Annotated in this window: 105 protein-coding genes, 1 tRNA gene, 1 other RNA gene, 1 pseudogene and 1 riboswitch (2 of these 109 only partly in view); of the genes and pseudogenes, 61 read left to right on the top strand and 47 right to left on the bottom strand. The window is 61.7% G+C overall.

The annotated features are described in order from the left end of the window. The 3 genes from F506_RS03330 to F506_RS03320 form a co-directional block, all read right to left on the bottom strand. Nucleotides 1-396 carry the beginning of an ABC transporter permease gene (locus F506_RS03330; RefSeq protein WP_053195327.1) on the bottom strand. Its footprint begins 498 nt before the window's first position, so 396 of the gene's 894 nt are visible here — the first part of the coding sequence; its start codon is at nt 394-396; its stop codon lies off the left edge, out of view. Between the two features lie 137 nt (nt 397-533). Continuing rightward, on the bottom strand, nt 534-1,508 hold the full coding sequence (locus F506_RS03325; RefSeq protein WP_053195326.1) for an ABC transporter substrate-binding protein: 975 nt from the start codon (nt 1,506-1,508) through the stop codon (nt 534-536). Nucleotides 1,509-1,580: 72 nt separating this feature from the next. Then, nucleotides 1,581-2,570, bottom strand: a complete 990-nt coding sequence (locus tag F506_RS03320; RefSeq protein WP_083457558.1) for an ABC transporter substrate-binding protein — start codon at nt 2,568-2,570, stop codon at nt 1,581-1,583. A 279-nt stretch (nt 2,571-2,849) separates the two neighbouring features. Here F506_RS03320 and F506_RS03315 point away from each other — a divergent pair, with 279 nt between their 5' ends. Then, on the top strand, nt 2,850-3,200 hold the full coding sequence (locus F506_RS03315; RefSeq protein ID WP_053195325.1) for a DUF2946 family protein: 351 nt from the start codon (nt 2,850-2,852) through the stop codon (nt 3,198-3,200). Between the two features lie 50 nt (nt 3,201-3,250). Further along, nucleotides 3,251-3,757, top strand: coding sequence for a copper chaperone PCu(A)C (locus F506_RS03310; RefSeq protein ID WP_053195324.1), 507 nt, complete (start codon nt 3,251-3,253; stop codon nt 3,755-3,757). A 105-nt stretch (nt 3,758-3,862) separates the two neighbouring features. On the opposite strand, the gene rfaE2 is transcribed toward F506_RS03310, so the two are convergent. The 3 genes from rfaE2 to F506_RS03295 all read right to left on the bottom strand — a co-directional run bounded on the left by rfaE2 (nt 3,863) and on the right by F506_RS03295 (nt 6,153). Further along, the gene (gene rfaE2, locus F506_RS03305) at nt 3,863-4,336 is read right to left on the bottom strand and encodes a D-glycero-beta-D-manno-heptose 1-phosphate adenylyltransferase (RefSeq protein ID WP_053195323.1); all 474 of its coding nucleotides are present in this window, start codon (nt 4,334-4,336) and stop codon (nt 3,863-3,865) included. Nucleotides 4,337-4,417: 81 nt separating this feature from the next. Continuing rightward, on the bottom strand, nt 4,418-5,275 hold the full coding sequence (locus F506_RS03300) for a diiron oxygenase (RefSeq protein WP_053195322.1): 858 nt from the start codon (nt 5,273-5,275) through the stop codon (nt 4,418-4,420). Between the two features lie 140 nt (nt 5,276-5,415). Continuing rightward, nucleotides 5,416-6,153, bottom strand: a complete 738-nt coding sequence (locus F506_RS03295; RefSeq protein ID WP_053195321.1) for a PhaM family polyhydroxyalkanoate granule multifunctional regulatory protein — start codon at nt 6,151-6,153, stop codon at nt 5,416-5,418. A 116-nt stretch (nt 6,154-6,269) separates the two neighbouring features. Between F506_RS03295 and F506_RS03290 the strand changes: the two genes are divergently transcribed. From F506_RS03290 to queC, 3 genes are all read left to right on the top strand, one after another. Further along, on the top strand, nt 6,270-7,352 hold the full coding sequence (locus F506_RS03290; RefSeq protein ID WP_053195320.1) for a DUF3108 domain-containing protein: 1,083 nt from the start codon (nt 6,270-6,272) through the stop codon (nt 7,350-7,352). A gap of 146 nt (nt 7,353-7,498) precedes the next feature. Next, nucleotides 7,499-8,290: a DUF3108 domain-containing protein gene (locus F506_RS03285; RefSeq protein ID WP_053195319.1), complete on the top strand. Its 792-nt coding sequence runs from the start codon at nt 7,499-7,501 to the stop codon at nt 8,288-8,290. Nucleotides 8,291-8,344: 54 nt separating this feature from the next. Further along, entirely contained in the window at nt 8,345-9,073 is a 729-nt protein-coding gene (queC, locus tag F506_RS03280) for a 7-cyano-7-deazaguanine synthase QueC (protein ID WP_144423984.1), read from the top strand. 108 nt (nt 9,074-9,181) lie between these two features. On the opposite strand, the gene F506_RS03275 is transcribed toward queC, so the two are convergent. Further along, nucleotides 9,182-11,437, bottom strand: coding sequence for a penicillin-binding protein 1A (locus F506_RS03275; RefSeq protein ID WP_235471500.1), 2,256 nt, complete (start codon nt 11,435-11,437; stop codon nt 9,182-9,184). Nucleotides 11,438-12,031: 594 nt separating this feature from the next. Here F506_RS03275 and pilM point away from each other — a divergent pair. The 9 genes from pilM (at nt 12,032) to F506_RS03230 (ending at nt 22,184) form a co-directional block, all read left to right on the top strand. Further along, nucleotides 12,032-13,003 (top strand): type IV pilus assembly protein PilM, encoded by a 972-nt coding sequence (pilM, locus tag F506_RS03270; protein ID WP_053195318.1) that lies wholly within the window; start codon nt 12,032-12,034, stop codon nt 13,001-13,003. Beyond that, entirely contained in the window at nt 13,000-13,575 is a 576-nt protein-coding gene (locus F506_RS03265; protein WP_053195317.1) for a PilN domain-containing protein, read from the top strand. Before pilM ends, F506_RS03265 begins: the two co-directional genes overlap by 4 nt. Then, nucleotides 13,572-14,177 (top strand): type IV pilus inner membrane component PilO, encoded by a 606-nt coding sequence (locus tag F506_RS03260; RefSeq protein ID WP_053195316.1) that lies wholly within the window; start codon nt 13,572-13,574, stop codon nt 14,175-14,177. Before F506_RS03265 ends, F506_RS03260 begins: the two co-directional genes overlap by 4 nt. Beyond that, the gene (locus tag F506_RS03255) at nt 14,174-14,719 is read left to right on the top strand and encodes a pilus assembly protein PilP (RefSeq protein WP_053195315.1); all 546 of its coding nucleotides are present in this window, start codon (nt 14,174-14,176) and stop codon (nt 14,717-14,719) included. Before F506_RS03260 ends, F506_RS03255 begins: the two co-directional genes overlap by 4 nt. Continuing rightward, nucleotides 14,716-16,779 (top strand): type IV pilus secretin PilQ, encoded by a 2,064-nt coding sequence (gene pilQ / locus F506_RS03250; RefSeq protein WP_053195314.1) that lies wholly within the window; start codon nt 14,716-14,718, stop codon nt 16,777-16,779. The genes F506_RS03255 and pilQ overlap by 4 nt, the downstream gene beginning before the upstream one ends. Before the next feature lie 170 nt (nt 16,780-16,949). Beyond that, nucleotides 16,950-18,653, top strand: a complete 1,704-nt coding sequence (aroKB, locus tag F506_RS03245; protein ID WP_053195313.1) for a bifunctional shikimate kinase/3-dehydroquinate synthase AroKB — start codon at nt 16,950-16,952, stop codon at nt 18,651-18,653. Between the two features lie 68 nt (nt 18,654-18,721). Further along, nucleotides 18,722-19,873, top strand: coding sequence for a deoxyguanosinetriphosphate triphosphohydrolase (locus F506_RS03240; protein ID WP_053195312.1), 1,152 nt, complete (start codon nt 18,722-18,724; stop codon nt 19,871-19,873). 160 nt (nt 19,874-20,033) lie between these two features. After that, a complete protein-coding gene (locus F506_RS03235; RefSeq protein WP_053195311.1) occupies nt 20,034-21,191 on the top strand; it encodes an ABC transporter substrate-binding protein in 1,158 nt (385 codons plus the stop codon). A 264-nt stretch (nt 21,192-21,455) separates the two neighbouring features. Continuing rightward, nucleotides 21,456-22,184, top strand: a complete 729-nt coding sequence (locus F506_RS03230) for a DUF5610 domain-containing protein (protein ID WP_053195310.1) — start codon at nt 21,456-21,458, stop codon at nt 22,182-22,184. 141 nt (nt 22,185-22,325) lie between these two features. On the opposite strand, the gene F506_RS03225 is transcribed toward F506_RS03230, so the two are convergent. Then, nucleotides 22,326-24,677, bottom strand: coding sequence for a Tex family protein (locus F506_RS03225; RefSeq protein ID WP_053195309.1), 2,352 nt, complete (start codon nt 24,675-24,677; stop codon nt 22,326-22,328). 205 nt (nt 24,678-24,882) lie between these two features. On the opposite strand from F506_RS03225, the gene pth reads away from it, so the two are divergent. After that, nucleotides 24,883-25,464 carry an aminoacyl-tRNA hydrolase gene (gene pth / locus F506_RS03220; RefSeq protein WP_053195308.1) on the top strand — a complete coding sequence of 194 codons (582 nt, stop codon included), beginning with the start codon at nt 24,883-24,885 and terminating at the stop codon, nt 25,462-25,464. A gap of 66 nt (nt 25,465-25,530) precedes the next feature. Here pth and F506_RS03215 read toward each other — a convergent pair whose 3' ends face one another. Then, complete coding sequence (locus F506_RS03215) at nt 25,531-26,277, bottom strand: DsbC family protein (protein ID WP_053195307.1); 747 nt, start codon at nt 26,275-26,277, stop codon at nt 25,531-25,533. A 94-nt stretch (nt 26,278-26,371) separates the two neighbouring features. Beyond that, entirely contained in the window at nt 26,372-27,640 is a 1,269-nt protein-coding gene (locus F506_RS03210) for an FAD-dependent monooxygenase (RefSeq protein ID WP_053195306.1), read from the bottom strand. A gap of 195 nt (nt 27,641-27,835) precedes the next feature. Between F506_RS03210 and F506_RS03205 the strand changes: the two genes are divergently transcribed. After that, nucleotides 27,836-27,911, top strand: a tRNA-Phe gene (locus tag F506_RS03205). An 84-nt stretch (nt 27,912-27,995) separates the two neighbouring features. On the opposite strand, the gene arr is transcribed toward F506_RS03205, so the two are convergent. The 7 genes from arr to F506_RS03170 all read right to left on the bottom strand — a co-directional run bounded on the left by arr (nt 27,996) and on the right by F506_RS03170 (nt 35,032). Beyond that, a complete protein-coding gene (gene arr, locus F506_RS03200) occupies nt 27,996-28,442 on the bottom strand; it encodes an NAD(+)--rifampin ADP-ribosyltransferase (RefSeq protein ID WP_144424145.1) in 447 nt (148 codons plus the stop codon). Nucleotides 28,443-28,928: 486 nt separating this feature from the next. Beyond that, complete coding sequence (gene otnI / locus F506_RS03195; RefSeq protein ID WP_053201211.1) at nt 28,929-29,735, bottom strand: 2-oxo-tetronate isomerase; 807 nt, start codon at nt 29,733-29,735, stop codon at nt 28,929-28,931. Between the two features lie 69 nt (nt 29,736-29,804). After that, nucleotides 29,805-31,130 carry an MFS transporter gene (locus F506_RS03190; RefSeq protein WP_053195304.1) on the bottom strand — a complete coding sequence of 442 codons (1,326 nt, stop codon included), beginning with the start codon at nt 31,128-31,130 and terminating at the stop codon, nt 29,805-29,807. Between the two features lie 231 nt (nt 31,131-31,361). Next, a complete protein-coding gene (gene otnC, locus F506_RS03185; RefSeq protein ID WP_053195303.1) occupies nt 31,362-32,006 on the bottom strand; it encodes a 3-oxo-tetronate 4-phosphate decarboxylase in 645 nt (214 codons plus the stop codon). A gap of 7 nt (nt 32,007-32,013) precedes the next feature. Continuing rightward, nucleotides 32,014-33,300, bottom strand: a complete 1,287-nt coding sequence (otnK, locus tag F506_RS03180; protein ID WP_053195302.1) for a 3-oxo-tetronate kinase — start codon at nt 33,298-33,300, stop codon at nt 32,014-32,016. A gap of 28 nt (nt 33,301-33,328) precedes the next feature. Beyond that, nucleotides 33,329-34,327, bottom strand: a complete 999-nt coding sequence (gene ltnD, locus F506_RS03175; RefSeq protein ID WP_407638209.1) for an L-threonate dehydrogenase — start codon at nt 34,325-34,327, stop codon at nt 33,329-33,331. 9 nt (nt 34,328-34,336) lie between these two features. Continuing rightward, complete coding sequence (locus F506_RS03170; protein ID WP_053195300.1) at nt 34,337-35,032, bottom strand: FadR/GntR family transcriptional regulator; 696 nt, start codon at nt 35,030-35,032, stop codon at nt 34,337-34,339. 295 nt (nt 35,033-35,327) lie between these two features. Here F506_RS03170 and F506_RS03165 point away from each other — a divergent pair, with 295 nt between their 5' ends. The 6 genes from F506_RS03165 (at nt 35,328) to F506_RS03140 (ending at nt 40,364) form a co-directional block, all read left to right on the top strand. Beyond that, nucleotides 35,328-36,314, top strand: coding sequence for a 5'-nucleotidase (locus F506_RS03165; protein WP_053195299.1), 987 nt, complete (start codon nt 35,328-35,330; stop codon nt 36,312-36,314). Between the two features lie 293 nt (nt 36,315-36,607). Beyond that, nucleotides 36,608-37,414, top strand: a complete 807-nt coding sequence (locus F506_RS03160; protein ID WP_053201209.1) for a GntR family transcriptional regulator — start codon at nt 36,608-36,610, stop codon at nt 37,412-37,414. Beyond that, nucleotides 37,414-38,196: a transporter substrate-binding domain-containing protein gene (locus F506_RS03155; RefSeq protein ID WP_053195298.1), complete on the top strand. Its 783-nt coding sequence runs from the start codon at nt 37,414-37,416 to the stop codon at nt 38,194-38,196. Before F506_RS03160 ends, F506_RS03155 begins: the two co-directional genes overlap by 1 nt. A 134-nt stretch (nt 38,197-38,330) precedes the next feature. Then, nucleotides 38,331-39,002, top strand: coding sequence for an amino acid ABC transporter permease (locus tag F506_RS03150; RefSeq protein WP_053195297.1), 672 nt, complete (start codon nt 38,331-38,333; stop codon nt 39,000-39,002). Continuing rightward, on the top strand, nt 38,999-39,655 hold the full coding sequence (locus F506_RS03145) for an amino acid ABC transporter permease (protein WP_053195296.1): 657 nt from the start codon (nt 38,999-39,001) through the stop codon (nt 39,653-39,655). The genes F506_RS03150 and F506_RS03145 overlap by 4 nt, the downstream gene beginning before the upstream one ends. Then, nucleotides 39,636-40,364 carry an amino acid ABC transporter ATP-binding protein gene (locus tag F506_RS03140; protein WP_053195295.1) on the top strand — a complete coding sequence of 243 codons (729 nt, stop codon included), beginning with the start codon at nt 39,636-39,638 and terminating at the stop codon, nt 40,362-40,364. The genes F506_RS03145 and F506_RS03140 overlap by 20 nt, the downstream gene beginning before the upstream one ends. Before the next feature lie 166 nt (nt 40,365-40,530). Here the strand turns inward: F506_RS03140 and F506_RS03135 are convergent, their stop codons facing one another. Next, nucleotides 40,531-41,073 (bottom strand): hypothetical protein, encoded by a 543-nt coding sequence (locus F506_RS03135; protein ID WP_053195294.1) that lies wholly within the window; start codon nt 41,071-41,073, stop codon nt 40,531-40,533. Between the two features lie 300 nt (nt 41,074-41,373). Between F506_RS03135 and F506_RS03130 the strand changes: the two genes are divergently transcribed. Next, nucleotides 41,374-42,435: an adenosine deaminase gene (locus tag F506_RS03130; protein WP_053195293.1), complete on the top strand. Its 1,062-nt coding sequence runs from the start codon at nt 41,374-41,376 to the stop codon at nt 42,433-42,435. Nucleotides 42,436-42,504: 69 nt separating this feature from the next. Here F506_RS03130 and F506_RS03125 read toward each other — a convergent pair whose 3' ends face one another. Beyond that, nucleotides 42,505-43,761: a M20/M25/M40 family metallo-hydrolase gene (locus F506_RS03125; protein WP_053195292.1), complete on the bottom strand. Its 1,257-nt coding sequence runs from the start codon at nt 43,759-43,761 to the stop codon at nt 42,505-42,507. Nucleotides 43,762-43,937: 176 nt separating this feature from the next. Between F506_RS03125 and F506_RS03120 the strand changes: the two genes are divergently transcribed. Genes F506_RS03120 through puuE form a run of 3 tightly spaced genes read left to right on the top strand, consistent with a single transcriptional unit; the run spans nt 43,938 to nt 45,903 of the window. Next, nucleotides 43,938-44,186: a hypothetical protein gene (locus tag F506_RS03120; protein WP_144423982.1), complete on the top strand. Its 249-nt coding sequence runs from the start codon at nt 43,938-43,940 to the stop codon at nt 44,184-44,186. A 17-nt stretch (nt 44,187-44,203) separates the two neighbouring features. Continuing rightward, nucleotides 44,204-44,935: a GntR family transcriptional regulator gene (locus tag F506_RS03115; RefSeq protein WP_053201207.1), complete on the top strand. Its 732-nt coding sequence runs from the start codon at nt 44,204-44,206 to the stop codon at nt 44,933-44,935. A gap of 29 nt (nt 44,936-44,964) precedes the next feature. Further along, nucleotides 44,965-45,903, top strand: coding sequence for an allantoinase PuuE (gene puuE / locus F506_RS03110; protein ID WP_053195290.1), 939 nt, complete (start codon nt 44,965-44,967; stop codon nt 45,901-45,903). Between the two features lie 72 nt (nt 45,904-45,975). On the opposite strand, the gene F506_RS03105 is transcribed toward puuE, so the two are convergent. Both F506_RS03105 and F506_RS03100 read right to left on the bottom strand, forming a co-directional pair. Then, nucleotides 45,976-47,178 carry a urate hydroxylase PuuD gene (locus F506_RS03105; RefSeq protein WP_053195289.1) on the bottom strand — a complete coding sequence of 401 codons (1,203 nt, stop codon included), beginning with the start codon at nt 47,176-47,178 and terminating at the stop codon, nt 45,976-45,978. A 136-nt stretch (nt 47,179-47,314) separates the two neighbouring features. Continuing rightward, nucleotides 47,315-48,151 carry an outer envelope protein gene (locus F506_RS03100; protein ID WP_053195288.1) on the bottom strand — a complete coding sequence of 279 codons (837 nt, stop codon included), beginning with the start codon at nt 48,149-48,151 and terminating at the stop codon, nt 47,315-47,317. 719 nt (nt 48,152-48,870) lie between these two features. On the opposite strand from F506_RS03100, the gene F506_RS03095 reads away from it, so the two are divergent. The 17 genes from F506_RS03095 to prmC all read left to right on the top strand — a co-directional run bounded on the left by F506_RS03095 (nt 48,871) and on the right by prmC (nt 65,214). Continuing rightward, complete coding sequence (locus F506_RS03095; RefSeq protein ID WP_053195287.1) at nt 48,871-49,902, top strand: ABC transporter substrate-binding protein; 1,032 nt, start codon at nt 48,871-48,873, stop codon at nt 49,900-49,902. A gap of 29 nt (nt 49,903-49,931) precedes the next feature. Further along, complete coding sequence (locus tag F506_RS03090) at nt 49,932-50,741, top strand: ABC transporter ATP-binding protein (protein ID WP_053201205.1); 810 nt, start codon at nt 49,932-49,934, stop codon at nt 50,739-50,741. Between the two features lie 17 nt (nt 50,742-50,758). Beyond that, nucleotides 50,759-51,541 carry an ABC transporter permease gene (locus F506_RS03085; protein WP_053195286.1) on the top strand — a complete coding sequence of 261 codons (783 nt, stop codon included), beginning with the start codon at nt 50,759-50,761 and terminating at the stop codon, nt 51,539-51,541. A 120-nt stretch (nt 51,542-51,661) separates the two neighbouring features. Next, nucleotides 51,662-53,218 carry an ABC transporter ATP-binding protein gene (locus F506_RS03080; RefSeq protein ID WP_053195285.1) on the top strand — a complete coding sequence of 519 codons (1,557 nt, stop codon included), beginning with the start codon at nt 51,662-51,664 and terminating at the stop codon, nt 53,216-53,218. A 4-nt stretch (nt 53,219-53,222) separates the two neighbouring features. Next, nucleotides 53,223-54,311, top strand: coding sequence for an ABC transporter permease (locus F506_RS03075; protein ID WP_407638236.1), 1,089 nt, complete (start codon nt 53,223-53,225; stop codon nt 54,309-54,311). A 6-nt stretch (nt 54,312-54,317) separates the two neighbouring features. Beyond that, nucleotides 54,318-55,238, top strand: a complete 921-nt coding sequence (locus F506_RS03070) for an ABC transporter permease (protein WP_053195283.1) — start codon at nt 54,318-54,320, stop codon at nt 55,236-55,238. Between the two features lie 107 nt (nt 55,239-55,345). After that, nucleotides 55,346-56,485, top strand: coding sequence for a BMP family ABC transporter substrate-binding protein (locus F506_RS03065; RefSeq protein ID WP_053195282.1), 1,140 nt, complete (start codon nt 55,346-55,348; stop codon nt 56,483-56,485). A gap of 305 nt (nt 56,486-56,790) precedes the next feature. After that, nucleotides 56,791-57,579, top strand: coding sequence for a septum site-determining protein MinC (minC, locus tag F506_RS03060; protein ID WP_053195281.1), 789 nt, complete (start codon nt 56,791-56,793; stop codon nt 57,577-57,579). A 41-nt stretch (nt 57,580-57,620) separates the two neighbouring features. Further along, on the top strand, nt 57,621-58,436 hold the full coding sequence (minD, locus tag F506_RS03055) for a septum site-determining protein MinD (RefSeq protein WP_053195280.1): 816 nt from the start codon (nt 57,621-57,623) through the stop codon (nt 58,434-58,436). A gap of 1 nt (nt 58,437) precedes the next feature. Then, nucleotides 58,438-58,704 (top strand): cell division topological specificity factor MinE, encoded by a 267-nt coding sequence (gene minE, locus F506_RS03050; RefSeq protein ID WP_053195279.1) that lies wholly within the window; start codon nt 58,438-58,440, stop codon nt 58,702-58,704. A 115-nt stretch (nt 58,705-58,819) separates the two neighbouring features. After that, the gene (locus F506_RS03045) at nt 58,820-59,539 is read left to right on the top strand and encodes a response regulator transcription factor (RefSeq protein ID WP_053195278.1); all 720 of its coding nucleotides are present in this window, start codon (nt 58,820-58,822) and stop codon (nt 59,537-59,539) included. Nucleotides 59,540-59,542: 3 nt separating this feature from the next. Beyond that, nucleotides 59,543-60,484: an alpha/beta fold hydrolase gene (locus F506_RS03040; RefSeq protein ID WP_083457552.1), complete on the top strand. Its 942-nt coding sequence runs from the start codon at nt 59,543-59,545 to the stop codon at nt 60,482-60,484. Nucleotides 60,485-60,603: 119 nt separating this feature from the next. Continuing rightward, entirely contained in the window at nt 60,604-61,905 is a 1,302-nt protein-coding gene (hemA, locus tag F506_RS03035) for a glutamyl-tRNA reductase (RefSeq protein ID WP_053195277.1), read from the top strand. 105 nt (nt 61,906-62,010) lie between these two features. Then, nucleotides 62,011-63,093, top strand: coding sequence for a peptide chain release factor 1 (gene prfA, locus F506_RS03030; RefSeq protein ID WP_083457549.1), 1,083 nt, complete (start codon nt 62,011-62,013; stop codon nt 63,091-63,093). Between the two features lie 69 nt (nt 63,094-63,162). Beyond that, nucleotides 63,163-63,861: a hypothetical protein gene (locus F506_RS03025; RefSeq protein ID WP_144423981.1), complete on the top strand. Its 699-nt coding sequence runs from the start codon at nt 63,163-63,165 to the stop codon at nt 63,859-63,861. A 27-nt stretch (nt 63,862-63,888) separates the two neighbouring features. Continuing rightward, on the top strand, nt 63,889-64,359 hold the full coding sequence (locus tag F506_RS03020) for a disulfide bond formation protein B (RefSeq protein ID WP_053195274.1): 471 nt from the start codon (nt 63,889-63,891) through the stop codon (nt 64,357-64,359). 12 nt (nt 64,360-64,371) lie between these two features. Next, entirely contained in the window at nt 64,372-65,214 is an 843-nt protein-coding gene (gene prmC / locus F506_RS03015; RefSeq protein WP_053195273.1) for a peptide chain release factor N(5)-glutamine methyltransferase, read from the top strand. Between the two features lie 51 nt (nt 65,215-65,265). Here prmC and F506_RS03010 read toward each other — a convergent pair whose 3' ends face one another. The 7 genes from F506_RS03010 to F506_RS02980 all read right to left on the bottom strand — a co-directional run bounded on the left by F506_RS03010 (nt 65,266) and on the right by F506_RS02980 (nt 75,793). Further along, nucleotides 65,266-68,862, bottom strand: a complete 3,597-nt coding sequence (locus F506_RS03010; RefSeq protein WP_053195272.1) for an indolepyruvate ferredoxin oxidoreductase family protein — start codon at nt 68,860-68,862, stop codon at nt 65,266-65,268. Between the two features lie 263 nt (nt 68,863-69,125). Then, nucleotides 69,126-70,016, bottom strand: a complete 891-nt coding sequence (gene phhA / locus F506_RS03005; RefSeq protein WP_053195271.1) for a phenylalanine 4-monooxygenase — start codon at nt 70,014-70,016, stop codon at nt 69,126-69,128. 109 nt (nt 70,017-70,125) lie between these two features. Further along, on the bottom strand, nt 70,126-70,833 hold the full coding sequence (locus tag F506_RS03000) for a GNAT family N-acetyltransferase (RefSeq protein WP_053195270.1): 708 nt from the start codon (nt 70,831-70,833) through the stop codon (nt 70,126-70,128). Nucleotides 70,834-70,845: 12 nt separating this feature from the next. Continuing rightward, a complete protein-coding gene (locus F506_RS02995) occupies nt 70,846-72,069 on the bottom strand; it encodes a multifunctional CCA addition/repair protein (protein WP_053195269.1) in 1,224 nt (407 codons plus the stop codon). Nucleotides 72,070-72,076: 7 nt separating this feature from the next. After that, complete coding sequence (locus tag F506_RS02990) at nt 72,077-72,775, bottom strand: glutathione S-transferase family protein (RefSeq protein ID WP_053195268.1); 699 nt, start codon at nt 72,773-72,775, stop codon at nt 72,077-72,079. Nucleotides 72,776-72,799: 24 nt separating this feature from the next. Continuing rightward, nucleotides 72,800-73,777 (bottom strand): complex I NDUFA9 subunit family protein, encoded by a 978-nt coding sequence (locus F506_RS02985; RefSeq protein WP_144423980.1) that lies wholly within the window; start codon nt 73,775-73,777, stop codon nt 72,800-72,802. Between the two features lie 63 nt (nt 73,778-73,840). Beyond that, nucleotides 73,841-75,793, bottom strand: a complete 1,953-nt coding sequence (locus F506_RS02980) for a lytic transglycosylase domain-containing protein (protein WP_053195267.1) — start codon at nt 75,791-75,793, stop codon at nt 73,841-73,843. Between the two features lie 83 nt (nt 75,794-75,876). On the opposite strand from F506_RS02980, the gene F506_RS02975 reads away from it, so the two are divergent. Further along, nucleotides 75,877-76,437: a 5-formyltetrahydrofolate cyclo-ligase gene (locus F506_RS02975; protein WP_268762591.1), complete on the top strand. Its 561-nt coding sequence runs from the start codon at nt 75,877-75,879 to the stop codon at nt 76,435-76,437. A 58-nt stretch (nt 76,438-76,495) separates the two neighbouring features. On the opposite strand, the gene metF is transcribed toward F506_RS02975, so the two are convergent. The 4 genes from metF to metK all read right to left on the bottom strand — a co-directional run bounded on the left by metF (nt 76,496) and on the right by metK (nt 80,653). Beyond that, a complete protein-coding gene (gene metF, locus F506_RS02970) occupies nt 76,496-77,338 on the bottom strand; it encodes a methylenetetrahydrofolate reductase [NAD(P)H] (RefSeq protein WP_053195265.1) in 843 nt (280 codons plus the stop codon). 37 nt (nt 77,339-77,375) lie between these two features. After that, nucleotides 77,376-77,726, bottom strand: a complete 351-nt coding sequence (locus F506_RS02965; protein ID WP_053195264.1) for a phage holin family protein — start codon at nt 77,724-77,726, stop codon at nt 77,376-77,378. Between the two features lie 143 nt (nt 77,727-77,869). Continuing rightward, nucleotides 77,870-79,282, bottom strand: a complete 1,413-nt coding sequence (gene ahcY / locus F506_RS02960; protein WP_053201198.1) for an adenosylhomocysteinase — start codon at nt 79,280-79,282, stop codon at nt 77,870-77,872. Between the two features lie 47 nt (nt 79,283-79,329). Next, nucleotides 79,330-79,406: riboswitch (S-adenosyl-L-homocysteine riboswitch) on the bottom strand. Nucleotides 79,407-79,489: 83 nt separating this feature from the next. After that, a complete protein-coding gene (gene metK / locus F506_RS02955; RefSeq protein WP_053195263.1) occupies nt 79,490-80,653 on the bottom strand; it encodes a methionine adenosyltransferase in 1,164 nt (387 codons plus the stop codon). A 180-nt stretch (nt 80,654-80,833) separates the two neighbouring features. Between metK and F506_RS02950 the strand changes: the two genes are divergently transcribed. The 3 genes and pseudogenes from F506_RS02950 to dapF all read left to right on the top strand — a co-directional run bounded on the left by F506_RS02950 (nt 80,834) and on the right by dapF (nt 83,430). Then, nucleotides 80,834-81,679, top strand: a complete 846-nt coding sequence (locus tag F506_RS02950; RefSeq protein WP_053195262.1) for a lysophospholipid acyltransferase family protein — start codon at nt 80,834-80,836, stop codon at nt 81,677-81,679. After that, nucleotides 81,676-82,554 carry an LpxL/LpxP family acyltransferase gene (locus F506_RS02945; RefSeq protein ID WP_053195261.1) on the top strand — a complete coding sequence of 293 codons (879 nt, stop codon included), beginning with the start codon at nt 81,676-81,678 and terminating at the stop codon, nt 82,552-82,554. Before F506_RS02950 ends, F506_RS02945 begins: the two co-directional genes overlap by 4 nt. A 23-nt stretch (nt 82,555-82,577) precedes the next feature. Further along, a pseudogene (gene dapF / locus F506_RS02940) lies at nt 82,578-83,430 on the top strand (diaminopimelate epimerase). An 82-nt stretch (nt 83,431-83,512) separates the two neighbouring features. On the opposite strand, the gene F506_RS02935 reads toward dapF, so the two are convergent. Continuing rightward, nucleotides 83,513-85,108 carry a tetratricopeptide repeat protein gene (locus tag F506_RS02935; protein WP_053195260.1) on the bottom strand — a complete coding sequence of 532 codons (1,596 nt, stop codon included), beginning with the start codon at nt 85,106-85,108 and terminating at the stop codon, nt 83,513-83,515. Between the two features lie 382 nt (nt 85,109-85,490). On the opposite strand from F506_RS02935, the gene F506_RS02930 reads away from it, so the two are divergent. The 4 genes from F506_RS02930 to F506_RS02915 all read left to right on the top strand — a co-directional run bounded on the left by F506_RS02930 (nt 85,491) and on the right by F506_RS02915 (nt 89,285). After that, on the top strand, nt 85,491-86,690 hold the full coding sequence (locus F506_RS02930; RefSeq protein WP_053195259.1) for a porin: 1,200 nt from the start codon (nt 85,491-85,493) through the stop codon (nt 86,688-86,690). A gap of 234 nt (nt 86,691-86,924) precedes the next feature. Next, the gene (locus F506_RS02925) at nt 86,925-87,593 is read left to right on the top strand and encodes a DUF484 family protein (RefSeq protein WP_053201196.1); all 669 of its coding nucleotides are present in this window, start codon (nt 86,925-86,927) and stop codon (nt 87,591-87,593) included. Nucleotides 87,594-87,619: 26 nt separating this feature from the next. Next, nucleotides 87,620-88,588 carry a tyrosine recombinase XerC gene (gene xerC, locus F506_RS02920; protein WP_053195258.1) on the top strand — a complete coding sequence of 323 codons (969 nt, stop codon included), beginning with the start codon at nt 87,620-87,622 and terminating at the stop codon, nt 88,586-88,588. A 115-nt stretch (nt 88,589-88,703) separates the two neighbouring features. Continuing rightward, nucleotides 88,704-89,285 (top strand): Fur family transcriptional regulator, encoded by a 582-nt coding sequence (locus F506_RS02915; RefSeq protein ID WP_053195257.1) that lies wholly within the window; start codon nt 88,704-88,706, stop codon nt 89,283-89,285. 62 nt (nt 89,286-89,347) lie between these two features. On the opposite strand, the gene F506_RS02910 is transcribed toward F506_RS02915, so the two are convergent. After that, a complete protein-coding gene (locus F506_RS02910; protein WP_053195256.1) occupies nt 89,348-90,073 on the bottom strand; it encodes a pyrimidine 5'-nucleotidase in 726 nt (241 codons plus the stop codon). 308 nt (nt 90,074-90,381) lie between these two features. On the opposite strand from F506_RS02910, the gene F506_RS02905 reads away from it, so the two are divergent. Beyond that, nucleotides 90,382-91,299, top strand: a complete 918-nt coding sequence (locus F506_RS02905) for a TraB/GumN family protein (protein ID WP_053195255.1) — start codon at nt 90,382-90,384, stop codon at nt 91,297-91,299. Nucleotides 91,300-91,377: 78 nt separating this feature from the next. Here F506_RS02905 and argB read toward each other — a convergent pair whose 3' ends face one another. From argB to F506_RS02885, 4 genes are all read right to left on the bottom strand, one after another. Then, entirely contained in the window at nt 91,378-92,277 is a 900-nt protein-coding gene (gene argB, locus F506_RS02900; protein WP_016834869.1) for an acetylglutamate kinase, read from the bottom strand. 148 nt (nt 92,278-92,425) lie between these two features. After that, entirely contained in the window at nt 92,426-93,199 is a 774-nt protein-coding gene (locus tag F506_RS02895) for a hypothetical protein (protein WP_053195254.1), read from the bottom strand. Between the two features lie 37 nt (nt 93,200-93,236). Further along, nucleotides 93,237-93,998, bottom strand: a complete 762-nt coding sequence (locus tag F506_RS02890; protein WP_053195253.1) for a type III pantothenate kinase — start codon at nt 93,996-93,998, stop codon at nt 93,237-93,239. Nucleotides 93,999-94,002: 4 nt separating this feature from the next. After that, on the bottom strand, nt 94,003-94,854 hold the full coding sequence (locus tag F506_RS02885) for a biotin--[acetyl-CoA-carboxylase] ligase (RefSeq protein ID WP_053195252.1): 852 nt from the start codon (nt 94,852-94,854) through the stop codon (nt 94,003-94,005). A 185-nt stretch (nt 94,855-95,039) separates the two neighbouring features. On the opposite strand from F506_RS02885, the gene F506_RS02880 reads away from it, so the two are divergent. The 4 genes from F506_RS02880 (at nt 95,040) to F506_RS02865 (ending at nt 98,509) form a co-directional block, all read left to right on the top strand. Then, the gene (locus F506_RS02880; RefSeq protein ID WP_235471354.1) at nt 95,040-96,125 is read left to right on the top strand and encodes a VanZ family protein; all 1,086 of its coding nucleotides are present in this window, start codon (nt 95,040-95,042) and stop codon (nt 96,123-96,125) included. A gap of 45 nt (nt 96,126-96,170) precedes the next feature. Beyond that, nucleotides 96,171-96,509 (top strand): (2Fe-2S) ferredoxin domain-containing protein, encoded by a 339-nt coding sequence (locus F506_RS02875; protein ID WP_053195251.1) that lies wholly within the window; start codon nt 96,171-96,173, stop codon nt 96,507-96,509. Between the two features lie 40 nt (nt 96,510-96,549). Next, the gene (locus tag F506_RS02870; RefSeq protein ID WP_053195250.1) at nt 96,550-97,185 is read left to right on the top strand and encodes an alpha/beta hydrolase; all 636 of its coding nucleotides are present in this window, start codon (nt 96,550-96,552) and stop codon (nt 97,183-97,185) included. Nucleotides 97,186-97,363: 178 nt separating this feature from the next. Next, nucleotides 97,364-98,509 (top strand): D-alanyl-D-alanine carboxypeptidase family protein, encoded by a 1,146-nt coding sequence (locus tag F506_RS02865; RefSeq protein WP_053195249.1) that lies wholly within the window; start codon nt 97,364-97,366, stop codon nt 98,507-98,509. A 114-nt stretch (nt 98,510-98,623) separates the two neighbouring features. On the opposite strand, the gene ahpF is transcribed toward F506_RS02865, so the two are convergent. The 4 genes from ahpF to F506_RS02845 all read right to left on the bottom strand — a co-directional run bounded on the left by ahpF (nt 98,624) and on the right by F506_RS02845 (nt 104,771). Continuing rightward, complete coding sequence (gene ahpF / locus F506_RS02860) at nt 98,624-100,219, bottom strand: alkyl hydroperoxide reductase subunit F (RefSeq protein WP_053201192.1); 1,596 nt, start codon at nt 100,217-100,219, stop codon at nt 98,624-98,626. 258 nt (nt 100,220-100,477) lie between these two features. After that, a complete protein-coding gene (gene ahpC, locus F506_RS02855; RefSeq protein ID WP_053195248.1) occupies nt 100,478-101,041 on the bottom strand; it encodes an alkyl hydroperoxide reductase subunit C in 564 nt (187 codons plus the stop codon). A 460-nt stretch (nt 101,042-101,501) separates the two neighbouring features. Further along, on the bottom strand, nt 101,502-103,370 hold the full coding sequence (locus F506_RS02850) for a phosphoenolpyruvate carboxykinase (GTP) (RefSeq protein WP_053195247.1): 1,869 nt from the start codon (nt 103,368-103,370) through the stop codon (nt 101,502-101,504). A gap of 516 nt (nt 103,371-103,886) precedes the next feature. Then, the gene (locus tag F506_RS02845) at nt 103,887-104,771 is read right to left on the bottom strand and encodes a LysR family transcriptional regulator (RefSeq protein ID WP_053195246.1); all 885 of its coding nucleotides are present in this window, start codon (nt 104,769-104,771) and stop codon (nt 103,887-103,889) included. Nucleotides 104,772-104,963: 192 nt separating this feature from the next. Here F506_RS02845 and F506_RS02840 point away from each other — a divergent pair, with 192 nt between their 5' ends. Together F506_RS02840 and F506_RS02835 are read left to right on the top strand one after the other, a co-directional pair. After that, entirely contained in the window at nt 104,964-105,980 is a 1,017-nt protein-coding gene (locus F506_RS02840) for a zinc-dependent alcohol dehydrogenase family protein (protein ID WP_200907709.1), read from the top strand. 88 nt (nt 105,981-106,068) lie between these two features. Beyond that, nucleotides 106,069-107,055, top strand: coding sequence for a D-2-hydroxyacid dehydrogenase family protein (locus F506_RS02835; protein ID WP_053195244.1), 987 nt, complete (start codon nt 106,069-106,071; stop codon nt 107,053-107,055). On the opposite strand, the gene F506_RS02830 is transcribed toward F506_RS02835, so the two are convergent. Further along, nucleotides 107,033-107,788 (bottom strand): hypothetical protein, encoded by a 756-nt coding sequence (locus F506_RS02830; protein ID WP_053195243.1) that lies wholly within the window; start codon nt 107,786-107,788, stop codon nt 107,033-107,035. The genes F506_RS02835 and F506_RS02830 overlap by 23 nt on opposite strands. Nucleotides 107,789-107,830: 42 nt before the next feature. On the opposite strand from F506_RS02830, the gene F506_RS22980 reads away from it, so the two are divergent. From F506_RS22980 to F506_RS02820, 3 genes are all read left to right on the top strand, one after another. Beyond that, nucleotides 107,831-108,124, top strand: coding sequence for a hypothetical protein (locus F506_RS22980; protein WP_144423979.1), 294 nt, complete (start codon nt 107,831-107,833; stop codon nt 108,122-108,124). Continuing rightward, on the top strand, nt 108,121-110,751 hold the full coding sequence (locus F506_RS02825; RefSeq protein ID WP_053195242.1) for a chemotaxis protein CheW: 2,631 nt from the start codon (nt 108,121-108,123) through the stop codon (nt 110,749-110,751). The genes F506_RS22980 and F506_RS02825 overlap by 4 nt, the downstream gene beginning before the upstream one ends. Nucleotides 110,752-110,831: 80 nt before the next feature. Then, nucleotides 110,832-111,329, top strand: a complete 498-nt coding sequence (locus F506_RS02820; RefSeq protein ID WP_053195241.1) for an asparaginase domain-containing protein — start codon at nt 110,832-110,834, stop codon at nt 111,327-111,329. Nucleotides 111,330-111,399: 70 nt separating this feature from the next. Here F506_RS02820 and F506_RS02815 read toward each other — a convergent pair whose 3' ends face one another. The 4 genes from F506_RS02815 to F506_RS02805 all read right to left on the bottom strand — a co-directional run. Beyond that, nucleotides 111,400-112,461, bottom strand: a complete 1,062-nt coding sequence (locus F506_RS02815; protein WP_053195240.1) for a porin — start codon at nt 112,459-112,461, stop codon at nt 111,400-111,402. Between the two features lie 54 nt (nt 112,462-112,515). Beyond that, nucleotides 112,516-112,590: non-coding RNA, sX9 sRNA (locus tag F506_RS22510), on the bottom strand. Nucleotides 112,591-112,652: 62 nt separating this feature from the next. Beyond that, complete coding sequence (locus F506_RS02810) at nt 112,653-113,732, bottom strand: ABC transporter ATP-binding protein (protein WP_053195239.1); 1,080 nt, start codon at nt 113,730-113,732, stop codon at nt 112,653-112,655. Nucleotides 113,733-113,803: 71 nt separating this feature from the next. Beyond that, nucleotides 113,804-115,343 carry the 3' portion of an ABC transporter permease gene (locus tag F506_RS02805; RefSeq protein WP_053195238.1) on the bottom strand. 269 nt of this gene lie beyond the right edge of the window, so the window shows 1,540 of its 1,809 coding nt (coding positions 270-1,809); the start codon falls outside the window, past its right edge — the gene reads right to left on this strand; it ends in the stop codon at nt 113,804-113,806.

Raw genomic sequence — 115,343 nt, 5'->3', positions numbered from 1 at the left:
GACGTAGTCGGGCATCCAATCGGGCAGCAGGATGCTGAAAATGGTCGGCTCATTGATCAGAGGCACGTTCGGCTTTCCCATCACGCGCAGGTTGATGGAGTACAGCGCAATCATCATCAGGATACTGGCCAGCAGATCCATGATCTTGAGACGCACGTTCAGCCACGCGGTGGTGAAACCGGCCAGCGCGCCGGCCAGGATGGCCACGCCGGTGGCCAGGAACGGGTTGTAGCCGGCGGCGATCATGGTAGCCGCAACAGCGCCGCCGAGCGGGAAACTGCCGTCGACGGTCAAATCCGGGAAGGTGAGGATGCGGAAAGAAATCAGCACCCCAAGGGCGACCAGGCTGAAAATCAGGCCGATTTCCAGTGCGCCCAACAACGTATACAGCGACATAAAAAGGTCTTTCTAAAAAAACACATTCGGCATCGGCTGCTGGCCGATGCCGAATGTCCTCTGAAAATCACGGCATGCGCCGTCGGTAACGCCGCATGCCGTGCTTCAAGATTCCTGCGCCGAGCGGATTGTTCCGATCAGTTGATGACCTTGGTTGCCGATTTGAGGAACTCGGGCGACAGCGTCACGCCCTGTTTCTGTGCAGCGGTGGTGTTGATGTACAGCTCCAGGTTCTTGCTGGTCGACGATGGAATGTCGCCGGGCTTTTCTCCCTTGAGGATGCGCGCCACGATTTTACCGGTCTGGCGGCCCAGGTCATAGAAATTCACGCCCAGTGCGGCCACGGCGCCGCGCTTGACGCTGCCGGTGTCGGAAGCCAGCAGCGGGATCTTGGCGTCGTTGCAAACCTTGGCCAGCGACTCGAAGGTCGACACGACCACGTTGTCGGTGGTGGTGTACATCAGGTCGATCTTGCCGATCAGGCTCTTGGCGGCCGGCGCGACGTCAACCGAGCGCGGCGCGGCGGCTTCCACCAGCGTCATGCCCTGCTTTTCCAGCACGGCCTTGATGGCGTTGAGCGCCGACACCGAATTGGATTCGCCCGGATTGTAGACGATGCCGATACGCTTGGCGGTCGGCAGGACCTTCTTGATGATCTCGACTTGCTTGACCGGATCGAGCATGTGCGACAGGCCGGTCACGTTGGTGCCGGACGGGCCCCAGTCCTTGACCAGTTGCGCCGCGATCGGGTCGGCGATGCCGGAGTAGACGATAGGAATGGTCTTGGTCGACGCCACCAGCGGCTGCGCCGATGGGGTGCCGATGGCGACGATCACGTCAGGGTTGTCGCCGACGAATTTCTTGGCGATCTGGCCGGCGGTGCCGGCGTTGCCCTGAGCGCTCTGGAACTCGAATTTGAAACCCTTGCCGCCCTCGTAGCCTTCGGCCTTGAGCTCGTCGCGGGTGCCGTCGCGCACGGCGTCCAGCGCCGGATGTTCGACGATCGACGTGACCATGACGCTCTTGTCCGCGGCCAGCGCCGGCGCAGCGCAAACAGCCGCCAGCGCCAGTGCGCCGGTGACGGCGCGCAAAGTTTTACTCAGTGTGAACATATCCTCTCCTCTGTGATGCCGTGTATGAAAAAGCGCCTCTAGGCGGGCGCTTGCTTTTTCGCTGATGACTGATTATTTGATGACTGTCTTGGCCGACTTGATCAGGTCTGCCGACAATGTCACGCCTTGCTTTTGTGCAGCGGTCGTGTTGACGAACAGTTCCAGCTTGCTGCTGGTGGCCGAGGCGATGTCGCCCGGCTTTTCGCCCTTCAGGATGCGTGCGACAACCTTGCCGGTCTGACGGCCCAGGTCATAGTAGTTCACGCCCAGTGCAGCAATCGCGCCGCGCTTGACGCTGTCGGTATCGGAGGCGACCAGCGGGATCTTGGCGTCGTTGCCGACCTTGACCAGTGCTTCATAGGCGGACACGACGTTGTTGTCGGTGTTGGTGTAGATTACGTCGACCTTGCCGATCAGGCTCTTGGCAGCCGCACCGACGTCAACCGTGCGTGGCGCGGCAGCTTCGACCAGGGTCATGCCGGACTTGCCGAGCAATTCCTTCATCGCCTTGACGACCACCGCGGAATTGGCTTCGCCCGGGTTGTAGACCATGCCGACGCGCTTGGCGGCAGGCACGACGCGCTTGATCAGGTCGACTTGCTTTTCCAGTTCCAGCAGGTCGGACACGCCGGTGACATTGGTGCCGGAAGGCTTCCAGTCCTTGACCAGTTGGGCGGCGACCGGATCGGTCACGCCGGAATAAACGACCGGAATGGTCTTGGTGGCGCTGACCAGGGCCTGGGCCGAAGGCGTCGCGATGGCGACGATGGCGTCAGGCTTGTCGCCGACGAATTTGCGGGCGATCTGGGCGGCGGTGCCGGTGTTGCCCTGTGCGCTTTGGTATTCCCACTTGAGATTCTTGCCGGCTTCGAAGCCTTCCTCCTTCAGTTCGTCCTTGACGCCGTCGCGGACTGCATCCAGAGCAGGGTGCTCGACGATTGCGGTCACCAGAACTGCCTTGTCCGCAGCCAGGGCCGGTGCGGAACAGACTGCAGCCAATACGAGCGTACTGGCCAACGCATTTACCACGGCTGGCAACGACAGTTTTTTTGTGCTGGACATGAATGTCTCCTCAAAATTATTAGATGAAACCGGCAAAAAGACGGTAAGTCTAGCCTAGCGCCTGCCAACAATCAATTTGCGTCGGCGATTTCAGCGCTGCGGCAAAATCGCATGAAATCACACAAAAGCGGGCCGATTCCAGCAAAAGACTTCATCCGATGCGATCTTTCGCACATCCGTTCGTATTTCACTGAAATTCTGCCCGGCGAGGCATTATCCACGGTAAAACGACTTGCTGCAGCCGTGCAAGAAAAACCCTCTTGCTATAATCTGCGCCCTATGCCGCGCCTCCTCCGCCCCGTCACCGCCTGGATCGCCATCGCCTGCCTGGCGATCGGCAGCCTGTTGCCGCTGGCGTCGATGGCGGCCGCCAAATCGTCGCCCGAGAGGGCCATGGCGATCTGCGCCACCTCCGCCTCATGGCAAAGCCCGACCGGAGCGCCGGGCCAGATGGCGCATGCGCATTGCTTGTACTGCAGCGGCGGCCAACCATTCCACCTGGATTTTCCGGACAGCAATGTCGACGCCTTCCGCGCCGCATTGGTCTACGCCGCGACTCCGGCGCCGCAACGCGTGTCGCAACTGCAGCGGCTGCGTGAAGACAGCTGGGCGCGCGCGCCGCCCGCCTGAGGGACGTACCGCAAGACTGACCTCCCTCTTTCATTTTTCCAAGGATATCCATGTCCCACCGTCACTTATTTTCCCGCCTGGCGCTGGTCGCCGGCATCGCGCTGAGCGCAGCGGCTTCCGCCCATGACTACAAAGCCGGCGACCTTCAGGTCGGCCACCCGTGGGCGCGCCCGACCGTGCCCGGCCAGCCGTCCGGCGGCGCTTACCTGAGCATCGAAAACAAGGGCAAGACCGCAGACAAGCTGGTGTCGGTAAGCTCGCCCGCCGCAAAATCCTCCGAAATCCACACCATGTCCATGGACGGCAACGTCATGAAGATGCGCGAAGTCGGCAGCATCGACATCAAGCCGTCCGAGAAGATTGCCATGCAGCCCGGCAACGGCTATCACATCATGCTGATCGGCCTGAGCCAGCCGCTCAAACTGGGCGACAAGATCCCGCTGACGCTGACGTTTGAAAAAGCCGGCAAGCTGGAAGTGTCGATTTACGTGGAAGACAAGACCGCCGGCAAGGACGCGAAAGGCGCCAAAGACGGGATGGAACACATGCATCATTGATGCTTGCTGCACGAATGAAAAAAGCGGCCTGCAGGCCGCTTTTTTCATCTGCGCTATCTGTCGCTACCTGCGCTTCAAGCGCCGGACTCGCGCCGGACTGACTGCTTACTTGCGCACCTTGGCCAGCAGCTTGGTGGTCGAGCGGTCATGCTCGAACGCGATCGCCACGGATTTGCCGCCGTAAGCCGCCACGGCCTGCCCCTCCGGAATTGCCGTCATGTCGTAGTCGCCACCCTTGACGTAAATCTGCGGGCGCGCCTCCTGCACCACTTCCAGCGCCGTGTCTTCATCGAAAGGCACCACCAGCGACACCGACTCCAGCGCGGCCAGCACCGCCATGCGGTCTTCACAGGTGTTGATCGGACGATCGTCGCCCTTGCCGAGACGCTTGACCGAAACGTCGGTGTTGGCCGCGACCACCAGCGATGCGCCCTGGGCGCGTGCCTGCGCAAGGTAGGTCACGTGACCGCGATGCAGGATGTCGAACACGCCGTTGGTCAGCACCACCGGCTGCGGCAAGGCGGCGACGCGCGCTTGCAGGTCGGCGCGGCTGCAGATTTTTTTCTCGAAATCAGTCATGGACAATTCCAGGCTACGGTTGTTTTTACATGTAAAAAAGCCGCACCTGAGTGCGGCTTTGCCGGTTCGGAGGCGACCCGGTCAGGCGGCGGCAGGATGTGCCGGCGGCGCCATGCGCGTGACGATTTCCTTGCGGTAGCGATTGAGCTCCTGCACGGTCTCGAACGTGCGCTCGAACAGCAGCGACATGTTGTGCAGGATACGGTCAACGACCTTCTTTTCCCACTCGCTGTCGAACCTGATCTGCGTATCGAGCCAGTGCTCCAGCCATTCCGGATCCGGCAGGCGGCTTTGCACGGTGTCGTTCGGGAACAGCGCCTGATTGACGTGCAGGTTGGTCGGATGCAGCGGCTTTTCGGTGCGACGGGCGGATGCCATCAATACGCCGATCTTGGCGAAGGCGGCGCGCGCGGTGTCGCCGACTTCGGTCAGCGCTTTTTTCATATAGCGCAGGTAAGCACCGCCGTGGCGCGCCTCGTCCTGGCTGATGATCTTGTAGATTTGCTTGATGACCGGTTCGGTGTGCCAGTCGGAGGCGCAACGGTACCAGTGGTTCAGGCGGATTTCACCGCAGAAGTGCATCATCAGCGTTTCCAGCGGCGGCGCCGGATCGAATTCGAAGCGCACGTTGTGCAGCTCTGCTTCCGTCGGGGCGAACTCCGGCTTGAAGCGGCGCAGATATTCGATCAGCACCAGCGAGTGTTTTTGCTCTTCGAAGAACCATACCGACATGAAGGCGGAAAAGTCGCTGTCGCCGCGGTTGTCGCGCAGGAACATTTCCGTCGCAGGCAGCGCCGACCACTCAGTGATCGCATTCATGCGAATGGTCTGGGCTTGCTCGTCGGAGAGCAGGGATGCGTCGAATTTGTCCCAAGGAATATCTTTATCCATGTTCCAGCGGACTTGTTCGAGCGATTTAAACAGTTCTGGGTACAGCATTCTGACCTTGCCTATGATTTAACTTGTTGATTTTACCAAGAATTTTCCCCGTCCCCATACTAAAACGGCTTCATTTCAGAATGATGACAAGCGGCAAAGTCTCGCAAATTATGCGGACAAATGTTGTTGTTTTGCGCCGATCAAGGGGATTTTGGCTTGCGGGGGGCTGGCTTGGTTTTGCCAGATTGTACAACAGTCGATTTGGCGCGTGTTCGCGGTTTGGCCGCAGGCTTGGCTTTTGTTGTTTTTTTCGGCGCTGCGGGGGCAGGTTTTTTGACATCTTTTCCGGCCGGAGGCTGATCCGCCAGCACGTTGCCGACCGCCTGCTGGAATTGCTCCTGCAGCAAGTTCCACCAGGCCGTCGGATTGGCCATCGACGCCTGGAAATCGGGTGCAGCGGCGGGCTTACCACCCGAGGCGGATCCCGCGGCTTGAGGCTGCGCGGTCTCTTCCGGCTCGACTTCGGGTTCCGGCTCAGGTTCTGGTTCGGGCGCAGGCTCCGGCGCACGCGCAGTTGCCGGTGCAGCTTCCGCCGCCGGCTTGCCTTGCGGCGGCCATGCCGGAAAGCCGAATGGCGAGCCCGTCTTCGCAGCGGCGCCCTCGCCTTCCCGCGTCGTCAGGATCGCACCCATGGCTTGCAGCGTCGTCAGCGTGGCGCTTTGCACTTCCAGCGTCTGTATCGTGGCGCGCAGCATGTTCATGTTGAGCTCGAGCCAGGAAGCGACGGTTTTGAGGTCGGCTATCTTCTTGTTGATTTCTTCAACCGACAGCGACGGGATGCCCATCGCCGGCGTGCCCATGCTGCCCCACATCTTGCGCATGAATTCCATGGTGTCCGAAATCGATCCGGCGCCGGGCATGTTGTTGTGGTTCAGCATTGCAGTCTCCAATCAGCAAAATGATCACGTAAGGCTTGCGACGATTGTACGTGGTTTGCACAGGTGAGCAACGCATTCCTCGCCTTCCGATCGCGATGGCGCGATACACTTGCGCCATGACAGAAGTAACGGCTTTTCCACCCACCAGGCGCCGGCGCATCGCCGCGCTGATCCTGCTCACCATCGTGCTGCACGTACTGGCCATCCACTGGGGCAAGGACTATTTCAACGCGGCCAATACCGATGAACGCGCGACCTCCAGCGTGAGCGTCACGCTGCATCCGCTGGAATTGCCCAGGCAGCCGGTGTCGCTGCCGATGGCTGCCGCACCCAGGTCGCCGAAAAAACCTGCCAAACCCCGTCCGCCGGCTCCGCCCGTTTCGCCACCGTCCGATGCGGTTACCGCCGTCACAACCGTCGATGCCACGTCGGTGACGGCGAGCGCACCTGTGCCGGAACCGGCTCAAACCCCCGCCGCCACCGCCGAACCGGTTGCGCCCAAAGAAGACAGCCCGGCTCCCGTACAAGGCACGCAATATCAAGTCGATCCGCCCCCGTCGGCGGAACTCGAGTACGACGTGCTGGCGTTCTCCGACAATCTCACCTGGCACGGCACCAGCATGCTGGACTGGAAAACTGCCGGCAACCGCTACACCATCGATGGTGAAGTCTATACACGCCTGTTCGCTAAGATCGCTTTCCTCAATTTCACCAGCAGCGGCGAGATCGGCGCATTCGGCGTCGAGCCCGAGCTGTACACCGAGAAAAAGCGCAACCGCGCCGCCACCAATACGCATTTCAATCGTGAGCGCAATGTCGTCAGCTTTTCGGCCTCGACCACAACGTATCCTCGCGCAGGAGGCGAGCAGGACCGCGCCAGCCTGATCTGGCAGCTGGCCGCCATCGGCCGCGGCGACAGCACCAAATTCGTTCCGGGCGCGGTCATCGACATGTTCGTGGCCGGCGTGCGCGACGGCGAAGTGTGGCGCATGCAGGTCGTCGGGCAGGAACAAATCCGCCTCATCACCGGCGCCGCCCAGGTCTGGCACGTGGTGCGCCAGCCGCGCCCCGGCTCGTACGAGCAACGTCTCGACATCTGGCTGGAACCGGGCCGGCAATGGTATCCGGCACGGCTGCGCTTTACCGAAACCAACGGCGACTATCTGGAATTGTCGCTGTCCGGGCTTAAAACCCCATGACAAAAAAGCCTGCGTCAAAAACTCTATAAACTAGCGCCATCGAGCGTGGTCGAACAAATCCGCAACGCTCCGAAAAACCTTAGGCACGCTTTTCCCGTCATACGCACCATCCGCGGGATAGTTGCCGAATTTTCAAGTGATTCCACATGCATAGTCAAACCGTTAACATTTCCTCACGCTGCGTCCTGTCGCGCCTGCTCTGCGCCCTGCTGCTGTGCGTCACCGCCGCCACATCCTCCCTGGCCCTGGCCGCCGATCCTGCCCAACATCCGGTGCTCAAGCGCAAGGTCAATCTGCCGCCGTCGGCCGACCTTCACTACAACATCGAAGCCAAGCAAAGCGGCTTGCAAGTCACCGGCGAATCGACCGTGAAGTGGAGCAACGCCAACGGCAAATACAGCGTCGTCGCCGAAACGCGCGCGATGCTGGTCGGCAAGATCCTCGAAGCCACCAGCGAAGGCGACATCGATGAGTACGGCCTGGCGCCGGCGCGCTTCGTGGAAAAACGCTTCCGCCGCGAACCGTCCACCACCACCTTCAATCGCGAGCTGCGCACCATCAACTTCACGCAATCGGCCGAGACTTATCCGCTCAAGGGCGGCGAGCAGGATCGCACCAGCATCATCTGGCAACTGATCTCGGTGGCGCGCGGCGCGCCGGAGAAATTCACCAACGGTTCAGAATGGCAGTTCTTCGTGGCCGGTCCGCGCGATGCCGAACAATGGAGCTTCAAGGTAGTCGGCCGCGAAAAGATCAAGACCCGGCAAGGCGAAGTCAACGCCGTGCATATCTTCCGCGCGCCGCCACCGGACGACAAGAGCCAGAAGCTCGACATCTGGCTGACGCCGTCCTCGGACTGGTATCCGGTGCGCCTGCGCTTCACCGATCCCGATGGCGACTTCATCGAGCAAACGCTCGACAACGTCAGCAAAAAATAGACACTGGCAACAGAGATCTCCAGCCTCACGACCCATCAATAAAAAGACAGAAACATGAACATCGCAACAACGCCACGTCCCTCCTTGCCGCACCGCGCACTGGTCCTGTTCAGCGGCGGCCAGGATTCCACCACCTGCCTCGCGTGGGCGCTTTCGCGCTATGAAAAAGTCGAGACCATCGGCTTCGACTACGGCCAGCGCCACGCCATCGAACTGAAAGTCCGCCCGGCGCTGCTGGAGAAAATGCGCGGTTTTTCAAACGATTGGAACAACAGGCTCGGCGAAGACCACATGGTCGATCTGTCCCTGATCGGCCAGATTTCCGACACCGCGCTGACGCGCGACGTCGCCATCTCGATGCAGGAAAACGGCCTGCCCAACACCTTCGTGCCGGGTCGTAATCTGCTGTTCATGACGGTCGCAGCGACGGTGGCGTATCGGCGCGGACTCGACGTGCTGGTTGGGGGAATGTGCGAGACCGATTTCTCGGGTTATCCGGATTGCCGCGACGACACCATGAAGGCCTTGCAAGTGGCGCTCAACCTCGGCATGGCGACGCATCTCAAGGTCGAAACGCCACTCATGTGGATCGACAAGGCTGCCACCTGGCGCCTGTCCGAAGAGCTCGGCGGAAAGGCGCTGGTCGACCTGATCCGTTCGGATACGCACACCTGTTATCTGGGCGAGCGCGGTGCGCTGCACGACTGGGGTTACGGCTGCGGCAAGTGTCCGGCCTGCGAGCTGCGTGCGCGCGGTTATCAGCAATACGCACAGACCGCATGACGACCTGAACACGATATTCAGACGTAAAAAAACGGCAGGGTTGGATAACCCTGCCGTTTTCTTTTGCGCCTTCGGATTACCGATAACCGATAGGTGATGTTGCGGCCGTCAGAACAATTCGTTCTTCATCTGGTTCTTGGCTTTTTCTTCTTCCGGCGATGCTGCCGCGCCATGTTCGCCCAGGCCCAGGTCGCGCACGCTTGCGCTCGGCGGATATTCAGCATAGTAGTACTCGCCGCCGGACTCGATCAGGCCGGAAGGCACGGTGCGGTCAACCATCGGCACGTCCTTGAGCGCCTTCTGCATGTAGCTGATCCAGATCGGCAACGCCAGGCCGCCGCCGGTTTCGCGGTCACCCAGGCTTTTCGGCTGGTCGTAGCCCATCCAGGCGATGCCGACCAGGTTCGGCTGGTAACCGGCGAACCAGGCATCCATCGAATCGTTGGTGGTGCCGGTCTTGCCTGCCAGATCGGTGCGCTTGAGCGAGAGCGCCTTGACCGCGGTGCCGTGACGCACGACGTCGCGCAGCATGCTGTCCATCACGAAGGCGTTGCGCGCGTCGATGACGCGGTTGGCTTCGTCGCCGGAACGGGCCGGCTGCGCCTCGGACAAGGTGTTGCCGTTGTTGTCGGTGATCTTGGAGATCAGGTAAGGATTGATCTTGTAGCCGCCATTGGCGAAGACCGAGTACGCGCCCACCATCTGCAGCGGCGTCACCGCGCCTGCGCCCAGCGCCAGGGTCAGGTAAGGCGGGTTCTTGTCGGCGTCGAAGCCGAAGCGCGTGATGTACTCCTGCGCATACTTGACGCCGACACGTTCGAGGATGCGGATCGACACCAGGTTGATCGACTTTTGCAGCGCGCGGCGCATCGAGATCGGGCCTTCGAACTTGCCGCCGTAGTTCTTGGGCTGCCACACCTGGCCGCCGGTCTGGGTGAACGTCAGCGGCGCATCATTGATGATGGTGGCCGGCGACAAGCCTTTTTCCAGTGACGACGAATAGATGAACGGCTTGAACGACGAGCCCGGCTGGCGCCACGCCTGGATCACGTGGTTGAACTTGTTGCGGTTGAAGTCGAAGCCGCCCACCAGCGAACGGATCGAGCCGTCGTTCGGATCGAGCGAGATGAACGCCGATTCGACTTCCGGCATTTGCGTGACGATCCAGTTCTTGCCGTCCTGGAAGACGCGGATGATGGCGCCGCGCTTGATCTTCTTCTGCGGCGGCGCTTTCTCGCTGAGCAGGTTGCCGGCGAAGCCGAGGCCGCTGCCGGAAATCTTGATCTCGTCGCCGGTCGCCAGTACCGCAGTGATTTCCTTGGTGGTCGCTTCCAGCACGACGGCGGCGATCAGGTCGTCGCTGTCGGGATGGTCGGCCAGTTCGGATTCGATGGCGTCGTCGGCTTCCTCCTTCGAGGCGGTCGGAATCTCCATGTAGCCTTCCGGACCGCGATAACCGTGGCGGCGTTCGTAGTCGATGATGCCGCGACGCAGCGCCAGGTAGGCGGCGTCCTGATCGGCCTTGGTGATGGTGGTGAAGACGTTGAGGCCGCGCGTGTATGTGTCGTCCTTGAACTGCGCGTAGACCAGTTGGCGCGCCATTTCCGAAACGTATTCCGCATGCACGCCAAAGGCGGTGCTGTCGGTCTTGACCTTCAGTTCCTCATCCTTGGCCTGGGTGTATTGCTGGTCGGTGATGTAGCCGAGCTGGCGCATGCGCAGCAAGATGTATTGCTGGCGCGCATGGGCGCGTTTCGGATTGACCACCGGGTTGTAGGCTGACGGCGCCTTCGGCAAGCCGGCCAGCATGGCGGATTCGGCAATGGTCAGCTCCTTGAGCTGCTTGCCGAAGTAGATCTGCGCCGCCGAAGAAAAACCGTAGGCGCGCTGCCCCAGATAAATCTGGTTCATATAGACCTCGAGGATCTGGTCCTTGGTCAGGTTGCGCTCGATTTTCCAGGCCAGCGGAATTTCGTAGAGGAATTTGCGCGAAGCCTTTTGCAGGAAGGTCGGTTCATTGCTGGTGAGGAAGAAATTGCGCGCCACCTGCTGCGTGATGGTGCTGGCGCCGCCGCCGCCGCCCGACAGGTTGGCGAACGAAGCGCGCACGATGCCCTGATAATCGACGCCGCCGTGCTCATAGAAGCGATCGTCTTCAATCGCCAGCACGGCCTTCTTCATGATGTCCGGTATGTCCTTGATGTGCACCAGGTTGCGGCGCTCTTCACCGAACTCGCCGATCAGCACGCCGTCCGCGGAGAATACGCGCAGCGGAATCTTGGGACGATAGTCGGTTAGCGTGTCGAGATCGGGCAGCTTGGGATAAGCCAGCGTGACCACGAAGCCCAGTACCAGCACCGCCATCAGCACCAGCGCCACCAGCACGCCGATGCCGCCCAGCAGTACGCGCAGGACCGGATGCAGGCGCTTTCTGGCTTTCTTGACGGGAGCGGAGCCGGAGCCCGGAGCGGCTGCAGGCGCGGAGGCACTCGCAGGATTCGGTGTTGCGTCAGCGGGTTGCGAAGCTGGCGCTTTGCCGTTGTTTTCTGGGGTGGTCATGCGTGTGAGACTGGTGAGAAAGACAATCCTCCCATTATAACGACTTGCGGGAAGGTGAAATCCGGCAATTCTCCGGAAACGGGCCGGGCATGCTGACCTGCGGCGCCGGTGGTCGTGATCGGAACCGTCCGGCGCAATGGAATCGTTGCTCAGAAACCGTTTACGCCGGAAAGTTTCTCACCGCCTGTCGTGATATCACCGGGTAAATTGCTTTACAGACAACAAATGTTGTTGCTAGGATGCCGCATGTTGTTTTAATAACAACTATTCTCAGCTGGACGGTTGGACAGTTCGCGGCTGCGCCATGCAAACACGTGTTTCCGGAATGCAATCTTGTCCCCGCTAGCCCGCTTTTTCCCCCGCACCTTCGTTCGCACCTTATTCCGTGCCGTGCCGCCAATGGTTGGCCTGGATATCGGCCGGTCCGAAGTGCGGATGGCCGAATTCTCCGGACACAGCGCCCAGGCCGCACAACTCGAATACTGCGCACGTGAAGCGCTGCCCGACGGCGCCATCGGCGATGAAGGCATCAGCAACCTGCGCCAGGTCATGGAAGCCGCGTCCCGCCTGTGGGGGAAAAGCGGATCGCAGGCCAGGCAAGTCGCCATCGCAATCCCCTCGGCGAGCACGATCACGCAGATACTTGCACTCCCCGCGGGCAGCAGTCAGGCCCAGCACACCGCCCTGGCCGAGCGGCACATCGAAAGCCTGTTGCCTTATCCGCTGGTGCAAGCCTTGCTGGATTTTCGCATCATCGGACCGACACCCAATGCACCCGGTCAGCTCGACATGCTGATTGCCGCGACACGGCGGGATGACGTCGAAGACCGCATTGCCGTCGCAGAGTCACTGGGATTGCAGGCCGTGGTCGCCGACATCGAAAGTCATGCCGCGCTGGCGGCGCTGACCGGAACAACGGCTGCTGCACACACCTCTTCTGCCTTCGCGCTGGCGAACCTGGAAACGCACGGTGCGCTCCTGTCCCTGTGCCGCCACGGCCGGATCGCCGGCGAACGGCAACTCGCCATCGGCCACCGGCAATTGCAGCGCGATCTGCAGCAATACGACGGCGACCAGCCCGAGGTCCTGGCGACTTATCTGGCGCACGCCGCCGGACAGATTGCGCGGGCGATGCAGACGCTGCAGCAGCAAACATCGCTGGCGCCGGAAAATATCTTACTGACGGGACCAGGAGCAAGCATTCCCGGCATGGTGGAAGCGGTGCGCGAGCACACGGCGATCAGCACTGCCGTGGCGACGCCTTTCGCCGGCATGGCGCTGGCGCCCGCCATCGACCGCGCACAATTGGCGGCGGACGCACCGGCTTGCGTCACGGCATGCGGTCTGGCCTTGCGGCGCTTCGATCGATGAGCGGCGTCAATTTTCTCGCGCAGCGCAATCTGGCGGCGGGCGCCCATCGCCGCTTTTACCTGCGGTTGGCTGCAACGGTGGCCGCCGGGTTCGCCGTTATTCTGGCCTTCTCATGGCATATCGCCGATCAGGCCGCACAGCAGCAGCAACTGCTCAATTTGCTGCGCACCGAACACGCGCAGCTGGATGCTGCGATCAGCATCGGCAAGCAACAAGACGAACAGATCGCTGAACTTGGCCGCAAGCAGCGCCATCTGGAAGCGCTTCAACAGCAACGCAACGATGCGCCGCAATTGCTGGGAGAACTGGCGCGCCGGATGCCGCCGCAAGTCTTCCTCACCACGCTGGTACAGCAAGGACGCCGGTTTACGCTCAGCGGATCGGCGCCGTCGCACCGGCATGTGATGCAACTGCTCGAAGCATTGCGCGACGCTGACGGCGTGTTCACGCAGATCGAATTGCAGGAAGCGCGCAGCGCCACCAATGCCGTCCCGGCCATGGCAGCGACAGCGCCAGGCGGCGTCCATGATTTCGTGATCACTGGCGGCCATCGCGCCGTAGCGACGCCATGAGCCCGGCGGCGCTGATCCTGCAATGGCGCGAGCTCAACGACCGGCATCCGTCGACCTGGCCGCGCGCGTGGCGCAACGCCTTGCTGTCGATGCTATTTCTGGCCGTGCTGCTGGCGGGCCGGCAGCTTTATCTGATGCCGGACATCGAGGCGCTGGCACGCAACGAACAAGACTACGCCGCGCTAAAGTCCGCGTATCCGGAAAAGCATCGCCGGGCGACGACGTTCGCGCATTCCGCGCAGCGCGTTCAGGATATGAAACAGCGCGTGGCGATACTCGAACAGCAACTGCACCCAAACATCGACATCGATCTGGTGCTGAATGGCATCAGCGACGCCGCGCTGCAAAACCGGCTGCAATTTGAGTTTGCAAGGCCGGGACGCCCCGACACCGGACACGGCTATGTTGAAGCGCCCGTCGCCATCCGGGTGAGCGGCAACTATCACGACGTCGGCCGCTTTTGCGCAGACATCGCGGCGATGACGCATCTGGTGATTCTGAGCGACATGCGCGTGAGCAACGCCGACCGTCCCGGCCAGGTCAGGCTGGAGGCCGTCGCCCTTGCCTATCGCCGCGATTCCGGCAAAGAGGACAAATCATGAACGGCAAACCGGCACGCATGTCGTTGTCCGCGATCCTGGTGGTGCTGTTGTCTGCACTGTTGCTGGCAAGTTGCGCCGAACGCGAGACGCCGGATCAGCTGCGCGCGCAACTCGACACGATCCGGCGCAACACATCCGCAACCGCGCCGCCGGTCCAGCCCGCAAATGACTTTGTTCCTTACACGTATGCCGTCGCAGACGATGAAAATGCAATGACGCCATTCGGCCATCCCGCCCTTGTTCCTGTCGATGCAACTGCCGGCGAACGCCCCCGACAGCGCGGCGCAAAACAGCCCCTTGAAGACATCCCGCTGGAATCGATACGCATGGTCGGCACGCTGTCGCGCGAAGGCCGCACCGACGCCCTGCTGCAGGTCGACGGGATCGTCTATCCGTCACGCACCGGTGATTACCTGGGCCGGAATTTCGGCGTGATCCGCCGCATTGCGGACGGACGCGTCGAGCTGGAAGAACTGATCCTCAGCAACGGCGACTGGGAAAAGCGCATGTCGACACTTGAACTACAAGGACGCGGAAAATGACGCATTCGATCCGCCGGATGGCGCTGCTGACCATGTTCTGGTTGCTGACATGCGGCAGTGCGCAGGCGCAGCGCAATGCCATCCTCGCGGTCGACGTTGCCCAGCGCGACAGCAGCGTCGAAGTCAGGATCAGGTTGCGCATGGCACCTGCAACGCCGCCGGTGCATTTCTCCACCGTCTCGCCGGCCCGCATCGTCATCGATCTTGCCGACACCGAAAACACCGCTGACGCGCGTCCGCCAGGCGCCGACACCGGCGCATTGCGCGGCGTCACGGTCGCCTCCGCTGCGGGACGCAGCCGCGTCGTGCTCAACCTCAGGCACATGCCGCCCTACTCCGTGCGCACCGAAGCCGACACCGTCATCGCCACCCTCTCCGGCAGCGACGTGCTGCCGGTCGCCAACAGCAGGCCCGTGATCGGCGGTATCGACTTCCGTCGCGGCTCACAAGGCGAAGGCCGCATCATCGTCGATCTGCCCGGGCCGGAAACAGCGCTCGACATCCGCCAGCAAGGACGGCAAATCGTCGCCGACATCCTCAACACCGGCGTTCCCGAACACTCTCCGCGACGCCTGGACGTCAGCGATTTCGGTACGCCTGTGAAGACCATCGCCAGCAGCAGCCACGGCGCGGACGTGCGGCTGCTGATCGACACCGAGACGCTGGCGGAGTACCACGCCCATCAAAAGGATGCGCAGCTGGTAATCGAAGTACGCACGCCGACCGAGACCGGCAAGGGGCCTGCGCAACGTCACCAGCCCTACCGTGGCGACAAGCTGTCGCTGCAATTCCAGAACATCGAAGTGCGCGCCATCCTGCAGGTGCTGGCCGACTTCACGGGCATCAACATCATCGCCAGCGATGGCGTCGGCGGCGCATTGACGCTGCGACTGAAGGAGGTGCCGTGGGACCAGGCGCTGGACATCGTGTTGCAGGCGCGCGGGCTGGACATGCGCCGCAACGGCAACGTCATGTGGGTGGCGCCGCGCGAGGAACTGCTGGCGCGCGAACGGCTTGAGCTCGAACAGCGCGCCCAGATCGCCGAACTCGAACCGCTGCGCGCCGAAGTGTTCCAGCTCAACTACCAGAAGGCCGAAGCCTTCCGCAAAGTGTTCGGTGAGGACGTTGCCGCCGGCATCAGTCCGAACAGCGATCGCCGCCCTGCACTGTTGTCGCGTCGCGGCAGCGCGGTGGTCGATCAGCGTACCAATCAGCTATTCGTCACCGATACGCCCTCGGTGCTCGACAACATCCGCAAGCTGCTGGAAAAGATCGACGTCGCCTCGCGCCAGGTGCTGATCGAAGCGCGCATCGTCGAAGCCGACGACAGCTTCAGCCGCAACCTTGGCGCACGCCTGGGATTTTCCGCAAAGGCCAACGGCGTCGCCGCCGGCAGCACCTACAACCAGGTCGGCGAAGTCGCCGGGCTGACCAAGGCCGCCGCCAATTCGTACACTGCCAATCATGCCGTCAACCTGCCGGCGCAAGGGATCGGCGGTGCAGCTGCGGGCAATGTCGCGCTGAGCCTGTTCAACGCCGCCGCCAATCGCTTCCTCACGCTCGAACTGTCGGCGCTGGAAGCCGACGGCAAAGGCAAGATCGTCTCCAGCCCGCGCGTGGTCACGGCCGACCAGCAACCCGCGCTGATCGAACAGGGCGAAGAAATTCCCTACCAGCAAGCCACCAGCAGCGGCGCTACTTCGACTGCATTCAAGAAGGCCAACCTCAAACTGGAAGTGACGCCGCAGATCACGCCCGACGGCAACGTCATCCTCAACGTCGACATCAACAAGGACAGCCGCGGCACCGCCACGCCGGGCGGACTGGCGATCAACACCAAACACGTCAGGACGCTGGTGCAGGTGGAAAACGGCGGCACCGTGGTGATCGGCGGCATCTACACGCAGACCGAATCGAACACCGTTTCCAAGGTGCCGCTGCTGGGCGACATTCCGCTATTGGGCAATCTGTTCCGGCATAGCGCCCGCATCGACCACAAGACCGAACTGCTGATCTTCCTCACGCCGAAAATCGTCGCCGACCGCAATTTCCTGCGGTAGCAGGCCAAAAAGGGATCGAAAACCATGTTTTCCCTGATATTTCCCCGACAACGGCGCAACAGGCGGTAAAATCGCCTGTTGCAGCTGGTTGCAACAAGGCGGGCCGAAAAACCAATAACAGCGGCCTCCGGCGATCAGCTATCCGGACAATCCCGCAGTGAAAATCGCATATGAATGGAAGCATTTTTCTTGTCGGCCTGATGGGCGCCGGCAAGACAACGATAGGGCGCGCCCTGGCGAAAAAACTGAACAAGCGTTTCGTCGACTCCGATCACGAGATCGAGTCGCGCACCGGCACAACCATTCCCGTGATTTTTGAAATCGAAGGCGAGGAAAGTTTTCGCAAGCGCGAAGCCGACGTCATCCGCGAACTCAGCGCCCAGCAGGACATCGTCCTGGCCACCGGCGGCGGCGCCATCCTGCGTGCGGAAACACGCGCCTACCTGAAGCAGCGCGGCACCGTGATTTATCTGCGCGCCGGCATCAACCAGATCCTGCAACGCACCGGCCGCGACAAGAATCGCCCGCTGCTGCAGACCGCCGATCCCCGCCGCAAGCTCGAAGAGCTATCACGCCAGCGTGACCCTTTCTACCGTGAAGTGGCCGATTTCGTCATCGAGACCGGCCGTCCCAACGTGCAGTTCCTGGTGCAAGCCATCCTGAGCCAGCTCGAGCTGGCACCCAAACAGATTACCGATACCGCCGTTGCGCCGGCAACATCGCACGCCCAATCAGCCCAATCAGCCGACCCAGCCAAATCCGCCATGACCGCCTCCACTTTCGCCCCCATCGCCCTGCAAGTCGAACTGGGAGAACGCAGCTACCCGATCACCATCGGCCACGATCTGCTGTCGAACCCCGAATTGCTGACGCGCCACGTCGGCGGCAAGCGCGTCGCGGTCGTCACCAACGACAAGGTCGGTCCGCTGTACCTGCCGCGCGTGCGCAAGCTGCTCGAAGACGCCGGCAAGCAAGTCACCGAAATCGTTCTGCCCGACGGTGAAGAACAAAAGACCTGGACCAGCCTGATGAAAGTGTTCGATGTCCTGCTCGCCGAAAAATGCGATCGCAAGACCACGCTGGTCGCGCTCGGCGGCGGCGTCATCGGCGACCTGACCGGCTACGCCGCAGCCTCGTACATGCGCGGCGTGCCGTTCGTGCAGATTCCGACCACGCTGTTGTCGCAGGTCGATTCGTCAGTGGGCGGCAAGACCGGCATCAACCATCCGCTCGGCAAGAACATGATCGGTGCGTTCTATCAGCCGCAGGCCGTGATCGCCGACACCGCCACGCTGCACACGCTGCCGCCGCGCGAACTCGCGGCCGGCCTGGCCGAAGTGATCAAGCACGGCGCCATCATCGACGCACCCTTCTTCGACTGGATCGAAGCCAACATCGGCAAGCTGGTGGCCAAGGATAACGCCGCCCTGGCCTACTCGATCCAGCGCTCTTGCGAGATCAAGGCCGACGTGGTCCGCCAGGATGAACGCGAGGGCGGCCTGCGCGCCATCCTCAACTTCGGCCACACCTTCGGCCACGCGATCGAAAACGGCCTCGGCTACGGCCAATGGCTGCACGGCGAAGCGGTAGGCTGCGGCATGGTGATGGCGGCTGATCTGTCGCATCGCCTGGGCTACATCGACGCCGCCTCGAAGGACCGCCTGACCGCCCTGGTGAAGGCCGCCGGCCTGCCGGTGGTAGCGCCCGATCTCGGCGCAGAGCGTTGGCTGGAACTGATGGAAGTGGACAAGAAGAACGAAGGCGGCGCGATCAAGTTCATTCTGATCAAACCGCTGGGCCAGCCGCTGATCACCAACGTGCCGCAGGATCTCCTGCTGCAGACGCTGGCGGCCTGCGTGCGCAACGGCAGCTGACGACGAAGCCTGTTGCGTCGCCGTCGTATTGAAGAACCTGGATTGAAGCATCTGAACGAGTTCCTGACATGACCCAAGACGCGCCGCTCCACCTTGCACCTTATGCCGCACATGCAGCAACATCCACCGGGCGGCGCTTCTCCGAACCGGCGCCCGGTTCGCGCACCGAATACCAGCGCGACCGCGACCGCATCATCCACTCAACCGCGTTCCGTCGCCTCGAATACAAGACCCAGGTCTTCGTCAATCACGAAGGCGACCTGTTCCGCACGCGCCTGACGCACAGCATCGAAGTCGCCCAGATCGCGCGTTCGTGCGCCCGCAACCTGCGCCTCAACGAAGACCTGGTGGAAGCCATCTCGCTGGCGCACGATCTCGGCCATACGCCCTTCGGCCATGCCGGCCAGGACGAGCTCAATTCCTGCATGAAGGATTTCGGCGGCTTCGAGCACAACCTGCAAAGCCTGCGCGTGGTCGATGACCTCGAACAGCACTACGGCGCTTTCGACGGTCTCAACCTGATGTTCGAAACGCGCGAGGGCATCCTCAAGCATTGCTCGCTGACGAACGCGCGCCAGCTCGGCGCCATCGGCCAGCGCTTCATCGACAAGAAGCAGCCGAGCCTGGAAGCGCAGCTGGCCAACCTGGCCGACGAGATCGCCTACAACAACCACGACATCGACGACGGCCTGCGTTCCGGCCTGCTGACGATCGGGCAGCTGGGCGAAGTGGATTTCTTCGCGCGCCATCAGCGCGAAGCCGAACTGGCCTATCCCGGCATCACAGGCCGCCGCGCCATCAACGAAACCGTGCGCCGCATGATCAATACCCTGATCGTCGATCTCATCCGCACCTCGCAGGAAAACATCGCCGCCGCCGCGCCGCGCAGCATCGACGACGTACGCAACGCCGCACCGCTGATCGCGTTCTCCGAACCGATGCAGCAGGAAGCTGCCGTGTTGAAACGCTTCCTCCGCCAAAACCTGTATCGCCACTACCAGGTCAATCGCATGACCGCCAAAGCGCGCCGCATCATCGCCGAGTTGTTCCAGGCCTTCCTGTCGCAACCGACCCTGCTGCCGCCCGACTACGTGGTAGCCGAACAGAACGATGAAGGCGTGCGCCGCCAGGCGCGCCAGGTGTCCGACTACATTGCCGGCATGACCGACCGTTACGCCATGCGCGAACACCGACGCCTGTTCATGGTGGAAGAACTGTAGAAAAAGCTTCTGACGCTAGTCGTAGATCGTCAAGATTCATCCGGTTTTTGCCCCGGATTGCCTCGGATTTGCATAAACACATTGCCTCCGCGTTCATCGTTGCTACCCTGAGAACACGACTATTCATCTCCCCAGCCAACAACTGGGAGGTGTTGAGACCATGCAAATACCATTCTTCCAGGCGCGGCACGCCGTCGCGCTGGCAATATTCTTTATGTGCAGCGGCGCCCACGGCCAGCACAACCCGGTCGAACAGCCGGCCGAGTCCAGCAACGACATCGTCGTCGGCCAGTCCGCCGATCTGAGTGGGCCTTATGCCAAGATTACGCGCCAATTCATCACCGGCGCCAATGTCTATTTCGCGCAGCTCAACAGCCGTGGCGGCATCGGCGGACGCCGCATCCGGTTGCTAACGCTAGACGACCAGAACGATCCCGTCCAGGCCGTCAGAAACACGCATCAATTACTGGACGAACACAAGGCCATCGCCTTGTTCGGCTATATCGGCGCGCAAACCACTGCAGCCGTGCTGCCGCTGCTCAATGAACGCAAGGTGCCGTATTTTGCGCCGGTGACGGGTTCCCGGATCGTGTATACCGCCTTCAACCGGCATGTCTTCACGATTCGCGCGAGCTATGCCAACGAATACGATTATTTGTTTTCGCGCTTTTCCCAGATAGGACTGAAACGCATGGCAATCTTCAACGATGCCACGGGACAGCCTTACAACGCAATGATGAAAGGCAAGATCAGCGATGCCAGCGCACAGCTGGTCGCCTTGGAGAGCATCCTGGGACAGGATGTCGAGAAGATCGCCGACAAGCTTCTGGCAAGCCGGCCGGACGTCGTGCTCATCATGAGCATTTCACAGAACGTCAACAGCGCCTTGATACGAAGCCTGCGCACCAAGGGTTATCTCGGTTATTTCTATTGCGCTTCGCTGGTGTGCAGCCCGCTGTTGACCAGCGATCTGGAAGAGGCCGCCAGCGGCCTGATCATTTCACAGATCGTCCCGCATCCGTGGAAGGCGCGCACACCCATCGTGCACGAATACCAGAAGGCTATGCGCACCGCCAGGGTGACGCAATTCAGTTACCTTGGGCTCGAAGGATATATCGCAGCCAAAGTGCTGGCCGAAGGCCTGAGCCGCGCCAGCAGCAAGCTTACGCACGAGAAATTGATTGTCGCTCTGGAAACTGTCAATGATAAAACGTACGACAATGCCGGCTATCAGATCAATTTTTCGCCCTCCAGCCATCAGGGATCGACCTATGTAGATGTCGTCACGGTAGATCGGACCGGCACCGTGCAGCCTTAGATAATTTCATTCGACGCAACTCGAAAGACACTATTGTGAGCCTTACCGGCTGAGACGCACGATAGCTGCAAAATCGCCTTTCTAGATAACAACAATTCAGACAATTTCAGTGAAAACGATACGTATTGTCTCGAATCTGTTCATAAATTCTTACAAACTAAGTTGGCATTGTGACCTTCAGATTTCGGTCAGCATGCCGTAAGTTGAGGATGGACTGCCTTTTCCCCTCCTTCTCGCGTGCGGTCCTTGTACAGGAGACCTGCCATGGCTATCAGCACCAACACACTCAATACCACCACCACGCCGGCTGCCAGCCAGCCCGCAACGACTGACGACACCACCAAGGCGGACAGCGCCGGCGGCACGCAAGAGACCAAGCTAACCCCGGCCATCGCCAAGCAGCAATTGAATGCTGCCATCCTGCAATCGTCGCTGGAAGTCTCGCTGTCGTCGCAGAATGATCCGCTGTCACTGGTCTACAAGTCGGCGATCGAAAACCTCAACGACATTCTGAAACCCGAACTCGGCGACAACGCCATCCAGAACGCCGCTTCGCAGGACAACAGCCCGGAAGCCACCGCCGGCCGCATCCTGTCGTTCATCAAGAGCGCCTTCGGCCTGTTCAGCCAGAACACCCAGACCGGTAGTACCGACGGCACCGATGGCGCCGACGGTGCCAGTGACGCTGACAACACCAAGCGGGACGCCAACATCGACAAGTTCATGAGCCTGATCCAGAAGGGTGTCGACCAGGGTTTCGACGAAGCACGCGGCATCCTGTCCAGCCTCAAGGTCCTCAACGGCGACATTGCCAGCAACATCGACAAGACCTACGAAATCCTCAAGAAAGGCATCGCCGATTTCGTTGCTTCCCTGAAGAACCCGACGACCGATGACGGTTCCGCACCGGCCGACGGCAGCTCGAGCACCACCACCAGCGTTTCGGTGTCGGTCTCGATCACTGCAAGCCGCACCACGGTCACCAACTCCTGATTCCACCACCGGTATCGGAGTAGCGCCCTGCAGCAATGCAGGCAAAAAAAAGACGCGGCATGCCGCGTCTTTTTTTGTCCGTCCCTCTTTTCAAGCCGCTTCCCTGCCGGCGCACTGCGCCGCCAGGAAACGACTTTTGCGTCAGCCCTTGAGCTTGGCGAACGCCGCCGCCATAGCGTTGTTCGCCGGCGCCGCTTGACGCGACTGCTGGCCCTGATGCTGCGACAGGCGACGCGCATCGTTGCGATCGCCGCGTTGTTCCGGCTTGCTACCGGCGGCGGGAGCGCTGTCCGACAGGCGCATGGTCAGGGCAATGCGCTTGCGCTTCTCGTCAACTTCCAGCACCTTGACCTTGACCACCTGGCCGGCCTTGACGACGGTGTGCGGATCCTTGACGAAGGTGTTGGACAGGGCCGAGATATGCACCAGACCGTCCTGATGCACGCCGATGTCGACGAAGGCGCCGAAGGCGGCGACGTTGGTCACCACGCCTTCGAGGATCATGTCGGGACGCAAGTCCTTGATCTCTTCCACGCCGTCCTTGAAGGTCGCAGTAGTGAACTCGGGACGCGGATCGCGGCCCGGCTTTTCCAGTTCCTTGAGGATGTCGGTGACGGTCGGCACGCCGAATTTTTCATCGGCGTATTTGGCCGGGCTCAGCGATTTCAGCAAGGCGCTTTCACCCAGCACGCCCTTCAAATCCTTCTTGATGTCAGCCAGGATCTTTTGCACCAGCGGATACGACTCCGGGTGCACTGCCGATGCATCGAGGGGGTTTTCACCATTCATCACGCGCAGAAAACCGGCTGCCTGTTCGAAGGTCTTGTCGCCCAGGCGCGGCACGTCGCGCAAACCGGCGCGCGAGGTGAACATGCCCTTCATGTCGCGATACGACACGATGCTTTGCGCGACGCTGGCGTTGAGGCCGGACACGCGCGCCAGCAGCGGCGCGGAAGCGGTGTTGACGTCGACGCCGACGGCATTCACGCAATCCTCGACGACGGCGTCGAGCGAACGCGCCAGTTGCGACTGGCCGACGTCATGCTGGTACTGACCGACGCCGATCGACTTCGGATCGATCTTGACCAGCTCGGCCAACGGATCCTGCAGGCGGCGCGCAATCGACACTGCACCGCGGATCGATACGTCGAGATCGGGCAATTCCTTCGAGGCGAATTCGGACGCCGAATACACCGAGGCGCCGGCTTCCGACACGACGATCTTGGTCAGTTTCAGTTCCGGACGCATCTTGATCAACTCTTGCGCCAGCTTGTCGGTCTCGCGCGAGGCAGTGCCGTTGCCGATCGAGATCAGCGAGACGTTGTGCTTCTCGGCCAGCTTGGCCAGCGTGTGCAGCGAACCTTCCCAGTCGTTGCGCGGCTGGTGCGGGAAGATGGCGGTCGTGTCGACCACCTTGCCGGTAGCGTCGACCACCGCTACCTTGACGCCGGTGCGCAGTCCCGGATCCAGGCCCATGGTGGCGCGCGGACCGGCCGGTGCGGCCAGCAGCAAGTCCTTCAGGTTGCGGGCAAAGACGTTGATCGCCTCGGCTTCGCTGCGCTCGCGCAGGCCGGTCATCAATTCGGTTTCGAGGTGCATGAACACCTTCACGCGCCAGGCCCAGCGCACGGTGTCGGCCAGCCACTTGTCGGCTGGACGGCCCTTGTTGCTGACGCCGAAGCGCGCGGCGATACGGTTCTCGCATGGGTTGTGCGGCGCGTCCCACTTCGGTTTCTCTTCTTCGGTATCCAGGCGTAGCGCCACGGTCAGCATCTCTTCGCGGCGGCCGCGGAACAAGGCCAGCGCGCGATGCGACGGAATGGTGCCGATGGTTTCCGAGTAGTCGAAATAATCGGCGAATTTTTCACCGGCATCCTGCTTGCCTTCGATCACCTTGGATTCCACCACGCCGTGTTCGGTCATGTATTCGCGCAGCGCCTGCAGCAGTTGCGCATCTTCGGCGAAGCGTTCCATCAGGATCTGGCGGGCGCCGTCCAGCGCCGCCTTGGCATCGGCGACGCCGGGATTGTCGCCGCTGTCGGTGGTGAAGGCCGGCTTGAGATATTTCGCCGCTTCTTCTTCCGGATTAAGCATCGGATCGTTCAGCAGCGCGTCGGCCAGTTCGGTCAGGCCGGCTTCGGCGGCGATCTGGGCCTTGGTGCGGCGCTTGAGTTTGTACGGCAGGTACAAGTCTTCCAGGCGCGTCTTGTCTTCGGCGTGGACGATGGCGTCCAGCAGGACCGGCGTCATCTTGCCCTGCTCTTCGATGGACGAGATGATTGCGGCGCGGCGGTCTTCCAGCTCGCGCAGATAGCGCAGACGCTCTTCCAGCAAGCGCAGTTGCGTGTCGTCCAGGCCACCGGTGGCTTCCTTGCGGTAACGCGCAATGAAAGGCACGGTCGCGCCTTCGTCGAGTAAGGCGATCGCGGCGGCAACCTGCACCGGCTTGGCGACGAGTTCGAGAGCTAAACGTTGTTCGATGGAAGGCAGCATGACAATGAAATCCGGGAATTGAAAAACAAGCGTTGGATGATACGCAATTCAGCGGGACGCGCCAATCTTGACAGCCCCCAAATGCACGAAATAAATGGATTTGCAGCAATAAAACATGGCAAGCCGGCATGGAAACACGGCGGAATTGGACGGCGCGATTCGTTATCCGCGATAATCGGCGTTTTCTTGATAACTTTTCATCAGCATGTCCATACGCCTCATCGTCGGCCTCGGCAATCCCGGCCCGGAATACGAGCAGACCCGGCATAACGCCGGTTTCTGGCTGGTCGACAATCTCGCCGGCAGCACCCGTCTGGCACGCGAGACGCGCTTCAATGCCCTGGCCGCCAAGACCTTCGTCGCCGGCCAGGAAGTCTGGCTGCTGGAACCGCAGACCTTCATGAATCGCTCCGGCCAGTCGGTCGGCGCGCTCGCGCGCTTCTACAAGATCGCGCCCGATGAAGTGCTGGTGGTGCACGACGAACTGGACCTGCCGCCCGGCAGCGCCAAGATCAAGAAAGGCGGCTCCTCAGGCGGTCACAACGGCTTGAAGGACATCACCGCCGCGCTCGGCACGCAAGACTACTGGCGCCTGCGCATCGGCATCGGCCATCCCCGCACCATGGGCCTGCAGCAACCGGTGGCCGACTTCGTGCTGCATCGTCCGCGCCAGGAAGAACAGGCGCTCATCAACGACGCCATCGAGAAGAGCCTCGATGCGATTCCTTTGTTGTGCGAGGGGAAGTTTGAAGCAGGAATGATGCAGCTGCATACGGCCGCCAAGTAAATCCGAACCCGGCGACCGCAGCAACAAACTGACGGCCGGTACTGATGACCAACTATGGCCCGGCTGTTACTTCAGCGTGGCCAGTTTCTGTTCCAGGCCCTTGGCGTCGATGGCGCCGGGAATACGCGAGCCGTCCGCAAAAATGATGGTCGGCGTTCCGGTGATCTTCATCTTCTGCCCCAGCGCCAGCACCTGATCATGCGGCGCGCTGCAGGATGCCGGCGCGGCCGAGGCTTCCTTGCCGTTCAGCATCCAGTCGCTCCAGGCCTTGCCCGGGTTGGACGAACACCAGATGTTGCGCGACTTCTCGATCGAATCCTGCGCCAGGATGTTGTACTGGAAGGTGTACACGGTCAAATTGTCGACGTCCAGCAAGGTCTTCTGGAAACGCTTGCAGTAACCGCAGTTCGGGTCTTCGAACACGGCGATGGCGCGCTTGCCGTTGCCCTTGACGGTCTTGATAGCCAGGTCCAGCGGCAGGTCGGAGAACTTGACCTTGTTGATGGCCTGGATCTTTTCCTTGGTGAAATCGCGGTAGGTCTGCGAATCGACCACGCGACCGATGAACAGGTACTGCGCCTTCGCATCGGTGTAGATCACGTCGCCGTCGACCTGCACTTCATACAATCCCGCATACGGCGTCTTGCTCACCGATTCAACCTTGGCGCCTTCGCCCAGACGCGGCTCGATCGCCTTCTTGATGGCGGCTTCAGTAGCGTCGGCCGCGCAGGCGGAGCCCGCGCACGCCAGCAGCAGGCCGGCAGCGGCAACCAGAGCCGAGAGTGCGGCCGGGAGTGCAAAAATCTTTTTCATGTTCTGTTCCAATGAGAGGTCGATGTCTGGAGCGTCCTGTGACGCCGTTCATCAGATCCGCGGCGCGAAGTCGTCACACTATAAATTAAATCGGCTAAATCCGTTTACCGAGGGCGTGCGCCATCAAGCGCCGCTTTAAGACCGGCAAGTGGTTCACCAAGTTCAACCCGATATTGCGCACCATGCGCAACGGCTCAAGGCCGGTGCCGAACAGGCGCGCCAGGCCGTCGGTGGCCAGCTGCATCAGCAGGACTTCTTCCTTGCGCGCACGCGCATAGCGGCTGAGCACGCGGGCGTCGCCGCAATCGCGTTGCTGCTCGCGCTCATTGATCACCTTCAGCAAGGCCACTACATCGGCGAAACCGAGATTCATGCCGTGACCGGCCAGCGGATGGATCACGTGGGCGGCATCGCCGATCAGCGCCACGCGCGGCGCCGTCATGGCATGCGGCTTGACCAGCGTCAACGGAAAATCGCGCACCACTTCCGGCTCCAGCGGCGTCAACGCGCCCAGCACCGGAGCGGCATATTTGCCCAGATGCTGCGCCAGTTGCGCAGCCGGCTGGCGCATCAGCGTCTCCGCCAGCGCATCCGGCGCCGACCACACCAGCGACACGCGCTGCCCCGGCAACGGCAACAGTGCAACGATGCCTTCGGTGGCAGTGAACCATTGATAGGCCACGCCCTGATGCGCTTTTTCGCAGGCGAAATTGGTGACGATGGCGCGCTGCCCATAGGCGCGGTAGTCGAGGCCGATGTCGCATTGGCCGCGCACCCACGATTGACCGCCGTCGGCGCCGACCAGCAAGGAAGCGTCGAGCGTGTCGCCGCTTTCCAGCTGCAGACTGACGCCATGCAGATCGCTGCGCAAGGAAACGGCGCGACCGTTGACGATGCGCACGTTGGGAGAAAATTTCAGCGCCGCATCGAGCGCGGCATTGAGGTTGCGGTCTTCAACGATCCACGCCAGCGCATCGACATGCGCCGAGTAGGCGTCGAACACCAGATGGCCCGGATGGTTTTCATCGTCGCCGGTGACGTCCATGCCATCGACCACGGCCACGCGTTCAGCGTCGAGTGCATCCCACACCTTGATCGACGACAGCAGATCGCGCGCGATCTGGTTGACGGCATAGACGCGCACGTCCCAGCTGGCCTGTTCCACGCCGGATGCAGCAGAAGGCCCGGCAGCTGCGGCAGCCGGCGCCAGCAAAGTCACGCGCAAGCCGGCCTGGGCCAGCGCCAGTGCGGCGGTCTTGCCGATGGCGCCGTTGCCGACGATGCAGATATCGGAAGGAGAAGACGCACCCGCAATTTTGCGTGCGGCGGCGTTGGAAGAAGGATGAGATGAGGTGCCGTTCATGGGGAAGCATTATAAACGCCTTCCCCGCAGGCCCTTCTTTGATCTCCATCACAAGAAAGCAGCATCGGAAGCAAACGCATCAGGCCGGAAATAATTACCGCAAAGCGCGCGTGACAGAGGGCCGGCGAACTTTTTGATAAAAAAGTGGAAGCACCCTTTGCATTCTAAAATTATCTTGCTATAATTCGGCCTCTTGGCCTGGTAGCTCAGTCGGTAGAGCAGAGGATTGAAAATCCTTGTGTCGGTGGTTCGATTCCGCCCCGGGCCACCAAGAACATCAAAGGCTTAGCTTCGGCTAGGCCTTTTTTTCGTTCTGCGGTCCTGAATTTTTTGAATAGTTCAGCCCCATCTCCGACTAATCCTCGTCATTCAACGAATTGACGCCCTGCTCCCTGAGCTTCGCCAATCCATCCTTCATCGCCTGCACTTGCTCCGCAGGATGTCCCCGCCACAGCGTGACCTCGCCGACTACCTTGAACGGCTGCGTGGAACGAAACGATTGCGTCGGATTGCCTGGGAATTTTCTGTCGGTCAGATCCGGGTCGTCTTCAATCTTTCCCGTCGGCTCCACCAGGTAAATTCTTTCACGTCCTTCCCCGATCGCCAGCTCGGCACCCCAGATGGCGGCGTCCAGTGTCGCCGTCAGGAAAATGTATTTCGCGTTTTTTCTTTGCCCGAAGTTGGAGTTGAAACCCGCTTCGATAAAATCTCCCAATTCAAGGTTTGCCTTCGTGCCGTGAAAATAGGTCTGAGCGAACGGCGTTTGAAGGATCGGTTTGTTTTCAAGTCTGTCTTTTTGCATGATCATTTAGCTGTGCATTGGCGCGGATGAGCGAAACAAAATCTTATCCCACAATTTTGCGCCTGCATCGGCCATCAAGCGGTACCAAAACGTCCCGTGCCAGCGTACTTTCCCGTTACCGGGTAAAATCGACAGCAGTCAGCAGATTGCCGTCAAAAATTGATTTTTATCAACTAAAAGCCGGGCGGCTCCGCGACTTCGAGCAACCATCATTACGCAGCAGCCATCATGAATATCCCCGAGCAAGGCCAACTGGTATGTCTGTCATGTGGCCAGAAACACGGCTACAAGATTCCGCTCCCTGCGATCTGGCATTACGCGACTTGCATCAAATGCCACGATAAAAGCAGTGTCACCAAGCAAATTCATCCGAACGACTGAGCTACAAGAATTCGGCAAAGAAAAAGCGGGACGTTCCGTCAGGAACGCCCCGCTTTTTTGTTCTTCGCGTCTATCCGCGAACAACCAGCTTCGCTGCCGGATTGATCAGCGCGGCTTCAGTTCCGTCAATCCCTGCGCCGCCAGCGCCTTGAGCCAGCCGAGGCCGTCCGAGGTTGCCGCCGCCGGCACGTACTCGCAACCGATCCAGCCCTGATAGCCCAGCGAGTCGATCAGCTTGAGCAGGTAGGGATAGTTCAGCTCGCCGATGTCCGGCTCATGCCGCTCCGGCACGCCCGCGATCTGGATGTGGCCGACGCCGGCCATGTCGCGCTTCAGCTTCACGGCGACGTCGCCTTCGACGATCTGGCAGTGGTAGCAGTCGAACTGCACCTTGAGGTTCTCTGCGCCGATCTCGGCACAAATGGCCTGTGCATCGTCCTGGCGATTAAGGAAGAAGCCGGGGATATTGCGCGTGTTGATCGGCTCGATGACCACCGTCACGCCGGCCAGGTCGGCGTGGTGCGCAGCGTACGACAGGTTGTCCAGATAGACCGCGCGATGCCTGGCGCGATCCTGGTCCGGACGGATCAAACCAGCCATCACGTGAAGCGTCTTGTTGCCGATAACTTCGGTGTATTTCAGCGCAGTCTCGATGCTGCGCTTGAATTCGTCTTCGCGGCCCGGCAGCGAAGCGATGCCGCGTTCACCGGCGGCCCAGTCGCCCGGCGGCGCGTTGAACAGCGCCTGAGTCAGGCTGTTGGCGTCGAGACGCGAACGGATTTCTTCCGGCTGGAAATCATAGGGAAATAAAAATTCGACGCCGCTGAAGCCATCTTTGGCGGCAGCGGCAAAGCGATCGAGGAAAGCATGTTCGTTGTACATCATGCTCAGGTTGGCGGCAAAACGCAGCATCGTGATCTCCTTGGAATGATGGCGTGCGCCGCATGGACGGCGCATGCCGGATAAGCCTGTCTCAGGTCGTTATTTGTTCACCAGTGTAGGCGAAGTCTTCAGTACTGCGGCGGAACCGATCACCAGCATGATCGCCAGCATGTACATGCCGGTCGCTCCGCTATGGGTCAGATCCTTCAGGTAACCGATCAGGTACGGGCTGACGAAACCGGCCAGGTTGCCGACCGAGTTGATGGCGGCAATACCGACCGCCGCCGCAGCGCCCGACAGGAACGACGTCGGCAGCGACCAGAACAGCGGTGCGCAGGTCAGCACGCCGGCGGCGGCCAGCGACAAGGCAGCGATCGAGATCGCGGTGTTGTCGGCGAACAGTGCGGCGCCGACGAAACCGACCGCGCCCATCAATGCCGGCACGATCAGATGCCAGCGGCGTTCGCGGCGCGCATCGGCGCTGCGGCCGATCAGGTTCATCGCGATGATTGCGCAGCCGAACGGAATCGCGCTGAGCAGACCGATGTGCAGGTTGCCGGTGACGCCGGTGGCTTTCACCAGGGTCGGCATCCACAGTGTCAGGCCGTACTGGCCCATGACGAAGCAGAAGTAGATCAGGCACATCAGCCAGACACGCTTGTCGCTGACGATGTCGGCAAAGGAATGCACGCTTTCCTTGCCCTTCTGGTCGGCGGCGATTTCGTCTTCCAGCAGTTTCTTTTCACTGTCGCTGAGCCATTTGGCCTTGGCGATGCCGTTGTCCAGGTACGCCAGCGTGGCAAGCCCAATCAGCACGGCCGGCACCGCTTCGATCACGAACATCCACTGCCAGCCGTGCATGCCGGTGGTGCCGTGGAAGGCGTCCATGATCCAGCCCGACAGCGGGTTGCCGAGGATGCCGGCGACCGGGATGCCGGACATGAAGACGGCGATCACCTTGGCGCGGCGATGCGACGGATACCAGTAGGTCAGGTACAGGATGATGCCGGGATAGAAGCCGGCTTCGGCCAGCCCCAGCAGGAAACGCAGCACGTAGAACTGCAGCGGCGTTTCAACGTACATGAAGGCGGCCGACAGGATGCCCCAGGTGATCATGATGCGGGCGATCCAGACACGCGCGCCGACCTTGTGCATGAGGATGTTGCTCGGCACTTCGAACAGGAAGTAGCCGAGGAAGAACACGCCGGCGCCGAGGCCGAACACGGTTTCGCTGAAGCCCAGGTCGACCGACATCTGGAGCTTGGCGAAGCCGACGTTGACGCGATCGAGATAGGCGATCACGTAACACAGCATGAGGAAAGGCATGATGCGCCAGAATACCTTGGCATAGACGCGGTTCTGCTCTTGTTCGTTGGCGCTGGTGTTGACACCCCGTACGGCGCCGATGTTGGTTGATGCGGTCATGCTACGACAATCTCCTGTTGATTTAGGCCGCTCCCACGGCCTTGGTTTATAGCGCCTGCTTTGAAGAAATCAGGCAATTTAAAAATCTGACGTGCTGATACAAAATCCGCTGGCGGGTGGCTGGCAAAAAAAGTGAATGCTGCCGCGGGGATACCGGCGTGAGCCGGTGTCCCTGTTTGATTGCTTTTTGTTCTTGTTGAAGCCGAATCGGATCGCTTGGTAACTCAGTGGCTACCAGCGCGCGTTGAATACCTCGCGCAGTTCGGTCAGCGCCGCATCGTCCAGCGGGGCGACATTGCCGCCCGCCAGATGCCACAGCATGGCCGTTTCCTCGAGCTCTTCGAGTGCGTAGGCCGCCTTGGAAACCGAGCTCTCCCACACCACCGGACCGAGGCGTTCGAGCAACACGCCACGCACCTTGCAGGCGAGCTGCTTCACCTGCTCCGCCACCTGCGGATCGCCCGGACGGCGATAGGCGATGAAGGGAATGTGCCCCACCTTCATCACGTAATACGGCGTAATCGGCGGCAGCACATCGTCCGGCGACCACACGCCCGAGATCGTCAGCTTGACCAGATAGGTCGAGTGCGTGTGCACCACCGCGTGCATCTCTGGATTGTTATCGTAGACCATGCGATGCAGCGCCAGCGTCTTCGATGGCTTGTCGCCCGAGACCCAGTTGCCGGCGGTATCGACCTTGGCAATGCCGGCGGGATCGAGGTAGCCGAGGCAGGCATCGGTCGGCGTGATCAGCCAGCCGTCGTCCAGACGCGCACTGATGTTGCCTGCCGATCCTACCGTGTAGCCGCGCTGGTATAGACTGGCGCCGGTGCGGCAGATCTCTTCGCGTAGTTGGTTTTCCTTGTTTATGCTCATGTTCGACTCACTCCTTTGCGCCGCCGAGGAAGCGCAGGGCCTTCTCAAAGAAATCGACGCTGCCGAAGTTGCCCGACTTGAGCGCCAGCGCGAGCGGCTGGTCGTCGAGGGTCGCAGTCGCCGGCACGCCGGGATCGATCTGCGGTCCGATGCGCAATGCGCGCACCCCGAGCGCCTGCACCACGGCGCCGGAGGTCTCGCCGCCGGCCACCACGAACCGGCGCACACCGCGTTCGCGCAGTCCCTTGGCGATATCGGCTAATGCCTGCTCAACCAGATGGCCGGCCTTGGCGACGCCGAGTTCCTTTTGCACCGCCTTGACTTCGTCAGGTGTGGCAGTGGCGTAGATCAGCACCGCCTCTTTGCCGATGTGTGCATCGGCAAACGCCAACGCCTGCGCCACCACGGCTTCGCCGCGCGCCAGGGCCAGCGGATCGATGCGATACGCCGGATGCCGGGCCGCCCATTCCGCGACTTGCGCGTTGGTGGCTTTCGATGCGCTGCCGGCCAGCACGGCCGACAAACCGTCGACCTGCGGCAGTTGCGCGGCTTCGGCGCTGGCATGCAGCAAGCCGGCGCGGCGGAAATTCTCCGGCAAGCCAAGGGCGATGCCGGAGCCGCCGGTGACCAGTTTCAGCTCGGCGCAGGCTTCGCCCAGCACGTACAGATCGCGATCCGATACCGCGTCGGCAATCGCCATCTTCACGCCATCTGTGCGCAGCGCAGTGAAACGCTCTGTGACGGCGGCGGCGTCTCTGGACACGGTGTCGTAGCGCACCAGACCGACTTTGGATGTGGTCTGGCGCTGCAGCACGCGCACCAGGTTGGCGTCGGTCATCGGCGTAAGCGGATGGTTTTCCATGCCCGATTCATTGAGCAGGCCGTCGGCGACGAACAGGTAGCCGCGGTAGATCGTGCGGCCGTTTTCCGGGAACGCCGGGCAGGCAATGGTGAAGTCGGCGCCCAGTTCCGCCAACAGCGCGTCGGTCACCTGGCCGATGTTGCCCGCGTCGGTCGAATCGAAGGTCGAGCAATACTTGAAGAAGAATTGCGTGCAGCCTTGCTGCTGCAACCAGCGCAGCGCGGCCAGCGATTGTTCGACCGCTTCGGCGGCCGGAATCGTGCGCGATTTCAACGCGATCACCAGCGCATCGGCAGCCACCGCCGGCAGCTGCTCGGGAATGCCGATAGTTTGCACCGTACGCATGCCGCCGCGCACCAGCATGTTGGCCAGGTCGGTGGCGCCGGTGAAATCGTCGGCGATGCAGCCGAGCAGAGGTTTGGCTTGGGACATGATGAACTCCGGATTACGTGGTTACTGTTTACTGTTTCGACGGCGGCAAGTCGATGCCGGGGAAAATCTTGATGACGGCGGAATCGTCTTCGCCGCCGTGACCGGCAGTGGACGCCATCATGAACATCTGGTGCGCCGCAGCCGACAGCGGCAGCGGGAATTTGCTGCGGCGTGCGGTGTCGAGCACCAGGCCCAGGTCCTTGACGAAAATATCGACCGCCGACAGCGGCGTGTAGTCACCCTTGAGGATGTGCGGCACGCGGTTTTCGAACATCCACGAATTGCCCGCGCTATGCGTGATGACCTCGTACAGCGCATCGGGATCGACGCCTTCGCGCAAGCCCAGCGCCATCGCTTCCGCCGATGCGGCGATGTGCACGCCGGCCAGCAACTGGTTGATGATCTTGACCTTGGAACCGATGCCGTGCGTGTCGCCGAGGCGGTACACCTTGCCGGCCATGCCCTTCAGCACATCTTCGATCCTGGCGTAGACGTCGGCAGGGCCGGAGGTCATCATCGTCATCTCGCCCGACGCCGCGCGCGCTGCGCCGCCGGACACCGGCGCGTCCAGCAGCAGCAGATTTTTTTCGGCGAGGCGCTGGCCCAGCGCGACGGCGAAATCCGGCGCCACGGTAGCGCTGGAAATCACCACGCTGCCCGGCTTCAGCGTCGAGGCGGCGCCGTTCTCGCCGAACAGCACGGTTTCAGTTTGCGCGGCGTTGACCACCAGCGTGATGATCACGTCGACGGCCTTGCCCATCTCGGCAGGCGAAGCGCAGGCGACACCACCCTCGGCGGCAAACTTGTCCAGCACTTCCCGGCGCACGTCGCAGGCATGCACGTTGAAACCCGCACGCAGCAAAGAACGGGCGACGCCCAGGCCCATGGCGCCCAAACCGATCACACCTACATTTTTTGACATTGTCGACTCCGAGAAATTTGGCGGCGCCGGCCGGGAACTTGATGCTCTCTCTTCCGGCTGCGCCTGGTTGGAAATAATGAAAATGTTTTCAGGCCTGAATTTCAAGCCTGAATTTCAAGCCTGACTCAAGCGCCTTGCCGCGTTGAACATATGGGTCTGCGCCGCCGCCCGCGCGGCCATTTCGTCACCGGCGCGAATGGCCGCGACGATGGCTTCGTGCTCTTCGCGCACCTGGCGCGAAAAATCATCGCGCCGCGCTTCGTTGCCGCGCGTGACGCTAGTCGCCGCTTCGAGATACTGGCTCAGGAATTCCAGTGTCTTGATGAAATAGGGATTGCGCGTGGCGCTCGCCAACGCCCGGTGGAAGGCCACATCGGCGGCGACGCCGTCGCTGCCTTCGCGCACGTCTTCACCGATGCGCGCCAGCGCGGCGTCGATCGCCACCATGTCCGCGTCGGTGCGGCGCTTGGCGGCTTGCGCGGCGACTTCGGCTTCGATGGCGCGGCGCAGTTCAACGATCTGCAGGACCGCCTCGGGAGAACTGACCTCGGTGTAGTCGATGCGTAGCGGCTTGATGCCGGCCTGCTCGGTAACAAACACGCCGCTGCCCTGGCGCGGCTCGACCAGGCCTTCATGCTTGAGCCGGGAAATCGCCTCGCGCACCACCGTGCGGCTGACGCCGAATTCTTGCGCCAGCACCGCTTCGGTCGGCAACTTGCCGCCGCGCGGAAAGGCGCCGAGATCGATTTTTTCCAGCAATTGCCGCGCTACCGTGTCGCTGAGCGCCTGTACCGGGATTTTTTGAAACATGCTTGTCTCTGAGTCTTTTAAGTAAGTTATACGGTCATCATACAAATTTATGTAGCCGGATGCAATCTGCCACTACAAAATACTTGCCGACAACATTTAACAAAGAAGAAAGCAATCTGCGCGATGTTGAATGACAAAGCAGACAAATAACGACACATAGCTATCGCCGCAGATCCCATGCCGATGTTGCATGCTGCCAAATCGCGACAAAACTAGGGGTCAAATGCCATCTGTGGCACACTGCGCAGATCAGTTTTGCGGCACAACCGCACATCAATCGCTTATATATAAAGACATGGCTTACGATCTTTCCGGCATGCTGGTCATCGGCATTTCCTCGCGCGCGCTGTTCGACCTCGAACACGAAAACGCCATCTACGACACCGAGGGCGTGACCGCCTACAGCGATTACCAGCGCCAGCATGAGAACGATCCGCTCGAACCGGGCACGGCGTTCCCGCTGGTGAAGGCTTTGCTGCGGCTCAATACGCTGATTCCCGACCGGCGCCTGGTGGAAGTGGTGGTGATCTCGCGCAATTCGCCTGACACCGGCCTGCGCGCCTTCAACGCCATCGAGGCGCACAAGCTCGACATCAGCCGCGCAGCCTTCACCGGCGGCGAACCGATCGTGCATTACCTCGAGGCGTTCAAGATCGACCTGTTCCTGTCGCGCGACAAGAGCGACGTGCAGGCCGCCATCGACGGCGGCGTCGCCGCGGCGCAGTTGTATACCGCACCGACCAATTACGTCGCCCCGGAAAACCAGATCCGCATCGCCTTCGACGGCGACGCCGTCCTGTTCTCGCGAGAGTCGGAGCAGATCTACGCCGAAAAAGGCCTGGAAGCCTTCGTCCGTCACGAACAGCGCCACCGCAACAAGGCCATGAAGGAAGGTCCGCTGGCCAAGCTACTATTCGCGCTGGCGGAAATCCAGAAGCAGTTCACGCCTGAAACCTGCCCGGTGCGCATCGCCATCGTCACCGCGCGCAACAGCCCGGCGCACAAGCGCGTGATCCACACGCTGCGCACCTGGAACGTCACCGTGGACGAGGCCTTTTTCCTCGGCGGCCTGCCCAAGGCGGACGTGCTGCACGCATTCGGCGCACACATGTTCTTCGACGACCAGGAAGGCCATGTCGAACTGGCCTCCGCCGTCGTGCCGTCGGGCCGCGTGCCCTACGAAGGTGGTGCGCTCGGCGTACGCAATGTGCGCAAGAGTCCCAAGGCGTCGCCGGCCGCCGTGGCCGACAGCGACGCCTCGCTGGAGACCTCGAAACACTGAGCCGTTCCTTCAGCTCCGTTAAACAGAACACCCAGGCCGCCGGATTGCACCGGCGGCTTTTTTTTGTGCCACAGCGCCGAACTGGTATACAAGATGGCTCAAAAATGCACCAAGACGGTGATCTGCAGCGCGCCAAATCGAATCATTGCACCGCCATGCGGGTTGTCGTTCCCACCACGCAACACCGCCATGGCAAGGGCTTACAGCCCATTTCTACCGCTTCGCCACAGGCATTCTTTCTGTACGTCAATCTGATATACAAGATTGGCATGCATATTGCTCAGATGGAGGATATGAGCACCGACGCCATCAAATCCTCGATCCAGATCGCCAATCGCATCATGGAAGCGATCCTCGCCAAGCAGCTTGCCCCCGGCACGCGCCTGGGCGAGCAGCAATTGTCCGAATTGTTCGGCGTCAGCCGCACGCTGGTGCGCGAAGCGCTGACGCGCCTGGTCACGCGCGGCATCGTCACGGTCAGCGCACGGCGCGGCTGGTTCGTCATCGAACCGTCGCCCAGCGACGCGCGTGAAGCCTTCGAGGCGCGCCGCGTGATCGAACTCGGCCTGCTGCGCCACGCGCGGCCGATTACCAAAACCGCCATCGAGCAACTGCGCGACCACATCAACCGCGAACAAGCCGCCATCGAGGGCGACGACGTCGGCGCGCGCGCCTACCTGCTCGGCGATTTCCATGTGGCGCTGTGCGAATGCCTGGGCAACACGCTGCTGTCGGACACGCTGCGCGACCTCACCGCACGCACCACGCTGACCGCGATGCTCCACCAGTCTTCCGAACAAGCCGAAGACTCCTGCGCCGAACATGTCCACATCGTCGCGGCGCTCGAACGCGGCGACCTGGCCGCAGCCGAGCAATTGATGCACGACCATTTGCAACACGTCGAAGCCGGACTCAACAAGGCCGAAGACAGCGACCCGCTGGCGCCGCTGCGCCAGGCGCTGGCGCCGGTCTCGGCTGCATCTGCCTCCGGCAACGCTTTTGTAGCACCCGCGAAGCGCAAAAAGACCGCTTCGCGCTCCGTCAATAAGCAGGCTACTTCAGCCATTTCCCTCACTTCATCTCAACTTGGAGAATCATGATGAAACTCTCGAAACTGTTGCTTGGCCTGATGGCTGGCGCGCTGCTGATTTCCACTTCCGTTGCCCGAGCCGACGCGCTCGACGACATCCATAAGGCCGGCGTGCTGCGCGTCGCCGTGCCGCAGGATTTCCCGCCGTTCGGCTCGGTCACCTCGGACCTGAAACCGCAAGGCCTGGACATCGACGTCGCCTCGCTGATCGCCAAGAAGCTCGGCGTCAAGGTTGAACTGATCCCGGTCACCAGCGCCAACCGCGTGCCTTACCTGCAAACCAAGAAGGTCGACCTGGTCATCTCCAGCATGGGCAAGAACGCCGAGCGTGAAAAAGTGATCGACTTCACCGCCGCCTACGCACCGTTCTTCAATGGCGTGTTCGGCCCGGCTGACCAGAAGGTCAGCGGCCCTGCCGATCTGGCAGGCAAGACCATCGGCGTCACGCGCGGCTCGGTGGAAGACCTGGAACTGTCCAAGATCGTGCCGGCCAGCGCCACCGTGAAGCGCTACGAAGACAATAACGGCACCATCAGCTCCTTCCTGTCGAACCAGGTGCAACTGGTCGCGACCGGCAACGTGATCGCCGCCGCCATCATCGCCAAGAACCCGCCGAAGAAGCCTGAAACCAAGTTCCTGATCAAGGATTCGCCCTGCTTCATCGGCCTGAACAAGGACGAGAAGAAGCTGCAGGACAAGGTCAACGCCATCCTCGCCGAGATCAAGAAGGACGGCGAACTGAGCGCACTGACTGTCAAGTGGCTGGGCCTGCCGCTGCCGGCAAATCTGTAAAACCTGTTCCCGGGCTTGCGGCGAGACCATGACCCGGCCACCGCCGGCTGAAGGCTCGCTGCAGATCGGAAGCAGTTTGAAAGCAACATCGAATAGGCGAGACATTTCCTTCCATTCTCAGAAAATGCATCCACATGGCCTATCACTTTGATTTCCTCGCGGCGTTCGACTACACCGACGTGCTGGTCAAGGGCGTGCTGACCACGGTCGAACTTATCGCGGTCGGCGGCGTCGTCGGCATCGCCGTCGGCATCTTCGGCGCCTGGGCGCGCACGCAGGGGCCGCGCTGGCTCAAGCCCATCGTCAGCGGCTACGTCGAGCTGATCCGCAATACGCCCTTCCTGGTGCAGCTGTTCTTCATCTTCTTCGGCCTGCCCAGCCTCGGCGTACAGATCAGCGAAATGCAGGCCGCCATCCTGACCATGATCATCAACCTCGGCGCCTACAGCACGGAAATCATCCGCGCCGGCGTCAATGCGATTGCACGCGGCCAGATGGAAGCGGCGCTAAGCCTGTCGATGTCGCGCGTGCAGGCGTTCCGTCACATCATCCTGCGCCCGGCGCTGCAAAAGATCTGGCCGGCGCTGTCGAGCCAGATCGTGATCGTCATGCTGGGTTCGGCGGTGTGTTCGCAGATCGCCGTGGAAGAATTGTCGTTCGCGGCCAACTTCATCCAGGGCCGCAACTTCCGCGCCTTCGAAGCCTACCTGCTGGCCACCGCCATCTACCTGGCGATGGCCATCCTGCTGCGGCAGCTGCTGCGCCTGATCGGCGACAAATTCATCTTTGCGCGGAGGGCTTCATGATTTCCTTTTCCTTGTGGGACATCGTGCGCAACCTTCTGCTGGCAGGCCGCTGGACCGTGCTGCTGTCGCTGGCGACCTTCGTGCTGGGCAGCGTGGTCGGCATGATCATCCTGTTCGCGCGCATCTCCAAACGGCGCTTCCTGCAACGCGCCGCCAAGCTGTACATCGAAATTTTCCAGGGCACGCCGCTGCTGATGCAATTGTTCCTGATTTTCTTCGGGCTCGCGCTGTTCGGCCTGGAAGTGCCGGCCTGGCTGGCAGCGGGGCTGGCGTTGACGCTGTGGAGCGCATCCTTCCTCGCCGAAATCTGGCGCGGCTGCGTCGAGGCGATTCCGCGCGGCCAGTGGGAAGCGTCCTCGGTGCTGGCCATGGGCCACCTGCAGCAGATGCGCCACATCATCCTGCCGCAGGCGCTGCGCATCGCGATTCCGCCCACCGTCGGCTTCGGCGTGCAGGTGATCAAGGGTACTGCGGTGACCTCGATCATCGGCTTCGTCGAGTTGTCGAAGGCCGGCACCGTGATCACCAACGCCACCTTCATGCCGTTCACCGTGTTTGCCGTCGTCGGACTTTTTTACTTCGCCCTGTGCTGGCCGCTGTCGAAGTACAGCCAATTCTTGGAAAGGAAATTCAATGCCGCTCATCGCCATTGAGGATGTCAAAAAACGCTACGGCGACAACGAAGTGCTCAAGGGCATTCGCCTGTCCGTCGACGCCGGGGAAGTGATCGCCATCATCGGCAAGAGCGGTTCCGGCAAGAGCACGCTGCTACGCTGTATCAACGGCCTCGAAACCATCGACGAAGGTTCCATCAGCGTCGCCGGCGCCTATCTCGGAAAAAGTGAACTGGAGCTCAAGACGCTGCGCCTGAAGGTCGGCATGATCTTCCAGCAGTTCAACCTGTTCCCGCACCTGAGCGTGGGACGCAACGTGATGATCTCGCCGATGATCGTCAAGGGAACGCCGGAAGCCGAAGCGCGCGCGCTGGCGAAGAAGAACCTGGAACGCGTCGGCCTGGGCATGAAGTTCGACGCCTTCCCCGACCAGCTCTCCGGCGGCCAGCAACAGCGCGTGGCGATCGCCCGCGCGCTGAGCATGCAGCCGCAGGCATTGCTGTGCGACGAAATCACTTCCGCACTCGATCCCGAACTGGTCAATGAAGTGCTGGCCGTGGTGCGCAGCCTGGCCGACGACGGCATGACCCTGCTCATGGTCACGCACGAAATGCGTTTTGCGCGGGAAGTATGCGACCGCGTGGTGTTCATGCATCAGGGCAAGGTCCATGAGATCGGACCGCCGGAAGAATTGTTCGCCAATCCGAAGACCCCGGAGTTACAGCAGTTCCTTGGCATGACGCACTGACAATCGAGATAACAACAAAGGCAACACCTGTTCTTTTCTGCGCCTCCCCTGCACGTCATTGCGACGTGCGGGGGATTTTTTTAGCGGCTCGTCCATGGCGCCGCCAAAACAAAAAAGCCCGGGCGATAAACCCGGGCTTTGACGTTGGTGCAGTGCGTCGGACAGTTCAGCGCGCGATCCTGCACACCTTGGAACCGTTCTCGATGAATTCCACCGGACCGGTGGTGTAGCGATCCTTCGGAATCTCCACCAGCAGGAAGTCCTTGACCTGATAGGTCGCGCCGGAAACCGGCTTGACGAAGCGATATTCCAGCTTCAGCACGCCGTTGCGCATGGTGACCTTGTCGGCGGCGAATATCTGGCTGCGCTCGGCGGCGTCAGGCGCCTGGATCACGCGCGTGGCGAGCAGCAGCTGGCGCGTCTCGAAGTATTCCACCGATGGCGTCAGCGCGCGTTGGGAACGCATCGTCGTCGCCGGCTGGAACCAGTAATCCCAGTCGGCCTGGGAGCGGATCAGCGCGCACAGCACCGGCTGCGCCTTGTTGTCCCAGTTTTTGACGAAACTCTGATAGGCGCTGCTCGGAATGGTCGAAAACGGCACCAGGCTGGTGTCTTCCTTCTTCCAGAAAAACAGCGAGCAGCCGGTAAGCGCTACGCTTGCTCCCGCCAGCATGCTGCATGTCATTGTCGTCGCAATAATCTTCTTCATACCTGATCCCACCGCTCCTGTTTTACTTTTACCTTGCCTGACGGCACAGCATTAAAACATGCATTGCCACGGATACAGCCCATTTCATGAAAACTTTACATTTTTCTTGCGGCCTTCTTCGAGGACGCGGCCACTTCCGAACCTGTTCACGCTCAATTGCGAAGCCGTGAACAGCTGCTTAGTCAGCGCCCGGGCGATTTAGTTTTCCCGGCGCTTGAGAATTTGCGAAGGTTTTTTCAGAGCCGGGCGGCGCTTTCTGAGAAAATACGCCATTGTTCCAGCACATCACCAAAGGCCGCCATGACTACCTCCGCCACCTCCACTACCCCTGCCCTGTCCGCAGCGATGCGCTCCTTCGTCGAAGCCCTGCCCAAGACGGAGCTGCACCTGCATATCGAAGGCACGCTGGAGCCTGAATTGCTGTTTGCCCTGGCGCAGCGCAACAAAGTCGCGCTGCCTTACGCCTCGGTCGAAGCACTGCGCGCGGCCTACGACTTCACCGACCTGCAATCCTTCCTCGATCTCTATTACGCCGGCGCCAACGTGCTGCAGACCGAGCAGGACTTCCACGACATGACCGCCGCCTACATCGCGCGTGCCCGCGCCGACAATGTGCGCCATGCCGAGATTTTCTTCGATCCGCAGACCCATACCGAGCGCGGCATCGGCATCGACGTGGTGTTCGCCGGCATCGCCCGCGCCCTGCGCCAGGCGCGCGACGAACACGGCTTTTCCAGCGCCATGATCATGTCCTTCCTGCGTCATCTCTCCGAAGAAGACGCCTTCACCACGCTCAAAGCGGCGCTGCCGCTGCGCGAGCAATACCGCGACCTGTGGAACGGCATCGGCCTGGACTCGTCCGAACGCGGCAACCCGCCGGAGAAATTCGCCAAGGTATTCGCGCGCTGCAGGGAACTCGGCTTCCACCTGGTCGCCCACGCCGGCGAAGAAGGTCCACCGGCGTACATTCTCGGCGCGCTCGACGTGCTCAAGGTGGAGCGCATCGACCACGGCGTGCGCAGCGAAGAAGACCCGGCCCTGATGGAGCGCCTGGCGCGCGAGAAAATGCCGTTGACGGTGTGCCCGCTCTCCAACCTCAAGCTGTGCGTGGTCGACGACATGGCCAAACACAATCTGGCGCGACTGCTACGCGCCGGTCTTGCGGTGACCGTCAATTCCGATGATCCGGCTTACTTCGGCGGCTACATGAACGACAACTACCTGGCCGTCGCGTCGGCGCTGGAACTCTCGCGTGCAGAGATCGTGCAACTGGCGCGCAACGGAATCGACGCCAGCTTCCTGCCGGCCGCAGACAAGGGACGCCTGACTGCAGAGCTCGATCAGTACGACGCTACCCATTAACAGAAACGCATAAAAAACGGCGTCGCGATCATTCGGTCACGACGCCGTTTTTCTTTTCAGCGACAACAATTACTGCAGCAACTCCGCCAACGCCAGCGCCACCACCTTGGTGGCCTTGAACAGATCGTTAAGGCGCAGGTTCTCGTCCGAATTATGACCGCGCGCTTCCATCAGCGTGCGCGGACCGGCGCCGTACAGGATCGTCGGAATGCCTTGCTTGGTATAGTGGCGCGCGTCGGTGTAGAGCGGCACGCCGTGCGCCTTGACCGGTTCGCCCAGGATGGTTTCGGCATTGCGGCTGAACGCGCCGATCAGTTTTTCCACGCCCGGCAATTCGGCCAGCGGCTCGGCCAGCAGGATGCGCTGCACCCCGACTTCGATGCCGGGGTAGCGCGCCGCCGCGGCGTCGATCACGCGTCGCAGATCGCCTTCCGCGTCGAAGCCCGCTTCTTCCGGAATCATGCGGCGGTCGAGGCGGAAGCTCGCCAGGTCCGGCACCACATTGGTGTTGATGCCGCCTTTGATCAGGCCGACGTTGAGCGTGGCGTGGTCGATGCCGGCAACTGCGGATTTTTTTTTCGCCAGCTCGGTACGATAGGCGTACAGCGCCTGCAGGATGCCGGTTGCGGCTTCGATGGCGTCGATGCCGGTATGCGGCATGGCGGCGTGCGCCTGCTTGCCTTTGACTGTGACTTCCAGATGCAGGCAGCCGTTATGCGCGGACGTGATGCCATAGGCGAAGCCGGCCGAGACGGCGTAGTCGGGCTTGCTCAGTCCTTGCTCGAGGATCCATCGGGGACCGATGTCGCCGCCCGCTTCTTCGTCGTAAGTGAATTGCAGTTCGATGGCGCCGTTGAGGACCGCACCTTGTTTCTCGGCGGCGATCAGCGCCAGCAGCGCCCAGGTGTAGGTAGCGAAATCGGACTTCGACACGGCCACGCCACGACCGTACATGACAGGGCCGTGCTCGGCGTCCTGGACGATTTCACCGCCGTAGGGATCCTTGCTCCAGCCGAGGCCGGGCGGCACCACATCGCCGTGGGCGTTGAGCGCGATGGTCGGGCCGCCGCTGCCGAAGCGCTTGCGCACGATCAGATTGGCGGCCGATATCATGCCGTTGGCCTTGACCAGTTCCTCCTGCACTACGTGCACTTCCACATCGAAACCCAATTGCTCCAGCAAGGCCTGGGCGCGTGCGCCGTGTGCGGCGCAATCGCCGGACGGATTGTCGGACGGCACCCGTACCAGTTCCTGCAGGAAACGAGTTTGCGCGGCGTGTTCGGCGTCGAGGAAAGAGAGTACGGATTGTTGCAATGATGACGACATGAGATGGCCTGTAAAAGAGGACTGAAGACTGCTGAAAAACTGCATACGTGATTGTAAAAGACTTGCCCTGCACGTGTTTGCTCCTCGTTCGCCGCCTGCATCCCACAAAAACCCGTAGCAAGTACGCTTCTTGCATGGGAGGGAAAGTCGTCGTCAAAATGCATGGGCAATATCCGATGAAAAATACACAAATGATTGTCAACAATCGCTGTCGCAGCGTCGCTGCGGCAATGGCGCCCGCAAAGGGCGACAGAACGGCAGCTTCCGGCTGCCGCCAGTGGTGCAAGCCGCGCACGGCCGCGCCGATTTTGGTGCGAAAGCTCACCAAATTGTTGCAGATTGCTTTTTCCATTGTTGACAATGCCGGCCGCCGGTATGACTCCTGCATCGTCGCAAACAAGCTTTCGCTTCCGTCCAACCCTTGATGCCGTCCCTTCCCGCCATGACCAAACCAAGCAAGACATCCCGCTCGCCCCTGGCTTCGCATTCCGCCGTCCGCGATCATTCGCCGGCCGTCGAGGAACGTCTTTACCAGGACATCTATGACGCGATCATGGAACATCGCCTGCCGCCGCGCACCAAGCTCACTGAGCAGGTCCTGTGCCAGATTTACGATACCGCCCGGCACACCGTGCGCAAGGTGCTCTCGCGCCTGGCCACCGAGGGCATGGTCGACCTCGAAGCCAATCGCGGCGCCTTCATCGCCAGCCCCTCGCACGCCGAGGTCAAGGACATGTTCGAGCTGCGCAACATCATCGAATACGCGGTGCTCGACAAAGTCGGCCGCGAAGCCAGCACGCGCGAGATCGCCGGCCTGCGCAAGATGGTCGAGGAAGAACGCAACTCCTACCTGACCGGCGACCGGCCGCGCTGGATCCGTCTGTCCGCTCAGTTCCACTTGGCGCTGGCCGAGCTGACCGGTAATGCGCTGCTGGTCGACACGCTGCGCAAGCTGGTGTCGCGCACCACGCTGATGATCGCCAAGACCGAAGCGCCGGGACACAATGCCTGCTCCTTCGATGAACACGACACCGTGCTGGCGGCGCTCGAAAACGGCGACATCACGCTGGCGCAGGAACACATGGCACACCATTTGCACTTGTGCGAAGACCGGGTCCGCCCCAGCGACGACGATCACTTCGATTTGCGATCGGTACTGGGAAAGAGTTCCTGAACACCGTCTTCCTCATTTCAAAAGAACACATGCAACGCATACCAGCAGCAGCCAACTACCCGCGCGACCTGATCGGCTACGGCCGCAACGTTCCTCACGCCAACTGGCCGGGCCAGGCCAGGATTGCGCTGCAGTTTGTGCTGAACTATGAAGAAGGCGGCGAGAATTCCGTGCTGCACGGCGACCCGGCTTCGGAGCAGTTCCTGTCCGAAATCATCGGGGCGGCCGCCTATCCTGCACGCCATCTTTCGATGGAATCGATCTACGAATACGGCTCGCGTGTCGGTGTCTGGCGCATCCTGCGCGAGTTCGAAAAGCGCCGGCTTCCGCTCACCGTATTCGGCATCGCCATGGCATTGCAACGCCATCCGGAAGTGACGCAGGCCTTCATCGAGCTGGGTCATGAAATCGCCTGCCACGGCCTGCGCTGGATCCACTACCAGAGCATGGATATCGACATCGAGCGCGAACACATGCGCGTCGCCGTCGAAATCTTCCGCGAACTGACCGGCGCCGATCCGCAAGGCTGGTACACCGGCCGCGATTCGCCCAACACGCGCCGCCTTGTCGTCGAGCACGGGGGCTTCGCCTACGACTCCGATTACTACGGCGACGACCTGCCGTTCTGGACCCGGGTGGCGCTGGCCGACGGCTGCGAGCAGCCGCATCTGGTCGTACCCTACACGCTCGACAGCAACGACATGCGCTTCGCCACGCCGCAGGGTTTCAACACCGGCGAGCATTTTTTCCAGTACCTCAAGGACAGTTTCGACGTGCTGTACGCGGAGGGCGAAGAAGCACCCAAGATGCTGTCGGTCGGCATGCACTGCCGCCTGCTCGGCCGCCCCGGCCGGTTCGCGGCGTTGCAGCGCTTCCTCGACTACGTGCAGTCGCATGAACGCGTATGGATCTGCCGCCGTATCGACATCGCGAACCATTGGCGCGAGCAGCATCCCTACGCCGGCTGAACCGTCTGTCCAAAGACGAAAGGCTGAACATCGTGTTCAGCCTTTTTTATTATCCGGATGTCCGCCGGCTGGTCATTCGCCTTTGGCGCCTGCTTCGAACCACTTGCCCAGCAAAGCCCGTTCTTCGTCGGTGATATTGGTCATGTTCCCCAGCGGCATGGCCTTCTGCACCACGGCTTGCTGGTAGATCTGCTGCGCATGCTGCAGTACGCCGTCCTTGCTGTCGAGCAGGATGCCCTTGCCCGGCACCGGCATTAGCGTCGGCTTGGCCGCATGGCACTGGATGCAGCGCGTTTCAATCACTTGCTGCACCTGGGCGAACGACACCGCCGGCGCATTTTTCGCCACCGTCTGGAGCGCCGGCTTCGGCGCGATCCAGAACGCCACGCCGGCCAGGATCACGATGGCCGCCGCCGGATACTGCCACTTGAACACGCCCTTGTGTTTAAGCACGAAAAATTGCCGGATCAGCACGCCGGCCAGCATGATCAGCAGCAGCACCAGCCAGTTATTGCCCGCGCTGTAAGTCATGCTGTAATGATTCGACAGCATCGCGAAGATCACTGGCAGCGTGAAGTACGTGTTATGCACGCTGCGCTGCTTGCCGCGCTTGCCGTGGATGGGGTCGGGGCTTTGTCCCGCGCGCATCGACGCCACCATCTTGCGCTGGCCGGGAATGATCCAGAACAGCACGTTGGCACTCATCACCGTCGCCAGCGACGCCCCGGTCATAAGGAAAGCCGCGCGGCCTGAAAACACATGGCACGCCACCCAGACCGCCGCAACGACATAGAGCGTGACCAGCACGCCCACCATGCGGTCGCCGCCCGGCTTGTCGCCGAACAGACGGCAGATGGCGTCGTACACCAGCCAGCCTGCGACCAGGTAAGCCAGCGCTGCACACACCGCGGTGGTCGCGGTCATGTCGAGCACGTGCCTGTCGACCAGGAAGGTGCCGGCGTTGAACAGGTACAGGACCGAGAACAGCGCAAAGCCCGACAGCCAGGTGCTGTATGACTCCCAGAAAAACCAGTGCAGGTTTTGCGGCAGGGTCTTCGGCGCCAGCAGATATTTCTGCGGATTGTAGAAACCCCCGCCGTGCACGGCCCACAGTTCGCCGCCGACGCCCTTGCCAAGCAGTTCTGGATCGTCGGGCCGGGTCAGGCTGTTGTCGAGCCAGACAAAGTAGAACGAGGATCCGATCCAGGCAATCGCCGTGATGACATGCAGCCAGCGCAGCAAGAGATTGAGCCAGTCGAAAATGTATGCTTCCATTGCGCCCCGCGTGGTGAGTCGAACCGAAAATTGTTTATACCATCAGTCGCCGATAAAAAAATGCCGGATCAAAAGACCCGGCACCGAAGGACGTGGACCGTAGGGCATGTTCACACCGGCAGGTCCGCAGAAATACTTAGAAATGGTATTCGGCGCGGATCATCGGCGTCTTCGCCAGCGAACCCGGCACGTTGTGCGGGTTGCCGAACTTGTTGCGCCAGTATTGATATTCCAGGCCGACACGGAAGGTGTTCTTGCCCATGCCCATAGGCATGCCGACGTCGTACATGATCTGGCCGTCGAAGTTCAGCTCAGGCGCGGTGCCGCCGCCGAACTCGTTCTTTCCCTTGGCGGCGATGTAGTTCACATAGCCTTCGAACGCGAAGCCGCTGGTGCCGAACGGGATGCCCCAGGCTGCATTCAACATCGGGTGCGTGTCGTAGGAGTAGCGGCTGGACATGCGAACGCCGTTGCTCAATGGCTGATTGCTTTCCCACAGGGCCAGCAGGCTGATGTTCAGGAAGCCCGGCACGTCCATCATGATAGTAGGACCCGCAACGATCATGCGCTTGCGCGAGCTGTAGCCGGGGTCATTCTTGGTGTTCCAGTCAAAGCCTGCAGTCAGGCCAAAGCCGCGCGCAGGGCCGAAAGAGAGGTCCTTGCCGGCTACCTTGCCGATATCCAGTGTATGACGATAGACGATATAGGCTTCTTGCGATTCGTTGTCTTTGCTATCCGACATCAGCAAATCGACGTTCAGAAAGTTGGTGCCGTATTTGTAACCGCTGGCGTGCGTGAAGTTGACGATCTTCTTGGAAATATCCTGCGAGTTGAACGGCTCGGCAAACTTGGTGCCGTAGCGGATACCGATCGAATTGTCCGCCCAATCCGCAGCATTGGCCGACATGCTGCTCATGGCCGAAACAGCCAGCGCTGCGGTAGTCAAGCACATCCCCATTGCACTCTTCTTCATACGTTTTCTCCCTTTTGCGTTTCATTGAAAAATAAATCCGGATCCCATCGCTCGTTGCTTGCAGCTTGTCGCTCAAGTAACGCGCGCTCCTTCATTTGCTCACCCATGTCCGATCAGGTCTGGCATCGCATGCCGACAAACGCCCATGCGTAATCTGCAATCCGCCGGGTTCCATCAATGCAAACGCCATGCCAGCCGAAAACAAGCGCCCGGAAAACTGTCGACAATGTGCGACCGGATGCGTTGACACGGGCCTGAACGGATTGAATCGACGCGCTGCGCGCAGGTCGGTCCGAGCCGCTGCGCAGAGTGAAAACACCCCTTCCGGATGTCCCGTCAAGTGGATGGCGCAGACAGATTGTCGACAAGATATAGAACGACAGTACTAAACGATGTCTCCCACAAACACCTGTATCTACAAGGCTTACAGGCGCGTAAGAATACTGTTTTTAGTGCAACTCTTGCTAGAGCGGTGCAACAAAGCACCAAATTGTCGCAAATGAATTTTTGGATTGTCGACAAAATTCGGACCTGCCAAAGGCCGACGCGAGCGCTGTCTTCGCCGTCGCCGCCGTCCGGCGTTCTTGGCACAGTAAATGCTTTTCAAGAGGACATCGTTTGTAAAAACCGGACAACAAAACCGGGCCGCATTGGCGACATTGCCGTCACGTCGCCTGCACCCGGCCAACCGATCAACTGAATTCAACGGAAAGCCCATCATGCACGCCAACAAGCTCTTCAAGTTCACCGCCGCCGTGCTGCTTAGCGCCACCTGCTCCGCCTCCTTTGCGCAGGAAACCAAAATCAAGTTCCAGCTCGACTGGCGCTTTGAAGGTCCGTCCGCATTGTTCCTGGTGGCCAAGTCCAAGGGCTATTTCGCGCAGGAGAAACTGGACGTCGTCATCGACGCCGGCAGCGGCTCCGGCAACGCCGTCAATCGCGTGGCGTCAGGCACGTACGACATGGGCTTTGCCGACATGGCGGCGCTGATGGAATTCACTGCGAACAATCCTGCCTCGCCGGGCAAGCCGATGGCCGTGATGATGGTCTATAACGACACGCCGGCAGCAATCTTCTCGCTCAAGAAGACCGGCATCAGGACACCGGCCGATCTGGTCGGCAAGAAGCTCGGCTCGCCGGTGTTTGACGCCGGCCGCCGCGGCTATCCGATCTTCGCCAAGGCCAACGGCCTGGATGCCTCCAAAGCCAACTGGATCAGCATGGATCCGCCGCTGCGCGAAACCATGCTGGCGCGCGGCGACGTCGACGCCATCACCGGCTTCTACTTCACCTCGCTGCTGAACCTGAACGCACGCGGCATCAAGGATTCAGACATCAACGTGATGATGTATCCCGACTATGGCGTCAAGCTGTACGGCAACGCCATCATCGCCAACGAAAGCCTGATGAAGACCAATCCGGAGGCGCTCAAGGGCTTCCTGCGCGCCTTCGCCAAGGCGACCAAGGATGTGCTGGCCGATCCCGAAGGCGCCATCAAGGTGCTCAAGGAACGCGACGGCCTGATCGACGCCAAGCTGGAACTGCGCCGCCTCAAGCTGGCCATCTCCAGCGCCATCGCCACGCCGCACGCCAAGGCCGAAGGCTACGGCCAGGTATCCCTGCCGCGCCTGACGCTGATGGCCTCGCAAGTGTCGGACGCCTACGCCACCAAGACGCGTGTCAATGCGGAAAAGATCTGGACCCCGGCTTACCTGCCGTCCAAGGAACTGCTGAATGTGTTCGGGAAATGACATTGCAAGCTGACGCCCTCGAAGCAACCATGACTTCCTCGAACACTGAGGCGGAGACGGACACCTTCGTCGATTTCCGCCGCGTCTTCCTTTCCTACGACGGCTCCGACGAATTTGCGGTCGAAGACATTTCGCTGCAAACCAGGCAGGGAGAGTTCATCTCCATCGTCGGTCCGTCCGGCTGCGGAAAGTCGACTTTCATGAAGCTGGCGACGGGCCTCAAGCGTCCCACACGCGGCAGTATCGCCATCGCCGGCGCGGACGTGACCGGGCCGCTCAAATTCGTCGGCATGGCCTTCCAGGCGCCGACACTGCTGCCGTGGCGCACCACGCTCGACAATGTGCTGCTGCCGCTGGAAATTGTCGAGCCGTATCGCAGCGACTTCAAGAAGAACAAGGCGCAGTACGCCGAGCGTGCGCTCAAATTGCTCAAGACCGTCGGCCTCGACGGCTATGCCGACAAGTTTCCGTGGGAACTGTCGGGCGGCATGCAGCAACGCGCCTCGATCTGCCGCGCGCTGATTCACGAACCGAAGATGCTGCTGCTGGACGAGCCTTTCGGCGCGCTCGACGCCTTCACCCGCGAAGAACTGTGGTGCGTGCTGCGCGATCTGTGGACCGAACGCAAATTCAACGTCATCCTGGTCACGCACGATCTGCGCGAAGCCGCCTTCCTGGCCGACACCATCTACGTGATGAGCAAGCGCCCGGGCCGTATCGTGGCGCGCAAGGAAAATCCGCTGCCGCGTCCGCGCGAACTGGAGCTCACCTACACCGATCCCTTCAACGCCCTGGTGCACGAGTTGCGCGAGCATATCGGCCGCGTGCGCAACACCTGAAAACGACTGAGGCGACCATGAAAAAACCTTCTTCGCTGAACCGGGCCGCACGTACGCTGGCGCCGTGGATACTGCTGCTGGCGATCCTCGTCATCTGGCAGATCATCTGCAGCGCGCTGGACGTGTCCGAGTTCATCTTCCCAAGTCCGATGGCGATCATCGAGGCCATGATCGAATTCGCCGGCCCGATTGCGCACCACGCGCTGTCGACCTTCTGGGTCACCATGGTGGGCTTCGCCATCGCCGTGGCGGTGGGCGTGTCGCTGGGCTTCCTGATCGGTTCGTCGCCGCTGCTCTATGCCGCAGCCTATCCGCTGATGACGGCGTTCAATGCGCTGCCCAAGGCCGCTTTCGTACCGGTGCTGGTGGTGTGGTTCGGCATCGGCGCCGGGCCGGCGATCCTGACGGCTTTCCTGATCTCCTTCTTCCCGATCATGGTCAACATCGCCACCGGCCTGGCGACGCTGGAGCCGGAACTGGAAGACGTCCTGCGCGTGCTCGGCGCCAGGCGCATGGATATCCTGCTCAAGGTCGGCCTGCCGCGCTCGCTGCCGTACTTTTTCGCCTCATTGAAGGTCGCCATCACGCTGGCCTTCGTCGGCTCGACCGTGTCGGAAATGAACGCCTCCAACGAAGGCATCGGCTACCTGCTGGTGTCTGCCGGTTCGTCGATGAAGATGCCGCTGGCGTTTGCCGGCCTGGTGGTCATCGGCGCGATGGCGATGGCCATGTACGAGCTCTTCGCGATCATCGAGAAACGCACCACGCGCTGGGCCCACCGCGGCGGCAACCGTTCGTGATATTTTTGCAATTTTCCTGATTGTCGACAATTCGGCTTATTTGGCTATGGTAAATTCCGCAGAACATTTGAATAACCTGGAGCGCGCCCGGTGCGGCGCTGTTCCTGCGAGGGGAAATCCGTGACCGCAACGTCGCCTGCGCGCTTGCAAATAGCGCATATACGCAAGGCCTATCCGGGGGTGCTGGCCAACGACGACATCAACCTGAGCGTTGCACCCGGCGAGATCCATGCCGTGCTCGGCGAGAACGGCGCCGGCAAGTCGACGCTGATGAAGATCATCTTCGGCACGGTCAAACCCGACGCCGGTGAAATCTACTGGAACGGCGAACTGGCCCACATCGCCAATCCGCAGATCGCGCGCAAGCTCGGCATCGCCATGGTGTTCCAGCACTTCTCGCTGTTCGACACGCTGACCGTGGCGGAAAACATCGCGCTTGGCCTGGACGCCGGCACCGACATGCAGGACCTGATCGCGCGCATCCGCCAGACCGGCGACAAATACGGCCTCGAACTGGAACCCAATCGCCACGTCCATACACTGTCGGTAGGCGAACGCCAGCGCGTGGAAATCGTGCGCGCGCTGCTGACCGATCCGCAATTGCTGATCCTCGACGAACCGACTTCAGTGCTGACGCCGCAGGCGGTCGAGAAGCTGTTCGTCACACTGCGCCAACTGGCCGACGAAGGCTGCAGCATCCTCTACATCAGCCACAAGCTCGATGAAATCCGTGCGCTGTGCCACAGCGCGACCGTGATGCGCGGCGGCCGTGTGACCGGCACCTGCGATCCGCGCAATGAAACCAGCGCCGGCCTGTCGCGCATGATGATCGGCGAAGAGCTGGTGCGCCTGCGCCGCGAACGCAATCCGGAATCCCTGCGCAACGAGCGCAAGCTCCACGTCAATCGCCTGAATCTGCCGAAAGCGCATCTGTTCGCCACCGAACTCAAAGACATCGAGTGCGAAGTGCGCGCCGGCGAAATCGTCGGCATCGCCGGCGTCTCCGGCAACGGCCAGCAGGAATTGCTGGCGGCGCTGTCCGGCGAAGACCAGCGCGCTGCGCCCAACATGATCATGCTGGCCGGCAGCGCCGTCGGTCATCTGGCGCCCAACCCGCGCCGCGCGAAAGGCCTCGGCCTGGTGCCGGAAGAACGGCTCGGCCGCGGCGCCGTGCCGACGCTGAGCCTGTCGGCCAACATGCTGCTGTCGCATCAGAAAGTCCCCTACGTGAAGCACGGCATGATCGACTTCGCCTACACGCGCAAGATCGCTGCGTCCATCATCGAGCGCTTCAAGGTCAAGGCCGGCGGTCCCGATGCGCTGGCGAAAAGCCTGTCCGGCGGCAACCTGCAGAAGTTCATCGTCGGCCGCGAGATGGAACGCAAACCCGGCGTCTTCATCGTCGCGCAACCGACCTGGGGCGTCGACGTCGGCGCCGCCGCACAAATCCACGCCGAAATCCTGGCGCTCAAACAAGAAGGCTGCGCCGTGCTGGTGATCTCCGAAGAACTCGACGAATTGTTCGCGCTGTGCGATCGCCTGCATGTGATCGCCAAGGGACGCTTGTCGCCTTCCATCCCGATCGAACAGGCCACGCGCGAACAGGTCGGCTTGTGGATGAGCGGTTTGTGGAGCGACGGCGCGACGGACGCCGCGGCGGAGGCTGCACATGGCTAAGGCAATGCTCACCTCGCTTCCCTTCCGGCTCGAGCTGCGCGGCGTGCCGTCGCGCCGCATGACGTATCTGTCGCCGGTCATCGCGATCGTCCTGACGCTGTTGCTCGGCGCGCTGCTGTTCATGGCGCTGGGCAAAGATCCCATTGCCGGTCTTAAGGTGTTCTTGGTCGATCCTTTCAGCAGCAGGCGCGCCATCAGTGAATTGCTGTTGAAATCGATCCCGCTGATCCTGTGTGCGCTGGGTCTTGCGGTGTGCTTCCGCGCCAGCATCTGGAACATCGGCGCCGAAGGCCAGTTCACCGTCGGCGCCATGTGCGCGGGCGCGATGCTGGTCTGGATCGACGTCCCCAACCATGCGATCCCGGGCGGCGTGGGATTGATCCTGATGATCCTCGCCGGCGTGATCGGCGGCGCGTTCTGGGCCGCCATCACGGCGCTCTTGCGCGACAAGTTCAACGCCAACGAAATCCTGGTGTCGCTGATGCTGACCTATGTTGCGCAGCTGCTGCTGATGTATGCCGTCAACGGTCCGCTGAAGGATCCCAACGGCATGAACTTCCCGCAGTCGAAGGTCTTCTCCGGCGAGTTCATGCTGCCGATGCTGATGAGCGGCACGCGCCTGCACGTCGGCTTTGCGATCACCCTCGCGGCGGCTGTCGTGATGGCGGTGTTCATGATGCGCAGCTTCCGCGGCTTCTCGCTGATGGTCGGCGGCGTCGCCCCTCACGCCGCACGCTACGCGGGTTTTTCCAGCCGCAATGCCTTGTGGGTATCGCTGCTGATTTCGGGCGGCTTCGCCGGACTGGCGGGTGCGTTTGAAATCGCCGGACCGATCGGCCAGCTGTTGCCGTCGGTGTCGCCGGGCTATGGCTTCGCAGCGATCATCGTCGCCTTCATCGGTCGCCTGCATCCGATCGGCGCGGTGTTCGGCGGACTGATCATGTCGCTGCTGTACCTGGGCGGCGAGCTGGCGCAATCGCGCCTTGGCCTGCCGTCGGCGATCACCGGCGTGTTCCAGGGCATGCTGCTGTTCCTGCTGCTGGCGTGCGACACGCTGATCGATTACCGCCTGCGCTGGAAAAAACAAGGATAAGCAATCATGGATCAACTCGCTCCTCTCATCGCGGCTTCGATCAACGCCGGCACGCCGCTGCTGCTGGCCGCCATCGGCCTGCTAATCAACGAACGCGCCGGCGTGCTCAACCTCGGCGCGGAAGGCATGATGCTGGTCGCGGCGATTGCCGGTTTTGCAGTTGGCTACTCCACCAAAAGCCCGCTGCTGGGCTTCATGGCGGGCGCCGTTTGCGGCATGCTGATGGCGACGCTGTTTTCGTGGCTGGCGCTGGTGCTGGCGACCAACCAGGTCGCTACCGGACTGGCGCTGTCGATCTTCGGCACCGGACTGTCGGCGTTCATCGGCCAGCGTTTCGTCGGCCTGGCGCTGCCGTCGCAAAGCACCGGCATTCCCGGCCTGAATACGATTCCCTTCGTCGGTCCGGCCTTCTTCACTCAGCACTGGATGGCATATGTCGCGCTGCTGCTGTGCGCGGCGATCGCGTGGTTCCTGTATCGCACGCGCGCCGGCCTGATCTTGCGCGCGGTCGGCGAGTCGCCGGAGTCGGCGCATGCGCTGGGCTATTCGGTGCGCGGCATCCGCTTCCTTGCGCTGCTGTTCGGCGGCGCCTGCTGCGGCCTGGCCGGAGCCTATCTGTCACTGGTCTATACACCGATGTGGGTGGAGGGCCTGGTGTCCGGACGCGGCTGGATAGCGCTGGCGCTGACGGCCTTCGCCACCTGGCGTCCGGCACGGGTCTTGCTGGGTTCGTTGCTGTTCGGCGGCGTGACGATTCTGCAGTTCTATTTGCAAGGCATCGGCGTGACGATTCCGTCGCAGATCCTGTCGATGCTGCCTTACGTCGCCACCATCGTGGTGCTGGCGCTGATCTCGCGCAATCCCGACTGGATCCGCCTGAACATGCCGGCTTCGCTGGGCAAGCCGTTCCGCCCGGGATCGTCCTGATTTTGTCGTTGGTTTTTTAGTTCGTTTTTATTTCGTTTTTGCAGTGAATTCGTGCAGCTCATTTTTGTAACTGAATCGATATTGATTTTTCACCAGGGAGAGAAAGTATGAAAATTTCGCGCAGGGCCTCGATTGCGATGCTCGCCACGCTGGCCGCCGCCACCTTGATCGGCTGCGGCAAAAAAGAAGAAGCCGCTCCCGCAGCAGCAGCTGCACCCGCCGCCGCTGCGCCGGCCGCGGCCGAACCACTGAAGGTTGCGTTCGTCTACATCGGACCGGTCGGCGATGCAGGCTGGACCTTCGCCCACGACAACGGCCGCAAGGCGGTCGAAGCCAAGTTCGGCGACAAGGTCAAGACCACCTTCGTCGAAAACGTCCCTGAATCTGCGGCCGACGCCGAACGCGTGATGCGCCAGCTGGCTACCGACGGCAACAAGCTGATCTTCGGCACCACCTTCGGTTACATGGAGGCGATGCTCAAGGTCGCCAAGGAATTCCCGGACGTCAAGTTCGAACACGCCACCGGCTTCAAGACCGCCGACAACCTGGCGCAGTACGACGTGCGCACCTATGAAGGCGCTTACCTGGCAGGCGTGGTCGCCGGCAAGATGAGCAAGTCCGGCAAGCTGGGCGTGGTCGCTTCGGTGCCGATTCCTGAAGTGGTCCGCAACATCGACGCCTTCACGCTGGGCGCGCGCTCGATCAATCCGAAAATCACCACGCGCGTGGTCTGGGTCAACAAGTGGTTCGATCCGGGCAAGGAGCGTGAAGCCGCCACCACGCTGATCGGCCAGGGCGTTGACGTGCTGATGCAAAACACCGATTCCGCCGCCGTCGTCCAGACCGCGCAGGAAAAAGGCGTCTACGCGTTCGGCTGGGACAGCGATATGACCAGCTTCGGCCCGAAGGCCCATCTGGCCGCATCGATGATCAACTGGGGCGTGTACTACACGGCGCGCGTGCAGGCGGTGCTCGACGGTTCGTGGAAGAGCAGCACCACCTGGCTCGGCCTGAAGGAAAACGGCATCGACCTGGGCGGCTTCAATCCTGAACTGCCGGCCGACGTCAAGGCGCTGGTGGAAGAACGCAAGAAGGGCATCGCCGACGGCTCCGCACCAATCTGGAAAGGTCCGATCAAGGACAACACCGGCAAGGAACAAGTCGCCAAGGATGCGGTTGCCGATGACGGCTTCCTGCATGGCGTCAAGTTCTACGTCGAAGGCGTGGAAGGCAAAGTGCCGGGCTGATCATCCGCACCCTGCTCCGGCGCGCGCCGCCGGACTTGCCAATGTAGCAATCTGCCGGAGACGTCACTGTCTCCGGCATTTTTTTGTCCGTTGGTTTTATCTCCTGCAAATGCACGACCCGGAAGCGCCCCAGACCTTGCCGGAGGCCTGATATTGCGGCCGATAGCCTCGCATTGGCCCCTATCGCGGCGCCACGCTGACTGTATAATGCCAAACCAACACCGGCCCTGCGCCAGACGGAATCTCCCCGAACGCAATGAACCTGCCGTTTTCCCCACCCGGATAACGCAGGCACTGAACAACTTATGCAAAAAGCTCGTAAACCGATCGACATCAAGATATCCACGGTAGTCGCCATTTCCGCGATCCTGCACGAAACCGATCCGGCGGCGCTGGACAAGGCCCTCAAGGACATGACCGGCGGCGTGTCCGACTTCTTTGAAGACGAATTCGCCGTCATCGACATCGGCGCGCTGGATACGGCCGGCGCCGGCATCGACTGGGCCGCGCTGGTGAGCCTGTTCAAACGCTATCGCCTCAATGCGGTGGCGGTGCGCAACGCGCCGGAAGAACTGCACGCCGACATCGCCGCGCAGGGGTTGTCCATCGACGGCGGCGCCCCCCGTCCGCCGCAGCAGGAAGCCGCCACCGCTGTCGCAGCAGAGGAAGCGCCGCAGCCCGCAGTTGCTCCCGTACCGGCTCCAGCACCGGTCGCTGCAGCGCCGGTGCAGGCCGCTCCGGTTGCTCCGGCGGCCGCCACGATGATCATCGACACGCCGGTGCGCGCCGGCCAGCGCATTTACGCCCGCGGCGCCGACCTGGTGATCATGGCGGCGGTCAACAACGGCGCCGAGATCATCGCCGACGGCAGCATCCACGTCTATGCCCCGCTGCGCGGCCGCGCCCTGGCCGGCGCCAGCGGCAATACCGGCGCGCGCATCTTCGCCGCGAGCCTGGAAGCGGAACTGGTGTCGATTGCCGGCGTCTACCGTACCTTTGAGAACGGCCATCCGCCCGAACTGGCGCAGAAACAGGTGCAGGTGCGCCTGACCGGCGACCGCATCGACGTGTTGCCGATCAATACCAGCAAATAATTTAATCAAGTATTCAAATCTGATCTTCTAAGGAGTCTTTTGTGGCAAAAATCATCGTTGTGACATCCGGTAAAGGCGGCGTCGGCAAAACGACGTCGAGCGCCAGTTTCGCATCGGGTCTGGCTCTGCGCGGACACAAGACCGTCGTGATCGACTTCGACGTCGGCCTGCGCAATCTCGACCTGATCATGGGCTGCGAACGCCGCGTGGTGTACGACCTGATCAATGTCGTCAATCAGGAAGCAACGCTGAACCAGGCGCTGATCAAGGACAAGCACTGCGACAACCTGTTCATCCTGCCGGCCTCGCAAACCCGCGACAAGGACGCGCTGTCGGAAGAAGGCGTGGAACGCGTGCTGGCCGATCTCAACAAGATGGACTTCGAGTACATCATCTGCGATTCGCCGGCCGGTATCGAACACGGCGCCGTGATGGCGCTGACCTTCGCCGACGAAGCGATCATCGTGACCAACCCGGAAGTCTCGTCGGTGCGCGATTCGGACCGCATCCTCGGCATCATCCAGGCCAAGTCGCGCCGCGCCCTGAGCGGCGGCGAACCGGTCAAGGAACACCTGCTGATCACCCGCTATTCGCCCAAGCGCGTCGAAGCCGGCGAAATGCTGTCCTACACCGACGTGCAGGAAATCCTGCGCATCCCGCTGATCGGCATCATCCCTGAATCGGAGTCCGTGCTGCACGCCTCCAACCAGGGCAATCCCGCGATCCACCTGAAAGAAACCGACGTTTCCGAGGCTTACCAGGACCTGGTCAGCCGCTTCCTCGGCGAAGACCTGCCGCTGCGCTTCACCAGCTATGAAAAGCCGGGCCTGCTCCAGCGTATTTTCGGAGGTAAATGACATGGCTTTGCTTTCCTTCCTGTTTCCGCCCAAGGCAAAAAGCGCCACGGCCGCCAAGGAACGCCTGCAGATCATCATCGCGCGCGAGCGCGGCGGTCGCCAGGGCCAGGGGTATGACTTCCTGCCGGCGCTGCACAAGGAACTGATCGAGGTAATCTCCAAGTACACCAAGGTCAACGCCGACGACATCAAGATTTCGCTGGATCGCCAGGGCAACCTGGAAGTGCTCGACGTGAACGTGGTGCTGCCGGACGCGGACGCGACTTAAGCGCTTTGCCACTAGTCACTGCGCCGGACGGGTGCGCCATCGCGCGCACTCAATCCGGCGCAGTGCTTTTCGGACCTTGGATTCTCCGGCGCCGAAAACTGCTTCCCCGCATGCCATGCATATTTCCATCTTCAGCAATTCCGCCGCCGATATCGCCCTGATCGCCCGCAGCCTGCCTGCGCACGATTGCCACGGCGTGCAGCAGCGCGTGGACCTGCGCCGTGCGCATCCGCAATTGCTGATCGTGGATGTGGCCAGCGCCGGGGCGCATCTGGCGGACCTGTTGCAGATGGCCTGGACGCCGGCCATCCCGGTGCTGTTGCTGGCGGCGGATACACCGTCCGAACTGGCCGCGCTGGCTGCTTTGCCGGCGGCACCTGCAGATGAACACCTGGTCGACAGCGAATTCAAACCCCTGCGACGCCATGCGGTCGCCGCGCGCGTCAAGCTGCTGCTGCAACGCGCTTATCCCGGGCATGAAGAAACACAGGTGCTGCAATTTGGCGACCATGTCTTCGAGTCGCCGGCGCATGTCGTCACCCACGCCGGTATCCAGGTCACACTGACCCAAAAAGAATTTGCCCTGGCTGTTTTACTGTTCAGCAACCTCGGCCGGCCGCTGTCGCGTGCCTATTTGCAGGAAAGCGTCTGGGGTCCTGAAGATGAAAATGCATTGCCGACCCGCACCATCGACACCCATGTCTCGCGCGTGCGAAACAAGCTGGACTTGAAGCCGGAAAAGGGTTTCCGGCTGACGACGGTGTACGGCTACGGCTATCAGCTGGAGCAGCTGGAGCAGCTGGAGCGGCTGGCGGCGCCGGCCGCCAAGAAGTAGCCCATGCCGGGGGCGCGCACCGACTACCTTCTTACGCGCTGGTCGGCATCGCTGGCCGGTGCGCCGGCGAACCTGAGGTATGTCGAGACCGCTGCGGGACGCGTGCACGTGTTCGACTCGGCAAGCGAACCGGGCAACCACAACATGCTCCCTGATCGTCCCTGCATCGTCTTCACTCCCGACGGTCCGAACGTCGTGGCGCATTACCGGCGCCTCATCACGCTGCTGGCGCCGCGTTTCCGGGTCGTGTGCTTTGATATGCCGGGATTCGGCTTTTCGCTGCCGGCGGCAAATTACGGACACAGCCTGGAACAAGGAGCACACGCCGTACTCGCCGTTCTCGACGGGCTCGGCATTGCGCGGGCCACACTCGCCTTCAGTTGCGCCAATGGCTTGTACGCCATCCGGGCGGCGCAACTGGCGCCGGCGCGCATTGCCAGCCTGGTCCTGTCGCAAACGCCGTCACTGCCGGCCATGCAGGCCTGGGCTCGCCGCATGATTCCACGACCGCTGCGCGTGCCGGTTGCGGGCCAGTTGATTACCTGGCTGGCGCGCCGCAAGCTGGCGCAGCGTTGGCATCGCAGCGCGCTGCCTGCGCAAACGGACGCGACGCCGTTCCAGCTAGTGGCGCGACAGTCATTCGACGCCGGCGCTTGTTTTTGCCTGGCGGGAGTCGTGCAAGGCCTGCTCCGCGAAACCGCTCTCACAGAGCCCGTAACCCCGCTCGCGCCGCCCTGCACGCTGATCTGGGGCGAGCAAGACCGCTCGCATCGGGTGACGCCGCCCGAATCGTTACGAGAACACTTGCCGCAACTGCACATCCTGCGCTTCGCCGACTGCGGGCATTTTCCTGACCTGGAGCAGCCTGAACGATACGCGCAGGAAATTGTTGCTCATATGGAAAAATTGCTGCGCCCCTTGTCTCTCCCGGACATCAGTTCATAGCCTGCGTATATAGTCATTATTGATACACTTCAAATCCCCTTTACGTGCAGCGGGTATAATACTGAGTTGATATTTCTCCATTTTTTCGCAGCACTTCGCTCGTAAACCACAGAGTCGCCATGCACTTGCTTGCCGTCGGACTGAACCACACTACCGCGCCGCTTTCCCTGCGCGAAAAAGTGGCATTCCCGGCCGACCAGATCGGCCAGGCGGTGGCGTCGGCGCGCGCCTGGTTCGGGCGCTCGGACCTGAGCGCCAGTCGGGCGCAGGCTGGCGAAGCGGCAATCCTGTCGACCTGCAATCGTACCGAGCTGTACGCCGCCAGCACTGCGGCTGCGGGCGGCGTCGATGCCGCCATCGACAGCACCGCGCATTTCCTCGCCGACTACCACGATCTTTCCTACGCCGAACTGCGTCCCTTCCTGTATGCCTTACCGCAGGACAATGCCGTACGTCACGCCTTCCGCGTCGCCTCCGGGCTCGACTCGATGGTGCTGGGCGAACCGCAGATCCTCGGCCAGATGAAGGACGCCGTGCGCCAGGCGGATGCCGCCGGCGGCCTCGGCACCTATTTGCACCAACTGTTCCAGCGCACCTTCGCCGTCGCAAAGGAAGTCCGCAGCACCACCGAAATCGGCGCCCACAGCGTCTCGATGGCCGCCGCCGCCGTGCGTTTGTCGCAGCGGATCTTCGATTCGATCTCGGGCCAGCACGTGCTGTTCATCGGCGCCGGTGAAATGATCGAGTTGTGCGCCACGCATTTCGCCGCGCAAAATCCGAAATCCCTGACCGTCGCCAATCGCACGCTGGAACGCGGCGAAACGCTGGCGCACCGCTTCAACGGCGCGGCGCTGCGCCTGGCCGATCTGCCGACGCAGTTGTCGAAGTTCGACATCGTGGTGTCCTGTACCGCCTCGTCGCTGCCGATCATCGGCCTCGGCCTGGTCGAGCGGGCCGTCAAGGCGCGCCGCCACAAGCCGATTTTCATGGTCGATCTTGCGGTGCCGCGCGATATCGAATCGGAAGTCGGCCGTCTGGACGACGTCTTCCTCTACACCGTCGACGACCTCGCCTCGGTCGTGCAAAGCGGCGTCGAAAACCGCCAGGCCGCCGTCGCGCAAGCCGAAGCCATTATCGAAACCCGGGTGCAATCTTTCATGCACTGGATCGACAGCCGCGCCGTGGTGCCGGTGATCCAGGACCTGCACGACGCCGGCGAAACCCTGCGCCTGGCTGAGCTCGAACGCGCCCGCAGGCTGCTGGCCAAAGGCGAAGACATGGACGCCGTACTCGATGCGCTGTCCAAAGGCCTCACCGCCAAATTCCTGCACGGTCCGCAACAGGCCCTGCACCACGCACAAGGCGACGAACGCGCGCAACTGGTCCAGTTGCTGCCGCAACTGTTCCGCACCAAACGTTAGCGACTCCGTTCGCCGGCCGGCATCCTCGCGATCGCCGGCGCTCTCCCTGCCCCATGCTGGTATCGCGGGCATCGCATCACCCTCTCATTTCCGTAAAGTCAGTCCATGAAACCCTCGATGCTCACCAAACTCGACCAGCTCGCCGAACGGCTGGAAGAACTCAATAACCTGCTGATGCAGCAGGAAGCAACGTCCGACATGGACAACTACCGCAAGATGACGCGCGAACACGCCGAGCTCGGTCCGCTGGTGGCGTTGTACCAGGCCTATTCGCAGGCCTCGAATGACATCGCCACGGCGCAGGAGCTGCTGTCGGATCCCGACATGAAGGAATTCGCGCAGGAAGAAATCAACAGCGCCAAGGCGCGCATGGAAGCGCTGGAAGCCGACCTGCAAAAGATGCTGCTGCCCAAGGACCCCAACGACGAGCGCAACATCTTCCTGGAAATTCGCGCCGGCACCGGCGGCGATGAGTCGGCGCTGTTCGCCGGCGACTTGCTGCGCATGTACACCCGCTTCGCCGAACGCAATCGCTGGCAGGTGGAAATGATGTCGGCCTCCGAATCGGAAATCGGCGGCTACAAGGAAGTGATCGTGCGCATCGCCGGCTTCGGCGCATATTCACGCCTGAAGTTCGAGTCCGGCGGCCACCGCGTGCAGCGCGTGCCGGCCACTGAAACCCAGGGCCGCATCCACACCTCGGCCTGTACGGTGGCCGTGATGCCGGAAGCCGATGAAGTCGAAGACGTCGACATCAATCCGGCCGACATTCGCATCGATACCTATCGCGCCTCGGGCGCGGGCGGACAGCACATCAACAAGACCGACTCGGCGGTGCGCATCACCCACATGCCCACCGGCATCGTGGTGGAATGCCAGGATGACCGCAGCCAGCACAAGAACAAGGCCTCGGCGTTGAAGGTGCTGGCGGCGCGCATCAAGGACGTGCAACTGCGCGAGCAGCAATCCAAGGAAGCCGCCACTCGCAAATCGCTGATCGGCTCGGGCGACCGCAGCGAACGCATCCGCACCTATAACTTCCCGCAGGGGCGCATGACGGACCATCGCATCAACCTGACGCTGTACAAGCTGGATTTCATCATGGACGGCGATCTGGAAGAACTGACCAATGCACTGATCACCGAGCATCAGGCGGAGTTGCTGGCGCAGTTGGGCGACGAAGAATAAAACGCGAAAAATAAACTAATTCGCGCACCGCCGGTCGAACGCTCTCTTAAACGCTGAAGAGAGCACGCGATGAAGTTACCGGTCTGCCTGACATTGTCCATGACGCTGGTTGGCTGCGCCGGACCCTTCGCTACTCCTGAAGCAGAAAAAACCGCGCATTCCCTCTACGCTACCTACCAGGTAGTTGACAGTCGAAACAATCGGCACAACATCACCCTGGTCCGTTTTTATGAAAACCGCGGCAAGTCGGTACTGACGCTCAACGATGACTCCAGCGGCAATCAGATTCTCTATTACATCGTGGCAACCGAGTGCGACGGCAGCGCGGCGCCCGCACCCGCACCCGCTTCCGCTTCCGCTTCCACTTCCACTTCCACTTCCGCCACAACAGTTGCGGCTTCGCTGACCTGCCTGTTTTATCCCAATCCGGATGATAAATATCCGCCGCTGGGCGGGCAGAATTTCGGTGCGTATCCGCCATTCGGTTCCTCCCACCGTCCCGACGGGGCAATCGGTGCAAATCCATCGCCATTCAATCCTCCGCAATATCAGTATCGCGAACTGAATGCGCAGGACTTTCGCTCTTATCCCCTGGCCATGCCCGGACAGCGAACCACCTTTACTCTCACGGCGGCAAAGGACATGACAATCGTCGATAATGCCGGTCAGTACAAAGCTTTTCTTCCGATGCGCATCGAGAACGGCTACTATCTGACCGTTATCGGAGAAAATCCGACTTTACACTTGGCGCTAAAAAGAATCCCCTGACGCTCCTGCTCCTATCTCACAGCCATCATGCAACGTTCAAAATCCCTGCTCCTACTCGTCGCCCTTGCGTGCATCGCCCTGCTCGGCATCGCTCTCTATCTCCAGATCGTCGAGGAGATGCTGCCCTGCCCGCTGTGCATCATCCAGCGTTACCTCTTCGCCGCCATCGCACTGATCTGCATCATTTTCGCTTTCCTGCCGCCGCGCGCCGCCAAAACCGGCGCCGGGCTGGGCCTGCTGGCGGCGCTGGGCGGCGTCGGGACGGCCGGCTGGCACCTGTGGGTGCAGGCGCATCCCGGCACTTCCTGCGGCATCGATCCGCTGGAGACTTCTCTCAATAACGTGCCGACTGCCAATCTGTTTCCGCTACTGTTCAAAGCCGACGGCCTGTGCGCAACACCGTATCCTTTCCTCGGCCTGTCGATACCGCAATGGTCGCTGATCTGCTTCGTGCTGATCGCCGCCGTACTGGCGTCCCGCGCCTTCAAGCGCGGCTGAAGAAGATTTCCGGTGCGTGATTTTCCCGGTATTGCCGCAGGTGCGAGTCTGGGCGACGCGCTCAAGAACGCGCCGCTCGACACGCTGGAAAATCGCATCCTGCTGGGCCATGCGCTGCAACTGTCACGCATCCAGCTGATCACCCAATCGGAACGCCTGCTCACCGACGACGAAGCTGTGCGGCTGACCGCGCTGTATCGCCGCCGCCTGCAAGGCGAACCGATTGCCTATATCGTCGGCGAGCGTGAATTCTTCGGCCTCGCGATGGCCGTCACGCCGGATGTATTGATCCCCCGTCCCGATACGGAATTGCTGGTGGAACTGGCGCTGGAGCGTTTGCCGCAACAGGGCAAGGCGCTCGACATGGGCACCGGATCCGGCGCCATTGCGGTCGCCATTGCGCACACGCGCCCGGATGCCGACATGACGGCGCTCGACGTCAGTGAAGGCGCCTTGAAAGTGGCGGCAAGCAATGCGCAGCGGCACGGCGCCAAAGTGCGTTTTTTGCGCAGCGACTGGTACTCGGCCTTGACAGGCGCCGTACGGGAATTTGACCTGATCGTTTCCAACCCACCCTACATCGTCGCCGGCGACGCCCATCTTGCACAAGGCGATTTGCGCTTCGAACCGATCGGCGCGCTGACCGATCATGCCGACGGCTTGTCGGCATTGCGCACCATCATCGACGGCGCAGCAGGATATTTGAAGAATGGCGGATGGCTGCTGATGGAGCACGGTTACGATCAGGCCGAAGCCGTGCGTGAACTGCTTGCGCGGGGAGGTTTTACGGACGTGCAGAGCTGGAACGACCTGGCGGGAATTGCGCGCGTGAGCGGCGGCAAGATCGCCATCTGAAAAAAAGCCGCCGCCCGGGCATCGGGACGGCGGCGATTCTTCCGGTACCAATCAGGCTGCCTGTTTGCCGCCTTCCGGCATATGCGGCGTCTGCCCGGCATCGAACATGCGCAGCAAATCCGCTTCCTTCTGTCTGGCCGCCTTCAGGTGGCGTTCCTTGACATGGCCATAGCCGCGGATATCTTCGGGAATACGCGCAATCGCCACCGCCTGCGCCAGGTTGTCGGCGCTGAGCCTGCCCAGCAGGTCGCCGATGGTGCGGCTGTACTGAGCAATCAGATCGCGCTCCTGCTTGCGTTCAGCGGTATAGCCGAAGACGTCGAGCGGCGTGCCGCGCAGGAAACGCAGCTTCGCCAGCACGCCGAAGGCGCGCATCATCCACGAGCCGTATTCCTTCTTGATCAGGTGGCCGTTGCTGTCATGCCTGGCCAGCAGCGGCGGCGCCAGATGGAATTTCAACTGGTAGTCGCCCTCGAACATGCCGGCGATCTTTTCGCGGAAGGCCGGCGCGGTGTAGAGGCGCGCGACTTCGTATTCATCCTTGTAGGCCATCAGCTTGAACAGATAGGTCGCGACTGCCGTGCTGAACTTCATCGCCTTGCCGGCTTCGCCCAACGCGGCTTCCGCCTGCTGCGCCCGGGCGACGAAATCGCTGTACTGGCGCGCGTAAGCGGCATTCTGATAGTGCGTGAGGAAATCGATCCGCCTGGCCAGCACTTCTTCCAGCGAAGGCGGACGCTTGAAGTCGATTACCTGCGCCGTCATGCCGTTGCGACGGGCGGCTTGCGCCACCATGTCGGCATCGTGCGCGGCGGCGCGGCCCCAGCCGAAGGCCTGCTTGTTGAACTCGACCGACAAGGCATTGAGCTCGATGGCCTTGAGGATGGCGCCTTCCGACAACGGTACCCAGCCGCGCTGCCATGCATACCCGAGCATGAACATGTTGGTGGCGATGGCGTCGCCCATCAGCGCGGTGGCGATGTTGCCGGCGTCGATCAGGGCCACGCGCTCTTTGCCGCAGGCGCTCTGGATGCTGCCCTCGGCGGACTCCGCCGGGAACTGCCAGTCCGGATTGCGCACGAAAGCTGCGGTCGGCATGCGGGTCGCGTTGACGGCGGCATGCGTGCGTCCCTCGCCCATGCGCGACAAAGCGTCGCGGCTGGCGGTGACGATTACGTCGCAGCCGATCACCAGATCCGCCGCGCCGGTGCCCACGCGCGTCGAATACAGATCGTCGGCGCGTTCCGACAAGCGCACATGCGACATCACCGGACCGCCCTTCTGCGCCAGCCCGCTCATGTCGAGCACCGAGCAGGCCTTGCCTTCGACGTGCGCCGCCATCGCCAGGATCTGGCCGATGGTGATCACGCCGGTACCGCCAATGCCGGTGACGACGATGCCGTAGGTGTCGCCCATGGCCGGTAATTGCGGTTCGGGCAAGGTCGGTCCCTGCGCGGCTGCTTCGGTCTTTTCAACCGCGACGCGCTTGGCCTTTTTGAGCTTGCCGCCTTCCACCGTGACGAAGCTCGGGCAGAAGCCGTTCACGCATGAGTAATCCTTGTTGCACGACGATTGATTGATCTGGCGCTTGCGGCCGAATTCGGTTTCCAGCGGTTCCACCGAGAGGCAGTTGGATTGCACGCTGCAATCGCCGCAGCCTTCGCATACTGCTTCATTGATGACGGCGCGCTTGGCCGGATCGGGATAGGCGTCGCGTTTGCGGCGGCGGCGCTTTTCCGAGGCGCAGGTCTGGTCGTAGATCATGGCGGACACACCCGGCACTTCGCGCAGTTCGCGCTGCACGGCATCGAGTTCGCTGCGATGGCGGATGGTCACGCCTTCGGCCCACGGCGTACCGGCCGGGTACTTGTCCGGCTCGTCGGTCACGACGATGATCGGGCGCACGTTCTCGGCGGCCAGCTGGCGCGAGATCATGGCCGGATCGAGCGGACCGTCGAACTCTTGGCCGCCGGTCATGGCGACCGCGTCGTTGTACAGGATCTTGTACGTCATGTTGACCTTGCCCGCCACAGCGGCGCGCACGGCCAGCAGGCCCGAATGGAAATACGTGCCGTCGCCGAGGTTGGAGAACACATGCTTCTCGCTGGTGAACGGTGCCTGGCCGACCCAGGTCACACCCTCGCCGCCCATGTGCGAGAAGATGGTCGATTCGCGATCCATCCAGGTCACCATGTAATGGCAGCCGATGCCGGCCAGCGCGCGGCTGCCGTCAGGCAATTTGGTCGACGTGTTGTGCGGGCAGCCCGAGCAGAAATGCGGGATGCGGTCCTTGTTCGGATCAGGCTTGGTGCTGACATTGAGCGTGGCTTCCTTGGCTTCGAGGAAAGCGATGCGCGCCTTGACGCGCTGCTCGATCGGATGGCCGGCATAGTACTTGGAAATGCGCGTGGCGATGGCGCGCGCGATCTGCGCCGGGCTCAGCTCGTAGGTGGCGGGAAGCAGCCAGTTGCCGTGACCTTCGCGCGGCGAGCCGCTCCATTCGCCGGTGTCGTCGAACTTGCCGACCACGCGCGGACGCACATCGTCGCGCCAGTTATAGAGTTCTTCCTTGATCTGGTATTCGAGAATCTGGCGCTTCTCCTCGACCACCAGGATTTCGTCCAGGCCTTGCGCGAACTCGCGCACGCCTTCGGCTTCCAGCGGCCAGGTCATGCCGATCTTGTAGAGGCGGATGCCGATATCGCGGGCGATCTGTTCATCGATGCCGAGATCGTAGAGCGCCTGGCGCGTGTCGAGATAGGACTTGCCGGCGGTGACGATACCGATGCGCGCACGCGGGCTGTCCCAGATGATCTGGTTGAGCTTGTTGACGCGCGCATAAGCCAGTGCCGCGTACCACTTGTAGACGTTCATGCGCGTCTCTTGCTCGAGCACGGTATCGGGCTGGCGGATGTTGACGCCGCCCGGCGGCAGTTCGAAATCGGTGGGAATGACCGGCTGCACGCGCTGCGGATCGATCTCCACCGACATGCCGGATTCAACGATGTCGGTCACGCATTTGAGCGACACCCACAAGCCGGTGTAGCGGCTCATGGCCCAACCGTGCAGGCCGTAGTCGAGATACTCCTGCACCGATGACGGATACAGCACCGGAATGCCGCAGGCCTTGAGGATGTGTTCGCTCTGATGCGCGGTGGTGGACGACTTGGCGGCGTGGTCGTCGCCGGCGATCACCAGCACGCCGCCGTGCTGCGAGGTGCCGGCCATGTTGGCATGCTTGAAGACGTCGCCGCAGCGATCGACGCCGGGGCCCTTGCCGTACCACAGCGAAAACACGCCGTCGTATTGCGCGCCCGGGAACATATTGACCTGCTGGGTACCCCACACGGCGGTGGCGGCCAGGTCTTCGTTCATGCCGGGATGGAATTTGACGTGCGCGGCGTCGAGATATTTCTTCGCCTTGGCGGCGGTCTGGTCGACCGTGCCCAAAGGAGAGCCGCGATAACCGGTGACGTAGCCGGCAGTATTCAATCCGGCCTGGAGGTCGTGTTGCCGCTGCAACATCGGCAGCCGTATCAGCGCCTGGATGCCGGTCATGAAAACGCGGCCGCGCTCCAGCGAATATTTGTCGTCCAGGGAAATGTCATCCAGCAACAGACGTTCGCTGGAAGGTAGGGGTGCGTTCATGCATTGTCTCCGTGCCAAAAATCGTGTCTTTGTTTGCACATGGATCTGTTCGAGATCCGGCTTAAAACTCGTTCGCCTTGTGGGCGGACGGTTTCGTTCTTTTGATGCGGCTACAGTAGCACAAGCCGCGTGTTGCCGCTACGCACGGCGCAGCATGGCGCGACATGGCACAGGATGGAACTGACAATGCGCTGACGACAAAAAAAGCCCCTGCGGTTAAAGGCAGGGGCCGGTGTTCGGTTGCTCGGTCAGGTTGTCGCCAATCAGGCGACCGCAAGGTTTTTTTCACCCGGCAACAGTGTATTGGCGGGCAAGGCATCCTGCGCTTTCAGTTGCTCGTACAGTGCGGTGAAATCGGGCGCGGTGTCGTCGAACAGTTGCTGGAAATCGCGGATGACGAAATAGGTTTCCTGGTATGAGTCGATCTTGTACAGCGTGCGCATGACGCGCTCGACCTGGAACGGGATGCGGTTCGGCTGCTGATTCTGCGGTGAACCGCGCAGGGCGTATTCGACTTCGCCGCCCGACGACAGGATGCCGGCGCCGTAGATGCGCAAACCCTCGGGACTCTGGATAAGGCCGAACTCGATGGTGTACCAGTACAAGCGCGCGAGGAAAGCCAGGCCGTCGAGCTTGAGCGCCTTGAGGCCGCCCTTGCCGTACTCCTGCAGGTGGTCGGCGAACACCGGATTGAACAGCAGCGGCACATGGCCGAAGAAATCATGGAACACGTCCGGCTCGACGATGTAGTCGAACTCGCTCTCTTCGCGCAGCCACACGGTGACCGGGAAACGGCGGTTGGCAAGGTGCTCGAAAAAGGTTTGGTCCGGCACCAGCCCGGGCACGGCGACCAATTGCCAGCCGGTGGCCTTGTACAGCGCTTCGGTGGTGCGGTCGAATTGCGGGATGCCTTGCGAGACGTCGAGCGCCTTGATGCTGTCGAGGAAGACGTCACAGGCGCGGCCCGGAATCAGTTTTGCCTGGCGCTCGTACAGGCGTCGCCACAGCGCGTGCTGGGCGGGCGAGTAAGCGGCCCAGTGCTGATCGACGACGTAGTTCTTGTCGGCGTTGCTGTAGTCGCCGCGCAAGGCGCCGCTGTCCGACTTGGCGGCCACGCTGGCAAAAAAGTCGTCGGTGCTGACGGAGTTGTTCATGAGTTCTGCTGGAAAATTCCTGGATGCCGCTATTATCGCTGATTTCGCGCCGGAGGCTGCGCGGCGGCCGGATTGGCGGATGGATTGGCGGATGGATTGGCGGATCGATTCAGGCCTTCGGTTTGCCGATGCCGAAGACCCTGCTGATCCATTTGAACAGCGCGCGCATGTTGGCTTTGACGATGTAGTCGAGCATGGCGGCCTGCTCTTCCATGGCTTCCTGAAACAGCGTGACCGGATTGGCCGGCTGCAACTTCAGGTAGGCGTCCGCTTCGCCGTAGTCGCGATGGATTTCCATGCCGGCTTTCTTTGCGATGTGCATCATGACCTTGTTGGAGGACAGGCAATGCATGTACAGCGTGTCGACATCGGCGTTGCGGCAGCGAATCGCGGCACGCACGAACAACTTTGTGCCGACGCCCATGCCGCGCGCCGCCGCCGACACCGACACGCCGAACTCGGCGACCCGCGCCTTGAGCGTGGCGCCGCTGACGGGCGATGCTTCGCGCGGTGCGAAGGCCAGATGGCCCACGCCCAGCAGGCGCATCTTGCGGTCGTAGACGCCGAAGATGGTGTCGCGGGAGAAATCGATATTCTCGACGTAGCGCGTCACCAGCTCATCGGAGAGCTTGCTGCCGAAACGCAACAGCCGGTCTTTTTCTTCCAGCGCCAGAAAATGCCGCAGCAGATGCCGCCGCGCGCGCGGCGACAGCTCCTTGACCAGGATCATCGGTTTGTCCGATGCCTCGGCGAGGGCAATGAGCGCCTGCTTCAGGCGGTCCAGCCTGGCGCGCAGTTGCGTGATGAAGGGTGGCATGGGCGGGTTGAGTTAAGCCGCTGCGGCGGCATATTCCGCCACCGCTTCCGTGCGCGCCGCCAGGATCGCTTCCGGGATGCGTTGCGGCTGCTCCCGGTATCTGGCGGCGATGGCGCCGGCATCCACGCCCTGGGCCGCCTTGAGCGCGCCCATGAGGTAATCCAGCTGCGGGAACGCGACGTCCTCGAAACCGGTACGGCCGCGGCGGTCGCATTCCGACGCCTGCAGCATGTCGTGGAAACGCTCCGGCTTGCGGAAGCCGTCGCAACGCGCCAGCAGATTAACGATGGTGGCGGGACGCAGTTCGAAGGCGCGGCCGACATTGCCATGTTCGCGCGCGGTGATCACGGCGAGGTCGCGACAATCGTTGGGCACCTTGAGCCGATCGCAGATGCCTTGCACCAGCTCGACGCTGCGGCCTTCATGGCCGTGATGGCTGGGCCACAGTTCGGGCGGCGTGGTGCCCTTGCCGAGATCGTGCATGAGTGCGGCGAAACGCACGCCCAGAGAATAGGAACGGCCGGCGGCATAGTCGAGCACCATCATGACGTGCACGCCGGTGTCGACCTCGGGATGGTATCGGGCGGGTTGCGGCACGCCCCACAGCGCATCCAGCTCCGGCAGGATGCGCGCCAGCGCGCCGCACTCGCGCAGCACATTGAACATGCGCGAGGGAGTCTGCTCCATCATGCCGCGCGCCAGCTCCTGCCATACGCGCTCGGGCACCAGCGCATCGACCTCGCCGGCGGCAACCATCTTTTGCATCAGCGCATTGGTTTCGGGTGCGACCGTGAAATCGGGAAAGCGCGCTGCGAAGCGCGCCAGGCGCAGGATGCGCACCGGGTCTTCGATGAAGGCGTCGGAGACATGGCGGAACACGCGCCTGCCGATATCGCCCCGACCATCGTAGGGATCGACCAGCACGCCGTCTTCGCCTTTGGCGATGGCATTGATGGTGAGATCGCGCCGCGCCAGGTCCTGCTCGAGCGTGACGGCGCTGTCGGTATGGAACACGAATCCCTTGTAGCCCGGCGCCGTCTTGCGTTCGGTGCGCGCCAGCGCGTATTCCTCCTGCGTGTCGGGATGCAGGAATACCGGGAAGTCCTTGCCGACCGGACGGAAGCCTTGCGCGAGCATGTCTTCCGGCGTGGCGCCGACGACCACGTAGTCGTGATCCTGCACGGGCAAACCGAGCAGTTCATCGCGCACCGCACCGCCGACGACGTAGATCTTCATCAGCGGCTCAATGGTCGGGCAAGACTTCTTTTTCGGCCAGCGCTTCGGCGATCCACTTGGCCACGGCGGGATGCGCCACCACGCGATCGACATAAGCCTGCAACGCCGGCGCCAGCGACACGGCGTAGCTGCGGAAGCGCATCACCACCGGTGCATAGAAAGCGTCCGCAATCGAGAAGTCGCCGAACAGGAATTCATGATGGCCGAACTGCGCCAGGCAGTCTTCCCAGATTTCACAGATGCGGCCGATGTCGCCCTGCGCTTCGGCGGTCCGGCCTTTGCCCGGATAGCTGCCGCGGATGTCCATGCTCATGGCGCTGCGCAGGCCGGTGAAGCCGGAATGCATTTCGGCCGTGATGCTGCGCGCTACCGCACGTGCGGCGGTCTCTTGCGGCCACAGTGCGCGGTCCGGGAATTGTTCGGCCAGGTATTCGCAGATGGCCAGCGAATCCCAGATGTGCGTCTGGCCGTCGAGCAGTACCGGCACGCGTCCGGCGGCGGAATATTCGGCGATCTTGCTGGCGGTGTCGGGCTGGTCGAGGCAGATGCGGATTTCGCGGAAAGGAATGTCGAACGCGGTCAGCACCACCCACGGGCGCATCGACCAGGACGAGTAATTCTTGTTGCCGATGACCAGCGTGATGGCGTTCTTGCCGGCTTTTTCCAGCGTCGCCGACAGGGTCGGATCAAGTTCGGTGTTCTGCATGGCGGTCCTTTTTAATATGTGGCTTCAGCGCCGCGCGCCGCGGCGATGGGCGTCCATTTGCTGTTGCAGGTGCACGCCTGCGAGGTAACGCGGCGCGATCGCTTCCAGCGCGGTCGGCACGATGTGCAGTTCCGGCGCCATCGGTCCGCTTGCGACATTGTCGACCTGCATGGAAGCCAGATTATCGCGACTCATCATGCGTCCTGGCAAATGTTCCAGCAAAAAAGCTTGCAAGGATGCCAAGCCCGGCGGCAATCCCAGCACCGGACGCGGATGGCCGGAGCACAATCCGGCCAGCTGCACCAATTGGCGCAGCGTGTAGACCTGCGGCCCGGCCAGCTCGTAGCTGCGGGCCTGCGTGGCGTCGTTGTGCAATGCGCTGACGAAAGCCTGCGCCACGTCGCCTACGTACACCGGCTGGAAACGCGCCTCGGCGCCGCCCAGCGGCATGAACGGAAAACGCTTTTGCAGCGCGGCGAACAGGTTGAGAAAATTGTCGTGCTCGCCAAACACCACCGAAGGCCGGAATACCGTGGTCGCGACAGCGGCGTCCGAAAACGCGGCCGTTTCGCCCGCAGCCTTGGAGCGCAGGTACATCGACGGCGCCTGCGCCGACGCGCCCAATGCGCTCATGTGCAGGTAACGCCGCACGCCATGCCGGGAGCAAGCGGCCACGATCCGGCGCGGCAGTTCGACGTGCGCGCGCTCGAAATCAGGGCCCCAGGCGCTGCCGCGCGGTCCGCTGCGCGAATGCAGGATGCCGACCAGATTGATGACGACGTCGGCGCGGGACACGAGGCTATCCAATACGGCATCGTCGTGCACGTCGGCGATCGTGGTGCGCACCGTCGGCATCACCAGCAAGTGCTTGCTGCGTTCATAGCGCCGGGTCGGCACCGTGATTCTTGCCGCCGTGTTGCGCGCCAGGTGGGCCGCCAGCCGGCTGCCGATGAAACCGGAGCCGCCGATTATCAGGATATTTTTGTACGCCATGGCCGTCATCGTTTTCTTTGCTTCAGGGCCGTGACGCAGAGCGCGGTGCAATCGTCTCGCAGTCGTGTCGCATCAGGGCAGGTCGGTCGGTGTATTGGTGCGCGGCGCCACCACGCCGAGCCGCTGCTTGAGCGACTGCGGCTTGTTCTCGAACAGGGCGGCGTAATAAGTGGCGTTGGACATCACGTTCTTGACGTAGCCGCGCGTCTCGTTGAACGGAATCGTCTCGGCGAAGATCGCGCCTTCGACACTGCGGTTCAGCGTCGAGCGCCAGCTGCGCGGACGTCCCGGGCCGGCGTTATAGGCGGCCGTCGCCAATGCCTGCGAGCCGTCGAGATTGTTGAGTACCATGTTCAGATAGCTGGTGCCGAGCAACAGGTTGGTGTTGATGTCGTTGATCTGGTCTTGCGTGAACTCGGTCATGCCGATCTTCTTGGCGACGTACTTCGCAGTCGACGGCATCAGCTGCATCAGCCCGGACGCGCCGACATAGGATTTGGCGTTCTTGATGAAACGCGATTCCTGGCGGATCAGCCCATAGACCCAGGCGTTTTCCAGTCCGAGCGGACGCGTGTTGGCGGTCATTTCACCCAGGTGCGGCGCCGGGAAACGCTGGGTAAAATCCATTTCCTGCTTGGTGCGGTCCGAGGTGTTCACCATGCGATCGAGCACGTCGCTCTGGCGCGCGAATTCGGCGGCGGCGAGCAACTGCCGATCGTTCATGCGGCGCAGTTCCCAGTTCCATTCACGGATGCCTTCGTAACGCATATTGAGCTCATAGAACTTGAGTGCGCGCTTGAAGCCGCTGTTCTGCGCCATCGGTGCGATCTCTGCCGGCGTCGGCGGTGTCGGGCCGGGAGGGATCACGATTTTCTGGCCCAGCTCTTCGGTGGCCAGCTGGCCGTAGAAGCTGACGTTCGAGGCAATCGATTGGAACAGGCGCTGCGCCGATTCAAGCTGGCCGTCCTCCTTCTGGGCACGCGCCAGCCAGTAGGTCCAGGTGATGTCGCTGCGCAGCGAAGCCGGCATGGATTCGATGGTGGACTTCACCAGCTTCCAGTCGCCGGCGCGCAGCGCAATCCGCACTTTCCACTGATAGGCCTCGTACGACAGCGGCGCGTCCTTGGTCTTGCGCCAGTAGTCGATCGCTTCCGGCATCAGCTTCATCGACGCCGGCAAGGCGACCTGCGCCCAGGCAATCGCCTGTTCCTGCGCAGTCAGGCCGGAGGCGCCGCTCAGGAAAGCCGCGGCCTGCTGCGGATTGTTCTTGGCGGCGCGGCCGACGGCGATGATGTACAGCTCGTGCGCGGTACGGCCCTGGCCCGGTCCGCGCGCCAGCAGCGGCGCCGGCTTGTCGATCACTTGCTGCAGGCTGAGATCGCCGTTGTCGGTGAAGATCGCGGCGCGGCGCGCCACCATGATGCTGCCGGCTTCAACCGCCTGGCGGATCTGCGCCCAGAGGTCGCTTTCGCCGAACTGATGGTTTTGCGCCAGCGTGCCGATCAGGTCGCTGCAACCCTGGCCGTAATCCTTGGGGCTGGTGAGCAGGGCGCGCGCTTCGTCGGCGACGTTCTGGCCCTTGAGTGCGCGCGAATTGAGCGCGAAGCATTTGACCTGCACGTCGTCGTTGAGCACGAACAACGGATATTGTTCATCGAAAGTGCTCCAGTCGCCGGTCTTGCCCAGCGCCAACAGCCAGTCGTTGCGCAGGCGGTCGCCGATCGCGGTGCCGTCGTAGCGATTCAGGAAGTCGCGGATTTCCGACACCGGCGCGGTGAAGTCGCGCACGCGGGGTTTCAGCCGATAATAGTCGACGTACGAAGGAATGACATAATCGGGCAACCGTGCCGCCAAGCTGAGCGCAGTGGCCGAATCGTCGACCCGCGCGGCGTCGCGCAGCGCAAGGAAGACGTCATCCGATGAAGCCGTCGCGGAAAGACGTTTCTGGGCCTGGGCCGGCAACGAAAAACTGAGTGCCGCCGCAGCAGCGCATGTGATCACGAGCACGCATTTCTTTAATTGCATTCTTATACAACCTTCGATTGAAACAAATGACGACTTCAAGGATAGCACGCGACTCTGCGCACACCGACGCTGCCGGGACGACGTTGACTACATTGCCGGCAACCGCCGCCGCGTCGGAAAAATCCGTCCTGCGCGCGCATCTGCTCGCCGCCCGCAAGGCCATGACGCCGGCCGCCAAAGCCGCGGCTGAAGCGGCTATCTGCAGCCGCCTGCTGGACTGGCTGCAAGAGAATCCGGTCGCCAGCCTCGGCGTGTACCACCCGATCCGGCAGGAACCGGATCTGTACCCGGCATATAACGCGCTGGCCGCCCAAGGCGTGCACCTGTCCTTGCCGATAATTCGCGGAAAAGACGCGCCGCTTGAATTCGTCCGCTGGACGCCGGGCGAAACCCTGGTGAAAGACGCCATGGGCACTTCCGTGCCGTTGCATGGGGAGACCGTGCGTCCCCAGGCCCTGTTGATCCCTTGCCTCGGCTTCAATGCCGAGCGGCTGCGGCTGGGCTACGGCGGCGGCTTCTACGACCGTACGCTGGCGCAGGATCCGCGTCCGCTGGCCATCGGCGTCGCCTATGCGGAGGCATTGGCGGAATTCGCCGGGCAGCCGCATGACATTGCGCTGGACCTGATCCTCACCGATGCCTGAAATGACTGCGCAATAAAAAAGCCGGCGCTTGCCGGCTTTTTTATTGCTGAAATCCGCCTCAATCCACCAGGCGTTGCCAGATTGCCATGGTCGCCGCAGGCTGGTTGAGCGTGTAGAAATGCAAGCCGGGCGCGCCGCCTTCCAGCAATTGTTCGCACAGCCGGGTCACCACGTCCAGGCCGAACGCGCGGATCGAATCGGCGTCATCGCCGTAGCTAGCCAGCTTGAGGCGGATCCAGCGCGGGATTTCGGTGCCGCACATGTCCGAGAAACGCATCAGCTGCGTGTAATTCGTGATCGGCATGATGCCCGGCACGATGGGTACGTTGACGCCGAGCTTTTGCGTTTCGTCGACAAAGTTGAAATAGGCGTCCGGATTGTAGAAATACTGCGTGATCGCAGCATCGGCGCCGGCTTCGACCTTGCGCGCGAAGTTGCGGACGTCGTCTTGCGGCGATTTGGCCTGGGGATGCATTTCCGGGTAGGCGCCGACTTCGATATGGAACCAGTCGCCGGTTTCTGCACGGATGAACTCGACCAGCTCGTTGGCATAGCGGAATTCGCCAGACGAGAAATCGGCGGCGCCGAAACCGCTCGGCAAGTCGCCGCGCAAAGCGACAAGCTTCTTGATGCCGTGCGATTTGTATTCGGCGAGAATCGTGCGCAAGGCGTCGCGCGAACTGCCGATGCAGGACAGATGCGGCGCAGCCACGTGGCCTTCGCGCATGATTTCCAGCACGGTGTCGAGCGTACCCTGCTGGGTCGAACCGCCGGCGCCGAAGGTGACCGAAAAATACTTCGGCTGCAACTCGGCCAGCTTGGCGCGCGTGGCGCGCAGTTTTTCCGTACCTTCGGGCGTCTTCGGCGGGAAAAACTCGATGCTGAAATTATGTTGTGTCATGAGGATTCGATCCAAAAACGATCCAGGGCCGCCGGTATCAACCGCGGCCAGGCTTGAGCAGCAGCGTCGACAAGGCCCATGACACGATGCTGTACAGCAACGCGCCGCCGACCGCGGACCAGAAGCCGCCCACATGGAAACCGCCCACCAGTTGCGCCACCACCCAGAACATCAGGCCGTTGATCACGAGAATGAACAAACCCAGCGTGAGCAAGGTCACCGGCAAGGTCAGCACCACCAGCACCGGGCGCACCAGCGTATTGACGAAACCGAGAATCAGGGCGGCAATCAGGGCGGCGCCGAAGCTGTCGACCTGCACCGAGTGCAACAGGTAAGGCACGGCCAGCAAGGCCAGCGCATTGATCAGCCAGAGGATGAGAAGACGCATGTGGTTTCCTTTCGGGCAGCGCGCCGGCCGGGTTCGGCAATATCTGCGTGGCAGCATTGCCATCATCCGGCCGGCGGCGGATAAAACGACGAACAAACGAACGAACCACCGTGCGGCGGTATTGCCGCCGCACGTCAAGCTGATTAATAGCGGTAGTGATCAGGCTTGTAAGGACCGTCGGCCTTCACGCCGATATAAGAAGCCTGCTCTGCCGTCAGGGTGCTCAGTTGCGCGTTGAGTTTCTTCAGTTGCAGGCGCGCGACCTTTTCATCCAGATGCTTGGGCAGCGTGTAAACACCGACCGGGTAGTTCTTGGTGTTCACGAACAACTCGATCTGGGCGATGGTCTGGTTGGCGAACGACGAGCTCATCACGTAGGACGGATGACCGGTGCCGCAGCCGAGGTTGACCAGGCGACCTTCAGCCAGCAGGATGATGCGCTTGCCGTCAGGGAAGATGATGTGGTCGACTTGCGGCTTGATGTTTTCCCAGGTGTATTGCTTCAGTGCGGCGACTTCGATTTCGTTGTCGAAGTGGCCGATGTTGCAGACGATGGCCTGGTCTTTCATCTTCTTCATGTGGTCATGCGTGATCACGTGGTAGTTGCCGGTGCAGGTGACGAAAATGTCGCCGTGCTCTGCAGCGTAATCCATGGTGACGACGCGATAGCCTTCCATTGCCGCCTGCAGTGCGCAGATCGGGTCGATTTCGGTGACCCAGACTTGCGCCGACAACGCGCGCATGGCTTGTGCCGAGCCCTTGCCGACGTCGCCGTAACCGGCGATGACGGCGACCTTGCCGGCGATCATGACATCGGTGGCGCGCTTGATGCCGTCGACCAGCGATTCACGGCAGCCGTACAGGTTGTCGAACTTGGACTTGGTGACGGAGTCGTTGACGTTGATGGCCGGAAAAGCCAGTTTGCCGTCTTTGAACATCTGATACAGGCGATGCACGCCGGTGGTGGTTTCTTCGGTCACGCCTTTGATTTGCGCCAGGCGAGTGGAATACCAGTTGGACGATGTCGCCAGCTTTTTCTTGATGGAGTTGAACAGGCAGATTTCTTCTTCCGAAGTCGGGTTGTTCAGCACCGATGCGTCTTTTTCAGCGCGTGTGCCCAGATGCAGCAGCAATGTTGCATCGCCGCCATCGTCGAGGATCATGTTGGCTTGTTCGTTCTCGCCGCCTTGCCATTCGAAGATGCGGTGCGTGAATTCCCAGTAGTCGTCCAGCGACTCGCCCTTGAACGCGAACACCGGCGTGCCCTTGTCGGCGATCGCGGCGGCGGCGTGGTCTTGGGTCGAATAGATGTTGCAGGATGCCCAACGGACCTTGGCGCCCAGCGCTTCCAGCGTCTGGATCAGCACGGCGGTCTGGATGGTCATGTGGATGGAACCGGTGATGCGTGCGCCCTTCAGGGGCTGGGCAGCGGCGAATTCTTCGCGGATGGCCATCAGGCCGGGCATTTCGGTTTCTGCGATCTTGATTTCTTTGTGGCCCCATTGCGCCAGGCTGATATCAGCGATTACATAGTCTTTGGTGGAATTGGTAGTCATGGCTGCGGCGTTCTTCACGCCCTCCTTTCGTAGAAAACAGAAAAAAAGTAACGTGAGCGCAGTTGCATGTTGACGGTATCAAGCCTGGCAAGATCGGTGTCTTGTCGCAACGCTCCTTGATACGGAAAGGCATTGTAAATCACTTGCCGGCGCCACGCCAGCGCACGACGCAATCCGGCCACAACGGGCCGGATTGCGCGTGGGGAATTACAGACCGGCAGCGGCCTTCAGTGCAGCGGCCTTGTCGGTACGCTCCCACGAGAATTCCGGCTCTTCGCGGCCGAAGTGGCCGTAAGCAGCGGTCTTCTGGTAGATCGGACGCAGCAGGTCGAGCATTTGCACGATGCCCTTTGGACGCAGGTCGAAATGTTCCAGCACCAGTTGCGCCAGCTTTTCGTCGCTGATCTTGCCGGTGCCGAAGGTGGTGACCATGACCGAAGTCGGCTTGGCGATACCGATGGCGTACGACACCTGGATCTGGCAACGCGACGCCAGGCCGGCGGCCACGATGTTCTTGGCGACGTAGCGGCCGGCGTAGGCTGCCGAACGGTCGACCTTGGAAGGATCCTTGCCGGAGAACGCGCCGCCGCCGTGCGGTGCTGCACCGCCGTATGTGTCGACGATGATCTTGCGACCGGTCAGGCCGCAGTCGCCTTGCGGGCCGCCGATGACGAAACGGCCGGTCGGGTTGATCAGGTAGCGGGTGTTCTTGATCCACTCTGCCGGCACGACCGGGCGGATGATTTCTTCGATCGCCGCTTCTTCGATGGCCTTGTGTTCCATTTCAGGCGCATGCTGGGTCGACAACACGATGGTGTCGATGGCGACCGGACGGCCGTCGACGTATTTCAGCGTGACTTGCGATTTTGCATCCGGACGCAGCCATGGCAGGCGGCCGTCCTTGCGCAGTTGCGACTGGCGCTCAACGATGCGGTGCGCGTAGTAAATCGCGGCCGGCATCAGTTCCGGTGTTTCATCGCAGGCGTAGCCGAACATCAGGCCCTGGTCGCCGGCGCCCTGATCGAGGTCCAGACCCTTGCCTTCGTCGACGCCTTGGGCGATGTCCGGGGACTGCTTGTCGTAGGCCACCAGCACGGCGCAGCTCTTGTAGTCGATACCGTAGTCGGCATTGTCGTAGCCGATGCGCTTGATGGTTTGACGGGCGACGTCGATGTAGTCGACGTTGGCGCGCGTGGTGATTTCACCGGCGAGCACGACCAGACCTGTGTTGCACAGGGTTTCGGCGGCGACGCGGGAAAGCGGGTCCTGTTCAAAGATGGCGTCCAGAATCGCATCGGAAATCTGGTCGGCTACTTTGTCGGGGTGACCTTCCGAGACGGATTCGGAAGTAAAGAGAAATTCATTGGACATCACATGCTCCTGCAGTATAGAGATTGAACCGGTGTCGCGGCTTGATCCCTAGCCTGCGACGCTTTAGCGAAATTTATATCCCGTCTCGCAAGTTGTCATTAACTCGACGGCTTTCATGCTATTTTACGCGTCTTGCAAAAATTCGGCAATTTCACAGCATTATTCACGGTAACGGCAAATATGCTTTTTTCTTTATTCCGCCTGTTGTCATTCCTTCCGTTGCCCTTGCTGCACCTGATCGGAATCGCGATGGGGTGGCTTGTTTACCTGGCATCGCCGTCCTATCGGAAGCGCCTTAAAAACAACCTTACGCGCGCCGGCCACGGACGGCATTTGTTGTCTGCCGTCAACGAATCGGGCAAGGGCATCTTCGAATTGCCGTTCATCTGGTGCGCCGCGCCGCAACGCGTGCTGCGCACCGCCCGCATCGAAAATTGGGAATTGGCCCAACAAGCCCTGGACGCAAAAACCGGCGCGGTCTTCCTGACCCCGCATCTCGGCTGCTTTGAAATCATCGCCCAGGCCATTGCTGAAAAGACGCCACTAACCGCATTGTATCGGCCGCCGCGCAAGGCCGCGCTGAAACCGCTGATCGAAGGCGCGCGTTCGCGTCCCAACCTGCATCTGGCGCCGGCCAACCTGTCGGGCGTGCGCGTCTTGCTCAAGGCGCTCAGGAAGGGCCAGGCCATCGGCCTGTTGCCGGACCAGGTGCCGCAACACGGCGAAGGCGTCTGGGCCGATTTCTTCGGCAAACCGGCCTACACCATGACGCTGTCGGCCAAGATGCACCAGATGAGCGGCGCGCCGATCATCCTGTCGTACGCCGAGCGCTTGTCGTGGGGCCGCGGTTTCGTCATCCGTTTCGTGGCATTTGAAGAAACCCTGGGCGAGACGCCGGAGCAACAGGCGCGCGCCATCAACCTGGCGATGGAGAAATTGATCGCGCGCTGCCCGGCGCAGTATATCTGGAGCTACAACCGCTACAAGACGCCGCCCGGCGTGACCGCTCCCGGAGCATCGCAATGAAGGCGCTGATCGCATTGATGTGGCTGCTCCATTGGTTGCCGCTGCCCATTCTCGGCCGCCTCGGGGCAGGACTCGGCTCGCTGCTGTTCATCATCATGAAGCCGCGCCGCCATATCACGCTGACCAACCTGCGTTTATGCTTCCCCGAAAAGACCGAAGCCGAGCGCGAGACCATTGCCCGCCAGCACTTCCAGGCATACGCGCGCAGCGCGCTTGAGCGCGGCATCCTGTGGTGGGCATCGGAAGCCCGCCTGAAGAGGCTGATCAAGGTCGAGCCGCGGGTGCCGGTGGAAGTCATCAAATCAGGCCCGACCATCCTGCTGTGCCCGCATTTCGTCTGCCTGGAAATCCCCGGCATCGCGCTGGTGCTCAATTCCGACTTGTCGATTTGCACCATTTACTCGAAACAACAAAACGAAGTGGTTGACCAGGCGCTGCTCAAAGGCCGCTCGCGCTTTCGCCCCGTGACCCTGCTGTCGCGCGAAAAAGGCGTCAAGCCCATCATCCGCGCCATGCGTGACGGGCTGCCGTTCATCATGCTGCCGGACATGGACTTCGGCCTGCGCGACGCCGAGTTCGTCCCCTTCTTCGGCGTGCCCGCCGCCACGCTGACCGCTACGGCACGCATTGCCGCCGCGACACACGCCAACGTGGTGCCGATGATCACGACCTTCCTGCCGAACTACCAGGGCTGGAAAACCACGTTCTATCCGGCCTGGGAGAACTATCCCGGCGACGACATCGTGGAGGCGACGCGCCGCATGAATGCCTTCATCGAAGAACGCGTGCTGGAAGCGCCGGCGGAATATTTTTGGGCGCACAAACGCTTTAAAACGCATCCTCCGGGCACACCTAATGTATACGGCCACGATTAGCATGGCCGCCTATAATTAATGCCATGAAAATCAAATTCACCAAAATGCACGGCGCGGGCAACGACTTCGTTGTCGTCGACGCCATTCACCAGGATATCGCCCTGACGCCGGCGCAATGGAAGTTCATTGCTGATCGCCGCTTCGGCATCGGCGCCGACCAGATGCTGGTGGTGGAAAAGACCGACTCCGAGGGCATCGATTTTCGTTATCGCATCTACAACGCCGACGGCGGCGAAGTCGAGCAATGCGGCAACGGCGCGCGCGCGTTTGCGCGCTTCGTCAGCGACAAAGGCCTGACCGCCAAGCGCGTGATCCGCGTGGAAACCATGTCCGGCGTGATCGAACCGACGCTTGAAGACGACGGTCGCGTCACGGTCGACATGGGCGCGCCGGTATTGACGCCGGAACAAGTCCCGTTCGATCCGTCCGGCCTGAACAGCAAGATCGAGGGCGATGATGCGCTGTGGCCGCTCGACGTTAATGGAAAGACAAGCTGGATTTCGGTCGTGTCCATGGGCAATCCGCATGCGGTGCAGATCGTTGCCGACACCGAAGCGGCGCCGGTGTTGACCGACGGCCCGCTGATCGAGCGTCACCCGCGCTTCCCCAAGCGGGTCAACGCCGGCTTCATGCAAGTGGTCGATCGCCACAACGTCAATCTGCGCGTGTTTGAACGGGGCGTCGGCGAAACGCTGGCATGCGGCACCGGGGCGTGTGCGGCGGTCGTCGCCGGCATCCGGCGCGGCCTGCTGGACACGCCGGTGGCGGTGCAAACCCATGGCGGCGAGCTGGTGATCAATTGGGCCGGGCCGGGCCAAACCGGTCATGATGACCGGGCCGGCAGTGTCGGTGTTCGAGGGTGAAATCGAAATCTGAGCATCCGCTATTGATATTGATTGAGGCACAAATAAAAAGAGATGGCCGCGGCCATCTCTTTTTGCTTTCCGTGAACAGGTTCTCAGGACTCTTCGGCCAGGTCGCTCTCTTCCTCCTGCTCATCGTCATCCTGCGGCAAGGCCGTTTTCAGGCGATACAAGCGCTGCCGGTAGTTTCCTTCGGGACCGTTCAGGCTGCAATCGACGTCTTCGAACAGGCGGCCGATGCGGTTGAGCACCTGCCGCTCGTCGCCGGTCTCTATTAATATGAGGCGCCGTTTGCTGCGTGCATAGTAGTCGCGGATATCGACCACCAGGCAATGGCCGCAGTCAGCCTGTTTCAGATCGATCAACAAGGCTTCGGGCCGGGTCAGGCCAAACAGGATCGCCAGTTCCAATCGCGCCGCCAGGAACGGGTAAGCGCTCAAGAAATCGCGCGTCATGTGGCTGCGCGCTTCGACGGCCCAGGCCGCTGCCGCAGGCCGGTCGGCAATCTTGAACAGCAATTCGCGCGCATCGGCGTTGTCTTGCGCTGCGGCCTTCTGCAGCCAGTACACCGCACGCACGTCATTGGCAGGATCTTCGCGCCGGTTGCGCCAGGCGCTGCTGCCGCACTCCAGTTGCGCCAGCGCGTGCCCCATTTCAGCGGCGCGCTCGAGATAGTGCTGCGCATCGGCAAGATTGCGCTGAGAAAATTCCGGTTTCAGGTAAATCCGCGACAGGGCATACCAGGCTGCCGCAAGACCGCGCTCACCGGCGGCGGTCAGCCAGCGAATGGCCTTCTTGTAATTAGCGGAGCCAAACCCGGGGAACGCCCGCCCGCCATCCTCGTTCATGCGCGCAAAAAACAGACCGAGCGACAACTGCGCCGACTTGTCATCGGCATAGGCGCCCAATTCCAGCAATGACTGCGCCTCGTCCGCGTCGACCCCGGGAATCTCGGCCAGCACTTGGGACAAGCGCGACAGCAAGGTGATATTGCCCTCGCCCAAATGCCGGGCCAGCGCTTCTGCAGGCGCATTGAGTTGCGGCAGGCCGGCGCCGTATTGCGCCAGCAGGGAGCGCGCCAGCGGCAAAGCGCGACGGATGAAGTCTTCGCGATCCAGCCTGAGCCAGGCGGCGTCCGCCAATGCCAGCTGGGCGGGGCCGATGCCGGCGTCGGCGGCTTTCTGCGCCCATTGGGCGGCGATGTCGCGCTCAGGGGCCGGCTTCTCGCTTGCGTCAACGGACGCAGCGTCTGCCGCTTGCCGGCCGGCCTGCTGCTGAGCCAGCAGCCATTGCGCCTCGGCCGTGCCGGCGTTGGCCTCCGATTCGAGCGCCTTGACCGCCTTGCCGAGCATGGCCTGGGCTTCGGGCTGTGCCTGGTGGGCCAAGACCAGGCGGGCAAATGCCAGTCCTGCCAACTTGCGTCCGGCATCGAAAGCACGCTCATACCAGAGTACATATTCGAGCGGGCGCGGCGCCTGCGCCACCACCTCATAGGGAATGTGCTCGCCGATCAGCGTCCAGGCGTCAGGCACGCCCTGACGGGCCGCGCGGTCAAGCCAATGCAACGCGGTGGCGAAGCTCTGCGGCAATCCGTTGCCGCCGAATAAATAACGCCGGCCCAGCGCCAGCTGGGCTTCCGCCTGCCCGGCGCGCGCCGCGCGAATAATTGCCAAATCTTCCCGACTCGCCATAAATCAATCCAAGCACTCTTTCGAAGGAAAAAATTATCCCCTATAAATCAGAATATTTTTTTAATACGATCTTTAAGAGAACAAATTGGAGCTTTAAAACAACAATTCAAGTCTTTAACCGTATCTTAGGCGTGTCTTTATTGCCTCAAAGACAATCGAATAGCCGTGCGCCCCCTCGCAAGCTCCGAAAAATCCCGATTGTGGGAGATTCACCTCGAAAGCGTTAGAAAAAAACAACAGTCGCGCAGGCGTTTCGGAATTTCAACCAAAACTTCGCCCGCCAAACGACCAATCTGAGGCCAGCGCTAATGAGAACCCTTAATGTCTCACCATCCGACTAGATGTACGGATCCTCAAGACTATTTTTATAGAAGGATGTCAAATGAAAAAATCTCTGCTTGCACTGGCCGTTCTCGGCGCGTTTGCAGGTGCTGCACAAGCACAAAGCTCCGTCACCATCTACGGTATCGTTGATACCGGCGTTGTTTACACAAGCAAAGTTCAAACTACCGGCACTAACACTGGTAGCAAGTTCAGCCTGAACTCGGGCGTCGTTCAAGGTTCCCGTATCGGTTTCAAGGGCGTTGAAGATCTGGGCGGCGGTCTGAGCGCAGTGTTCCAACTGGAAACTGGCTTCACCAACGACAACGGCGGCCTGCAAGGTTCCGACCAAGTTACTTCCTCGAACCTGTTCCGTCGTAAATCGGTTGTCGGTCTGTCCGGCGGCTTCGGTACAGTCTTGGCTGGTCGTCAAACTGACTACGCCGACACTATCAGCGCGTACACTTCGGTGAACGACTTCGGCGGCGTTGTTTCCGCTGTTGGTTCGGGCCTGAACCGCCTGCAAGGTACTCGTACCAACAACTCCGTTACCTACACAACAGCAAATCTGGCTGGTTTCACAGCTAACGTGCTGTACGGTTTCGGTGAAACAGCTGGCAAGACTACAGCTGGTCAATCGTTTGGTCTGGGTGCCAAGTACGACAACGGCCCACTGGGTCTGGGTGCCAACTACTACCAATCGAAGCAAGGTACAACACCTAGCGACACTTCGCTGATCACAGCAGCTCCAACAGCTACTAACGCCGCAGCTATCGCTGCAGCAAATGCTCTGGCAACAGCTAACGTCGGCAACACAGCATACAAGGGCTGGAACCTGGTTGGTAGCTACCAGTTTGGCCCAGCACGCGTGTACGCTAACTGGTCGCGCGTCAAGCAAGATCTGCAAACTAACGCAGTGACTGGCCTGACACAAGCAACACGTACAACTGGTGCTACATTGGCCGGCGCAAACAAGGCCGACATGTATGAAATCGGTACTGCTTACTCCCTGACACCTTCCCTGAAGCTGTTGGCTGTTGTGGATCACACACGCGCCAGCTTTGACGGTCTGAATGGCAAGGGCAAGCTGACTCAAGTTAGCTTGGGTACTGACTACTGGCTGTCCAAGCGTACTGACCTGTACGCATTTGTGGCTAACATCCGCGCTAAGGACATGAAAAATCCAGGCGTTTTCAGCGACACTACTGGCAACGATTCCAGCCAGACAGCAGTTGCTGTTGGTATCCGCCACAAGTTCTAATTTAAGTCTCTGAACCTCCGGCGTGCAAACGCCGGAATCAGAACTTGATTGAACAATTCGGGCTTACATGAGAAATCATGTAAGCCCGTTTTTATTGGCAAGCGCCGAGCCTTCCGAATCTGATTAAAAAGTTGTCAGCACTAGCGTTAGCGGAGATAATCTCGCGATATTGCGGCAATGCAATCCGGCGCGCCTGGCGCGACCTTCCGGAACAACCATACTCAAAAAACGCACATGACCACCCATCTGGATTCCGATTCGATCGCCGACTATCTGCTCGACCATCCTCACTTCTTTGAGGAACACGCCGAATTGCTCGGCCGGATCAGGCTGACCAGCCCCTTGCTGGGTCGCGCCATCTCCCTGCAGGAACGCCAGATGGAAATCCTGCGTGAAAAGATCAAGGTGCAGGAATTGCACATGGCCGATCTGATGCGCATCGCCCAGGAAAACGACGAAATCACCGGCAAGTTCCAGGCCTGGACACGCGCCCTGCTGCTGGCGCGCAATGACGCCGACCTGCCGCAGACGCTGACCGGCAAGCTGCAGGAAATCTTCAATGTGCCGCAAGTCACCCTGCGTCTTTGGAACATCGCCGAAAACCACAATGACACCTGGTTTACCGCCGCCGTCTCGGAAGATGCGCGTATTTTCGCCAATGGACTGACGACACCGTTCTGCGGCGCCAACAACGATTTTGAAGCCGCCAGCTGGCTGGAAGACGCCACCTCCGTGAAATCGGTGGCAATGTTGCCGCTGCGCGTGGGCGCCGCGCCGGAAGCCTTTGGCCTGCTGGTGCTCGGCTCCCCCGACCCCAGCCGCTTCAGCGCCGACATGGCGACCGACTTCCTGAGCCGCATCGGCGAAACCGCCAGCGCAGCGCTGGCCTGCCTGCTACACTGATTTATCCCGACTTCCCTCCCGACCGTGTGAGCGCCGACGCCAACCAAGCCGAAATCGACCGCTATCTCGACAGCCTGCAGAGCCAGCGCATGCTGTCGCCACACACCGTAAGCAACTACGGCCGTGACCTGGCCGAGTTGTCCGAACTGGCGCAAGCCGCCGGTGCGGAGTTGGACGCGGTCTCCCATTTCCAGATACGCAAGTTCGCCGCGCAATTGCACGCCCGCGGCCTCAACGCGCGCTCCATCGCGCGCAAGCTGTCGGCCTGGAGAGGCTTCTACAACTGGCTGTCCGAACAGGGCCGGCTGAAATCGAATCCGGTTGACGGCGTCAAGGCCCCCAAGAAAGCCAGGCCGCTCCCCAAGGCGCTGGCCGCCGACGATGCCGTCCATCTGGTGTCGCAGGCCAATCCGCTCAAGGACGCCGCCGCGCCCGCCCAGCTATGCAATCGCGCCATGTTCGAGTTGTTGTACTCCAGCGGCTTGCGGGTTTCCGAACTGGTGGGCCTGGACGTGCAGTACCGCCAGGAAGCCGGGTATGTCTCCGCCGGCTGGATCGACATGGACAGCAATGAAGTGACCGTCACCGGCAAAGGCAACAAGATGCGCAGCGTGCCGGTCGGCAAACCGGCCATGGAGGCGCTCCGGACCTGGCTGACGGCGCGTGAAACGGTCGTCGCAGGTCATGCCGGCGCCGAGCGGCACGCGCTGTTCCTGAGCGAGCGCGGCGCGCGCATGTCGCCGCGGGTGGCACAGCTACGGCTCAAGGCGCACGGCCAGGCGCTGGGCCTGGCCACCAATGTCCATCCGCACGTGTTGCGCCACTCCTTTGCCTCACACGTCCTGCAAGGCTCGGGCGACTTGCGCGCAGTGCAGGAAATGCTCGGCCACGCCTCCATCAGCGCGACCCAGGTCTATACCTCGCTCGATTTCCAGCGTCTGGCGCAGGTCTACGACGCCGCCCATCCCCGCGCCAAGAAGGTCACCGGTAAATAAGCGTCGCCCCGCGCCCGCACAAAGCCCCCGCCGGCGAATTGCGGCATAATTCGGGTAAGTCATCCGACCGGCCGCGCATCTGCTGCCATCCGACGCCAGCCATATCAGCCATACCATGAAATCCAAAACCGACACCTCCGCCAACGCCCTTGCCCACGATCCCGCTGCAGCGCAGGCTCTGGCCGAGCTGCAATTGCGCGATGCATCGGTGCGCGTCACCCAGGCGCGCGTCAGCGTCATGGCGGCGCTGCTGGGCGCGCGCAGCGCCGTGTCGCATCAGGATATCCAGGACAAGCTGGTCGACATGGACCGCGTCACGCTGTATCGTGCGCTCGACTGCCTGACCGAAGCCGGGCTGGCGCACAAAATCGCCAGCGATGACCGCATCTTCCGCTACAACGCCGGCACCGGCGCCGAACATCACGACCACGGCAATCATGGCGGCCACCAGCACGCCCACGGCCATGCCCAGCATCAGCACGGCCATTTCAAATGCACGCGCTGCGCCCGGGTGTTTTGCCTGGATGGCAGCGGCGAAGCTGGTTTTCTTGAGAGTGTCTTGCCTTCATCGGGCAAACGCCAGACCACCGCGGCGCAATTGCAGACCGCCCTGCAAAAATCCCTCGGCAAAGGCTTCCGCAGTCACGAAATCGAACTGACCATCAAGGGCTGGTGCGCCGACTGCGCGGACGAGTGAACTCCAGCTGAAGTCCGGCTGAAGTCCGGCTGAATGACGACCGAACACGGCTGGATTCTCGCCTAGGCGCCGGCCAGGCGACGCAGATGGGCTGCCAGTTGCCGCACCGAACGCACCTTCACGTCGACATAGGTCGGATGCATCGTTTGCATCCTGCGCACGCCGGCCGGTGAAAAATGCGGATTGCCGGCCAGATACTGGGTGATCCACGCCGTGCGCATGCCCAGTTCCTTGGCTGATTTCAAGTTGACTACGGTGTCTTCCACCAGAATGCAGCGATGCGCGGGAACGCGTTCACGCGCCAGCAGCTGTTGCAGCATTTGCCGTGACGGCTTGGGCTTGAGCTTGCCGTGCACGCGCATCGACTCGATAGAAATGTGCTTGTCGAAATGACGATGCAGGCCGAGATGCCGGACCACGTCGCGCGAGTAACGCAACGGTGCATTGGTCAGCAGGATCTTGCGTCCCGGCAGGCGTTCCAGCAGATTCAGCAGGCCGCGCTCGGCGCGGATCATGCCGAACAGATCGTCGAAGTCATGCGCATCGCGCAGGAAGTCTTCCGGCCGCACCTGATGATGCTGCACCATCCCCAGCAAGGTCGCGCCGTACAGGCGCCAGTAGCGCTGGCGCATCGCATTGACAGCATCCTGGTCGGCCGGCAACCCTTGCTCCTTCAGCACGCGTTCCATGAACAGGTTCATGTTCGCGTTGATCGCGGGGAAGATCGCGTGCGACGCGTTGTGCAGGGTGTTGTCGAGATCGAAAAGCCAGAGCGGTTGAGAACTCATTTCACCCTTCTCCGCGAGATGCGTTCTTGCCCAAAGAGGCGCTGGCAAGGCGTGCGACGCGTCGCGTAGCGGTGCTACGCGCAAGGAGCACAACGCGGCCAGCGCCTCTTTGGGCAAGAACCCTCCGGGAACGTCCTGTTTGGGCGTATTGCTGCGTTGCGCCGCTTGCCAAGGGAACCACCCTTGGCTGCGCGACGCGCCTTGCACTACATCCCAAACAGGATCGTTCGCACTCGCGGAGAAGGGTGAAATGAGTTCTAATATTCGGCACAGTCAAAAGAAATGAGATAAGTGAAGAAAGCGCAACGATGCGACGCCTGATTATAGTGACATTCAGCTGGCTGTTCTGCCTTTATCTGCCGGCTGCAAACGCCGTCGATACGCCACCCCGGACCCCGCGTGCAGAGCATCGCGGCGCGCTGTTCAAAGTGCAGGACGCGCACCACACGCTGTATCTGTTCGGCACCATCCACGTCGGCGCCGCCAGCTTCTATCCGCTGGAGCCGCGCGTGATGCAGGCGCTGGAGCAGGCCCCGGCGATCGCCCTCGAAATCGATCCGAACAAGACGCCCGCCATGCAGGCGGCGGTGCTGCGCTACGGTTTCTATCCCGAAGGCCAGAGCTATCAGACTGATCTCAGTCCGCAACTGCAGCAGCAAGTGCAGGCCGCGCTCAAAAAGTACGACGTCCCCGCAGAAGCGGTCACACGCTTTCGCCCGTGGATGATCGCCAGCCTGCTGACCGTGCAGGAGTTCGGCAGCAAGGGCTATCGCGCCGACCTCGCCGTCGACAGTCACCTGGCCGACTTCATCGCCAAACGCAACAAGCCCGTGATTGAACTGGAAGGCGCCGAAACACAGCTGGCGCTGTTCGGTGCGCTGAGCCGGCAACAGCAGAGCCTGCTACTGGAAGATACCCTCAAGGAGCTCGACGATCCCGACAGCGCAGCGCGCGTAGTGGAATTGGCCGAATTCTGGCGCACCGCCAACCTGACCGGCCTGCAGAGCCTGCTGGACGACATGGCCGGCGACGGCAGCTTCGTCGGCCGTTTCACCAAGGAGGTCTTGCTGGACCAGCGTAACCCGGCCCTGGCCGAACGCATCGGCGGCTTGCTCAGGAGCCGCGACCGCATTTTCGCCGCCATCGGCATCCTGCATCTGGTCGGCCCGACCGGCGTGCCGGCCTTGCTGCAACAGCGCGGTTTCAAGGTCGAACGAATTTACTGAATCCCCTCGCGCGCGTGGCCGTAAAAAAAGCGCCGCCGGTTTCCCGGGGCGCTTTTTTACGTGATGCGCTTGCGATGTTCAGTGCGAGCGGATCATGGTGCCGAATGCCTGTTCGGTCAGCACTTCCAGCAGCAGCGAATGCTCGATGCGGCCATCGATGATGTGGACGGTGTTCACGCCTGATTTGGCGGCATCCAGCGCCGACGAAATCTTCGGCAGCATGCCGCCCGAGATCGTGCCGTCTTCGAACATTTCGTCGATCTCGCGCGCCGACAGGTCGGTCAGCAGGTTGCCCTTCTTGTCTTGCACGCCGGCAATGTTGGTCATCATGATCAGCTTTTCGGCATGCAGGATCTCGGCGATCTTGCCGGCCACGACGTCGGCATTGATGTTGTAGGCCTGGCCGTCGTCACCGAAGCCGATCGGCGAAATGATCGGGATGAAGGCGTCGTCCTGCAGCGCCTTGACTACCGCCGGATTGATCGCCTCGATTTCACCGACAAAGCCGATATCGAGGAATTGACCCGGATTTTCCTTGTCCGGCATCTGCATCTTGCGCGCGCGGATCAGGCCGCCGTCCTTGCCTGTCAGGCCGACTGCCTGGCCGCCGTAATGGTTGATCAGCATCACGATGTCCTGCTGCACTTCGCCGCCCAGCACCCACTCCACCACTTCCATGGTTTCTTCGTCGGTGATGCGCATGCCTTGCACGAAAGTGCCCTGCTTGCCGATTTTCTTGAGCGCGTTGTCGATTTGAGGTCCGCCGCCATGCACCACCACCGGATTCATGCCGACCAGCTTCAGCAGGATCACGTCGCGCGCGAAACCGTGCTTGAGGCGCTCCTCGGTCATCGCATTGCCGCCGTATTTGACGACGATGGTCTTGCCGTGGAATTTGCGGATGTACGGCAACGCTTCGGCCAGGATTTCAGCCTTGATGATGGGGTCAACGTCGGTCAGGTCGGTCAAGTCGGTCATGTGCAATTCCTGGGCAGGAGAGATATTCGGAATGTCCGCGATTTTACATGGAAAGCGCGATCCGATTGTGGCGGAGTTGACGTTTTATCGGCCTCACGCAAAATCGGCCTGCGCCCGGCAACCCGCACCGGCCATGCATGGGCGAGGCTCAGCCCGGGCAGTTGCGCATTTCCTGGTTGGGGAATTTGGCCTTGAGGCCGTCCAGCGCGGTCTTGGTTGCCGCATCGACATTGCGCCATTGATAAGCCTGCTTGTTCGAGGTGACATTGCGCGCCATGATGCGGGCGCTGCGCACGCCCTGAGGAATCAACCGGCCGATGTAGGCCTTGGCCGCTTCTTCGGTCTTGAACACGCCCAGCGAAATGGCCCAGCGCAACGCCGGATTGGGTTGCGATTCCGGCATCACGTAGAAGTCCTGGATGCCGAGGCGGCGCAGCTCGGCAGATTTGCGTTCGGCACCCTCCTTGCCATCCTGCGAGGGAATGTAGACCATGTGGCTGGCGGCTTCCTGCACGCTGCGGGTGGTCGGTTTGATCGCCAGGTTGAGGCTGCTCAGCTGTATGTCGAACTTGCGCACTTCGACAGCGTTGAAGTTGCCCATTTCCGTGCAGGCAACGACCGGCGCAGGCGGAGCAACGGGGTCGGGGTCGGCGGCGGCCTTGGTCTCCGGCGGGGTAGCATCCGGCTTGCGATCCTTGGCGATGTCGGCGGTTGCGACCGCAGCGTCAGGCGCATCGGCCTTGGCCGGCGTCACCAGCTTCTCGCTGTTGGCCGGCAGGATGGTCAGCGTTTCGGGATGCAGTTGCTGCGCCAGGCGCTTGGGTTCATGGCGCTCGGCGGCGGTCGCGCCGAGATAACCCCGCTGCATGGCGAACAGGGCCGCATTGCCGATCAGTAGTAGCCAAAAAAGCAATTTCAGCATGGTAAGCCGTCAGTCCGATTTGTCGAAGTCATCGCCTTCATTCCGCCGCAGCCGCGTGCAGGCCGATCAGCACCAGATTATCGACTTTTTCGCAGGGCGTTGACAAATACGGCGCCAGCACCTGCCCGGCGCCGCCCGCCAACACGCACAGCACCTCGCCGTGAGTATGCTGGTGCGCGGCGACGGCGCGCTCGATGGCGCCGGTCTGTGCCGCGATGCAGCCGGCGATGATGGCGTCCGTGGTGTTGTCGGCGAATGGCGTGGCGACCGCGCTGATGCTTTGTATCTGCGGCAATTGTGCGGTATTGAGCGCCAGCGAGGTGGCCATCACGCCCAGTCCCGGCAAGATCATGCCGCCGAGGAAATCGCCGTCCGGCGTGACCGCATCGACCGTGGTGGCGGTGCCGCAAGTGGCCACAATCAGCGCACGCCGCGGAAACAGCGCATGCGCGCCGATGGCCGAAGCAAAACGGTCGCAGCCGAGTTGGCCGGGATTCTTGTAGCGGTTACGTACGCCCGCCAGTTGCGGCTGCGACGCAAACCAGTCAATGCGCAGTTGCGCACCAAACGCCGCATGCAGCGTTGCCTGCAAAGCCTCGCGCACGACGGGGCCGGCCACGTTCGACACCAGCGCGCGCACCACCGGAAGACCCTGCCAGGCCTGCGCCAGCGCAGCGACCTCGGCGCGTGCAACTGCGCCGACGTGGCGCCAACGGCCCGCTTCGGCCACCGAGAAAACCGGTTGCGCGGGAACGCCCCATTTGATCAGCGTATTGCCGACATCGATCAGTAGCAACATGGCGCTACTCCTGCAAGCGCAAGGACACGTCGCCGGCGGTGACGGCCACGCGCCCGCTCGCGGTATCCATCAGGAAACACCCCTGCTCGTCGACGCCGACGGCAACGCCCTCATGCAGCACCCGGCCGTCATCGAGGATGCGCACGGTGCGGCCGGTGTAGGCATGCAAACGATTCCAGCGCGCCACGAAAGGCGCAAAGCCGCGTGCATCGAAATCAGCCAGCGCATCCGCCAGAGCGCTCAGTAAAATCGCCAGCAAGCGCTCGCGCTCGTGGGTCAGCAATTCGGAGACGTCGGCCACCGCGCGGCCGATGCGTTGCTGCAGATCGGGCGGCATGGTCAGGTTGACGCCGATACCGATGACAGTCCAGGTTGCGGCCGCGCCCGTGCTTTTGTCCTGCGCGGTCTCGATCAGGATGCCGGCCAGCTTGGCGCCGTCGCGCAGGACGTCGTTGGGCCATTTCAATTCGACGTCGATGCCGAAGATGCCGAGCGCTTCGGCCAGCACGACGCCGACAGCCAGCGGCAAACCGATCAGGGCATGCAACGGACGATTGAATTTCCACGCCAGCGAAAACGTCAGCGCCGACGTCCTGGTCGTCTGCCACGGCCGCCCCGCGCGCCCGCGTCCGGCGGTCTGCGACTCGGCCACCAGCAGGACCGGCGCAACCAGCCTGCCGCCGTCGACGGCAGTGACGCGCGCCAACAGATCGGCATTGGTCGAGCCGGTTTCGGCAACCACTTCCACCGCGACGGTCTTGGCGTTTTCGTTGCTGGAACTGGCGATCAATGCAGCGATGCGCTGGGCGGAAATCGTCGTGGCGAGTGATGTTTCAGTGGCGTCCATGGCGCACATTGTAACGGTTGTCCAAGGTGCAAGCGCAGGAGAAATGGGTTACCCTCGCTGGCATGGACGCTCCTTACCGACCTCCAACATCGCCCGCGCCAGCCGACCCGCCCGCCCCCGCCTCTGTTACTGCCGCCGCATCCATCGCAACCGCAGTCGCCCGGCCGGCGGCGTCCTCGTTTGCACGCGTCAGTTTGCTGATCTACACCCTGCTGATCGTGTACGCCAGCTGGTATCCGTTTTCGGGCTGGCGCGACATGGGATTGCTGCCCTTCGATTACCTGTGGGCGCGCCTGCCATATTACTGGACCGGCTTTGATCTCTGGACCAACGTGGTCGGCTACGCCCCGTTCGGCGCGCTGGTGGTGTACGCGCTGTATCCGCGCGTGCGTTCACTGTGGGCGGCGCTGCTCAGTACGCTCGCCGGCGTCGCCCTGTCGGCCGTCATGGAAGCGGTGCAAACCTACCTGCCCACGCGCATTCCCTCCAACCTCGATCTCATCACCAACAGTTGCGGCACCTTGCTGGGCGCGCTGATCGGCGTCTGGACCAGCCGCTACTTCCTGCGCCAGAGCCGCTTGCTGGAAGTGCGGCGCAGCTGGTTCTCGCGCGAGGCCAGCCGCGGCTTGGTGGTGGTCGGACTGTGGCCGCTGGCGCTGATCTATCCGCAAAACCACCTGTTCGGACTCGGCCACGTCGTACCGCCGCTGTCGAGCCTGCTATCGGATCTGCTCGATACGCCGATCGACCTCGCCACCTGGTGGACCAACAGCGCCCAGCTCAGCGCCGAGCAATACTGGCTGGCGGAAATCATCGTCACCGCCTGCGGCCTCACCGGCGCCGTGCTGACCATGCTCCTGCTGCTGCGCAAGCAGGCGCCGCGCAACATGCTGATGGCGATCTACCTGCTCGGCGCGGTATTCGTCAAATCGCTCTCCTGTGCGCTGTTCTTCGCGCCGGACAACGCCTTCGCCTGGTTCACGCCGGGTGCGGCCGGCGGCATGATCGTCGGCGGCCTGATGCTGGCCGGCCTGTCGTTCGCGCCGCCGATCGCGCAGCGCCGCATCGCCGGACTGGCGCTGATCTTCAGCCTGCTGGCGACCAACGCGGTGCCGGCCAATCCGTATTTCGTCTCGACCCTGCAGACCTGGGTGCAGGGGAAATTCCTCAATTTCGACGGCGCCGCGCAATTCCTGTCGGTGCTGTGGCCGTTCCTGGCGCTGTGGTTCCTCTATCATCCGGTGCATCGCAAGTCCGGCGGCCAGGGCGCGCCCAAATAACGCGGTGTATCATGACGCCTTTGCACCACACTCAAGAGCATCGCCATGGCAGACACCCCTGACACCGCCGACAAGCCGTTCTACCAACACCATGTCTTCTTCTGCCTGAACCAGCGCAAGCCGGGCGAGCGCACCTGCTGCGCCGACAAGGGCGCGCAGGCGGCACAGGAACACGCCAAGAAACGCATCAAGCAACTCGGCCTGGCCGGCGAAGGCAAGGTGCGCATCAACAAGGCCGGCTGCCTGGAACGCTGCGAAGAAGGCCCGGTCGTGGTCATCTATCCGCAAGGCACCTGGTACACCTACGTCGACAACGAAGACATCGATGAAATCATCGATTCGCACATCGTCGGCGGCAAGATCGTGGACCGCCTCAAAATCTGAATACGCCGCCTCCTGGGCGCATAGATAAACGCATAGACGCATGAACGCACAAACACAAGCCTTTCTGATCCCCGGCGCCGTCGGCCAGCTGGAATGCGCGCTCGACCTGCCGGACCCCGAGCAGTTCGCCGCTCCGCGCGGCCTCGCGCTGGTGGCCCACCCGCATCCGCTGTACGGCGGCACGATGGACAACAAGGTCGCGCAAACGCTGGCGCGCTCGTTCCTGGCGCTCGGTTACGCCACCGTGCGCATGAATTTCCGCGGCGTCGGCAAGTCCGAAGGCGTGCATGACCACGGCAACGGCGAAACCGACGACATGGCGCTCTTGCTGGCGCATATGCGCACGCAATATCCCGCGCTGCCGCTGGCGCTGGGCGGCTTCTCGTTCGGCACCTTCGTGCAGGCGCAGTTGCAACAGCGCCTGATCGCCGAAGGCACGCCGGCCGAGCGCCTGGCGCTGGTCGGCACCGCCGCCGGCAAATGGCCGATGCCGCCGGTACCGGCCGACACCATCCTGATCCATGGCGAACTGGACGATACGATTCCGCTCACCGCAGTACTGGACTGGGCGCGCCCGCAGGAGCTGCCGGTCATCGTGATCCCCGGGGCGGATCACTTTTTTCACCGCAAACTGCAACATATCAAGAACTTGATAGTCCAAATGTGGCATCGCTGATTCCTGTTCCATGATCCTGCTGCGAGGCCGTGAAACAGGAAGACTCTGCACGCAAGCCAACGCCGCGCAGCCTTGTTGTCAGGCTCGGCGTTTATAATCCCGGTGCGATGTTCACTCATCTCTTTTCAAACGACAGTCCCGCATGCAGTCCGGCGGGACACATTTTTTACACCCGAAGATGAAAAAACTACTCGCGGCCATAGCCGCAACCGTCCTGAGCTTCTCGGCAGCCGCCCAGAGCCTTCCGCCTCCTAGCGTCGCCGCCAAATCGTGGCTGCTGCTGGATGCGTCGAGCAACCAGATCGTCGCTTCGCAGGAAGCTGACATGCGCGTCGAACCGGCTTCGCTGGTCAAGCTGATGACCGCTTACCTGGCATTCGCCGCCGTGCGCGACAAGCGTCTCGACCTGAACCAGGAAATCAGCGTCTCGGTCAACGCCTGGAAAGTCGACCCGAGCAGCTCCAAGATGTTCATCGAGCCGAACAAACCCGTCTCGGTCAACAACCTGCTATACGGCCTGATCTCGGTCTCCGGCAATGACGCCGCCGTGGCGCTGTCGGAAGCCGTCTCCGGTACCACCGACGCCTTCGTCGTGCTCATGAACCGCGAAGCGCAACGCCAGGGCCTGACCGGCACGCATTTCAGCAACCCGCACGGTTTGCCGAGCCCGGACACTTATACGACCGCACGCGATCTGGCGATCCTGTGCCGCAACCTGATCAACGACTTCCCCGAGTTCTACAAAACCTATTACTCGGTCAAGAAGTTCACCTACAACAACATCACCCAGCCTAACCGTAACCGCCTGCTGTGGCTCGATCCGACCGTCGACGGCATGAAGACCGGCCACACCGAAAGCGCCGGCTATTCGCTGATCACCTCGGCCAAGCGTCCGGTCGCCAACGGCGAGCGCCGCCTGATCTCGGTTGTTATCGGCACCGTGTCCGACCAGGTCCGCACGCAGGAAAGCCAGAAGCTGCTGAACTGGGGTTTCCAGAATTTTGACGCCGTGAAGCTCTATAGCAAGGGCCAGGCAGTCGACACGCCTGACGTTTGGAAGGGTTCGCAAGGAAAGATCAAGATCGGCTTCACGCGCGACGTCTACGTGACGGTGCCGAAGGGCACCGCCGACAAGATCAAGCCGCGGGTCGAACGCAACGATCCGCTGATCGCGCCGATTTCGGAAAACGCCAAGGTCGGTACATTGAAGATCATGATCGACGACAAGGCCGTCACCGAATTGCCGCTGGTGGCGCTGGAATCGGTCGGTCCGGCCGGCATCTTCGGCCGCGCCTGGGATTCGCTGCGCTTGCTGTTCAAGTAACGCAGTTTCATCGGGCGCAACGTGCAGCATGCGCCCATAAAAAAAAGCCACCGCGAGGTGGCTTTTTTTACGGCCGTCCGCCGAAGGGGCAACGGATGACCGGCTTGCAACTTGTTACGCCGTGACGGCTTCCTTGACGGCGACCGGAGCTTCCTCCGGTGCCGAACTGCGGATCAGGTGATCGAAGGCGCTCAATGCCGCCTTGGAACCTTCACCGACCGCGATCACGATCTGCTTGTACGGCACGGTCGTCACGTCGCCGGCAGCGAACACGCCGGGAATCGAAGTCTGGCCCTTGGCGTCGATTTCGATTTCGCCGTGCTTGGACAGAGCAACCGTACCCTTGAGCCATTCGGTGTTCGGCACCAGGCCGATCTGGACGAACACGCCTTCCAGTTCGACGTGCCTGACTTCACCGCTGGCGCGTTCCTTGTAGCTGATGCCATTGACCTTCTTGCCGTCGCCGGTGATTTCGGTAGTCTGCGCCGACGTGACGATGGTGACGTTGGGCAGGCTTTTCAGCTTGCGCACCAGCACTGCATCCGCCTTCAGTTCCGCCGCGAATTCCAGCAGCGTGACATGGCTCACGATGCCGGCCAGGTCGATTGCCGCTTCCACGCCGGAGTTGCCGCCGCCGATGACCGACACGCGCTTGCCCTTGAACAGCGGGCCGTCGCAGTGCGGGCAATACGCCACGCCGTGGTTGCGGTATTCGCGCTCGCCCGGCACGTTGACTTCACGCCAGCGCGCACCGGTCGACAGGATCACGGTCTTGCCCTTGAGCACGCCGCCGTTGGCCAGCTTGACTTCGATCATGCCATCGCCCGGCACCAGCGCTTCGGCGCGTTGCATGTTCATGATGTCGACGTCGTAGGCACGGACGTGTTGTTCCAGCGCTGTGGCGAATTGCGGACCTTCGGTTTCCTTGACGGAGACGAAGTTCTCAATCGCCAGGGTGTCGAGCACCTGGCCGCCGAAACGCTCGGCGACGACGCCGGTGCGGATGCCCTTGCGCGCTGCATAGATCGCGGCTGCGGCGCCGGCAGGACCACCGCCGACGATGAGCACGTCATAGGCTTCTTTGGCGCTCAGTTCTTCACCCTTGCGCGCCGCAGCGCCGGTGTCGAGCTTGGCGAGGATTTCTTCCACGCCGGTGCGGCCCTGGCCGAACACTTCACCGTTCATGTAGACGGTCGGCACAGCCATGATCTGGCGCTTCTCGACTTCGTCCTGGAACAGCGCGCCGTCCACCGTCACCGCACGAATGCGCGGATTTATGATCGACATGACGTTGAGCGCCTGCACGACTTCCGGGCAGTTCTGGCAGGTCAGCGAGATATAGGTTTCAAACGCGTAATCGCCATCCAGATTGCGGATCTGTTCGATCACCTTGTCGTCGAGCTTGATGGGGTGGCCGCCGACTTGCAGCAGCGCCAGCACCAGCGACGTAAATTCGTGGCCCATCGGAATACCGGCGAACTGCACGCTGATATCGGTACCGGGGCGATTCAATGAGAACGACGGCTTGCGCGCGGCGTGATCGTTGCGTTCAACGAGCGTGATGCGCTCGGACAGCGTGACGATTTCCTGCAGCAGTTCCTGCAACTCACGGGATTTGGCGCCATCATCCAGCGACGCGACGATCTCGATAGGCTGCGTGACCTTTTCCAGGTAGGCTTTCAATTGGGCTTTGAGATTGGCATCCAACATGATGATTTCCACTTTCCTCTGATGTGAGACTTCAATGTTGTCCGGACTCCGCCGCTCGGCCTCGTGAGCTCTGCGGCGTTGCTTGCGCCGAATCCGGACGGGTGCTTCAGTGTTTGCTGCTTTACTTCAAATAACGACGCTAAATCGTTGAGTGGGCGTAGCGAGCGGGCCGAGGTCTGAAGGAGAAGCGCAACCGTACGGACGTACGGTGAGCATCGCAGTTCAGAGGTCGGGCCGCGCAGTAGCCCAATCAGCGATTTAGATCTTGCCGACCAGATCCAGGGATGGCTTCAGTGTTTCAGCGCCTTCAGTCCACTTGGCAGGGCAAACTTCACCTGGGTGGGAAGCAACGTATTGCGCTGCCTTGACCTTGCGCAGCAGTTCGGATGCGTCGCGGCCGATGCCGTTGTCATGGATTTCCAGAATCTTGATCTGGCCTTCCGGATTGATCACGAAGGTGCCGCGCAGCGCCAGGCCTTCTTCTTCGATCAGGACTTCGAAGTTGCGAGCCAGTGTCGTGGTTGGGTCGCCGACCAGTGGGTATTGGACCTTCTTGATGGCATCCGAAGTGTCATGCCATGCCTTGTGCGCGAAATGGGTGTCGGTCGACACGCCGTAGATTTCGACGCCGAGCTTCTTGAATTCGACGTAGTTGTTGGCCAGGTCTTCCAATTCTGTCGGGCAGACGAAAGTAAAGTCAGCTGGGTAGAACACGAACACGGACCACTTGCCCTTCAGGGTTGCTTCGGAGATGTCGACGAATTTGCCGTCGTGGTAAGCAGTTGCCTTGAATGGCTTGATTGTCGTATTGATCAGGGACATTGCTATTTCCTTTACTTGGGGTTGAAAGAGAGTGAAGAGATAGTAAAGCGCCTCTATATATTAATCAAATTTATTTGTTTAATACTTTCGATTGCGTTTGACTATCAACATTCGTGCAGAACGGCTTGCCGTAATATCGAGGGGACAAGCTGCATATGGGTATGAAAAGACCGGATGCAACTGCCGGGCGTGCTGCGTCGGAACTGCTGATCGCTTGCGCCGCCGGCTCACCGTTCGACTGAAATCAGGAGACGAAATTTCGTTCCCGCCGCAATATTACTTCAGCACGGCAACACCTGTGTGACCGGGCCAAGACAAGATGACGAGTACACCAGCCGCTTCCCGCCGCAGCGCGGAACGCTTCATCGACGTCTGCGCCGGCGCTGCAAACAATCTTGCGGACATAAAAAAACGGCCATCTTTCGATGGCCGTTTTCTTGGCGGCAAGCACCGTAACTGATTACGCCGCCAGCTTTTTCTGCAGCGCCACCTTCACTTCCACCAGCTCACGCGGCAGATTGTGCTTGAGCTTGTCGAACAACTCGGTGTGCAATTCAATTTCCTGGGCCCAGGCCGCCTTGTCGATCGAGGTGATCGTGGCGAACTGTTCCGGCGTGAAGTCGAGGCCGTCCCATTGCAGGTCTTCGTAGCGCGGCGACACGCCGAAGATGTGCGGAACGCCACCGACGCGCACGCCTTGCGGATCTTCGATCCGTTCCAGCATCCACTTCAGCACGCGCATGTTGTCGCCGAAGCCGGGCCAGACGAACTTGCCGTCGGCATCGGTGCGGAACCAGTTGACGCAGTAGATCTTCGGCAGTTCAGCGGGCGAGGCGGCGATCTTGCGACCCAGGTTCAGCCAGTGCTGGAAGTAGTCGCTCATGTTGTAGCCCGTGAACGGCAGCATCGCGAACGGATCGCGGCGCACCACGCCTTGCTGGCCGACGGCGGCGGCAGTGGTTTCCGAGCCCATGGTGGCGGCCATGTAGACGCCTTCCACCCAGTTGCGCGCTTCGGTCACCAGCGGCACGGTGGTCGAACGGCGACCGCCGAAGATGAAGGCCGAAATCGGCACGCCGGCCGGATCATCCCAAGCTGCGTCGATGACCGGATTCTGCGTCGCGGCAACGGTGAAACGCGCATTCGGATGCGCGGCCTTGCGGCCGGTTTCCTTGGCGATTGCCGGTGTCCAGTCCTTGCCTTGCCAGTCGATCAGATGGGCTGGCGCTTCCTTGGTCATGCCTTCCCACCAGACGTCGCCGTCGTCGGTCAGCGCGACGTTGGTGAAGATCGTGTTGGCGCGCAGCGAAGCCATGCAGTTGAAGTTGGTCTTTTCGTTGGTGCCCGGGGCCACGCCGAAATAACCCGCTTCCGGATTGATCGCGTACAAGCGGCCGTCTGCACCCGGTTTGATCCAGGCGATGTCGTCGCCGATGGTGGTGACTTTCCAGCCGTCAAAGGACTTCGGCGGAATCAGCATGGCGAAGTTGGTCTTGCCGCACGCCGACGGGAACGCCGCAGCGACGTAGTGCTTCGTTCCTTCGGGCGACTCGACGCCGAGGATCAGCATGTGTTCAGCCAGCCAGCCCTGGTCGCGGCCCATGGTAGAGGCGATGCGCAGCGCGAAGCACTTCTTGCCCAGCAGCGCGTTGCCGCCGTAGCCGGAACCGAAAGACCAGATCTCGCGGGTTTCAGGATAGTGAACGATGTACTTGGTGGCGTTGCATGGCCAGGCGACGTCTTTCTCGCCGGCTTGCAGCGGTGCGCCGACGGTATGCACGCACGGCACGAAATCGCCGTCCGCACCCAGCACGTCATACACGGCCTTGCCCATGCGGGTCATGATGCGCATGTTCACGGCGACGTAAGGCGAATCGGACAGCTCCACGCCGATATGGGCGATCGGCGAACCCAGCGGGCCCATCGAGAACGGCACCACATACAAGGTGCGGCCGCGCATGCTGCCGGCGAACAGGCCATTCAGGGTCGTGCGCATTTCGGCAGGATCGGTCCAGTTGTTGGTCGGGCCGGCATCGTCCTTGTTCTTGGAGCAGATGAAAGTGCGGTCTTCCACGCGCGCCACGTCCGACGGATCGGAACAGGCCAGGTAGCTGTTCGGACGCTTGTCCTGGTTCAGCTTCTTCATGGTGCCGGCGGCGACCATCTCGGCGCACAGGCGATCGTACTCTTCCTGCGAGCCGTCGCACCAGTAGATGCTCTTCGGCTTGGTGAGCGCGGCGATCTCGGCGACCCAGTTGATCAGTTTCTGGTGTTTGACGAAAGCGGGGGCGTTCAATGCGGCGACGCCTTCCATCACGGGTTGATTCATAACACTACCTCCAATGCCTAAATGAAATATCGAAATCGTTGGCACGGCAGGATCGTCGTTGCATGCAGCCGGCGAGGCGGGTGGCGCCATCAGCCGGTGGTACGGCGGTCTTGTCGAATGCTCCAGGCCCTGAGCCATGCCCATCGCTGAAGCCATCCATAAAATCGCGCGCGGAAGATTGTTCCGCAGCAGCTGGCTTTATGAAAATCAGGCGGCGATTGTACACCCGTACCCTGCTTGTTTGTAGTGAAAAGTAACCGACTAATGTAGTGGGAAATACGCTTTTAACGCGATTGCGTTTTTTCATTACGAAGCAGCGCAACAAAAGCGCTTTCGCCTGCCGGAGCCTTAATGGATGGACATCCTGCGCGCTGCAAAGTGCCACAAGACAAGCGGCCGACATGACGTCAGCGATTCACCGACATTGCTGCGCAGCAGCGTGCAGATTCAGGGACTATTGGCAAATTTACAACCACAGCGAAGAGACCTCGAAAAAGAGGCGCCGGGAAAGAAAACTCAGAACAGCCCGGCGACGAAATCGACAAAGGCCTTGATCTTGGCCGCGCGATGGTTCTTTTGCTGGACCAGCACGGAAACGTCGGGGCCCGGCGCCAGCCAGTCCGGCAACACCGGCACCAGTTCGCCGCTGCGCACCGGCGGGATCAGCGACACCGACATTTGCTGGACGATGCCGCAACCGGCCTTGGCCGCTTCGATGAGCGACTCGACATGGTCCATCGCCAGCGCGCCCTTGGGCACGAAGCGATGGCTGTCATTGCCCTTGCTGAACTGCCACGGCCGCACCATGCGCGATTTCGGATTGAGGAAACCCAGGCAGGGGAAATCGGCCAGCTCCTGCGGCGCCTTCGGCATGCCATGGCGCGCAACGAATGCGGGCGAGGCACAGCACATGTAACTGGTCTTGAAGACGGTCTTGGCGATCAGGTTTGAATCGGGAAGATCGCCGATGCGAATCAGCACATCGACGCCCTCCTCGACCATGTCGATCATGCGATCGCCGACCGTGATCCTGAGCGTGATATCGGGATACTGCACGAGGAATTGCGGCAGCGCCGGTGCGATGTACTGGCGACTGATTATGCTCGGCATGTCGACGCGCAGCGTCCCGGCCGGCAGCGAGTGGGATTGCATCATGCTGCCTTCCAGATCGCTCATGCCGTCGAGCAGCAGCAGCGCCTGCTCGTAGCAGCGGCGCCCTTCTTCGGTCAGCGACATGCTGCGCGTGGTGCGGTTGAGCAGCTTGGTGCGGAAATGCGTCTCCAGCGCCGACACCTGGTTGGTCACCGACGAGGTCGAAATCCCGAGCCGGTCGGCCGCGCGGCTGAAACCGCCGGCCTCGACGACGCTGCAAAACACTTTCAGGGCATCCAGGCGGTCCATGTTTGCTTTTCTTCTCCGGCGAATGACGAATGGTGAATGACGATGTATGGGTGCTGCCGATTATCCACGTTTTCATCATTCTGTATTGCCGTCAGCCCTGTTTTTCTCAGACCTTTCCGTCTCTAGACTTGCCTTCATCGCTGCCAAAAACAACGCGGCGCCCATCATCCACAGACACCGAAAGGAAACGCCATGACTACCGCATCCCTCCACTCCGCCACCATGACCGCCGTGCTGCTGACCGCCAGCGGTACACCGCTGCACACCGCCAGCGTCGACCGCCCCGTCGCCGGCGCCGGCCAGGTGCTGGTGCGCATCCGCGCCGCCGGGCTCAATCCACTCGATGCCAAGATCCGCGCCGGCAAGGCGGGACATGCCCAGGCGCAATTGCCTGCCGTGCTCGGCATCGACATGGCAGGCGTGGTGGAGGCGATCGGCGACGGCGTATCCGGCTTCAACGTGGGGGACGAGGTCTACGGCATGACAGGCGGCGTCGGCAGCGTGCAAGGTTCGCTGGCGCAATTCGCCGCTGTCGATGCGGACCTGCTGGCGCACAAACCGGCCAACATCGGCATGCGCGAAGCGGCCGCCCTGCCGCTGATCTTCATCACCGCATGGGAAGGCCTGGTCGATCGCGCCCATGTGCGCAGCGGCCAGAAAGTCTTGGTGCATGGTGGCGCCGGCGGCGTCGGCCACATCGCCGTGCAAATCGCCAGGGCCTTCGGCGCCGACGTCTACGCCACCGGCTCGGCCGAACAGCGCGACCTCATCACCGGCTACGGCGCCACCTTCATCGATTACCGCGCCAGTACGGTGGAAGAATACGTGCAGCAATACACCGGCGGCGAAGGCTTCGACATCGTCTACGACACCGTCGGCGGCGCCACGCTGGATGCGTCCTTCATCGCGGCGAAGCGTTACCACGGCCACGTCGTCAGCTGCCTCGGCTGGGGCACGCATGCACTGGCGCCGCTGTCGTTCCGCGCTGCAACTTATTCGGGCGTATTCACGCTGATGCCGCTGCTGACCGGCAAGGGCCGCGCGCATCATGGCGAAATCATGGAACAGGCCACCAGGCTGATCGAGGCCGGCAAGATCGTGGTGCAGGTCGATCAGCGCCACTTCGGCTTCGACCAGGCCGATGCCGCTTACGACGTCATTGACGCCGGCGGTGCACGCGGCAAGCTGGTGATTGAAATCCCGGCCTGATATTTTCATGGGCCAATCGGCGCGGCAAAAATCCGGCAGGCGCTTTATGATGTCGCTTTAACGATATCGACCGCCTTCCGGAGACAACATGAAGATCGCCATCCTCGACGACTACCAGGACAGCGTCCGCCAGCTCGACTGCTTCAAGCTGCTGGACGGCCATGACGTCAAAGTATTCAACAATACCGTGCGCGGCGCCGGCCAACTGGTTGCACGCCTGGCGCCGTTCGACGCACTGGTGCTGATCCGCGAACGCACCGTCTTCACCAAAGCCATCCTGGAAAAACTCCCGGCGCTCAAATTAATTTCGCAAACCGGCAAGATCAGCGGCCATGTCGACGTCGCCGCCGCCACCGCGCAGCGCATCGCCATCGTCGAAGGCGTCGGCGACCCGACCGCGCCGGCCGAATTGACTTGGGCGCTGATCATGGCGGCCGGGCGCCGCATTCCGCAATACACCGCGAACCTCAAGGCCGGCGTCTGGCAGCAGGTCTCGCCCGCGCCGGAACGCAATTCCATCGGCGTTGCCCTCAAGGGCCGCACGCTCGGCATCTGGGGATACGGCAAGATCGGCCGCATGGTGGCCGGATACGGCAAAGCCTTCGGCATGAAGATCGTCGTGTGGGGACGCGAGGCGAGCCTGGAGCAAGCGCAGAAAGACGGCTACACCGCCGCAGCCGGCAAGGAAGAATTTTTCTCGACGACCGACTTCGTCTCGGTGCACCTGCGCCTCAACGACGCCACGCGCGGCATCGTCACCGCGCAAGACCTGGCGCAGATGAAACCGACCGCCACCTTCATCAACACCAGCCGCGCCGAACTGGTGGCGAGCGGCGCACTTGAAACGGCGCTGCAGCAAGGCCGTCCCGGCTTCGCCGGTATCGACGTGTTCGAAACCGAACCGCTGCCGCACGACTCGCCGCTGCTGCGCATGGACAACGTGGTCGCTACGCCGCATCTCGGCTATGTGGAAAAAGACGGTTACGAGCTGTACTTCCGCGCGGCCTTCCAGAACATCGTCGACTTCGCCAACGGCGCACCGAAGAACGTCCTCAATCCTGAGGCGTTGGCCTGACGCGCACCGGCGTAGGCGGCGCATATTGCAGATGCTGAGCGTGCGACACCTTCCATAGGTGCATCCAGCCGGGCGGCCACGGCAGCGGCGGCCCGGCGTAGGGCTCCACTCCCCTGCGCACGGCGATGACCGGCAAATGTTCCGGCATCGATCCGGCGTGATCCCATCCCATGCTATACGCATGATGCGGCAACAGCGCATCACACACCGACGCAAACCACGCGGTGTGATCTTCATCGCGGCCGAGCGCCTGAGCAAGTCCGTGCGGATCGAATTGCGCCAGTGCGCTGGCCAGATCCTGCGCGCTGGCGCCGGGAGTGTCGCCCCAGCCGAAAATCGGATTGAAATTGTAGTCCGCACCCGAGCCGTACCAGCCTTCACGCCACGGCCGTTCATTCCAATGCCGCGGCCCCGCGAACAAATGCCAGCGCCAATGCAGGCCCGAGGGCTTGGGCCAGCTATACAGATACAGCCGCTGGTAACCGGCCGCATGCAACTCACGCACCATCGCCATCAGCCGCGCGTGCGGCATGCGATCGGGCGGCTGGCGACGGAACAGGATCGGTGTGCCGTCGGCATGCTGCACTTCGTCGGATGACAGATTGAGATCGAGCGTGCGCACTTCGCTGCCGAAGCGCGCGGAAATCCATCCCGTCAGCAAGTTGACGGAGACGATAACGCCATAGCCGCGATGGCGATGGAAGATGACGGTGCCGGGAGCAATCGGTTTCATATCTCGATTTTATCCAACTATCGGAAACCTGACCGCACATCAATGGCGAGCGCTGCATATGCAGCCGGAAATACGCCGGCGCCAGAGAAAACAATTCCTCGCGCAGTTGCCGCCACGGCAAAAAATCACGCCAATTATTTCCATGCGGAAATTATCGAAAGCCAATCTGCATGCGGCTTTGCGGACCATCTTGTAGACAACACGCATGACGGTTTATCCATAAAATGCGTGGCACGCAATTTGCGTAACGACAATCGAGTGCCGACATTAATTACTAAATCCAAGTGCGGCGCGGACAAGTTCTTGCGGGCTTTTTCAATAAAAGGGACAACATGACTGAACACGTAGCGATTCAAACCGAAACCTTCCTGCCGTACATGCGCGACGTCACCAAATGCGAACAGTCGCTGCAGGAACTGAATCTGATGTGGCGTGTGATTGAAGCCTCGGCAAAAATGAACTGCCCCAGCGAAGCCAAGACCATCCTGCCGACCATGGCGGCAACGCGCACCGGCTTCAGCCGTCTCGAACGCGAGCTGGTGGTCAGCCTGGTCCAGGAAAAAGTCCGCAACGTGCTCACCGAAATCGGCACCAAGGCGCAGTACGTGATCGACATCGTGGTGCGCAACCTGTTCGAGCGCACCGCCGACGTCGGCTTCCTCGCCACTGATCGCGAATTGTGCAATTTCGTCGCCGGCGTCACCGACAGCGTCGAAGCGATCCGCTTTCGCCTGCGCGAGTACCGCAACAAATACACCGTCTACGACGAGATCATCCTGCTCGATACCGAGGGCAACGTGCTGGTGCAGATCGACCCCGCGACGCCGCTGGAACACAGCGCCGATGCGCTGATCGCGGAGACGCTCAACGCCGATACGTATGTCGAGACCTTCCGCTTCAGCGACCTGCGTCCCGGCAAGGAACGTGCACTGATTTATTCGCGCCGCATGCAGCATCCCCAAACTGGTGCGGTAGTCGGCATCCTGTGCCTGTGCTTCCACTTCGAAGAAGAAATGGCCGGCATCTTCTCTTCGCATCGCGACGCCGAGGCGCGTTCCAACATGTTGCTGCTGGACGCCGACAACCGCGTCATCGCCAGCGCCGACAAGTTGTGGATCCCGGTCGGCACCGAAGTGCCGGTCAATCGCGACGGCAACGCCGCGCTGATGCTGTTCTGCGGCCGCGAATACCTGGTGCGCACCGTATCCTCCGACGGCTATCAAGGCTATCCGGGTCCGATTGGCTGGCAAGGCCAGGTGATGATTCCGGTCGAGGTCGCCTTCAGCGGCGTCATCAGCGACGTGCTCACCAAGCTGTCGCCGGAAATCGCCGAAGGCCTGCTGTCGCATGCGCATTCGTTCTGCCCGCCGCTGTACGACATCATGACCGCCGCCAAGACCATTCAGCGCATCGTCTGGAACGGCCAGGTCATGACCGCCGGGCAGCGCGGCGAAATGCTCAAGCTCAAGACCATCCTCGATCAGATCAGCGAGACCGGCAACCGCAGCAATGAGTTGTTCGCGCAATCGATCCACGATCTCTACCAGACCGTGCTGGTATCTGGAATGCGCGACGCCGAATTCACCACCAGCCTGCTGGTCGACCTGCTCGACCGCAATCTCTACGAGCGCTCCGATGATTGCCGCTGGTGGGCGCTCACACCGGAATTGCGCAGCGCGCTGGCGCAACCGGCGCAAGACCAGGCCACGGTCGACAAGATGAGCAATATCCTGGCGTACATCAATGGCTTGTATACCGTCTACACGCGCATCTTCGTCTACGACCGCCACGGCCGCATCGTCGCCAGCACCGGCGAGCACGCTGCCGACATCGTCGGCGGCAACATCGACGACGACAGCCTGCGCCAGGTGCTATCGCTGCGCACGCAGCAACAGTACTACGTCAGCTCCTTCACGCCGAGCGCGCTGTACGACGGCAAGGACACGTACATTTATCACGCAGCAGTCCGCGACCTCGAGAACGAGGCCGTGGTGGTCGGCGGCATCGGCATCGTGTTCGACTCGACGCCGGAGTTTTCCAACATGCTCGCCAGCGGCATCACCGCCAAGAAGAACATGAAGGCGTTCTACATCGATCGCAACGCGCGCATCATCTCAACCACCGACAGCGCACGCGCCGTCGGCGAGACGCTCGACATCGATCCGGCGCTGCTGACCATTCCCAACGGCAGCCGTGCCTCACAGGTCACCGTACATGACGGCGAATACGCCATCGTGGCCTGCTCGGCGTCGAACGGCTATCGCGAATTCAAGGTCAGCGACGGTTACCAGGAAGACGTCATCGCAGTGGTATTCGAATCCTTCGGTGCGGTGCAAGGAGCGGGCTCGCAAACCGACGGTCGCCAATATCTGCTGGAGACCGACCCCACCATCACCGACGGCAATGAATACGCCACCTTCTTCAGCGACCACAACCTGTTCGCCATCTCCGCCGCCCATGTGGTGGAAGCCGTACCGTTCAGCGAAGTGTTGCCGACCTCGATGGGCACGCGTGCGGAACAGATCGGCGTACTCAACCTGCGGCGCGACGATGGCGACGGCGAAGGCAGGCGCAAGGAATTCGTCTGGGTGTTCGATCTCGGCCAGATGATGCGCGGCACCCGTTCTGCGGTCAGCGGCAGCAGCCAGGTGATGATCGTGCGCGAAGGCGAACACACCATCGGCCTGCTGGTCGATGAGTTGCACGCCGTGCCGCAATTCAATCCGGCGCAGATCATGCACACGCCTTTCGCGATGCAGGGCGCGTCGATGCTGGTGACCCAGGTGATCAAGGCCAACAACGGCCAGCTGCTGATCCAGGCAATCGATGTCGGGCGTTTGTTCGCGCTGCTGATTGACGGCCAGATTGCTCTGCCGCCCGAGCTTGCAGAAGCCGTTGCAGAGACCGCAGCGCCGGGGGCGGCTGCCGACGGCAAGCGTGCAGTCGAGCTGCTGGCGGCGTAATCGGGAGTTGATTTGCACGGGCCGCCGGTAGCGCGATGTGGGGTATGATGGCTGGGACTTTTTCCGGATTTTCCACGATCATGACTTTACGCATCATCGCCACCGGCGGCACCTTCGACAAGCATTATGACGAAATTGCCGGCCAACTCGTTTTCGCCGGCAGCCACCTGCCCGAGGTCATCGCGCGCGCACGCCTGACCGTCCCCGCCACGCTGGAAGAATTGCCGCTGCTCGACTCGCTCGACATGCAGGATATCGATCGTCGCCGCGTGCTCGCCTCCTGCGATCGTGCGGAAGAAAACGCCATCGTCGTCATTCACGGCACCGACACCATGCAGGACACCGCGCGCGTGCTCGGCGCGGCGCAACTGGCCAGGACCATTGTGCTGACCGGGGCCATGATTCCCTACGCCATCCGCGGCTCGGATGCGCAGTTCAATTTCGGCTTCGCCTGTGGCGTGGCGCAACTACTGCCGCACGGGGTGTACGTCGCGATGAACGGGCGCGTATTTCCCTGGGACAGGGTGATCAAGAATCGTGGTGCAGGCGTATTCGAAGAAATCGAAACGGAAGACTGAAGGCTGAAAATGTGCGCCGAGGTCACGACGTCCCGCCAGAGGACTCCGGCGGGAACGTGCTGGGGAATTGTCAGAACCTGTGCTGCATGCCCAGGGTGACGCCAACCTGGCTGTTGCCGAAACCGGCGTCATCACGCGACAGGCCCACCAGCTGGTTGTTCTTCGCCTTGGCGTACGCGCCGCTGGCGTACAGATCGGTGCGCTTGGACAAGGCGTATTTCAGACGCAGCGAATACATGATCGGATCCGCATCAGTGACCAGGTTCTTCTGGTTCTGATAATAGATGGTGCCGATCAGGCTCAACGCCGGGGTGAATTTGTACGTTGCGCCACCCCAGTAGAAATCGCTGCGCAGGTCGGTCGCTCCGGATGCCAGGCTCTTCTTGTAATAGCGATAGCCGAGGCTGAACTTCAGCGATTCCATGACCTGATAGCCGCCGGCCAGATGCACCGTGGTGGTCTTGTCGAAGGAGCCTCCCGGCACTGCGGCGGTACCGTTGACGCGGTCATACGTGGTCGCCAGCGAGAATGGGCCGGTGCCGTAAGCCACACCGACGCCGTACTTGGAGCTGTCATTGACGCTGCCGGCCACTTCGCCGAAGCCGTACATTGCACCCAGCTTGACGCCGCCGAAATCACCCTGGTACTTGATCAGGTTGGACACGCCGGTCGGCATGCCATCCTTGCGACCGCCGGTCGCCCCGGCCGATGTCACCCACGAATATTGCGCCGAATAGCCCATCGGATCGAACGGCAGGATGAAGTCGTACGTGGTGCTGAACGAGCGGCCGGCGACGATACGACCGAAGCCGCCTTCCAGGCCGACATTGGACTGGCGGTTGAACAGCTGCCCGGCGTCGCCGTCGAAGCCGCCGGTATCAAGCTTGAATCCGTTCTCCAGCTGGAAGATCGCTTTCAGTCCGCCGCCCAGATCCTCGGTACCGCGAAAGCCGATGCGCGACGTGTTCATCGCGCCGGAACTCATGCGCGTGACGCTGCCGCCGGTGGCGCTGGCGTTGTTGATGTATTCCACGCCGGTGTCGATCAGGCCGTACACGGTGACGTTGCTTTGCGCCGCTGCCGCACCGCTCACGGCCGTCAGGATGGCTGCTGCCAGTAATTTCTTTTGCACTCTGGTTTCTCCTTGGTAAAAATCGTTTTTATGGTTGTCGCGTTGCTCTGAACCTGCTCACGATCTGTAGCGAGAGGCCATCAGCCGGTGGCGGCCGGAGCGCAGGAACCGGAATGTGCTTGAGCACATGAAGATTCCGAGCACCGCCCGACGCCGGGTCATGGCCTCGCAGTAAGATCATGAGCAGGTTCTCAGAAGGCCCACAGCGCCTGTTCCGGCAATGTGAGCCAGTACTCGCCCTGCTCCAGCTTGTGCGGCGCGTAGGCGCGCAAGCCGACTGTCGTGCTGTCCGCGCTCGTGGCTTTGAACAGGCACTCCCACCGATCTCCCAGGTACATGCACGTGGAAAGCGGCAGGCGAATGGCGTTGTCGGTCTGGTGGTCGGCGATGCGGACTTGTTCGAGGCGGATGATGCCGATGGCCTCGTTGCCGGTATTGCCGCCGCGTGCGCTGGCGACCACGGTGCCGCCTTCGACCTGCAAGGTGACGCGCTGGCCGTCGCGCTGCAGCACCTTGCCCTTGAGACGATTGTTGCTGCCCATGAACTCCGCCGTGAACAAGGTGTCGGGCGTCTGGTACATGCTCTGCGGCGTACCCTGCTGTTCGATCTTGCCGTTGTTGAGCAGCAGGATGCGATCCGAAATCGCCATCGCCTCGCCCTGATCGTGGGTGACCATCAACGCCGACAAACCGAGCCGCACGATCAGTTCGCGCAGGAAAGCGCGCGCTTCTTCGCGCAGCTTGGCGTCGAGATTGGACAGCGGCTCGTCAAGCAGAATGACCTGCGGGTTGTAGACCAGCGCACGCGCAATCGCGACGCGCTGCTGCTGGCCGCCGGAGAGCTGGTGCGGGAAACGTTCGCCGAGATGGCCGAGGCCGAGTTGCGACAGCACGGTCTTGACGCGTTCTGCAATCTCCGTGCCGCCCATCCTGCGCAGCTTGAGACCGTAGGCGACGTTGTCGAACACGGTCTTGTGCGGCCACAGCGCGTACGACTGGAACACCAGTCCGAGGTTGCGTTCCTCGGCCGGCATTTCATAATTGCGCGCGCCGTCGAACACCCGGCGCTCGGCGATATCGATGGTGCCGGCCTTGGGCGACTCCAGCCCGGCGACGGCGCGCAGCAGCGTGGTCTTGCCGCTGCCCGAAGGGCCCAGCAAGGCAACCACTTCGCCGCGCTGCAATTGCATGGAGACGCCCTTGAGAATCGGATTGGCGCCGGCGCCGCTGCCGTAGTCGAGGTGGAGGTCGTTGACGGTGAGTTCTGACATGATGATTCCTTTGATTGCCGGCCGCGACGCTCTTGCCGCGGCCTCGTGTAGTGAATGACGGAGCCGATGAGTTAGTCGTGCAGCTTGATGCCGAAGCGCAGGGCGATGCCGAGGCCGATGGCCACCAGCGTGATGTTGATGAAGGACAGCGCCGCCACCAGCTCCACCGCGCCTGCCGCCCACATCGAAACGATCATCGAACCGATCACTTCGGTGCCCGGCGACAGCAGGTAGACGCCGGTCGAGTACTCGCGCTCGAAGATCAGGAACACCATCAGCCATGCGCCCAGCAGACCGTACTTCACCAGCGGCAGCGTGACGTCGCGCGTGACCTGGCCACGTTGCGCGCCGACCGCGCGCGCCGCCTCTTCCAGTTCAGGACCGACCTGGAGCAAGGCCGTCGTGATCAGGCGCAGGCCGTAGGCCATCCACACCACCGAATACGCCAGCCATACCGAGAAGATGGTTGAGCGCAGCGATCGCAACTGCGGGATGAAACTGTCGACCAGCCAGCGTGCGACGTCGTTATCGAAGCCTTTGAGGAAGTTATCCAGCAACGACGGTACGAACAGGAATACCCACAGGAAGGACAGGCCGGCCAGCAAGCCCGGCACCGCACGCGGCACCAGCACGCTGTAGTCGAGGAAGCGCGTGACGCCGTCGTTCTTGCGATGCATCGCCAGCGCAATCGCGCTGTAGCACACCACTGCGAACGCGCCGCCGATGACACCGATCAACACCGTGTTGACGATGCCGCGCACCAGCGAAGGCTGGCTCCAGACGTCGCGGAAGTTTTGCAGCGTGAGCACTTCCATCAACCTGACGCCGTCGCCCCAGTGCGACACAAAGGTGCGCAAGGCGATGCCCGACAGCGGCACGACCACGGTGAACAGCAGCCAGAAAGCGATCAGCGTGAACGCGATCCAGCGCCACTTGCCGAGCGGCAGCGCTTTCTGGCGCGCACCCTTGCCCTTGATCGAAACGTACTTGTTGGCAGACTTCAGCAGCCACCGCTGCAACATCACCAGCGGCATCGTCACCGCCACCAGGCAGACCGCAACCGCCGCCATCAGGTGATACGAGGGCGTGCCGAGCTTGTTGGTCAGCTTGTAGAGATAGGTTGCCAGCACCAGGTGGCCTTCCGGATCGCCGAGCACCAGCACCAGGCCGAACACTTCGAACCCGAGGAAGAACACCAGTACGCCCGAATACGCCAGCGCCGGCATGATCATCGGCAGCGACACGTTGAGCGCGACTTGCAGCGGCGATGCGCCGGCGACACGCGCGGCCTCCTCGACATCCGAACCGAGACTCTTCAGCGCCGCCGACGCGTACAGGTAAACGTGCGGCACGTGCGTCAGGCCGGCGATGACGACGATGGCCGGGAAGGAATACACATTCCACGGGTCGCCTTCAAAACCGACCACCGACAGCAGGTTGCGCACCCACACCGTATAGAACCCGACCGGCCCCATTGACACCACGTAGCCGAAGGCGATCACCATCGGCGAGACGAAGATCGGCACCAGCAGCATCGGCGCAATCCAGGCGCGTCCCGGCAGATCGGTGCGTACCATCAGGAAGGCCAGCATGCCGCCCAGCGGCACGGCG

The sequence above is a fragment of the Herbaspirillum hiltneri N3 genome (assembly GCF_001267925.1).
Classification (GTDB): Bacteria; Pseudomonadota; Gammaproteobacteria; order Burkholderiales; family Burkholderiaceae_D; genus Herbaspirillum; species Herbaspirillum hiltneri.
Note: the sequence above shows the minus strand (reverse complement) of the source record. Positions and strands in the feature narration are given on the sequence as shown.

Bases quoted from the DNA above. Each gene is read 5' to 3' on its own strand.
- F506_RS03325 (WP_053195326.1), bottom strand. From the start codon at position 1,508: ATGTTCACACTGAGTAAAACTTTGCGCGCCGTCACCGGCGCACTGGCG.
- F506_RS03320 (WP_083457558.1), bottom strand. From the start codon at position 2,570: ATGTCCAGCACAAAAAAACTGTCGTTGCCAGCCGTGGTAAATGCGTTG.
- F506_RS03315 (WP_053195325.1), top strand. From the start codon at position 2,850: ATGCCGCGCCTCCTCCGCCCCGTCACCGCCTGGATCGCCATCGCCTGC.
- F506_RS03310 (WP_053195324.1), top strand. From the start codon at position 3,251: ATGTCCCACCGTCACTTATTTTCCCGCCTGGCGCTGGTCGCCGGCATC.
- rfaE2 (WP_053195323.1), bottom strand. From the start codon at position 4,336: ATGACTGATTTCGAGAAAAAAATCTGCAGCCGCGCCGACCTGCAAGCG.
- F506_RS03300 (WP_053195322.1), bottom strand. From the start codon at position 5,275: ATGCTGTACCCAGAACTGTTTAAATCGCTCGAACAAGTCCGCTGGAAC.
- F506_RS03295 (WP_053195321.1), bottom strand. From the start codon at position 6,153: ATGCTGAACCACAACAACATGCCCGGCGCCGGATCGATTTCGGACACC.
- F506_RS03290 (WP_053195320.1), top strand. From the start codon at position 6,270: ATGACAGAAGTAACGGCTTTTCCACCCACCAGGCGCCGGCGCATCGCC.
- F506_RS03285 (WP_053195319.1), top strand. From the start codon at position 7,499: ATGCATAGTCAAACCGTTAACATTTCCTCACGCTGCGTCCTGTCGCGC.
- queC (WP_144423984.1), top strand. From the start codon at position 8,345: ATGAACATCGCAACAACGCCACGTCCCTCCTTGCCGCACCGCGCACTG.
- F506_RS03275 (WP_235471500.1), bottom strand. From the start codon at position 11,437: ATGGCGGTGCTGGTACTGGGCTTCGTGGTCACGCTGGCTTATCCCAAG.
- pilM (WP_053195318.1), top strand. From the start codon at position 12,032: ATGGTTGGCCTGGATATCGGCCGGTCCGAAGTGCGGATGGCCGAATTC.
- F506_RS03265 (WP_053195317.1), top strand. From the start codon at position 13,000: ATGAGCGGCGTCAATTTTCTCGCGCAGCGCAATCTGGCGGCGGGCGCC.
- F506_RS03260 (WP_053195316.1), top strand. From the start codon at position 13,572: ATGAGCCCGGCGGCGCTGATCCTGCAATGGCGCGAGCTCAACGACCGG.
- F506_RS03255 (WP_053195315.1), top strand. From the start codon at position 14,174: ATGAACGGCAAACCGGCACGCATGTCGTTGTCCGCGATCCTGGTGGTG.
- pilQ (WP_053195314.1), top strand. From the start codon at position 14,716: ATGACGCATTCGATCCGCCGGATGGCGCTGCTGACCATGTTCTGGTTG.
- aroKB (WP_053195313.1), top strand. From the start codon at position 16,950: ATGAATGGAAGCATTTTTCTTGTCGGCCTGATGGGCGCCGGCAAGACA.
- F506_RS03240 (WP_053195312.1), top strand. From the start codon at position 18,722: ATGACCCAAGACGCGCCGCTCCACCTTGCACCTTATGCCGCACATGCA.
- F506_RS03235 (WP_053195311.1), top strand. From the start codon at position 20,034: ATGCAAATACCATTCTTCCAGGCGCGGCACGCCGTCGCGCTGGCAATA.
- F506_RS03230 (WP_053195310.1), top strand. From the start codon at position 21,456: ATGGCTATCAGCACCAACACACTCAATACCACCACCACGCCGGCTGCC.
- F506_RS03225 (WP_053195309.1), bottom strand. From the start codon at position 24,677: ATGCTGCCTTCCATCGAACAACGTTTAGCTCTCGAACTCGTCGCCAAG.
- pth (WP_053195308.1), top strand. From the start codon at position 24,883: ATGTCCATACGCCTCATCGTCGGCCTCGGCAATCCCGGCCCGGAATAC.
- F506_RS03215 (WP_053195307.1), bottom strand. From the start codon at position 26,277: ATGAAAAAGATTTTTGCACTCCCGGCCGCACTCTCGGCTCTGGTTGCC.
- F506_RS03210 (WP_053195306.1), bottom strand. From the start codon at position 27,640: ATGAACGGCACCTCATCTCATCCTTCTTCCAACGCCGCCGCACGCAAA.
- arr (WP_144424145.1), bottom strand. From the start codon at position 28,442: ATGCAAAAAGACAGACTTGAAAACAAACCGATCCTTCAAACGCCGTTC.
- otnI (WP_053201211.1), bottom strand. From the start codon at position 29,735: ATGCTGCGTTTTGCCGCCAACCTGAGCATGATGTACAACGAACATGCT.
- F506_RS03190 (WP_053195304.1), bottom strand. From the start codon at position 31,130: ATGACCGCATCAACCAACATCGGCGCCGTACGGGGTGTCAACACCAGC.
- otnC (WP_053195303.1), bottom strand. From the start codon at position 32,006: ATGAGCATAAACAAGGAAAACCAACTACGCGAAGAGATCTGCCGCACC.
- otnK (WP_053195302.1), bottom strand. From the start codon at position 33,300: ATGTCCCAAGCCAAACCTCTGCTCGGCTGCATCGCCGACGATTTCACC.
- F506_RS03170 (WP_053195300.1), bottom strand. From the start codon at position 35,032: ATGTTTCAAAAAATCCCGGTACAGGCGCTCAGCGACACGGTAGCGCGG.
- F506_RS03165 (WP_053195299.1), top strand. From the start codon at position 35,328: ATGGCTTACGATCTTTCCGGCATGCTGGTCATCGGCATTTCCTCGCGC.
- F506_RS03160 (WP_053201209.1), top strand. From the start codon at position 36,608: ATGAGCACCGACGCCATCAAATCCTCGATCCAGATCGCCAATCGCATC.
- F506_RS03155 (WP_053195298.1), top strand. From the start codon at position 37,414: ATGAAACTCTCGAAACTGTTGCTTGGCCTGATGGCTGGCGCGCTGCTG.
- F506_RS03150 (WP_053195297.1), top strand. From the start codon at position 38,331: ATGGCCTATCACTTTGATTTCCTCGCGGCGTTCGACTACACCGACGTG.
- F506_RS03145 (WP_053195296.1), top strand. From the start codon at position 38,999: ATGATTTCCTTTTCCTTGTGGGACATCGTGCGCAACCTTCTGCTGGCA.
- F506_RS03140 (WP_053195295.1), top strand. From the start codon at position 39,636: ATGCCGCTCATCGCCATTGAGGATGTCAAAAAACGCTACGGCGACAAC.
- F506_RS03135 (WP_053195294.1), bottom strand. From the start codon at position 41,073: ATGAAGAAGATTATTGCGACGACAATGACATGCAGCATGCTGGCGGGA.
- F506_RS03130 (WP_053195293.1), top strand. From the start codon at position 41,374: ATGACTACCTCCGCCACCTCCACTACCCCTGCCCTGTCCGCAGCGATG.
- F506_RS03125 (WP_053195292.1), bottom strand. From the start codon at position 43,761: ATGTCGTCATCATTGCAACAATCCGTACTCTCTTTCCTCGACGCCGAA.
- F506_RS03120 (WP_144423982.1), top strand. From the start codon at position 43,938: ATGAAAAATACACAAATGATTGTCAACAATCGCTGTCGCAGCGTCGCT.
- F506_RS03115 (WP_053201207.1), top strand. From the start codon at position 44,204: ATGACCAAACCAAGCAAGACATCCCGCTCGCCCCTGGCTTCGCATTCC.
- puuE (WP_053195290.1), top strand. From the start codon at position 44,965: ATGCAACGCATACCAGCAGCAGCCAACTACCCGCGCGACCTGATCGGC.
- F506_RS03105 (WP_053195289.1), bottom strand. From the start codon at position 47,178: ATGGAAGCATACATTTTCGACTGGCTCAATCTCTTGCTGCGCTGGCTG.
- F506_RS03100 (WP_053195288.1), bottom strand. From the start codon at position 48,151: ATGAAGAAGAGTGCAATGGGGATGTGCTTGACTACCGCAGCGCTGGCT.
- F506_RS03095 (WP_053195287.1), top strand. From the start codon at position 48,871: ATGCACGCCAACAAGCTCTTCAAGTTCACCGCCGCCGTGCTGCTTAGC.
- F506_RS03090 (WP_053201205.1), top strand. From the start codon at position 49,932: ATGACTTCCTCGAACACTGAGGCGGAGACGGACACCTTCGTCGATTTC.
- F506_RS03085 (WP_053195286.1), top strand. From the start codon at position 50,759: ATGAAAAAACCTTCTTCGCTGAACCGGGCCGCACGTACGCTGGCGCCG.
- F506_RS03075 (WP_407638236.1), top strand. From the start codon at position 53,223: ATGCTCACCTCGCTTCCCTTCCGGCTCGAGCTGCGCGGCGTGCCGTCG.
- F506_RS03070 (WP_053195283.1), top strand. From the start codon at position 54,318: ATGGATCAACTCGCTCCTCTCATCGCGGCTTCGATCAACGCCGGCACG.
- F506_RS03065 (WP_053195282.1), top strand. From the start codon at position 55,346: ATGAAAATTTCGCGCAGGGCCTCGATTGCGATGCTCGCCACGCTGGCC.
- minC (WP_053195281.1), top strand. From the start codon at position 56,791: ATGCAAAAAGCTCGTAAACCGATCGACATCAAGATATCCACGGTAGTC.
- minE (WP_053195279.1), top strand. From the start codon at position 58,438: ATGGCTTTGCTTTCCTTCCTGTTTCCGCCCAAGGCAAAAAGCGCCACG.
- F506_RS03045 (WP_053195278.1), top strand. From the start codon at position 58,820: ATGCATATTTCCATCTTCAGCAATTCCGCCGCCGATATCGCCCTGATC.
- F506_RS03040 (WP_083457552.1), top strand. From the start codon at position 59,543: ATGCCGGGGGCGCGCACCGACTACCTTCTTACGCGCTGGTCGGCATCG.
- hemA (WP_053195277.1), top strand. From the start codon at position 60,604: ATGCACTTGCTTGCCGTCGGACTGAACCACACTACCGCGCCGCTTTCC.
- prfA (WP_083457549.1), top strand. From the start codon at position 62,011: ATGAAACCCTCGATGCTCACCAAACTCGACCAGCTCGCCGAACGGCTG.
- F506_RS03025 (WP_144423981.1), top strand. From the start codon at position 63,163: ATGAAGTTACCGGTCTGCCTGACATTGTCCATGACGCTGGTTGGCTGC.
- F506_RS03020 (WP_053195274.1), top strand. From the start codon at position 63,889: ATGCAACGTTCAAAATCCCTGCTCCTACTCGTCGCCCTTGCGTGCATC.
- F506_RS03010 (WP_053195272.1), bottom strand. From the start codon at position 68,862: ATGAACGCACCCCTACCTTCCAGCGAACGTCTGTTGCTGGATGACATT.
- phhA (WP_053195271.1), bottom strand. From the start codon at position 70,016: ATGAACAACTCCGTCAGCACCGACGACTTTTTTGCCAGCGTGGCCGCC.
- F506_RS03000 (WP_053195270.1), bottom strand. From the start codon at position 70,833: ATGCCACCCTTCATCACGCAACTGCGCGCCAGGCTGGACCGCCTGAAG.
- F506_RS02995 (WP_053195269.1), bottom strand. From the start codon at position 72,069: ATGAAGATCTACGTCGTCGGCGGTGCGGTGCGCGATGAACTGCTCGGT.
- F506_RS02990 (WP_053195268.1), bottom strand. From the start codon at position 72,775: ATGCAGAACACCGAACTTGATCCGACCCTGTCGGCGACGCTGGAAAAA.
- F506_RS02985 (WP_144423980.1), bottom strand. From the start codon at position 73,777: ATGACGGCCATGGCGTACAAAAATATCCTGATAATCGGCGGCTCCGGT.
- F506_RS02980 (WP_053195267.1), bottom strand. From the start codon at position 75,793: ATGCAATTAAAGAAATGCGTGCTCGTGATCACATGCGCTGCTGCGGCG.
- metF (WP_053195265.1), bottom strand. From the start codon at position 77,338: ATGACACAACATAATTTCAGCATCGAGTTTTTCCCGCCGAAGACGCCC.
- F506_RS02965 (WP_053195264.1), bottom strand. From the start codon at position 77,726: ATGCGTCTTCTCATCCTCTGGCTGATCAATGCGCTGGCCTTGCTGGCC.
- ahcY (WP_053201198.1), bottom strand. From the start codon at position 79,282: ATGACTACCAATTCCACCAAAGACTATGTAATCGCTGATATCAGCCTG.
- metK (WP_053195263.1), bottom strand. From the start codon at position 80,653: ATGTCCAATGAATTTCTCTTTACTTCCGAATCCGTCTCGGAAGGTCAC.
- F506_RS02950 (WP_053195262.1), top strand. From the start codon at position 80,834: ATGCTTTTTTCTTTATTCCGCCTGTTGTCATTCCTTCCGTTGCCCTTG.
- F506_RS02945 (WP_053195261.1), top strand. From the start codon at position 81,676: ATGAAGGCGCTGATCGCATTGATGTGGCTGCTCCATTGGTTGCCGCTG.
- F506_RS02935 (WP_053195260.1), bottom strand. From the start codon at position 85,108: ATGGCGAGTCGGGAAGATTTGGCAATTATTCGCGCGGCGCGCGCCGGG.
- F506_RS02930 (WP_053195259.1), top strand. From the start codon at position 85,491: ATGAAAAAATCTCTGCTTGCACTGGCCGTTCTCGGCGCGTTTGCAGGT.
- F506_RS02925 (WP_053201196.1), top strand. From the start codon at position 86,925: ATGACCACCCATCTGGATTCCGATTCGATCGCCGACTATCTGCTCGAC.
- F506_RS02915 (WP_053195257.1), top strand. From the start codon at position 88,704: ATGAAATCCAAAACCGACACCTCCGCCAACGCCCTTGCCCACGATCCC.
- F506_RS02910 (WP_053195256.1), bottom strand. From the start codon at position 90,073: ATGAGTTCTCAACCGCTCTGGCTTTTCGATCTCGACAACACCCTGCAC.
- F506_RS02905 (WP_053195255.1), top strand. From the start codon at position 90,382: ATGCGACGCCTGATTATAGTGACATTCAGCTGGCTGTTCTGCCTTTAT.
- argB (WP_016834869.1), bottom strand. From the start codon at position 92,277: ATGACCGACTTGACCGACCTGACCGACGTTGACCCCATCATCAAGGCT.
- F506_RS02895 (WP_053195254.1), bottom strand. From the start codon at position 93,199: ATGCTGAAATTGCTTTTTTGGCTACTACTGATCGGCAATGCGGCCCTG.
- F506_RS02890 (WP_053195253.1), bottom strand. From the start codon at position 93,998: ATGTTGCTACTGATCGATGTCGGCAATACGCTGATCAAATGGGGCGTT.
- F506_RS02885 (WP_053195252.1), bottom strand. From the start codon at position 94,854: ATGTGCGCCATGGACGCCACTGAAACATCACTCGCCACGACGATTTCC.
- F506_RS02875 (WP_053195251.1), top strand. From the start codon at position 96,171: ATGGCAGACACCCCTGACACCGCCGACAAGCCGTTCTACCAACACCAT.
- F506_RS02870 (WP_053195250.1), top strand. From the start codon at position 96,550: ATGAACGCACAAACACAAGCCTTTCTGATCCCCGGCGCCGTCGGCCAG.
- F506_RS02865 (WP_053195249.1), top strand. From the start codon at position 97,364: ATGAAAAAACTACTCGCGGCCATAGCCGCAACCGTCCTGAGCTTCTCG.
- ahpF (WP_053201192.1), bottom strand. From the start codon at position 100,219: ATGTTGGATGCCAATCTCAAAGCCCAATTGAAAGCCTACCTGGAAAAG.
- ahpC (WP_053195248.1), bottom strand. From the start codon at position 101,041: ATGTCCCTGATCAATACGACAATCAAGCCATTCAAGGCAACTGCTTAC.
- F506_RS02850 (WP_053195247.1), bottom strand. From the start codon at position 103,370: ATGAATCAACCCGTGATGGAAGGCGTCGCCGCATTGAACGCCCCCGCT.
- F506_RS02845 (WP_053195246.1), bottom strand. From the start codon at position 104,771: ATGGACCGCCTGGATGCCCTGAAAGTGTTTTGCAGCGTCGTCGAGGCC.
- F506_RS02840 (WP_200907709.1), top strand. From the start codon at position 104,964: ATGACTACCGCATCCCTCCACTCCGCCACCATGACCGCCGTGCTGCTG.
- F506_RS02835 (WP_053195244.1), top strand. From the start codon at position 106,069: ATGAAGATCGCCATCCTCGACGACTACCAGGACAGCGTCCGCCAGCTC.
- F506_RS02830 (WP_053195243.1), bottom strand. From the start codon at position 107,788: ATGAAACCGATTGCTCCCGGCACCGTCATCTTCCATCGCCATCGCGGC.
- F506_RS22980 (WP_144423979.1), top strand. From the start codon at position 107,831: ATGGCGAGCGCTGCATATGCAGCCGGAAATACGCCGGCGCCAGAGAAA.
- F506_RS02825 (WP_053195242.1), top strand. From the start codon at position 108,121: ATGACTGAACACGTAGCGATTCAAACCGAAACCTTCCTGCCGTACATG.
- F506_RS02820 (WP_053195241.1), top strand. From the start codon at position 110,832: ATGACTTTACGCATCATCGCCACCGGCGGCACCTTCGACAAGCATTAT.
- F506_RS02810 (WP_053195239.1), bottom strand. From the start codon at position 113,732: ATGTCAGAACTCACCGTCAACGACCTCCACCTCGACTACGGCAGCGGC.